Below are 110125 nucleotides of genomic sequence, written 5' to 3'. Positions count from 1 at the left end.
GTGGCCTCCTCTTCTGAGAGGCCGCGTGCCATCAGGTACTCGATCTCGTGGCGGGCAATCTTTCCCACCGCGGCCTCGTGCGAGAGTTCGGTGCCCGTGATCGTCCCCTCGATCTCGGGGATGGCATGGATGATGCCGTCCTTCAGGATCAGGCCCCTGCACTCTATGTGGCCACGGGTGTTGTCCTTCGCGCCAAGGATATGCCCGCGGGAGATGATGGTGCCGCCGGTGGTGATCGCCCGGGTGACGAGTTCGGCGCTTGTATCTTCGGCGCCGAGGATCGCGCGGGAGCCGAGATCCAGGGTTGAGCCCGGTGTCGCAACCACGATGCTCGAAAACCGGGCCACAGCGTTCTCTCCGACCAGGCTGGCCGTGGGGTACATGCTGACCTTCCTGACCGGCTGCATGCAGACGTAGTTCGAGAGGAACAACCCTCCCTCCTCGACTATTGTGGCGCTCCTCGGGAAGACGGCGATCCCCCGGTTCCAGTTGTGGATCATGGTGGATGTCACCTTTGCGCCTTTGCCGACGTAGATCTCGGTCACACCGATATGCGCTCCATGCTCTTTCTGCCAGGAACTCGCGCAACCGGAGATGATGTGGATCTCGGAGTCCTCCTGCGCTATAAATATGTTGTGGACGTGCTGCACCGGGCCCTCCCGGAGGAAGAGGCATGCCTGGAGGGGCATCTCGATCTTTGTGCCGGGATGGGCGATGACAACGAGACCCTGGGGGGTCTCCTGGTCTGCCACGTAGCGGGTGTATTTATCCTTGTCTCTCGGGACGGCCTTCCAGTAGTAGTCCTTTACCCAGTCATACTTCTCGAGAGCGGCCTTGATGGGGAGCATCTCGACACCCTCTGCCATGCATGTGGTCTGGACAACGTTCTGGTCGATCTGGAAGAAACTCCCGCAGCGATTCCGCATCTCCACTTCGAGACCGGTAAGGGCAAGACGCTCCCGGTCCTTCTCTGAGAGGTGTTCCATGTCAGTTATGTTATCTGTTTGCAACGCAGGCACTCTCCGTATCCTTTCTCTTTGACAAGGCGCAGGATCTCGCGCGGGTTTCCGTGGCACCTGATCTGTCCTTCGATTATCACATGACCCTGGTCGGCATCGACGTAATCGAGTATGTAGCCGGTGTGGGTGATTATCAGGCCGCTCCGGCGCCGGTTGACGATACGGACATCCTTCTCAAGCAGGGTGGCGATCTCCCTGCCCATGAGGTTCATGTTCTCCAGGTCAACACCGCTCTCGGGTTCGTCCAGCATCAGGAAATCAGGCTGCTGGACCTTCAGCTGGAGGACCTCGCTCCGCTTGATCTCGCCGCCGGAGAAGCCGACGTTGATATCCCGGCTGAGGAACTGCCCCATATTGACCGACCGGGCCAATGCCTCGATTTCGTCCTCTTTCAGCCCGGAGACGGCAGTAAGCAGTTTCCCGAGTTTCAGCCCTGAGATCGCTGGCGGGTTCTGAAACATCATGCCTATACCGAGATGGGCGCGCTCATGGATCGGCATCCGGGTAATGTCCTGCCCTTTAAAGACGATTGAACCGGATGTGATGGTGTAACCGCCAAACCCCATGATGGTCTTGAGCAGCGTGCTCTTCCCTGAGCCGTTTGGGCCCATCAGAACGTGGGTCTCCCCCCACCCGATATGGAGGTTGATGTCGTGGAGCACTTCGGTGCCATCAACTTCCACATGCAAATCACTGATATCCAGCATACGGCACTCCGTTTCATGTATCTGCCAGAGGATAGATAAAAACTTGCAGGACGGCTGACCCGGAGGTATAATACGGTGGCAGCAGCCCCTTATCTCAGATCAAGCCACGGAAAAATTTGTTTTCCAAAATTAAACCGGAATAAATAGACCAAAAAACCATACCAATAAGGATCGGGGATTAAACGGTGTTTCGGCCTATTATAGGCCAGGATTTGAAGACCCAAATTTTCACTTTCACACCGCGCGCGGCCTATCGTTAAGTGAACAGATTGCATCGTTATCATGCATGGAGAGATCAGAACTCACGACGTTTGCCTGCCTCGCGGAGCGGGCCGCCCGGTACCCGACCATCGCCCGCCGCAGCCAGATTCGCAAAGAGGTGCATATTGCTGCCGATGGTGCCGTGGGCCGCCCATCGCCCGGGGCAGAGAGACGCACACAACCCTTCCCGGGCCGGTAGATGCGTCTCACCCGGAGAGATAGGCCCGCGCCACGAGGTATGAGGCGGGCCGGTCATGAGCACCGGCGGCCAGGTCGTTGTGGAGGTCGACAACCCTTTCAGCCTCATCGAGAAGGGCGTTGTAAGCGTCTACAGCCTGGTTGTAGTCCCCGGCCATCCTGTTGTAGTCCTGGACGAGGCGGTTGTACTCACTGATATCGCCCGCACGCAGGAGGGACGTCATCCGGGCACCCAGGGCGTCGAGGGCATCGCGCATCGCCTCGATCTCCCGGCCGCGTGCCTCAAGTTCCGTCTCGAGAACCGCGGCACGGTCGCGTAATGCGGAGAGCGCGCGCTCAATCGTCTGAACCTGGTTGCAGGCGGTGTAGCTGCGCTCACCCTGCCCGACCGGGATCACCAGCGGATCGGAGGAGAGGGTCGCGCCGCCCGAGAGCGTTGCAGGCGGGATTCCGACATAACTTACGTTTGTGGTCTCGATGTAGGCAAAAGAGGTGTTGCGGTAGCCGCAGCCTGCGCTCTTCACCCCGACAGCCATGTGGGTTTCGCCTCCAAAGTAGAGGAGCGAAACACCGTAGCCCTCCCGCGCGAGGAGACCTGCGAGAAGGAGGCTTTTGTCGTCACAGTCTCCAGCAGCGTCCACGAAGGTCTCGATCGGGAACTTTGGTTCGCTCACCGAGGCGTCGGTCTCATACGGGATAGACTGCACGAATACGGCGATCAGTTCGAGGTAACGGTCGTCATCGAGCCCTCTCCGGTCACGGATCTCGCGAAGGGCGCCGAGCAGGTCCGCATAGAAGGGTTCCTGGTGGGGCTCGTTTATGAACGCCAGGTAGTAGATCGGGATCCACTCTTCTTCCGGCATATCTGTGTAGAGGTGAAGGCTCCTGTCTGCCGCTTTCGCACCGGCGTAGACCGCCGGGTCGGGGTCGATGCGGATCGTCTCCATCCCGCCCTCGAAGAGGAGTGTATAGACCGGCGTCTGGTTGAGGCTCGCACCCTCCAGGGGGACGATCGCCGGCGGGACGAACTCCGGACGGAGGAAAAACCCGAGACACGCTCCGCCGATTGCGGCGGCCAGGAGAAACAGGAAGAGAATCCGCTTTCTCATGACCATCATATATGATCGGGAAGGTCTGCAAGCGAGTCGATGACCAGGTCCGGGGTGATGCCTGAGCGGCGGACGGCCTCTTCGCGGTATTTCCCGGTTCTCACAAGTATGCCCTTCATACCGCAGCCACGCGCACCACCGATATCGGTGACGATCTCATCGCCGTCTCCAGAGGGCGCGCCCCGATACCCTGAAGCGCCCGCTGGAAGAACGCCGGCGAGGGTTTCCCTATCACTTCAGCCTCTATTCCGGCGGCATACTCGAGCACGGCCACTACCGGGCCGGCCGAAAGCATCAGTCCGTCTCCCCCCATCCAGTAACGGTCGTTCTCGAGGGCAATAACGTCCGCCCCCTCCATCAGGAGCCTGAACGCACGGTTCAACCGCTCGCAGGTGAGAGCGCCGCCCGCGTCGCCGACCACGACCGCATCGGCACCCTCATCCACGACCGAGATCCCGCTCTCCTCAAGGTCCGTCCGGGCATCCGGGGTGGTCAGAAGGCAGCACCGCGTCCGCCCGCTCTCCCGGAGGTGTACGGCGGCCGCAACCGCGGCGGTGACGATCCAGGGTTCCGGGATCTCATAACCGGGGCGATGCAGACGCTGCACAACCGAATGCCTGGAACTACGGGTTGTGCTGGAGACAAACCGGTAGGGTATCCCGCGCCGGTCGAGTTCCCGGAGCGCCCGGTCCGCTCCCGCGACCTGCCGGTCACCTGCGTGGAGAACGCCATCGATATCGATCAGGACTGCTCCAATATTCATCTCTCTCCTCTCGATTGTCACTGAGAGTATTTAGGTGGATGGCCGCTGAGGTGGAGGAGGTGCTACATGCGCGTGGTATCGAATCAGCGATCTGAAATATAAACTCGCCACCTTTTTCCAGGTCGTATGCGCGGCGAATTGCAAAAAACCACATGATGCCGGCTTGAAAATGTTCGCTTCCGGCGACCGGTCTGTCAGGCGCCGGGGTGGTTCACTTTCACCCCGCGGGAGTCAGTTTGAATTTATGCAAAGACGGAGATCAGGATGAAATGGTTCAAGCACCTGATCGGGTGAGGTGGTCTGTGCGGGATCTCCAGAAGGGGCATCTTCACCACTCCGGCGACCAGGAGGCCCGCAGGTTCCGGGCCAATCTCATCGAGAGGTGCCGGGGCCTGGCGATCGAGGACGTCTTCAACGGCCGGGAGGTGAGGTGCTCAGGCGGGAGGTGCTACGTCATAGACCACCGGAGCCCGATCTTCCTGGCCGTTCGCGACCGCGAACGCGCGGCGGCAGCCATCCTGGGCGATCTCAGCCTGATCCAGGGTATCGGCCCGACAACCCGGCAGCGGCTGGAAGAGCGCGGTTACCGCACCGTCCCTGACCTGCTGGGACACCCCCGTTACCATCAGGATGCCAGCCGGCTCCTCGATCTGGTGGCAAGGGGAGAGACGCGGGAACTCGTGAACTGGATTGAACGGCGGCACCGGCAGAGCGATCCGCTCCTCCTCGAGGCCAGCAGGTTTCACGCCCCGGAAGATTTCCTCTTCCTGGATATCGAGACGCTGGGGCTCTCCTCCAGGCCGATCATCCTGATAGGCCTGGGCCGGGCGGAAAGAGGTTCTATCGTCGTCCGCCAGCACCTCGTCAGGTCGATCAAGGAAGAGACAGCGGCGCTGACCGCCATCCTCCCCGACCTGGAGGCGGAAAGAGCCGCCCTCGTCACCTTCAACGGCCGGGCTTTTGACCTCCCCTACATCCGGGATCGACTCGCCCGGCACGGTGTCCCGGCAACCCTCGACCTCCCCCACTTTGACGTTCTCCGGTTTGCACGCCGGTGCTGGGGAGGCCGCTTGCCATCCTGCCGTCTCGGCAGTCTTGAGACGGCGGTCCTCCACATAACCCGGACAGACGATCTCCCGAGCGCGATGGTTCCAGAGTTCTACGAGACCTACATGCGAACAGGTAACCCCGGCCCGCTCATCCCGATCGTAGAGCATAACAGGCAGGATATCATCTCTCTTGCCAGGCTGTTTGCGCTTCTCCGGGGAGATGACAGGACTGCAGCAACCAGAGAAGCGCCTACACCAGAAATGGGGGATGAGATGGGTGAGATAAAGCCGCAATCGTGACCTTCCGGGCAGCCGGAGAGGTTCTTCTCATGCCAGATCCTCCTCATCAAAGATGAAGACCTCCTCGATGGTGGAGTCGAGCGCCTTTGCCACCCTGTAGGCAAGTTTCAGGGAGGGGTTGTACTTCCCCTTCTCAAGGAAGACTATCGTCTCCCGCCGGACGCCCACCTGCCTGGCCAGTTCCTCCTGGGTCATCCCGGCCTTCGCCCGAAATTCTTTGATCCGGGTCTTCACCCGGCATCCCTCCTCAAGCCACGTCACCCTGCCTGAATAGGTACCACTGGAAGAGACGTGCGGAGAACCCCATCAGCAGGATGGCGGAGACCAGAACGGCCTGGACGCTGAGGACGAGCAGACCCAGGTAGTCAACCCAGAAGAGGATTGCAAGAAAGACAATGGTGAGCAACCAGGAGTAAGAGATGGCGTATGCCCCGAGCTTCTGCGTCCTCTCATCCTTCTCCAGACCGTCACTGTATCTCCAGTGCTGCACACCGGTCACCGCAACGGTCACAAGACCGATAGCAACCAGGACCGAGGAGAGAGATTCCATTCCGTCCACGAGAAATGGAAGGATTATGCCCGCAGCCGCGAGGAACACTCCCACCCCTATCTTTACAGCGTAGGTTCGTTTCATAGTCACACCAGTTGTATATTTCTAACATGGTGTTAGAAATACATAACCTTACCGGCCTTCACACCCGGCAGGGTCAGGTTGAACCTCGCCTCCCAGAGATGTCTGCTCACCTGCCAGGGGTCTCATAAAGTGCAGTAGAGGCCATCAAACCAATACTTCAGGCCGGGGCAGAATTCAGAGATAAGGCGGTTGTTTATAGACGCCAGAAGAAAATATCCTGAAATTGGAGTTCTTTTGCCACGTTCATGGGATTGTGCCCCTGCCTGTGTGGATCGCCGCCCACCTCTTCCAATCCGGATCCGGGGCGGCCGGGGTCTGTATGAGAATGCTGCCCCCATCTTCATTCGGTATGCCTGTGGAGACGCGGGCATCATCTGGTTTCCGGGAGCATCTCAGGGCAGGGGAGGGAGGGTTTCCCCATCGATACACCGCAAGAGAGGTGATCCCCTCACACGGTTTCAGGCAAGAAACCTCCCCGGCGCGGCTTCCCACTGGCAATCGCCAGACACTTGCCCGCCCCCGGGAAAGGGGGCGATCCAGCGAGAGAGGTTTTCGGATGACACGCAAAAGACAGGGGCGGGGGATGTTCCATCCCTCCTCCCCGGCGAGCCCCACCCCCGCAGGTGATTCCCCCTCGACGGGAGGAGATCTCCTTACCACGTTCTCGGTGAGATACTTCCCTGAGATCCCGTTTCCGTCGCTGCCACGGTTTTCCAGGATCTGTCATCATGCACCGGCCGCCCATGGATGGAGGAGGTCAGCCGCAAAAAACGTTCACCACGGTGGCGATCCGATGGCGTCAAACCATGATCGAACTGGTTTGATGGGCTCGCACCTGCCACCTGAAAAAGGTGGCGGGATTAGATTCAGAATCGTTGATTTGATGGCCTCATATTACTCATCCAGGAAGGGCAACACCCAATCATCCAGGATCAAACCTCCGGCTTCCGGATGACCGACCTGACCGTCAGAAAGACCGGACCGCGGAGATCCACTTTTTTATTGTGGTCGGTGATGTAGCGCATCACGTAGTCCTCGATACGCAGGTTGACATCAGAGGGGAGTTTTGCCATCTTCACCTGGACACGAACCTCCTCCCCGCACCTCGCCGCCTCCTCGATCCTGGCGGCTGCAAGCCCGGCCACAGCGTCCAGGTAGGTGATCCCGGTGGAGACGCCCTCCTGGCGGACGGTTGCCCACTTCGCTGTATCGGGTACACCGAGCACCGAACCGTTATGGACAAAGACCTCGTTTAAGCAGGCAGGACCGCAGAGTTTCGTGTTGGACTCAGTCTCCTCGACCACCACTTCAACCTCCCGTCCCGCGATCTCGCCACTCCAGGCAACAAACGCACACGGCCCGGGGGCGGCGGCGTGCTCCACAGCAGTGGCCCGGATACCCTCTGCCATACGTCGCCCGGCAACCGATGCCGGTTCTTCACGGAGGTGGATTGCACCGGCGATCTCGCGGTCGGAGATCGCCTGCGGGAAGAACTGCGGGTAGGTCAACTGGCGGATATCGTTTGACTGGTAGACGATCATCGCAAGACGCTCCACCCCAAGACCCAGGTTCATCACCGGCACTCCGATCCCGTACTCCGCGAGCGCCGACGGGGAGTAGAGACCAAACGTAGCGACCTCCACCCACCCGAGCGAGGGATGGCGTGCATAGACCTCCGTCTGCGTTCCAGGCATGTAGTACTTCGACCGCTTCTCGTCGGGCTGGAACCTGAATTCAGTGAACCCGAACGCCGAAAGAAGCGCCTCGCTGACGGCTTTCCCCTCCTCAAGGGTGACATCCTCCCCGGCAACGACACACGAGGCCGAGTGATAGGCCATCAGGCGGGTTGGCCCCTCCTCCTGCTCCCTCCGGAAACACCGGTCCACCGAGAAGAGCCTGAGGGGCAGCCGCTGCCTGTCCCAGATAGAGGAGAGCGTCAGGAACCAGCCGCTCGTCATGTGGCTGCGCAGGGTGTTGCGCGACGACTCCGGAGCAAGGTCGCGGAACTCCGGAAAGACCGCATCAAGGATATGCACCACGGCAGCATCATCGGCCTCGAGCACGGCCGCAAGTTCGTGCACCAACTCGTCACCGTCGATCTTTCCTTTCTTATAGCCGTGGAGGGTCTCACGGAGCCTCTCCTCGGTTCCGGCAGTGAGCGCACGGCCAAGGATAGCCTCGATCTCCTCGATCTGCTTTCTTGCGATCCCGACGTTCGGCCGGGGCAGACCGCCGAGGTAGAAGACCCGGTCAAGGACGGCCATTGCTTCAGGACCGAACTGCCGGTATATATCAGACTCTTCGACGATCAGGGGGTTCATCGCCTCGTCAAACCCCATCGCGAGATATGTCTCGCGAAGCCGCTCCACAATATCGAAGATCGGGTGCTCCCTCGCCCGGGAGTAGCGAAGCCGGGGATAGCGGCCCGAGACCCACGGCGGCGTCAGGACAGACGGCCCCTCATACCAGGCGTGCTCGAAGTCCTCTCTAGCCCTCTTTTTGAACTCTTCCACATCAAATCTCATACATCTCTCTCCAGGCAGACAACACGGGAAAGCGGGCTCTCATCTTTAATGAAATAGTCCGAGTGCTGCGAAACCATCTCTGAAAATTCCCGGATCTCAGCGTGTTCCGGCATCTGCTCCCTCAGCAATCGGTTTCTACTGTACCCAAGATACATATAACCCTTTACCTCCACAAACCTGGCACCGGAATCCTGGTAGATCGCCGCGTAACGCTCCGGAGAGAAGTCGTTGTAACCGCGAACCAGGGTGGTGCGGATGGCCGACCGCCGCCCGGCAAGCCCTGCAAGGCTCTCCAGCACCAGGTCCCAGTAATCCTCCTCTGGTCGACAGAGGCGCAGGTAGGTCTCCCGGTCGGGAGCGTCCAGGGAGACATAGGTCTGGTATGGCCGGCACCGGACGAGAACCTCCGGCCTGGTGCCGTTTGAGACCAGGAAGGTTGTGTAGCCTTCCCTGTTGAGACCGTCCACCAGTTCGGGGAGACGTGAGTAGCAGGTCGGCTCCCCTGAGAGGGATATCGCGACCATCGTGGGATTCAGGGCCTCGGCGAACCGTTCCGGCGTGACATGGGGCGATACCTTGTATCCCGCGAGGGCTCTCTTCTGGGCGCGCCGGAGGTTTGCGATGATGACCTCCGGCGGACACTCCTCCTCCTCCACGACCTCGTGCTCAAACGACCGCCAGCAGAAGAGGCATCGCTGGTTGCACCGCAGGGTAGGGGTCATCTGGACACAACGATGGCTCTCAATGCCGTAGAACTGCGCCTTGTAGCACATCTCCCCGCCTTTTAGCGCCCGCTTGCACCACATACATGGTTTCACGGCCGCCGAGGAGGCCGGGGTGATGAACTGGTAGCCCTGTCTGCGCAGGAGGTTACATGCTTCTGAGTGCATCGATCCCGAGGGTCTCAAGTGATTCCTTCAAGGTGTTCCTGACCGCGTCCACGAGTGTAAGACGGCTGTTGCGGGTCTCACCCTCGCTCTTCAAGACCGGGTCATAGTGGTAGAAGGCGTTGAAGAGGTCAGCGAGGTCGCGAGCGTAAGCAGCGAGGAGGTGCGGCCGGAGCTCCGCCACAACCTGCTCAATAACGGCCGGGAACCTGGCCAGGTGTCTGGCAAGCGCGATCTCGTGGTCGGTCTCGTAGTGATACGCCGGCTCGAACCCCCCGGCCTTCTCCAGTATGCTGCATGCACGGGCATGGGCGTACTGGATGTATGGGCCGCTCTGCCGCTCGAAGTCAAGCGCCTCCTTCCAGTTAAAGACCGTGCTCTTCTCCGGGGAGACCTTCACGATATCGTAGCGGACGGCAGCGATGGCGACCGACTTTGCGATCGAGCACCGCTCCCCTTCGGGGAGTTCCGGCCGGCGGGCGGTCACCTCCTCGAACGCCTTCGCGGCAACCTCCTCGATCAGTTCGTCCGCCGAGACGAACTTGCCTGCCCTGGTGCTCATCGAGCCTTCGGGGAGTGAGACAAACTCAAAGAAGACGATCTCCGGGGGTTTCTCACCCAGAAGTTTCAGGGTGGCCTGGAGCTGGGCACCGATCAGTTTATGGTCCGCCCCGAGCACGTCGATCAACCGATCATAGTTACGCCCTTTCCATATGTGGTAGGCGAGATCCCGGGTGCTGTAGACCGATGTGCCGTCGCTGCGCCGGAGGATGTACCTCTTCTCAAAACCAAACTCAGATAGGTCAACCCAGAGGGTCTCATCTTCCACGGCCTGCGGCAACCGCCGGACACGTTCGATGACCCTGTCCACGTCACCGATCCGGACAAAATCGCTCTCCCAGACAAACCGGTCATGATAGGCGTTTAAGGCGGCGAGGGTCGCCCTGATTCCCTCAAGACAGAGAGAGACCGCACTCCGGAACTTCTTGACGGTCACGGGGTCGCCGCGCTCCACCTTCTGCATGAGAAGGTCGATCTCGTGGGTGATCTCCGGATTCTTCTCGATCTCGCGGTTCGCCGCTATATAGACACGGGCAACGTAATGGTCCTCCTTCTCGCCCTCCCCACGGTGGATGTCGAGGTGATCGAAACCCCAGGAGACGATGGCGATCTGGCGACCCATATCATTTAAGTAGTACTGAGCCTCAAGCGGGTAGCCGGCCTTCCGGAACGCCCGGACCAGACTGTCCCCGATGACAGTGTTGCGGATATGGCCGACGTGAAGCGGGCCGTTCGGGTTCGCGCTCGTATGTTCGAGCACGACCCGGCTGGAACGGCGGGGGCGGCTTCCGTAACCGGGTTCGACCGCCTCCCTGACCGCCTCCGCAAGGAGTGTCGGCCCGAAGCGGAAGTTGAGATAGGGCCCGGCCGCCTCAACCTGGATATCGCCGAGTTCCGGGTTTCTCCCCAGTTTCTTTGCGATATCGGCGGCGATCTCCTGCGGCGGCCGCTTCTCCTTCTTTGCAAGCTTAAACGCTACCGTGGAGGCAAGATCGGCGTGATCCCCTCCGGCGGTGAGGAGGACGTCCTCCTCACCGGTGCATGCCCTGAGCATGCGTTCAATATGGTGGTATTTCTCCTGATACATCAGTAGCCGGTCCTGTAACGCAGAATTGCAGCGATTCCGCCGAACGCATTGTAGAGCATCGAGCCCTCCTCAAAATCATCCGAGATGATCTTGACCGTCGTGTTGCTCTGGTCAGCAAGCGCGGTCAGTTCATCGATGATGTCGCTCTCCTCGGCCACATAGAGCGGCGAGGTGTCGTTTGGACAGGTTCCGAGGTCGAGATCCTTGATATGTTTGCCAGGCTCGACGCTGACCGTTCGCTCCTCGGTGTAATCACAGTTGGGGCAGGCAAGTTTCAGTCTTGCTCGCCGAAGTTTATCGGAGAGGAGGAGGGTATCGACGGCACCAAGCTCCAGGTTCTTACGTACGCTCTCCTCACCGTAAGCAGCCGCTCCGTCATCCTTTACCAGTTCCTGGAGGAACCGGTTCATCACCGTCTTCTCCTTGATGACTTCAAGACCTTTAAGTGCATCCGCTGCGTTCTCGACGAGTTCAGCAAGCCCTGACTCGTTTGTGTAGGAGACGTCAAACAGCCCGATGATCCGTTTTTGCACCTCGTGATGCAGGTAGCCACCGGCTTCAAACTCCTCCTTTGTCGGGGTCGGGCCGCCGATCAGGACACCCTTGAACCTCTCGAAGAAATCCTTCTCTCCAAGAAATACCTCACTCGCGAGATCACCAACCTTCGTGTAGAACTCATTTATGGCAATCAACCGCAGCCGCTGGAACCGGACACTCGACTGACCTCCTTTTCTCTGTTTGCCAGGCACGGTCGAGGTGACGCCGCGGACAGGTTCGATCCGGTTGCCCCGCAGGAAACCAATGTAAGCCTCTCGCCGGTCGATGACTATAAGGCCGTAGACCTCCTTCTCCTCCAGCATCTGCTGCAGGGGTTCGAGTTCGAACGTGGAACTGCAGCGGTACATGTAGGTGTTGAGCGGTTCGGGCGGTTCGATTATCTCGCACTGGAGATCCGTGCGGTCGCCACCGACGTTTATAGTGCCGCAGAAGATCGCCAGGCCGTTCTCCGGCGGGCGCTTGTAGTACTTCAGGCGGGAGAGGATGGAGGATATTGCACTCTGGACGTTTGTCCGGGTCTGTTTGCTCTTGATGTTTGAGCACTGCCCGAACTCGTCGCGGAGCTGGGCGGTCACATCGGATATCTGCTTATCCGGCGGTATGTATAGTGTGATAAGCTCGGTGCCGCTCCCCTCCTTCTCCGCAAGCCTCTCAAGCGTCTTTTTAAATTCGTAGCGCTTTCGCGCGGTTTCCATCTCTTGCGTCTCTTCCATCGGGGTTCACCAAGTTATCTGAAAGGTATTTATTCACCGAACTATTCACCGAACCTACTACCTGTTTCGCCGGAGAAAACATAAACTTGCGCACGTTCGCTGCGCCTCTCAGCCGAAACACCGGCAGACAAGGCAGATCGTCTTTGCATCGATGATCGTTCCATTCGCGATCATTCCGGAAAGGGCGGAAAGCGGGACGCGAAGAACCTCGATAAACTCATCATCATCCCTCCTATACTCAGAACTCGGGGATAGACCCTCCGCCATGAACAGCCAGATCCGCTCGTCAGTATAACCAGGGGATGGGTAGATCCAGCCTTTGGGGATAAACCTCTCCGCCTTCATGCCGGTCTCCTCGATCAGTTCCCGGTAGGCGGTCTCCTCTGGCTTCTCGCCCTCATCGATCGTGCCTGCCGGGGCTTCCAGTATGTAGTCGTCAATCGCAAACCGGTACTGCCGGATCAGGTAGCAGGCGTCCCCTTCTACAGGGAGGATCGCAACCGCCCCCCCGGGATGGACTATCACCAGCTCCTTCTTCTCGCCGTCAGGGAGCGTGACCACTTTTTTCTCAACGGTGAGACGTTTTCCACTGTAGATCTCCATGTTTATGCCTCATACTCGATTGGATCCTCAAGCCCGAGTTCACGGAAGGCCTCTCTCCGGTAGTGGCAGGATGAGCATACCCCGCAAGCCCGGTCGCTGCTGCGGTAGCACGACCAGGTAAGTTCGTAGGGGACGCCGAGAGCAAGACCCACCCTGACGATATCCGCCTTCGTCATCCGGACAAACGGTGTCATCAGGGTGATCCGCGGGTCAGCCGCCGTTCCGAGGTCGATCACCCGCTGGAACGCCTCGATGAACTCCGGCCGGCAATCGGGATACCCCGGGTAATCCCCCGTCTGGACGCCGATGAAGATCGCCTCCGCCCGCCGGGCTTCCGCGAGGCTTGTCGCAATGGCAAGGAGGTTTGCATTCCTGAACGGGACATAGGTGGTAGGTACACCTCCCTTCTCACCAGCGTAATCCTCGATCGGGATCGATGGATCCGTCAGACTCGAGGCGCCGATCTTCCTGAAGTACTCAAGGCCAATCTCGACAAACTCGATGGCCTCAAGCTTACGCGCGATCAAAAGGGCACACTCCCGCTCCTTCTCCTCCGTTCGCTGGCCGTATGTGAAATGGAGCGCGATTATATCGTAACCCATATCCTTTGCAACGTAGGCAAGAGTGCTCGAGTCCATGCCGCCGGAGAGGAGGCAGACTGCTTTCATCTATCTCATCCCCAGGACTTTGTGAAGTTGCACCTGAAACCTCACAGGAAGATTCTCACTCACTATATAGTCTGCAATGGCGCGGCAATCAGACCCCTTCACCGGCGAGACGAAAACCTCGCCCCCGATCCGGTAGCGGCCCATAACAGCCCTCGCGTAGAGGAGGTCGTCCATATCAGCCACCACGAACTTGACGCTGTCGTGCGCGGTTATCGCCGAAAGAAGTGATAGATCGCTTCTCTCGCCAGATGATGGGCATTTAACGTCCATGCATATGGAGGCGTAAGGCTGCATCTCCCGGAAATCCAGACTGCCGTTCGTCTCGATCTCGACTGAATAACCATGAAGTTTGAACTTTTTCAGAAGTTCCAGGAGATCTTCCCGCTGCAGGAGCGGTTCCCCGCCGGTGATACAGATGTATGCGCCGCGGAGCAGCCAGACCCGGTCGAGAACCTCCCCAACGCTCATCTCCTCCCCCTCGTTCCAGGCGTAGGGGGTGTCGCACCAGGCGCACCGGAGGTTGCAGCCTGCCAGCCTGACAAAGGTGCAGGGCCGCCCCTGGTTCTTTCCCTCCCCCTGAAGGCTCCGGAAGATCTCACTGACGATCATAGGTGCGCTCTGCGTAACAGGATGTGGACTCCCAGACCCGGATCTTTGCAACACGGGCGTCGCTTTCCTGCCGTGCAGCCTCGGCATCGATCATATCCGCGATCAGATCGGCAAGGGTCTCGCTTGTCGGGTCGCCGCGGGTGGTGATGACCGGATGAAACGTCTCGATGCACGCCGCCATGGGATCGTCCTCGTTCAGGATCACCTGGTGATCGAACCTTCCCACGACCTCTTTGATGCAGTTGTAGTCAAGGACTATTCCCGTGCGCTCATCGGCCGTACCTTCGATCCATACCTCAACCCGCCACTGGTGACCATGCAATCGAAAACACTTTCCCCGGTAGTGGATCAGGCGGTGGGTCGCCTCGAAAAAGACCTCTTTATATATCCGGGCTCTCATCAATGAAGGTTGCCCGCCGGGATATAATATTATATCAGGTCGTGATCAAATTAACTGGACAAACAACCGGCGCAGAGGAGGGTTTCCACAATATATAAATCCGTAACGCGCGTTGTTTTATAGCACAGCAGGAGTTGCTCCTATCTACAAATTTAACAGGTACGAGGGTATTCGATGGGAAACGGTAAATTTGCAGCCCGAAAACTGAAGCGCGATTCAAAGAAGAAGCGGTGGCATGACCCTGTCTACGCGCGGCGCCAGCTCGGACTTGATGTGAAGTCCGACCCCCTGGAGGGAGCGCCGCAGGCCCGCGGGATCGTTCTCGAAAAGGTGGGTGTCGAGGCGAAGCAGCCGAACTCGGCCATCCGGAAGTGCGTCCGCGTGCAGTTGATCAAGAACGGTCGTCAGGTGACTGCGTTTGCCGTCGGTGATGGCGCCATCAACTATATCGACGAGCATGATGAGGTCGAGATCGAAGGCATCGGCGGCAGACTGGGGAGGTCGATGGGTGATATCCCCGGTGTCCGCTACGTTGTGACCAAGGTTAACAACGTCAGCCTGCGTGAGATGGTCATCGGGCGCAAGGAGAAGCCGCGGAGGTAAGCGACAATGACTGAAGCAGAGACGGAAGCAAACGCCCAGCAGTTATTATTCAACCGCTGGGACATGAGCGAGGTTGAGATCCGGGATCCAAGCCTTGCCCGCTACGTGAACCTGCACACAATGATCGTGCCGCATACATGCGGCAAGCTCGCCGGCCAGCAGTTCAACAAGAGCAACATGCTGATCGTGGAGCGCCTGATCAACAAGCTGATGCAGACCGAACACAACACCGGCAAGAAGGAGCTTGCCATCCGCATCGTCCGTGATGCCTTCGAGATCGTCTACCAGAAGACAAGAAAGAACCCGGTACAGGTCCTGGTTGACGCTGTCGCGAATACCGGCCCCCGTGAGGAGACGGTCAGGCTGAAGTACGGTGGCATCAACGTCCCGAAATCGGTCGACACCGCACCCCAGCGCCGCGTCGATACCGCGTTGCGGTTCATAACAGATGGCGTATACCAGGCAAGCCACAAGAAGAAGAAGAGTGTGAGCGAGGCGCTTGCCGAGGAACTTATCGCGGCCGCGAACGGCGACACCCGTTCGTACGCCGTCTCGAAGAAAGAAGAGCGCGAACGTATTGCAAAGGCAGCCCGCTAAAGACCCTCCATTATTTTTGGTGTTTTTTCATGACCCGACGAAAGAAGATGGTAGAGCGGGTGACGGAACTGATGGACAAACCGGAGCAGATCCGGAACATCGGCATCGTCGCCCACATTGATCACGGAAAGACAACCCTCTCAGACAACCTGCTTGCCGGCGCGGGCATGATCAGCGAGGAGCTTGCCGGCCGGCAACTCTTTATGGACTCAGATGAGGAAGAACAGGCGCGCGGCATAACCATCGACGCAAGCAACGTCTCGATGGTCCACGAATACGACGGAAAGGAGTACCTGATCAACATGATCGATACCCCGGGCCACGTGGACTTTGGCGGTGACGTGACTCGCGCCATGCGTGCGGTGGATGGTGCTGTAGTCGTCGTGGACGCGGTAGAGGGCACCATGCCCCAGACGGAGACTGTGCTTCGTCAGGCGCTGAAAGAGGGTGTCCGCCCGGTTCTCTTTATCAACAAGGTCGACCGGCTGATCAACGAGCTGAAGGTGGACGAGCAGGAGATGCAGATCCGCCTTGCAAGGGTGATCGACAAGGTCAACAAGCTGATCAAGGGTATGAACGAGAAGATGTACAACGAAGGCTGGAAACTGGATGCCGCAAAAGGCACCGTAGCCTTCGGGTCCGCCCTCTATAAATGGGCCGTCTCCATCCCGTTCATGAAAAAGAGCGGGGTCTCATTCAAAGAGGTCTATGAGAAGTGCAACTCCGGCGACATGAAGTGGCTGGGGAAGAACAGCCCCCTGCACGCCGTCCTTCTCGACATGGTGGTCAAGCATCTCCCAAACCCCATCGAGGCCCAGCACCGGCGTATACCCATCATCTGGCACGGCGATTATAGCACCCCCGAAGGGAAGGCGATGATCAACTGCGACCCGAACGGTCCAGTATGCCTTATGGTCACAGATATCTCGTTTGACCCACACGCGGGCGAGGTTGCCACCGGTCGCCTCTTCGCAGGAACGCTCCGCAGGGGCACCGAGTGCTACATCATGGGGACGGCGAAACGGGTAAACCGTCTCGCCCAGGTCGGCATCTTCATGGGTGCCGAGCGGATCGAGGTGGAAGCGCTCCCGGCAGGCAATATCGCCGCCGTGACGGGCTTAAAAGATGCCATCGTCGGTTCGACCGTCACGACACTCCTTGATATGACCCCGTTCGAGTCGCTTAAACACTACTCCGAACCTGTCATGACCGTCGCTGTCGAGGCAAAGAACATGAAGGACCTCCCGAAACTGGTTGAGGTTCTCCGCCAGGTGGCCAAGGAAGATCCGACTGTACAGGTCTCGATCAACGAAGAGACCGGGGAGCACCTGATAAGCGGCATGGGGGAGCTTCACCTGGAGATCATCACCGGGCGTATCAGGCGCGACAAGGGCGTCGATATCATCACATCTCCGCCGATCGTTGTATACCGCGAGACGATCACGGGTCGGGCTGGCCCGGTTGAGGGGAAGTCGCCTAACCGCCACAACCGGTTCTACATCGAGCTCGAACCGATGGACCCGGCGATCGTGAAGTTGATCCATGATGGCGAGGTCTCGATAAACCAGCAGGCGCTTGAGCGACGTGACATCCTGGTCGCCGCAGGGATGGATAAAGAGGAGGCCAAGAACGTCAGGGCGATCGAGGGCACCAACATGTTCATCGACATGACAAAGGGTATCCAGTACCTCAACGAGACCATGGAGTTGATCCTGGAAGGATGGCGCGAAGCGCTCCGCGGTGGCCCGCTCGCTGATGAGCAGGTCCAGAACCTGAAGGTCAGGCTGGTAGATGTGAAACTCCACGAAGACGCCATCCACCGCGGCCCCGCCCAGGTCATCCCGGCGGTCAGGAGCGCTGTCAAGGCAGGCATGCTGATGGCCGGCGACTCGCTCCTCGAACCTATCCAGAAGATCCAGATCACCGTCCCGGCCGATCTGATGGGTGCGGCAACCTCGCAGATCCAGGGCCGTCGCGGCCAGATCTTTGATATGCAGAGCGAAGGCGACACTGTGACGGTCATCGGCAAGGCACCGGTCGCCGAACTCTTCGGGTTTGCCGGGGATATCAGGTCGGCAACAGAAGGGCGTGCGATGTGGAGCACCGAGTTCGCCGGGTTCGAACTGGTTCCGGCAGGCCTGGTGGAAGAAGTGGTCAGGAGCATCCGCCGCCGCAAGGGCCTGAAGGAGCAGATCCCGCGGCCGGAAGACTACCTGTCGTAATCAATCCCGATACCCTCATATTTTCTTTTTCCCATCCACAGTGAGCGGATGCGGCTGATAATTCCAGCGGTTCTGTGCCAGAAAAACTCTCTTACCATCTTTAACTCGCGGCGGGCAGGCCACAGAATGGGGTAAGAGACCATGAGGTAAAGGGTTACGGCACACTGCTACGAACTACCGCGCCATAAAGGCCGCGATCTTTTCGCTCCGCTATCTTCACCGCCGCAGGATAAATAGCAGGCGGCGGGTTTTTCTGTCAACCGTTACAGAATGATATGGTCGACACGAGAACACGACCCGCCACGTGGAGCAAGAAGATGTTACGGATCCCGCAGTGCATGAGCACACAGCACCCTGACAACGTTAACCTGCCTTTTTTTGCCGAGAGTCCCGAACTTGGCGGGGACGATGAGGTGCAGGAGGCGTACTACGCCTACTCCCACCTCGGCTGCAGCGAACAGATGTGGGACTGCGAGGGAAAAGAGGTTGACAACTTTGTGGTCAGGAAACTCCTGAGCCGCTACGAGACTTTCTTCCGGGAGAAACGGCTTGGACGGGATGTCTTCCTCACAATGCGCGTTCCAAATCCGGAGGTCGAGAGCGCCGAGGCAAAGATCCTGCTTGAAACACTCGAGAGCATCCCGCGGTCATTTGATACGGCATGCCTCTTTTACGGGGAAGAATGCTCCCCGATATTTGAGGTTATCCTGCCGATGACCACCTCTCATCTTGCCATCGACAACATCTACCGATACTATAGAGACGTCGTCGTCGGAAAACAGGAGAGACGCCTCCGGGAGGGTGGGCCAACCATCGCTGACTGGATCGGAAGATTCCGACCGGATCGAATCAACGTCATACCACTCTTTGAGGATATGGCCAGTATGCTTGATGCCCACAACGTGGTCAGGCGCTACCTCCAGGACAAGGATATCGCTGACCAGCGTGTCTTCCTTGCCCGGTCAGACCCGGCAATGAACTATGGGCTCATCAGCGCCGTCCTCCTCAACAAGATCGCTCTCCAGAATCTCCAGGAGGCCTCAGAAGAGGCCGGAGCAGGAATTCATCCGATCATAGGTGTCGGTTCGGCACCTTTTAGAGGAGGGCTCACGCCGCTGACGGTCGATCGGGTCGCTGCCGAGTATCCCAGCGTCCGGACGTTTACCGTTCAGTCGGCGTTCAAGTATGACTACCAGCTTGAAGATGTCCAGAACGCTATCCGGGTGCTGGAAGAACGCCAGCCCACAAAACCCACGAAGATCGAAGAAGATGCGGCACTTGATATCATCTGGAGGTATACGCGGGCATATGAGCGCTGGCTTGGACCGTTTGCCCCTCTGATAAATCGGGTTGCCCGATATGTTCCGGAGAGACGGAAACGGAAACTCCATATCGGTCTCTTCGGGTATGCGCGAAACACAGGCGGGATCACCCTGCCACGGGCAATCAAGTTCACCGCCGCTTTCTACTCGATCGGCCTTCCTCCAGAGATACTGGGCCTGAATGTGCTGGATGATGCGGATATCGAGTTTATACGGAAAGTCTATATCAACTTTGATGAGGATCTTAGAGCCGCCTGCCGGTTCCTCAACACAGAGACCGGTTTTGTTCCACCGGACCTTGCAGCCACGGTGACTGATCTGGTGGACGTCGTCCCGGACGAGGAGCATGCCCGCCTCACCACCGCCATCTCGCGGGCGCTGCGCGAGAACGAGACCGGTGGGTTGACCCCGCTTATCCTGGAGGCTGCAAACCGACGGAGATTCCTGGGGTGAGGGGGATCTCCGACCGGTGTGGGAAAAAATGAAGAGTTATCTGATGATGAAATCCATCGAGAAGGTGGTCTCGTTTCCGGTTGCTTCTTCCCAGGGGCGCCTGTATATCGCGGTAAACTCGACGGAACCGGGCTCTGCTGCGACATACTGCCACTGGTGCACACCACCGGCGCCCACGACCTCTGTCTCAGGTGCGATGAAGGTCTCGTTCACGTACTGAAGGCCGGCAGATGAGGTGACGTTCCACCTGTAGCCGGTCGTCGGGTTCTCATCAAGGGTGATGGTGATCCTGCTCCCCACCGGTTGCGTCTCATTGGAGATGTAGTTCTCCGCTGCGGGCGTGTCGCCGCACCCGGTGTGGGTGCCGCAGTCGGTGTCCCCTCCCCTGTCGGCTGCGACGTGCATCCGGCCGCAAAGAGGCAGATGAGCAGCAGTCCTGCGATCAGGACGCCGTAGAGTCTTTTTCGCTGGTAGATGTGATGCGGTTGCACAGGTCTTGCTAAAAATCTTTCCGTAAACGACCACGGCCGGAAGCGCGTGACAGTTCAAGCGTTCGAACCCGGACTCTCAGCCCAGCCGAAAAACTCCGTTGATCCGTAATCCCCCACAGCCGGCATCTCGACGCCCTCATCCTTTTTCGCGCCGGGACCATCCTCAAAAACCGTGGATCCGGCGATTACTTTGCAGATGCCCGATCGGCAGAGGTTTCTCCCATGGCTGCTGCACAGACTATCCTGCCAGCGGTTTCGGGCGTCCGTAATGGCCGCGGCAGAGCGGGGGCGCCGATGGAGAACTGCATACAACGGAGGAGCAGCGCTTCAGACATGCCGGACGCTGCCGAAAGCGTCCCATCCATCAATCCACCTGCTCAGGGCTCCGCTTCGCCTCTGATCTCACGAAGGGCGCGGCGGATCGCCGTCCTTACTTCAGGCTCCACCTCGTCCTCGAGGGCGGCGGAGAGGGCAGCAGTCGCCCGCGAGTCGCGGAGTTTCCCGAGCGCCTCCGCGGCGGCAGTCCTGACATCCTTCTTTCCATCCGCAAGCAGCGGGAGGATTGGTTCGACTGCCCGGGGGTCGCCGATCTCTCCAAGCGACCAGGCAGCACCGCGCCGTGCCCAGCGATCCCCATCTCTCAGGAGAAAGAGAAGCGGTTCGACCGCCCGGGGGTCGCGGACTTTCCCGAGAGCCTGCGCCGCGACCCACCGAACCTCGTTCTCGGGATCCTGCAAGGCGGCAATCAGCGGTTCGACCACCCGCGGATCGCTGCACGTCCCGAGCGCCTCAACCGCCCGCAGCCGGTAGGGGGTGCTCTCGTCAGAGAGCTGCTCAATGTACTTCTCGATGTTCTCCTCGCGACGTTTATCCCTGTCCTCCATGAGACGTTTTACCGAGCGCTCCATATATGCCCCTCCTGTCTTTTACCTGTTACACAGAAGTGTATCTTACAGTATATAGCATCTGGCATAGCAGCCCACAAAACAGCAATACGTGGGTTTTTCCCAGTATCCACATTTTTAAAGAGATATTTCATCCTCGCCGACCACCTCGAACCTGAACTATCCTGTAGGTGTAGGAGCGGCCATCCGGTGCGGTGAAGAAGGAGGAAGACCATCGATCCAAGTTCATCCGAGATCCATAGTTCAGCATCGTCATCCCGGGTGTGCTGTTCAAAACCGAAACCGCTGAGCGCCTCTACGATGGCAGCATCAGACTCCATGTCCCTGACCATCTCGGATGTCGCTGCGAGTGGGTAGTCCTTGTGCCTCGAGTGCGGATAACCTGGAGCCTTGCCTGCTTCTCGGCGAGGAAGAGGCTATCCAGGGTTGCCATTATCTCCAGCACTACAGGATCCATCTCATCTGGCCCCATACCTGTAGGTTGGATGTTGCCGCTCTATGGTTTTGTTCGGTGACCAGCGCCCTTTCGGGGCAGTGTCGCTTGCGCCGTCGACTGCGGAACAATCTTTCCATGAGACGCGAGAGAGGTACCAATATGATTCCCATGACAGCCCGGAACTATTGCTGTCTCGTTCATCTTGCCATCATATCGAAATCCTAAAACATCTTCTCGCCAATAGAAGCCTGATGGCAGAAGACAGACTCAAGATTGTCGTGTTTGGATCATTCAATGCAGGCAAATCAAGTTTTATCCAGGCGCTCGACCCCCGCAGCCGTCACATCGAGGCCTCCTCAGACGAAGGCCCGACCACCGTGGCGCTTGATTTCGGCAGACTCAAAGTCAACGGGAGGGCTGTCTACCTCTTCGGGACGCCCGGGCAGGAGCGGTTCGAGTTTGTCCGTCAGGTCCTCTCGCGTGGGATGGACGGCGCTATCATCATGGTGGATGCAACAAAGGGCGTGGATGCCATGACCAGAGATCTTTATCTCCGGTTGAAAGCGCTTGAGGTGCCGCTCGCGTTTATGGCAAACAAGTGCGACTGTCCTGATGCGATGCCCGACGCCATCTGCCGCGATCTCCACGGGGAGATGGTCTTCCCCATCTCTGCCTTAAACAGCGAGGATGTCCATGCGGCACTTGAGACCTTTGTTGAAACCCTCTCCCGGAGGTAGCGATCTTTTTATGCCCGCGGGTTGCCACCTCTCTACACACGATTGACCCCTGACTCCATTTATACCCGCGAAGTTGCCAGGCGCCTCATGGATCTCCTCTCAAGCGGAGACGCCGGAGACCTCGCCGCGTACCTCGCGGCGGAGAGCAGCCTCGCGGGCCCACGCACAAACCAGGATCTGACGGAGGCGTTTGCCAAGGCAGTCCGGGAATTTGCTGCCGCCGACCCCGAAGACCGCCGGATACTCAGGGACCTCTGCGTCGAACTCGCCTGCATATCACCCGAAGATGCACCGACGGACGACCCGCACGAGTTCCTCTCGGTCTGCGGAGTCAGGGGTATCGCGGCGATGGGCACGGTATCACCAGGATGCGTGAAGGCGGCGCTCCGGAAACTCGCAGAGAGCGCCGACGACCCGAGGTGGCGGATCCGGGATGCAGCGGCGATCGGGCTCAAGGATCTCCTCGCCCGGCACCGGGACGTGACCGTCTCCGAGCTGAATGGCTGGGTGGAGGGGGGTTCATGGTCCGCCATGCGGGCCGTTGCCGCCGGGGTTGCGGACGCGGACGTGCTCAGAGAGCCAGATCTCGCAGAGGCGGCGCTCCGGCTCCATCGAAAGATCCTGATCCGCGTCTACACCGCAGGTGAGAGGGAGTCCGAAGATTTCCATGCGCTTCGAAAGACGCTTGGCTGCACGCTAAGCCGTGTTGTTGCCGCCATCCCGTCCAGCGGGTTTGAGTACCTGCAGCAGGTCTCAACACTGGATGACCAGGAGATCCGGTGGATTGTGAGGGAGAACCTCAAGGATAACCACCTTGCAGGACATTACCCTGAAACGGTGCGGCACATCCAGGCACAGATAGGAGAGCGATAGGGCACCGGGTTCCCCCTCTGGCATATTTAAAGAGTTCAGGCTCTAAAGGCGCAGCGCTGCATCCATGGGCGGGCAGATCCCGATCGCCGGGACGCCCCTGAACCCGGACCATGCGTTCCTTCTCGCGTTTGTCACCCGGACGGAGGCGTGGCTCAGGTTCACCTGAACAGAACCCTCTCGCACCGTCGTAAGGGGGGCGAGGGGATAGAGCACTTTTTGAACGAACACAACTCCATTATATCCGGTAAACCATGGCTCGCGAACTTGACGAGAAGGATCTATCCATCCTTCGAAAACTGGCCCCTGAGTACAGTGGTATCCTCTGCCCCGGGTCCGGGCATGAGTTTCACTCCATCCTTCCGCCGGTCTCAAACCACATTGCCAGGGATGATAAGGATTTTGCAGAACGGGTTGCCCGACTCTCAGAAGAGGACTGGGCGTATCTTACGGACCTGATTCTCTCCGGCTGGGAAGACCTGGGATGCGTGCCGGAAGAGGACATCGAGACCATCCTTGCCCATATCGGGGAGAGGGTATCAGAAAATGCGGCCGAACGTGTCCGCAGACTCTACCACCTCTCAGGCTGCGGTGTGCTGTAGGCAACGTATGGTCACATCCGGAAATGGTATATCTCCAGGCGATAAAAAGACCTGCATGGAACTGAAAGAACAACTCTCAGGCGTCCCGGGAATGCTCCGGCCGTTCAAAGGATTCCTTCGCGATTCTGGGCTAAATGAGGGCGACCAGGTTGTCTACTACGGCTGCCCCGGCACCTGCACACCCTTCATCGAACTCCTGGGGTTTGCCGTCCGCGACCTCCCTATCGAACAGGTTTATGTGCCCTACGTCAACGAGGCAGCGGCAAAGGTCATCCGGCCGGTCGAGGGCGTCGGTATGCAGGTCTCCGCCGAATCGGCCGTGAAGGTCGACCCGAAGGTGATAGTCCTGATGGGTGGACTCTCGATGCCGGGCGTCCCGGTCACAAAAGAAGCGGTGCGCGGGGCCGTCGCCACCCATCCAGGAGCAATGATCGTCGGTGTCTGCTTCATGCAGATGTTTGAGAAGATGGGCTGGGTCGAGATGTTTGACTTTGACCTCCTCATCGATGCCTCGATCAACCCGGTCAGGGTCTGGCAGTGAGAACGGCCGGCGGAGTCTCACCGTCACCGGGCATCCGCCCGCATGAGATCCGGCAGCGGTGATCACGCAGGCAGGCACCTGCCACCCATCCAGCACCTGGGCCCCGGCGCGGGAGGATTTGCCGGATGCAGCCGTATTTCTGCAAAAAACCTATGTTTATCTTGCAGGGGGTGAAGGGGGCGGAGCAGGAAGACCCCGGTCGAGAGGCGCGGGGATGAAAGCGGAGCCGCCCTTCTGATATAGATCCGGAGATTACAGAAAAACTATATCTTATTATAACGCTTAATATTACTTCTATGCTCCAAGCCTACAAGTATCGGATGTATCCTTCAAGAGAGCAAGTCACGCTCCTCATGAAGCACATCCATGCCTGTCGGTTTGTGTACAACCATTCTCTGGAACAGAAGATCAAAGCATACGAACAAGATGGCCAAAAACTCTCTTGCTTCGACTTGAACAATCGTCTTCCTGCCCTCAAGGAAGAATATCCGTGGCTCAAGGAAGTCAACTCGCAGTCGCTCCAGAGTGCAAACAAGAACCTCGACAACGCTTTCACCCGGTTCTTCAGGGAGAAGAAGGAATTCCCCCGGTTCAAGTCAAAGAAGAACCCTGTACGGTCTTTTCAGGTACCACAACATTACCATGTGAATTTTGACCAGAGGACGATCAAATTCCCTAAGATCGGTGAGGTTAAGACCGTCTTCCACCGAATCTTCACTGGGAAGATGAAGTATGCCACGGTGTCTGTAACATCGACGGGAAAATGGTTTGTCAGCATCCTTGTCGACGACGAGGAACCTGAGCCTAAACCTGTACCGTTCACATCTGACACGACGGTCGGGATTGATGTTGGCTTAACCGACTTCGCAACCTTCTCCACTGGAGAGAAGATTGAGAACCCCCGATACCTGAAGACCTCCCTCCAGCGGTTGAAAGTGTTGCAAAGGCGAGTGTCACGGAAGAAAAAGGGGTCAAAGAACCAAGAGAAGGCGATCCGGAAACTTGCCCGGTGCCATGAAAAAGTCGCCAACCAAAGAAACGATTTCCTGCACAAAATCTCTTTTCGAGTTGTGAGCGAGAACCAAGCTATTGCAGTGGAGTCGTTGAATGTTGGCGGGATGATGAAGAACCATTGTCTGGCCCAGGGGATTGGAGATGTATCGTGGAGCACGTTCTTTACGATGCTGGATTACAAATGTCGAAAGTATGGGAAGACGCTCCTGAAGATCGGGCGGTTCGATCCGTCCTCAAAGATATGTAATAATTGTGGATATCTCGAGCGGGATCTTGCCCTCTCTGAGAGGGAATGGGTCTGCCCGGTCTGTGATACTCATCACGACCGCGATATCAATGCGGCGATCAATATCAAGAAGTTCGCCCTGCAAGAACAGAATCTTGTCGGGGTATCAGGTGCGGGACGCACCGTTGAGCCTGTGGACTCGCTCCCGGTGGGGAGGAGGATGAAGCAGGAAGCCACGCCCGAGAGGCGCGTGGTAGTTCACTAGGTTAGAGAGCAAACCAATTCATACCGCCTTCCTCACCGGAGACAGGCAATCGCGTGAAGTGGCACCGTGCACCTCTCGTGCCGACCTGGATAAGAATACACTGGTGAACCCGTGTCAACAGAGATAGCCGAACTACTAAGGACGATGGGCTATTCAGATGCCGAGATCTCCGGCCTGATGGAATCGTTTCCTTCCACCGTCATCGAGTACCTGCGGGATTTCCGGTTCCAGGAGGTCCGCGACATCATAGAGACACTCCTCTACATCTATGTAGCCCAGAATAGCGCCTCTTCACGCGGGGAAGGAGAGGGCGTGATCGAGCAGAGTTGCTATGCCTATACCTCAGGGCCGCTATTTGCCCTTACAGACATTGGCCTCATCGAGTCACTCTCCTGGCACGGGACGACACTGGTCCGGCCGACCGCCACGGGCGAGGCGATCGGGCGGGACCTGCTCAAAGCGAGGCTCCGGAGACTGGATATCCAGGGTCTAGCCCGTGAGACCCACGAGATCGTCCCGGTTCTCCTGGCAGGTACGGTGAAAGGATCTTTCATAAACAAGACGTTCCCATCAACGCCACCCCGCAGCGATGAGACGTTCATAAATTTCCTCCTCAAAAACTGCCCGGGCCTGTTTGAGGGGTGCGAACGGTTCGCCACCAGGCTCAAAGACGCAGGGTGCGCCGTCCTCGCCTACTCATTCGACCTTGACACCGGCATGATCGACGGTGTTGTCTACACCTTCCCGCCGGAGTTTGCCTATATCCTCAAGGAGATGCTCGAACGGATCGATGCTGGAGTAAGGGATCACTACGATATGCTTCTTGAGTCGTTCTACTCGACGTTCACAGTTCTGCGATACCTTGCTTTCGGCGAGGACTACGAGCGTATCCGCGGATCGCGTGCCCTCCGCCGCGAACTCTCACGCGTCCTTGCGAGCCTTACCGACGTGGTCTACGTCCTGGAAGGGGTGCCAGAGGATGATGGGGTTGACCTTGCCAGGTTCATCGTCAGGGACCGGAACCTCTACGAGAAGCGCCTTCGCGACCTCGAGCATGCACTTATGGCTGAAGTTGCCGGGAAGATCGTTATCGACCTCCAACCCATGCCGGCGGCAGAACCTCCCGGGAAGATCGAGGATGCACACCCATTCAGTGAAGACGCAGCCCTCCAGTCACCGGCAGCCGGCCACAGAGAGGTGGGTGAGGAGGTGTGGGATGATCTTGCAATTCCCCCGGAGGAGGGGGAGCGGATTGAAGATAGGGCCGCGGCTGTGGCACACCCCACGCCAGCACCGCTGAGAAACGCTCCTGTGACGGAGCCCCAGCGCTCCGGCGGGCTTGATCTCTTCCTCGGCTACACCGGTGATGGGCAGCGGGTCAACTGGTCGCCAGGGAGGCTCAATAACGGCCACATGATCATCATTGGCGGGTCAGGAGCCGGTAAGACCGAGACAATCCGGTGTATCGCCTCGGAACTTGCGGCACAATCGATGCCGGTTCTCCTGATCGATTTTCACGGGGACATGGCAGGGACTGGCAGCGATATCCGGTCATACAAGATCCGGGAGGGGGGTCAGTACTACTTCAACCCGCTGGAACTCGACCCCGAGATAGATGAGATCACGCCTCTTCGGGCCACATCGGACTTTGTCGATGCCATCTCGATCAACTTCCCAACACTCGGCATCCAGCAGCGCCGAAAGTTAAAGAACATCATAAAGGACTGCTACAGGACCGCCGGGATCACGGCGGATACCGCAACATGGACACGGGTGCTCGACTTCGATGATATCGAGGGGGGGATCATGTCCTGCGAGGACGAGACGATCCCTGCATACCTCGAGGATATCTTTGACTACAACCTCTTCTCGGGAGAGGATAAGATCTCGATCCCCGCCATACTCTCCGGCGGGATCACCCATATCAACTTAAACGCCCTCCCAGAGAGCCTGCGCTATCTCTTTGCCGATCTATTCCTCCGCCGGATCTATTACACCCTTCAGGCTATTGGGGAGATCCCACGCGGAACAGATGACGAACGAGCGAAGTTCCGGCTCTTCGTCATAGTCGACGAGGCAAAACTCCTGGTGAGCCAGAAGAGCGGTTCGAAGACGGCCATCAAGGCGGTGCTGAACAAGTACGCCACCGAGATGCGGAAGTTCGGGGTCTCGCTGATCCTGGCGTCACAGCTCATCGCTCACTTTAACGAGGAGATCCTGGCAAACATCGCCGTGAAGTTCTGTATGCGCTCAGAGAACAAGAAGCAGGCCCAGGAGAACGCCAGGTTCTTCGAGGTGAGCGAGAAAGATCTCCTGAACTTCCAGCCCGGGGAGGGTATACTGATCAGCGGCTCGGAGAAGATGAACATCAGGATCGTCCCCACATCAGAGCGGAAGACCTGAACCAGGAAAAACCTTATCTTGAGGCAGCACGGCACTCTTCCGTATGCCAGGATTGGATACGCAGGTGGATGACCCGGAGAGAGTGGAGCAGGAGAATCCAATCTTTGTAATCCAGAAACACGCGGCGAAAACGCTCCATTACGACTTCAGGCTGGAGGTTGATGGCGTGCTTAAGTCATGGGCTGTTCCGAAAGGGCTGTCCCTTTCTCCGGAGGAGAAACGCCTCGCCGTCCCGACGGAGGATCACCCGCTCGAATACGCCGAGTTCGAGGGGGTTATACCGGAGGGGAGTTACGGCGCCGGTGCGGTTCTCGTCTGGGACAGGGGGACCTACCGTAACCTTACAGAGCGAAGAGGTGAGAAAACAGGGGTTGCGGAGGGACTCAGGCAGGGTCACATATCCTTCTGGCTGGATGGAACAAAGATCCGGGGCGGCTACGCTCTCACCCGTTTCAGGACGGGAAAGAACGAGGCCTGGCTTCTGGTGAAGAAGAACGACGATGAGGCAGACCCCGGCAGGAATCCAGTCGTTTCAGAACCTCGATCGGTAATCTCAGGGCGAACGATCGAGGAGATTGAAGCCGAAGAGGGTGACCGATAATGGACGAGAGACCACCGGGCAGGAAGCCCCCGGATTTCCCGGTGGAGATGGGCGAGTTTATCTGCCCGGTCTGCGGCAGAATTTACTCAACGTTTGAGGAACTCCATACGCACGTGCGGCGGGTTCACCGCACCCCGCCTGAGGTAAGGTAAGTTTGTCGCGTGGGGGATGTTGCGGTGCGCGCTGAAGCCAGGGTGCCGCCTGACTCCGTGTATCCGGAAATGGTTCCCAGTATTCACTCGTGTTCGGGTTTTCAAGGGGGGATGCTGACTGTTACGGGCACGGATTGTCAAGCGGTCATTTCTCCACCTGGATTCCAGCAGGATAGTTCCCGCCGAACCCTACAGACAAAATAATTGTCTTTTAAGACCTGATCACCCCGAAACCCACGGAGGGTTGACCCCAGAAAAAATCTGGTTCCTTTCATAATTCATATTTAGTATTACATCAGTACTACAATATTCATACCAAAACGAGTAGAGGCCACGCAAAGTCATTAATTTCAAAATCTACCCTGAATTTGCCCTATATTCATCAATAACACGTGATTGCTCTGGCGTAACCATAAAATAACGGCTATTTTCAATTTGTATGATGGATAAGTTTAAAATCAGAACTATCAAAAATTACAGGGATCAATCGATCGGAGTCTGTCTCGAAGGTGGAGAAGATGGCTGGTAATGTAATGACAAACAACGTTGCGGTAAGCGGCGTTATGGCAGAGACCGCAAGCGATGCGGAGATAGTTGCACAGTTTAAACAACGAGGTTGCTGGGGGCTCTATACCAGCGTGGACCTGAAAGGGTGCGACCCGGCATCCATCCGGGACCCGGAGAAGATACACCGGTTCATTATTGAACTGTGCGACCTGATCGAGATGAAGAGGTTTGGCGAACCGCAGATCGTTCACTTCGGCCCGACGGAGAGGGTTGCGGGTTACTCCATGACCCAGCTCATTGAGACGTCGCTGATCTCCGGCCACTTCGCGAACGAGACAAACGCGGCCTATCTTGACATCTTCAGCTGCAAGGAGTACGAGCCCTCAAAAGCAGCGGAGTTTTGCAGGGACTTTTTTGGAGCAGAATCGGTAACTTACCAGGTGCTGTTCAGGGACTGAATAACGGTATAACAGCAAAAAACGCTTTCTTGATGGGGTATGACGGCAGAGAGAGGCGCCGCCATATTCCGAGGGCCTGATCCTGGAGCGTAGCAGCGCTAGGGTTCCTCCTATTTCGTATGAAAATGGCGCTCTAGATATTTTCATCTGGTATGCATGTGGCCTTGTGGGCATCATGTAGTTTTTTGCAAGGGCGCGGGGGAGGTGATGCGGTTCCAGCAGGGAGGGTCCATCTGGCGGCGCAAATCTACCCGGCTCATGATGAGAGAGCAGCCAGGACGGAGCGGTATATCGATCCAGCATCCCCCCGCACGCACCCCCCGCCATCAGCCTGCATGAACGGGGTTGACCATTGGTGGTCAAAAACAAATGAGTGGTGAGGAGAATATCACCCTACCACCTGCGGGGAAAGGTATGACCTCGACCGGAGGTGTTTTCCATCGTCAACGGCGGCGCAAAACAGAGATTGCAGCCCCAATCTCAATGATCGGGTATGGATCATAATGCTCAACAATAATGCCGGAGGACGGCGTTCATCCCTGCCTTGCGTTCTTCGTAAACGACCTTCGACCCCCACCACCCTCCATCTTTATCCGGGCTTGCAGCGGGAAGAATAAAAAAAGAGTGTTTTTCAGGGCCCCTCATAGGGGTTCCGGAGACCCTTCGGGGTTCCATCCGCCTTCAGGCCCACGGTCTTGCGTGCATCCACGTTCTTCTGGTTCTTTGTGATCTTCTCGGTGGCAAGTTTCGTCACCATGTCAAGGCCTGGCTTGACCTTGTCGATCGGCTTTGTCTCAAAGAGACCTGCCGCGATAGCGCCGTCCCAGACGCCGTTGCCAATGGTGCTGCGCACGAAGACCGTGCTCCAGCCGTCAGGGCTGCCAACGGAGCCGCTTGAGATATCAGCCAGGTTCGCGACGTAATCCAGGCAGACGTGGCAGCCAGGCTGCACGTACTTGTGGATCAGTTTGAGCGGCATCTGGCTGACCGCACCGCGTTCGGTGTAGACGGTGAACTTGCCCTTGCCGATGTCCATCTTCTTGACGGACTCCATCTTCTGGTTGCAGTGGTCCTCGACCATCGCCTCGAGCCCCTGGTAGGAGAAGTTCTCCATGCAGAAGATGCCCAGCGCAAGAGCGATCTTGTCGTCGACATCACGCAGACCGATCGGATAGAGCTGAGCCTTCCGGACGGCCTGCATCTGGCAGGGTGTACCCACAATGCCGACTTTATCAAGGCCGTAACTCCGGGTCACCTCCTTGATCAGGCAGAGGTTCGGGCTGATGTTGTAGCGCGTTCCGGCGGCGGCAAGAAGTTCGGCCTTCGTGGTCGCGACAACCGGCTCCGGCTTCCAGGGCTCGCTGCCAGGGCCCGCAACGATGGCACCATCGATGATGCCCTCTTCGAGCGCGTAGGCAAAGAGCGTGGTTATGATTCCGCCGTCCTGGGAATGCTTCAGGATCTCCTTGTCGGTCGACCGCGCCGAGACCACTGACTTGTAGTTACCGAGTACGTCCATCTTCATCACCTCACTGCATGGCTCCCTTGATGGCACCGATGATGCCCTCGTAGTTGTTTATGACGTCGAAGTTAAGCCAGCTGCGCGGGCACTGGGCATAGCAGGCGCCGCACTTGATGCACTGGTCACGGTTCACGTTCGGCTTGCCGTACTCCATGGTGATTGCACGGACAGGGCAGGTGCCGGCACAGGTCCCGCATCCCATGCAGAGACCCTGGTTGATGACTTCATACATCAGGTCGCAGCCGCATGCCTCGTTGCCGCGCTGTGCAAGCTGCATCAGCGGGGTCAGGTATGCGGTCGCGAGTTTCTTCTGTTCGGCGTTGCCCCGAAGCAGCAGGTAGGCCATGACGGCAACGTTCCTGACCTCCTGCGGGCACGGCGGACAGGACGGGATGTAGAGGTCAACATCGACGACCTCGCTGATCGGCACATACGACTCGTGGCCGGGCTGGTTCCACTGTCCGCCACGGCAGAACCGGGTGATGTTTCCGTAGGCTGCGCAACCGCCGTAGGCAACGAGTACTTTCGACTTTGCTCTTGCTTCTTTCAGTTCTTCTACCGAGAGTTTATCATCCAGGCAGCACGAACCCTCGACCAGGCACACATCCATCTCGGGGACATGGCGCACGTCGACCAGGGTGAGTGCGTATACCAGATCCGCGTAATCATCGAGCAGCTTGAAGAGACCCGCGTAATTGTCCGCAAGCGTCACGAGGCATCCCGTACATCCGCTCAGATGTAATTCACCTATCGTAATCTTTTCTGCCACAGGCTTTTCCTCCTTTTGTACAACTTCCACCTTTTCTTCCACAATAACATCAGAGGGCTTCACCGGGGGCTTCGCCTCAGGTTTGCTCTCCGGGGTTCTCCCCGGCATCTCCTCCGGCTTCTCCCGGCGACGCCCAAAGATGCGTTCCTTGATGGTTGATAGTAGCCCCATATTCTACCCCAATCTCTTCCAGTACGATCCGTACTGTTTTGGGAATGGCCCTTTCAACCTCCTCAGTGAGCCCCAGTTCAAACTCATGGCTCGCGACACGCTTTGGCTGGCATCCGATGATCGTGATATCGATGACGTCTTTCAATCGCTGCAGCGGCTCTGAGAGATCCCACGAATGGGCATCACGGTAGGCGCCCGGTGGCAGGTCTTCAGGCCGGAGTTTCGTCACATCACCGGGATTACCGCCGAAATCGGCGATATCGATGATGACGAGCTTCTTCACCGGCACCTCCGCATCCTCAATCAGCGTAAAGAGGAAGTGAGGGGCGCCAAGGCCGGCATCGATCACCTTGACGTTGTCGGGCAGTTGCAGTTTCTTGAGTTCCTCGACTACAGCAGGGCCAAACCCGTCATCTCCAAAGAGAGGGTTGCCGCATCCTGCAATCACGATCTCACGGAATAGCATGCGTGTACGCTCACTGAATGAGTTTCTGGGCCACTAACCTCTTGTCTTCGTCGATCACCAGCATGTGCGTCGCGCAGGAGACGCAGGGGTCGTATCCACGCATGATGACTTCCGCAAGCCGCCAGGGTGCACCCTCAAGGGCACGGCTGCAGGTCGGGAAGTTCCAGGTGGTCGGAACCAGCATCGAGTAGTACTGCACCCGGCCATCCTTGACCCGGGCAAGGTGGACGTCAGTACCACGGGGAGCCTCGTTTGCGGCCCAGCCGAGGGATCCGTCACCCTGCGGGATCTCGTCGGCGAGCACCTTTCCGGAGGTGTTGAGCGCGTCCACGGCGTCGATGATGCCATAGGCGGTCTCGGGGAACTCCATCTGCCGCGCGATCTGCAGGCCGATGGTGCCCTTCTCGTCGTAGTTCTTGAAGATCGCCTGGCGTGCACGCGGTCCGACCTCGACCGGCTGGCCGTCGTAGAGCGGGACGCCGGTGCAGGCCTCCATCTGGGGCCAGGCCTTATTTCCTACGGGGGTGGTGCCGCCGATCGGGTAGTTCGGGTCGGCCTCAGTGATCTCGACCTCGCCCATGTACCAGTCCCAGGGGCGGACTTCGGTGAACCGCTCGGGGAACCAGGTGGGGTTCTCATCAAGGCTTGAACTGCCGTAGACCGGTGCAGTGGCCATGTAGCCCTGATTGTGGTAGCCGAGGTCATCGGGGATCGGGACCTCGACGCCGCCGACTTCAGCCCAGTCACGCTTCTGGTAGTTCCGGAAGACCGCAATCATGAACTCCATCTGTTGCTGCGCGAGCACACGGGCCTCCTTCGCGAGGTCATAGATCTTCGCTTTCGCCCGCGGAGTTATGTTCGTGTACATACCGCCGACGCGGGGGTTGCTCGGGTGGATCGCCTCCCCGCCGACTATCTCGCCGATGGTCTGGCCGATCTCACGGAGCCGCTGGATCCGGAGAGCGACGCTCCTTACAGGCTCTTCCTTGGTGAACGGGTTGATCTTCGTGTCTGTTCCGGGGATGTACATATCCGGGAGGGACAGGATGTTGTGGATGGCGTGGCTGTGCATCCTGTTGGCACACTGCAGGATGTAGCGCAGGAGTTTTGCATCCTCGGGGATCTCGCACCCGATGGAAGCTTCCATCGCCTCAACACCCGCCAGGGTATGTGCGATGGGACAGATACCACAGACGCGTGATGCTATCTTTGGAACCTGCTCCATCGTCTTCCCTATGGCAAGTTTCTCAACTCCCCTCACCGGGGTGATGCTGAGCCAGTCTCCACGCTCGATGATTCCTTCATCATTGACCTTCAGGACGAGCTTTGAGTGGCCTTCATGCCTCGTTGTTGGGGAAATCTCTACAACTTTCGACAAATATATCGCCTCATTCCGATAATGTGGTGTTCTGAACACGATACTGGTGTTACCACACAATTCTTTACCGAAAACGTACACGAGTACGTCAACATGGATTATGAAGGAAACAGAGTTTATATCTTTCGCTTTGGGATGTTTCTGAGTGTTACGTAATAGAGCAACAGTAACACCAAGCACCGGGAGGGCAGGCAAGTATAAAAATGATGGAATTGAGGCTGGAGCCTATAGTGCGCCTCTTTCCAGTTCCGAGACCAGTTCGGCTATCGTTGCTTTCCGCTCCGCGTAGGCATCGTGCTGGTGGATGCTCTCCTCGTTTGTCTGTTTAATGGTGACCACGGTGTCGCCGGGGAGATCCCCGAACTGCGTAACCACTTTACGGGCCATCTCACGGACGCAGTCCTCAACAAACCTCGGGTTCTTGTGAGCCTCCATCACCACATAACTCTCGTCGCCCCGCTTGAGGAGCTCATAGATACGTGCACTCATGGAGTCCTTCAGGATCTTGATGATCTTCTCGAGGCTGATCTGCTGGTCGTCGTCGATCTCTATGCAGAGGAAACCCCGTCCACGCTGGTTGTGGGTGGCCATCGGCACCTCTTCAAAGAACCTGGCGATCTTATCCTCCTCAACACCAAGTTGCTCGAGGACGTGGAGGGCATGGTCCTTCATGATATTCTGAGCACAGGGGCAGGCGGTCATCCCGACCACCTCGGCACCTATGCTCTTTCTGATGATCGGGTTTCCATCATTCCTCTGCGCTATCGCTCGCGCGTGGACGTTCACGACCTCGTGACAGGTTGTCTCGCTGACCGGCGTCTCACGCCGTACCATGAACTGGCTCCGCATCCGGACTTCCGTCCGTTCCGCGTACTCATGTTTATCAAGAAGTTTCCTGGCCACCGCGCTGCAGACTTCCTCAATCCCCTTCACCTCACCGTCGATGGCCTGCTGCAGCACGTCATCGATCACCTCGAAGTTCCGTGAGAGGTTCGCACCCTTGAGGCTCGCTGGCAGGTCAACGAAGACGTCAAAGTTGGAGATGAAGATGACCGGCCGCTTGGCCGACCGGGCAACCTCAACAAGTTTCATGACGTTCTTCACGCCCACCCGGGTCAGGCTGATCCGAACCTCCGGCAGGCTGGACTGGACATCTGGCAGTTCCATTATAGATCCTCAATCGCCTGTTATGAAGGATAAAGTTTCTTCCCCATCAATCTTAAAATAACCCACAGTGCACCAGAGAGGTTCACCGATAGAATATTTATCAGGTTTGCTCTCCAAAGGGGAAGTGAGAAACTATGGTGCAAAAATACTATGAATCCGATGCGGACCCACGCATACTGGATGGCAGGACAATCGCCGTCATAGGATACGGCTCCCAGGGCCGGGGACAGGCGCTGAACCTGCGTGACTCCGGGTGCCGGGTCATCATCGGCCTGCGGCCAGGGAACAGCTGGCAGAGAGCGTCTGAGGATGGTTTTGAGGTCTACCCTGTCGCTGAAGCGGCCAGGCGCGCCGATGTCGTCCAGATCCTCCTCCCCGACGAGAACCAGGCGGCCGTATACCGCGCCGAGATCAGCCCAAACCTCAAAGAGAACACCTGTCTGATGTTCTCACACGGTTTCAACATTCATTACGGCCAGATCGTCCCGCCGCCAACAGTTGACGTGGTCATGGTCGCCCCGAAAGGCCCCGGCCACATGGTCCGCCGGATGTACGAGGAGGGGAAGGGCGTGCCGGCCCTCATCGCTGTTCAGCAGGACGCCACCGGGGATGCGCATGCCATCGCCCTTGCCTATGCCCGTGGAATCGGCGCGACACGCGCGGTCGTGCTCGAGACGACGTTTGCCGAGGAGACCGAGACCGACCTCTTCGGCGAGCAGGCGGTCCTCTGCGGCGGTGTGACCTCCCTCATAAAAGCTGGATTTGAGACGCTGGTGAACGCTGGCTACGCCCCCGAGATGGCCTACCTCGAGGTCCTGCACGAGATGAAGCTCATCGTCGACCTGATCTATGAGGGAGGGTTCACAAAGATGCGCGACTCGATCAGCAACACCGCCCAGTACGGCGACCTGACCCGCGGCCCACGTGTAATCGGGCCGGAGGCCTACGCCGCGATGGAGGAGATCCTGGAAGAGATCCAGAGCGGTGAGTTCGCGCGGGAGTGGATGCTTGAGAACCTGGTGAACCGCCCCGTCTTCAACGCGCTGACAAAAGCAGACGAGGAACACCTGATCGAGCAGGTGGGTGCGGAGATCCGCAGGTTCATGCCACAGTTCCAGAAGTAACACCATTTTTTAGTGGCCGGTACCGGTTTATACCCGGCCCGCGCCACTCTCGGGTATGCCTCTCTGCATCATATACCACTCTGAGACCGGGAACACCCGATCTGTTGCGGAACGGCTCGCTGCCGCGACCGGAGGTGATCTGGTGGAGGTAAAAGACCGCGCCGGCTACTCGAAGATGGGGATGTAACTCAAAGGCATGCCGCGGGCGTTGCTAAGGCATAAGGCCGATATTGAACCCGAGGTCATCGACGTCTCCGGCTACGATGCCATAATCATCGGATCACCCGTATGGGCGGGTAACCCGACGCCAGCGATCAACGCTGCCGTCGACGCGCTCCAGGGGATCGAGGGAAAGACCGTTTTCATATACTGCACATCGCGCGGTTCGCCGCAAAAGACGCTTGAAAAGATTAAGGCGATGCTTGCGGAGAGGGGCGCCGACGTCCGGGGGTGTGTGTCACTCACGGAGAGCGACGTGCAGAACTCCGCAAAGATAGAATCCCTGGTCGATCTCGTCCGCGGGTCAGAAAAGAAGGATTGATTGCTCAGTAACGCATCGTCCGGGTGGTCGTGGAGAGTGCGGCATCAAGGTCTTCGGGTGGGATTACGATGCTCTCCCTCTCCAGTCGGATGGTGAGGGTATCGCCGCCGACAGTGCCGATGATCCGGTGTTTTACACCGGCAAGGACCGATTCATCCCTGACAGCGAGAAGGAACCGGCCACAGGTCTCGGAGAAGAGTTCCTCAAGAGGATCGCCTGCGAGCGCAACTTCTGCACGCGGGGCAACCTTTGCAAGTGCCGCCAGCAACCCGCCCCTTGAGAGGTCGGTTGCCGCCGTAACCGAACCGGAGGCGACCAGGCCACGGACGATTGCAACAACTGCAGGATCGGCCATTGCGGGCGCCGGACCGCCGCATCCAGTGACCGCGTCAAGGACTGAACCCCCGAAATCAGGCAGCGTCCGGCCCACCAGGGCGATGAGATCGCCTTCATTCGGGGCTGTCCATCTCCTGACCTCTCCGCGCCCGAGCATCCCGATCGAGGGTGTGGGCATGATCCTGGTATCGAACTCGTCGCTCTCGTTGTAGAGCGAGACGTTACCCCCAACGATGGGGATCCCCATCTTCCGTGCCATCTCCCCGAGGCCGAGGACGCACTGCTCGATCTGCCACGCAACCTCCGGCTGCTCCGGGCTTGCAAAATTGAGGCAGTCGACGATGCATAACGGTTCAGCGCCAAGGCAGGCGAGGTTGCCTGCGTTCTCTATGACGGCGTTTGCCGCCCCGTCGTAAGGTTTTAAGAAGATCTGGGAGGGGTTGCAGCCGCATGATAGGACGAGCGCCTTACCCTCAAGGCGGAGGACGGCAGCGTCGTGGAGAAGCGAGACCGACCTGACCTGGACATCTTTATCATACTGCTCGTAAACCCAGTCCTTGCGCGCCACGTCAGGATGCGCGAGGACGGCAAGCGCCAGGTCTTTTACGGGCACCTCCGGCCTGGAGAACGGTCTCTCAGCCGAGTAGGGTTTCTGCTCCCACGAGCAGCGCGGGGCGCCGCCTACAAGCAGGTCGATCGGGAGATCGGCGACCGTCTCACCCAGGTATCTCACGATGTAGCGGGGTTCAGCGATCACCTCGCCGATGTCGCTCCAGTCAAGGTCAAACCTCTCGGCGATCGCTCCTATCAGGATGACATCCTCCGGGGCCACCTCCACGAGCATCCGTTCCTGCGACTCGGCAAGCATGATCTCCCGCGGTGTCATCCCGGTCTCCCGGAGGTGGACACGGTCAGCGTGGATGACCGCACCGAATGTGCTTGCCATCTCGCTCGAAGCCCCGGCAAGTCCCGCCGCCCCCAGGTCTCGACAGGAGAGAACCTTTCCGGTCTCCGCCATCGCGAGGATCGCGTCTATGAGGAGTTTCTCGGTGTAGGGGTCACCGATCTGAACACTCGGACGGTCGGCCGCCTCTGCGTCCTCGGAGAGGTCGCGGGACGCAAATGATGCCCCTCCAAGCCCGTCACGCCCGGTCGATGACCCGATCAGGACGAGATGGTTGCCGGGCTTCTTCACCCTGGCGGTGATGTAGCGGTCTGGATCCACTATCCCAACACAGACGACGTTAACGAGCGGGTTTCCTGAGTAGGAGGACTCGAAGACGAGTTCCCCCCGGACTACCGGCACCCCGATACAGTTGCCATAACCACCAACACCGGCGACGACGTGCTCGAAGATGTAGCGGTTCTTCTCGGAGTCGAGCGGCCCGAAGTAGAGCGGGTCCATCAGGGCTATGGGGCGGGCACCCATGGAGAGGACGTCGCGGACTATTCCGCCAACGCCCGTCGCTGCGCCATCGTAGGGGTCAACGTAACTGGGATGGTTGTGGCTCTCCATCCCGACGGCGAGGGCACAGGTATCGCTGAACCGAACGATTGCAGCGTCGTCCCCGGGGCCGAGTAGGACACCGGGGCCCTCTGTGGGCAGCGTCCGCAGGAGGTGTCTGGTGGACCGGTAACTGCAGTGCTCACTCCAGAGGTTCTCAAAGCAGGCGAGTTCGACATCGGTTAAGTCGCGTTTGAGGGTCTTTCGAAGAAGTGCGAGGTCCTGTGCCGGCAACATACTGCAAGACTGGTGGGTTGCTTACCTAGATAAGCATGCGCAAGGTCATGCCGGGGAACCACTTTTTGAGTTTGCGCGATCCATAGTGAGGTATGACCCAGTCGTATGAGGACCTTCTGAAGAAGGCGTATACCAATATTACCGAACCGACAGAGTTTGAGGACCGGTTCACCGTTCCGGCCGCCAGGGTCTTTATTGAGGGGAAGACCACGGTTCTTGAGAACTTCGCCGAGATCGCGAGTACGCTGCGGCGCGACCAGGACCACCTGATGAAACACCTCCTCGGCGAACTCGGCACCGCCGGTAAGATCGATGGGACGCGTGCCATATTTTCCGGGAAGTTCGAGCAGGAGCAGATCAACTCGATCATAAAAGGGTACGTAGATGACTATGTCATCTGCTCTGAGTGCGGCAAGCCCGATACCCGCCTCGTAAAGACCGAACGGGTCCTGATGCTCCAGTGCGACGCCTGCGGCGGGCACCGACCCGTCCGGAAGCGGAAGGCAACGGTAGAATCCTCCGAAGGGGCGAAACCGACGGAAGGAGCTATCATGGACGTCACCCCGCAGTTCCTCTCGAAGCGCGGCGACGGGGTGGTGAAACTCGGCCGATACACGATGTATGTTGCAAACGCAAAACCGGGTCAGACGGTGAAGGTGAAGATCACCAGGATCGCCGGGACGATCATCTTCACCGAGCGTTTAGAGTGAACTACCCCGCCCTGAAGGGCGGGGCTTCCCGGCTATCATGGCCAACACTTGCACCACAGAGATGTGATGTAGAGGTATCGTCTCCACAGGCTCAAAGGGCTGTTCCATCCCCACGCGGTGGATATTTACCGCAGCATTGTAATCTCTATCGGCAACAAACCCACAGTATGGGCATTCGTGGACTCTCTCGGAGAGCGTCTTTTTCACGATGCTTCCGCAGTTCGAACACATCTGTGTCGTGTCGCGGGGATCGACTTTGACGAGTTCCGTACCAGCACTTTCAGCCTTGTACGAGAGGTAAGAATAAAATCGTCCCCACGACGCACTGTGGATACTTCTCCGGAGCCCGCGAGATTTGCCGTTCTCTTTCAAATACTTGATATTCAGGTCTTCAACACAGATCGTCGCATAGGTGTCAACGTACTGACGGGAGAGTTTGTGCAGGAAATCGTTCTTCTGGTTGGCGACATGATCATAGACCTTCTCCAGTTTCCTTTTTGCCTTCTTCCAGTTTTTCGAGAACCGTTGTTTCCGGGCAAGACTCCGCTGGATCTTCTTGATCCTGCCAAGAGAATGTTCATAGAACCTGGGGTTCTCGATCACTGCACCGTCACTATCGACCGCAAACGAATCCAACCCGACATCGATACCGACAGACTGCCCTTCACGCTTTGACTTGTAGACCTCCTGCTCTGTCTGAATGATCACATACCATCTATCGCCGGAACGGGTGATCAGGACACCCTTCACCTTCCCGGTGTAGGGTCGGTGCATGTTGAACGGAATCGTTCCGATCTTCGAGAACGTAATCGAACTACGCTCGCGATCGATCTTGAAACCCGACTGATTATAATTGAGCGTCCGGTATCGGGCTGCACTCTTGAATCGGAGTTTGCCGATCTTCCGTCCTCTCTTCTTTGTCTGCGAGAGTGCAGCGATGTTGCTCCAGAGGGTATAGTTGACCATCTGGAGCACTTTAGAGTATACGTCCTTGAGTGCAGGATTCTCCTCTTTCAGCGTGACGATCCGCGCCTGCGTTCCCCGCATCGTCGGAGAGATCCCACCCTCTCGTGCTGCCGTGTTGCATTCTTCGAGAAGTTTGTTGTAGAGCCACCTACAGGTATCAAGTGCAGTGTTCAGCCGTGTTTCCACGGTTGCATCGGGATACGCCCGGTACTTGTAGGAAACGATCATTTACTTCTCTATCTGCGAGTCAACATACTCCTTCAGCGCATCGAGGCTTACCTGTCCTGACGTACCTGTACCGAATGTGCAGACCTATCAAGTTTATACCTCATGTTGGGTGAATGATAATAGAATACTCAAGAGGATATATCTACCGCAGGAAGGAAGGGCGGCTCCGCTTTCATCCCCATCGTGAACGGTGGGGACTTCCCGCTCCGCCCCCTTCACCCCTGCCCGTTAAAAGCAGCCGGATCCCTTTCGGATCTCCACCCAGAACCCTGCTTCTTCTTCCCTTATCCGGGAGCAGGCAACAGCGCTTGCCGCAAGTTCCCGGCGGAGTTGATAAGGGGTCGCCTGCCCGCTCCTCCGTGCAACGTCGCGATCCCAGTTGGGGTTGCGCCGCCGCATCTGGGCAAAGATTGTGTCCCGGAGCGCGGTTGTCCCGAAACTGCCGCCGACGAACGCGACGCCGCCGGGCCTGAGGACGCGCTCGATCTCGCGGAACGCCCGCACCCGGTCTTCCCAGAAGAAGAGCGAGCCGCGGCTGACGATGAGTGATGCGGTATCGTCCCTGACCGGCATGGAGTGAACGTCGCCGATGACCGGGGCTATCCGGTCGGTACGTCCGGCGGCGGTCTCCTGCGCGATCCGTGCCATCGCAGGGTCGGCATCGAGCGCGATGACTGTGAGGTCGCTCTTCTCCGCAAGCGCGACCGAGAGGAGGCCGGGGCCGCTGCCGAGGTCAAGGCAGAGACCGTCCCGTATCCCGGACCACGCGAGCACCTGCTCAGCGATGACAGGATAAATTGGGGCAAAGACTTCCCGGGCGATACGGGCGAAACCTTCGGCGCTCTTTTTCATGACTATTTACGCAATCTGGAGGGTTTCCATCTGCTGGAGGAGTTCGCCGGCGTAGCCGGAGAGCCGCTTTGCTGCATCGATGACGGCATCAAGAGGGGATCGGCCGCCGACGGTGGTGACGACAAGTTCGGGGTCGGTGAACTTGAATGCCTGTTTGCGCTGCGCCACGTCCACACCGGGATCGTTAAGAAGTTCGGCAGCGAGTGCGTCGAGGTAGGTGTAGCCTTCGCCCTCAAAGAGGATCCGGGCCTTCTCGTCAGTCAACTCCAGGAGTTTGAGTTTCATGGCCATATGCACCCTATGTTTGGTTTTGAGACGGGCATATAAGTATGGGTGGGGCCGGGTGGGAGTTCTGGATCATCCCCCGCTGTGGCCGGGAAGCCATGCATCGAGATGATTCCTCCCGGTCCTATAACCCGTGCACGTCTGGCGTGACAAGGTCGCGGAGTTCCTTGCGGTCGCGCGATGTGTCCCAGACCCCGGGTCCATCATCTGCCCGCGTGATGATCATGGTCTCTGGATAACTTTCGAGATCCAGAAAAATTATCACTTCGTTTACCGTGACCACCTTCGGCGACCCGTCAACGATATAGCCGGTCTCAAACGTCGTGGAGACCTGGAAGTTCATCGCGACGTAGGTGCCGTTCTGTTTCATGGCCTTCAGTTCCGCCGGCGAGAACGCCGTCTGATACCGGGCAGAGATACACTGGATCTGCTCGCTGCATTCTGCTTTGAGGGCGGGATACCCGCGGTCTCCCGGGTAAAGGAAGATGCTCAGGCCTCCTGCACGGTGAATCTCGATGTAGGGGGTATCCTCCCCGGAGTTGTCTGGCATTCCCGGCAACGCCTCGCCATGATCCAGTCCGAGGAAGAAACCCCTTCCAACCTCCCATCCCGCACCCTCCATCCAGACAACGATCGCCTCTGCCGGCAGGGTTCGATTGTCCAGGGCGGTAAGGTGCATCATGAGGCGTGTCTTCTCCCCCATCCGAAGGGTGAAGGAGTCCGGGACATAGGAGACGCATACATCATCGGGCAGCCCGTCGGTCCGAATGAGCCTGATGCCGACACCGGTATCGGCCTCCGAGGAGACGATGATCGGGAGGGTTGCCGATGCATTCGATCCCAGAATGAGTGTCGGCGCACCCGGGCGGTCAGTCCTGATCTCCTCGAAGCCTGAGGAGTTCCCTGTATCGAACTCAAAGAGGAAAGGAGGAGCCCCTTCCTTTCCAGCAGGAGCGTTGATGATCGGCTTATCCAGGATATCGGGCTGGAACGTGGGAGGGGTTGGTACTGGAGCTGCGTTGCCAGGCTCCCCCTCGCTCGTGTACACCCGGCCATGAGAAGGGCACACCCCGGAATAGTAAGAGAGAGAAAAGGGGCCGACACTATCTTTTTAAGCCTGCTCCTGTCCTTTTTCATCGTCTCTTCACTCATCCTGCTACGGGAACGTGCATTACGTCCCCCAATTTGTTTCCGGCATTCGCTACTACAGCCTAAAACTGACTTGCCGTCAGGCAATACGTCCATAGGATCGCCGAACCCGCTCTGTCCTGCCGTCTCTCTTCGCAGATACCATAGATAGACTGAGTCCCTTCATAATTACCAACCCACTCAACCGCGAACTTCCCGGCGTTTCCCACCTGGCATTCACCAGGTTTCGGCCTGATCTTGCCCTGGTGGAGGACAAAGTCCTTGCTGATGTTGTGGCAATCCGGACCCGAAAACTCGAGGCCAAACCGTAATGTAACTGTATTTTCAATACCAAGCATATCCCCGTCGGGGGCGTACCATAGCAAGTTTGATGTGGTATTTTCGAACTCTACCCGGCTCCAAAAGTTCCGAAGGTTTGAGTCGTCGCCTATCCAGGTATCCTCGCGGTTTTTCGCAGCGCCCCACTGCCACCAGTAGTAATGATCTCTGCCCTGCTCGTCGGTCAGGTCTAACGCATAGAGAACCAGTGCATTGTCGGAATCTGCCAGAACCACGCCGTCATTGTTCCTGATCTCCAGACTGCCGCTCCATGCCGACACATACCGGATATTCGGTGTCGCACCCGCCCCCTGAGATGGACCGCGGGTTTCGTCAGGGATGTGCAGTCTTAATGCACTCACGGCCTCCGGACCGTATTTCTGCTCCATTCTCTCGGCGTAGGCCATAAATTCTTCTTCAGACATGCCAGAACTGTTGGGGGCAATTCGCAGCGTTTCCTGGGCAGTATTCGCAGAGAGAACTGCTTCGGCACCCACCGCCAGCACGAAGGCTGCGCCTGCGATCAGCAGCGCCACGAAGAGGACACAGATGCCAATGAGATGTCTTGGATTCATGGCCCCTTCTCCTTCTTGAAGCACGCTCGGACGAGATAGAGCGAGGCGGCCAGAAAGACAATACCAATACCGATGCAAACATAACTGAGCGGGTGCGCACGAAGGAGAGGTATCCACCAGTAGTCAGACGGGATGGCCATCCCTCGCGCACCCAGGCCCACAAACAGCATCCCGACCGCTGCGGAGAGCAGCGCCGAGAGGAATGTGCAGACCGTAGGGTACGAGATCCCAAAGAGATTCTCTCCCCATAACTTTTCAGAGAGTGTGCGATCCATTGTTAATTCCCCCATCGGTCACATCCAACTTGTAGAGTATCAGCACGTTGTCGGAACTTGGCATAACAACCCCGTCATCATTCTTAGCTTCCAAGTGGTCGTTCCAAGCCGCTACATATTGGATATTCTGCGTCACATCCGGTTGTGAAGAGGAACCCAGAACAAAGCCATCAACATGTGATTTCAGTGTATTGACAGAATCTGACCCATATTTCTGCTCCATTCGCTCAGCATAGGCTACAAGTTCCTCTTTGGACATTCCTGGAGTTTCGGGGGTTATTCGTAGAGTTTTTTGAGCAGAGAAGATCTGTTCATCAGGGTTTGCATCTCCTTCATTCGCAGGATAAGCGTTTTCCTGTGCTGCGCTCACCGCCAGCACGAAGGCTGCGCCTGCGATCAGCAGCGCCACGAAGAGGGCGCCGATTCCGGAAAGCAATTTTGGTTTCATGGTTTCATACCTCAATGCATGCTCCGGGAGGCCATGGAACCACAACGACTACCCTTGATGACAGCCGACAACCCTATTGCCCTCCGGGCACGCGGCGGGGCCGGGGCACGACGCCAATCGAGACACCCCCCGCGGGATACCGCATGCGGCTTCCCCAATCGAGACCTCGGCGTTGCTCCCCATAACCTTTTCTCTCCATCGCGTTGAACTGTCACCGGGGGACGGGAATCACCGATCTCGCCGAATCGTAGTGATTTCCCCCATTTGATGGTGGCATTGCAGATTTCCAATGGAAAATGAGCCTCACCCTTACGCCCGTGGGCTCAAGGGCAGACTCCGTCCAGAATCCCGCACACCCCCCGACACTCCAAACCCGGGGATAATCGTGAGCCTCCGGGCGGCTCCTGAAATGATGCGTGTACGCCGGGTTTGGATCCCTCACAGAACAGGCCGGTGCCCCACAGCATCCACCCAGGTATCATACAAAACCTTCATCAGGTAAACCAGAGTATACCTCAGTATGGCCAGCACCACCATCAAGATCGATACCGAACTCAAGGATCGGCTCAACACCCTGAAGATCCATCCCCGGGAGTCCTACAACGACGTGATCGAGCGCCTGGTGGCTATAGCGGTCGACGAGGAGCCGCTCAGTCAAGAGACGATCCGGGACATCGAGCGGTCGCTGGAGGATCTTAAGGCCGGAAGGGTCTACACTCTTGACGAGGTCATGGCGGAGCTGAAGGAGGAATGACCTACCGCGTGGTCATCACCGCGACAGCCCGTCATAACCTCAAGAGCATTCCACGACCCATAGCATTACGGATAGGCGAGGAACTCGCAGCACTCGCCGGTGAGGCTGACCCGAAGAGGCATCTCAAAAAACTGAAAGGGTCAGACAACCCCGCGCTCTACTCGCTCAGGGTCGGGGATTACCGGACAATCCTCTCGGTCATCGACGACCTCCTGGTGATCCATGTCGTCGCGGTCGGCCACCGGAGCAGGGTGTACCGGGGGTTCTGACCCGGCCCGGAATACCGTCTCCCCCCTTCAGGGCCCGGGTGATCAATACTTCTCGACCGTCGCATCGACGATGATCCGCCCGCCTGTCCCGGCGGGGACCGTCTCCCGCACCTCTGTCCGGTAGGTGTCCTGCCCCATCCCGTGGAAGAGGCCGCCCCCGGCCGTCAGCCTGAGGGAAACCCTCAGTTCTCCGGGCGGGCTGATGCCCTCGTCGACGAAGATGACCGTTGTGTAATGATCGTCCGCGGTCCTCTCGATCACCGGCGAGAGGTGCTCCTTCGGGAGACGCCTTGTCCCTTCGATGGTCTCTTCATAGCGCTCGAAGTGAACCCAGATGTCGGTCAGGTTGTTGTTCCGGTTCTGGAACGCAAGCATCTTTCCATCCCGGGTCTCGACGACGGTCGTTGTCCAGCCATCGAACGTCCGGCCTTCGACGTGACACCCGCTGAGTACATCGACCTGATCATCACCGAGCGAGGGGCGATCCCGCCGGAGCTTGCGTATACGGTCATCAGGGATTACCCGGGATGGAGGATCGAGGAGTTCCGGTGAGGGGGGACCTCTTTTCCTGGTGTGTTGGGGGAAACAATAGGGACTTTCGGGAGTTCTGCAACTGTGGGATCCTGCGAGATAAATATTTAATCCGCAAAACTATATTATAAAATTAGTATGAAAGTCAATTGCCTTATAGAGAAAGACGAGGACGGGTACTACTATGCCTCGATACCCTCACTGCCGGGATGCTTTACACAGGCAAAGACTTATGATGAGTTAATCAGGCGGCTTGATGAGGCAATTTCGCTCTACCTTGAAGTCAATGAATCTCCTGAACCAGATGAGTTACGAGAGTTTGTGGGGGTTCAGAGGATTGAAATTAAGACCTGTCAAGGCTGAAGCGGTCATAAAGGTACTGGAAGAATCTGGTTTTTCTTTTGCCCGGCAGAAAGGCAGTCATGTCATTCTGCAACATCCTGATGGAAGGAGTATTGTTATCCCTGATCATCAGGGAGAAGAACTTGGTAGAGGGGTGTTGAGGGCGATCATTCGGCAGGCCGGTCTTACCCGTGAGGAATTTCTGACGAAATTATTGAGATAGCAGATAATTTTTGTAATATACCTATACCTCTCCTTTCACTTCCATCCATACCTCAAAAGCCGTGTTTTTCAGGGAGGCCACCACGACCCGCCGGCGAAGGGGGCAAACCGGGGTTATTCCCGTTCCAGCGCCCCGCACTTCCACCGGTTCAGCCTGGAGGGGGCTTCAGTCATCAGTCGACGATATCGGTCCCCTACCGGCGGTCAGCACGCCCGGCCGTGATCTCCCCGCTCCAGGACCACAAAGATCTCGAGTGCCTCATCCGTGAGCGCGTAGCGCACCGCCCGGCCGTCGCGATCAGACTCGATGAGCCCGTCGGCATCGAGCCTCTGCAGGTGCCAGGCAGCCGCAGAGCGGGAGATCCCGGTGTCGTCGGCTATCTCTCTGACTGCGTGATGCCGGGGTCGTCGAGGAGCAGGGTGAGGATCTCCCGTCGGATATTGTTCCTGAGGTGACAGCAGATGGTCTTTGAGGTTGCATCGTAGCCGCTCTGGAAGTAGCCCACCTTGCCGCCCCGGTTTACGGCGCTGACGAGGCCGGCCTCCCGGAGGCGGGAGAGGTGGTAGCGGGTCGTCCCGCGGTTGATCCCGGTGCCACGGGTGATCTCTGCGGGCGTGATCCCGGGACGGTCCCGGATGCAGGCGTAGATCCGGGACCGTTTCTTGTTGTCCAGGGGGTGGCGTGAGGTCCGGTAGCCGAGGAACGCGAGGACACCTGCTGAACAGATGATCTCGAAAGGCATCGCGAGGAGCGGGCAGTGGATGAGGAGGAGGATGGTGAGGAGTTCCAGCGGCGGGTAGTACCAGAGCGGCACGAACCGTTCGTCGTCGACGTTTATCCCATCAGTAGGAAGTTCGGCGGGGCCTGGTTCGACGATGATCTTCGCCGCCGCCGGGCTCCAGAGGAGGAGGAGGGCCAGGGTAAGGAATATGAGCAGGAGAGCTGCCCTGTGCACGGTCCAGCCCCCTACGGAGGCCCGGCACCCCTCAGTAGTAATAGACGACATTCAGCGTATACTCCGTTCCCTCCTCCGGAACGTCTTCCCCGAAGATCAGGAATTTCCACGTGCCCAACGGCAGGGGAGTGGACCCTGAGAGGGTGAGGGCAATCTTCTCGTCCGTCCTCCCGTCGGCACCGTCATGGTAGGGACCGAGCGCGGCGCTCCCCGGCGGGGTTATGGTCAGGGTAAGCGAATCGGTTCCTGGATGCTGGTGCCCGCTCCAGTCGAGGTAGACCTTCAGGGTCTTTACGCCCGGTGGCACCGGCTTCTCGATGGTCTGGTACTCGCCCGGGTGTATCGTACCGACGATCGACTGGACCTCCACGCCGTCGCCGACGTCGGCGACAGGCGTTACCGCAATCCCGGTGGCGGGCGTGCAGGACCAGGCCAGAGCGCCGAGGACGAGAAGGAGTGCGATGAGCAGGACGACAAGAAGTATTCTTTCTGCAACGTACTCACTGCGTTTCGCTACGCTCATGAGATCACCATGCACTACGTCCGAACCCCTGACCATAAACGTTCTCTCCATCGCGTTGAACTCTCACCACGCCCTCTCCCCAATCTGCGATAGTTGGCTGTAGTGCACACATCTCAACTCATTCTGTCACCGGTAAGATCCCCGTATCCCCGAACCTTGCCACCTGTGCCCTCACCGGGACAAAACCGGTGACACCGGGAGGAATCGCCTCATAGACCTCAACCTGATACTTCTCCCCGGTGATGCCATGGAGACGTCCGCCACCTGCGGTGATCCGGAGGTGGATGACGATCGGCCCGGCATCAGCAGTCTTAGGCCTGATCCCCTCATCGAGCCAGACCAGGGTGGTAAAGTTCTGAACATCCCCGGTCCCAAAGGCCCACCTGGTATACCCGGCCGGTGCCTCGGCGACGACCGGACTGAAGGATTCTTTGGTTATATCGTCGATGAGGAAGTAGTTCTCCGTCGGACTCCCAAAGGTCACGCTGATATCCGGGAGATCGCGCTCCATGGTCTGGAAGACAAGCATCCTTCCCTTCGGTGTCTCTGCAAAGAGAGTCTTCCAGGCGCCAACGCGCTGCCCTTCAAGGTCTTCTTCGGAGAAGATCATCTCTCCCTCACGCGATGGGAGTGGAACCAGGATATCGGTGACAGGACCGCCGGTATAGTTCTCGAGCCCGGTGACCGTGACCTGGTAGGTGTAGGTGGCAGGGTTGACATCAGCCCAGGCAAGGCCGAGGGTAAGAACGCCGAGGATTGCCAGGAGCGCACCGGCACACCCGATGACGACCGCGAGCAGAGCGGGGCCCGGCCGATACCCGTACTTCCGGTATCTCTGGAGTACCAGGAGCATGAGAATCCCTCCCAGGAGGAGGGTGAGCGCTGCTGCCAGGGCACCAGGACCCCCGGTGCCGAGAACGATGAGGAGACTGCACGGGACCGAGAGGGTAAGGAAGACGGCCAGGCCCAGGAGGGCGGTAAGGGTTCTTTTGCTGGGTTGTTCTGTCATGACTATCAGTCCGGAGAAAAATGGGAAGATTGGTGTTAGGAATCTCTGGATTGTCACATTGGAAGACCGCACAACCGGCCAGACCAGCGAGATGGTTTCAGATCGTATCCTGCTCCAGAGTAACCGCCTGGTGGCATGTGCACTGGAAGGCTGGTATGTCGACGACAATACCGATGTGCCGGGTGACACGAGGTTTTACAGTATGTCGTACAAAGCATATGGCGTACCCATGATGAACGTACATCTGGACCCGTGGTACTCGTCGTTCGCTCCCCAGGAGATAATTGACCAATGTTTTGTCGAAATAATACAAAACCCATATCAGGTAAAACTCCATACTGCGAACTAGAGGTGATCGAATGAAAACCAAATACTCCCTTTATTTCGTTCTCATGATCCTGCTGGCGTCCTGCGGTTGTATCGATACGCAGAGACCCGTCGAGGATGACGGTATGAACGACTCCATGGACGGGTTGCTGATGAACGGCTCTTTTACCCCCACTTCAGTGGCTACCGGGGGTCCAGGGATACCTGTCGACCTCTCGCAGGTCGAGATCAGGGGCGGGCCGAACTTCAGCCCGAATGTCACGTTGATCTCTTCGATCCTTCAAAACGATCCGCGTACAGGGATCCTGATCGAGAATGGGTGGAACATCACATCGATCAACGAGATGAACGATGAAAAAGACCGCGCCCGTGGCTCCGCCACCGTAGAATTCCAAAAAGAAGGGCTGTCGTTCTACATCGTAATCAGTGAACAGGAGGGGCGTACCGCCGGGGGTTACTGTGGTGCCGAGATCTGGATTGCAGAACCCGTTTCAGGTCCTCGTCCCGGTGATTACCACCAGGCCAGGGACAAGGTGGAGGGATGGTGGCACGTCTTCGATGATCGGAATGAGTGGGTTATTATGATCTACAACGATACGACGATCTTCTATCTCTACCCATCGTACTCGATCATAGATATAGAAGGGATACTTGATTGATATAACTTGAGATGTCGACCTTCGCTGGCGAAGTTGCGAGAGTTACAACACGAACTGAACTGTGTGAATGTGTGGAAACCTGATGTGAGGCTTGCTCCTGGCGATGGAGCGCCTCTGACGTACGTGAGGGGAAACATAAAGAACACCATGTGGTCCGCATTGATCGCTTCAATAGCAGGTGCCCGGTTTTGCCCGGGCCGGCCTCGATAGTTCTGAGGGCGACGGTTAAACGCCCAGGAACCATATCGGGTCGCCGATCATGTGATGAAATGCGACGATATAAAGACATGAACGCCCGTCCGCTCTCCCGGTGTTGGCTGCCATCACAACCTTTATAATTAGGCTTATCCAAACTAACTAAGCATCTGATATGTCGGCAAGAGCTGAGCGTCTGTTCGAGGTGTTTGAACGCCTCTTTGCCATCAGGGACGAATGTTCCTGCGAGATCCTCTCCGAGTGCGGGCTTGGCGACGTGACGGCGAAACAGATCTCCTACTTGAAGGTCATCGACAGGCACGGCGATGTGACGTTCAGCAGGCTTGCCGAGATCACCAGAAACTCAAAGCCTACCGTGACGGAGATGGTTAATCGGTTTGTCCGGATGGAGTGCGCCTACCGTCAGAAATCCCCCGATGACGGGAGAGTAACCTACATCCGGTTGACCGAGAAGGGGCGGATGCTGGCAAACGCTGACCGTAACGCGCTGCACCGGATGATCGAGAGGATGGTGCAGGCGCTCGATGAGAACGAACTGGATCTCCTGGTTGAGATCCTCCGCAAGGTCGGCTGATCTCGAGCCGATCTTCGTGTAAAGTAATCCAGAACCAGATAATCAGGAAAAATCATCATGTATTCAAAAGACTCCAGCAACGAACGCATTGTCATACCGCTCACCGAGGTTGTGGTCTACCCGGAGACCCGAACAAAGGTCCTGGTTGGTAAAACCGTCGGGGAAGGTCTGATCAATGCAATAAAGAGTTACGGGTCGGCATCCGCGGTTGGACTGACCGCAAAGGTGGACACGGAGCCGGAGAAAGACCCTGCTGGCGCGTTCTACACGGTCGGGACACTCCTATCCATCTCGCGTGTGCAGCCTGCAGACGAGGGTTACATAGTCTTTGCACATGCAACCTCGCGTGTGCGGGCCGTGGCACTCTCGGAGATCGGAGGGGTGTATCACGCTTCCTGCGAGCCTCTCCCGGACATAGACGACCTCGATGAGGAGGGACGGGAGGAGATGCTTCGCGACGTCAGGGCGGCCATTCACGAGATCAGCAGCAACTTCCAGGGCTCCGAGCAGTTCACCCGCCCCGTTGACGGTATGGAGTCCGTCGACCAGATCATGGCTTTCGTCATGCCTTTCATGCCGGTGGACGTTGCAACGAAACAGTCACTGCTTGAGACTGTATCCGTAAAAGAGCGTTACAACGCGTTCCTACGTTTACTGGTGGACTTTAACGAGCGCCTCAGCATCCGGATCGAGGTTGCAAGGAAGGCCACCGAGAAGGTGGGGAAGGCAAACCGCGAGGCGCTGCTGCGGGAGCAGCTTCGCGTGATCCAGGAAGAACTAAGCGAAGGCGAGGGTTCCGCCGGCGATGGTGACTACCGGGAGCGGATCGAGCGCTCGGCGATGCCAGACGAGGTGCGGAAGAAGGCACTTGCCGAACTCAAAAAACTTGAGATGGGCGGGAGCCAGCACCACGAGAGCCAGGGGATAAGAAACTATCTAGACCTCCTGCTCGACCTGCCCTGGACGGTTGAGGAGACAAAGGAGATCGATATCGTGGGGGCTCGCCGCGTCCTTGACAGCAACCACAACGGCCTCGAGAAGGTCAAAGAGCGGATAGTCCAGCACCTGGCGGTAATGAAACTCAAACAGGAGAAGCAGGGCTCGATCCTCCTCCTGGTGGGGCCGCCCGGCACAGGCAAGACAAGCCTCGGGCGGAGCATTGCGGAGGCGCTCGGCCGGAAGTATGCCAGGATCAGTCTTGGTGGTGTGAGGGACGAGGCAGAGATCAGGGGTCACCGGCGGACGTATGTCGGGGCGCTTCCCGGCCGGATCATCCAGGGGATGAAACGAGCCGGGACGAAGAACCCGGTCTTTGTCCTGGATGAGGTCGACAAGGTCAGTTCTTCCTACATGGGAGACCCGGCAAGCGCCCTACTGGAGGTTCTCGACCCGGAACAGAACAGCACGTTCTCGGACCACTACCTGGAGGTCCCCTACGATCTCTCGGATGTCTTCTTCATAGCCACGGCAAACACACTCGCGACCATCCCGGCGCCGCTCCTTGACCGGATGGAGGTGATCGAGATCTCGGGCTACACGAAGAACGAGAAGATCGCGATTGCAAAAGACCACCTCCTGCCGGAGACGCTGGTGGAGCATGGCCTGGATGATGGCGAACTCCAGATCGATGACAGCGCCATCGAGGCGATCATCGACCGATACACCCGGGAAGCAGGTGTGCGGGGTCTCAAGAAACAACTGGCCAGGATCGCGCGGTTCGTCTCCACGAAGGTCGTCTCGGGGACGGCCGACCTTCCGATCGTCGTAGCGGCGGATATGCTCCCTGAGATACTTGGTAGAGAGACCGTCAGGCAGGACGTAGCAAGGAAGGAGAACCCGCCCGGCGTGGTGACGGGGCTTGCCTGGACGCCTGTAGGCGGGGACATTCTCTTTATTGAGGGGACGTTCATGCCCGGCAAGGGGAAACTCACGCTTACGGGTCAACTCGGGGATGTGATGAAGGAGTCTGCCCAGATCTCGCTCAGCCTGATCCGCTCTAGACTGGCAGGCATGCCGAGCCGGTTTGACTTCTTCTCAAGCGACATCCACATCCACGTGCCCTCGGGGGCGACCCCGAAGGACGGGCCATCGGCCGGGGTGACCATCCTTACAGCGCTCGCCTCCCTGGTCACGGGGAAAGCGGTCGATCCGATGGTTGCGATGACCGGGGAGGTGACCCTCTCTGGCGCCGTGCTGCCGGTGGGCGGGATCAAGGAGAAGGTCCTCGCGGCGCACCGGGCCGGGATCAAGACGGTCATCCTGCCGCGGGAGAACGAGCGTGATCTCGAGGACGTGCCCGTGGAGGTGCGCAGCGATCTGACGTTTGTGCCCGTGGATACCATAGAGGACGTCCTGCGTGAGGCGCTAGGGCTCGATCTTGCCGGGCCGGTCCTGCCGTATGCGGAGAGGAGATGCGTGCCCGTGCACGAGTTCTGAACACCCTCCGCGGCCGGGTTCCCCCGGCCAGGACAACTTTTTTTTGTTCCGGCAAGCGCCTGGAGTTACTAATTCACTGCCACAATTTCGCCCGAACCGGCTTTATTGAGGTGCCGCTCTCCTACAACGAGACAGTGCGTATTGCAAAGAGTTACCGGGAGAAGATCGTGGAGTACTGCGGGAACTACTACCTGATCGACTTCTTCGAGAGTTAGGTCGTGACGGCCCCTAAACCCTCTTTGCTATCGTCTCGATCGCCTCGATAATCGTCTGCTGCTGCGGTTTGATGATCGCCACCGGGCAGCCGACGATCTTTTCCACGATCGGCGCGAGGATGGGAGCGCAGACGATCCCGAGCGCCCCTTCCTTGTCCGCCCGCGCCGCTGCGATGATGCACTCGTCGAGCGAATCGGCCGCGTAGCCCCTGATGTGGTATTGCTTCCCGCCGATGGGAAGGTCGCGGTTGTCGATCTCATCAAGCAGGAACCGGGCCGCGATCACCGCGATGAAACTCCTCTCCCGGGGCTCGAGGACGTTGACGATCCGCCGGACGGTCGAGAGGCGCGGGTCAGCCCTGCCCGACGTGAGCTTGTAGAGGGTTGCGGGCGGGATCCCGGCCCGTTCCGCGAGGTCGCGGATGCTCATACCCTGCCGGGCAAGTTCCTCCTGGAGAGCGTCGGCAAAGTCGGCTTCGAAGATCTTTCGCGAGAGCATTGTTTTACTATAATAGTATTGATGTGATAATGTTTTTCCTGTTTTGGTTAAGAGTTCCGCTATGGAGGACAATCCTCATCTTCCTGCGTGACGACCCTCCAGCATGGATCCCTCAGCCATCCGCGAGATCACGGTCCTCCCCGGCCGGAACCGGAGCGGTTCGACACGATCGTCATCCGCCCGGGCGACACGATATCGATCGTCGGCCCCACCGGTTCGGGAAAGAGCGCCCTCATCAACGATATCGAGGTCTTCGCCAGGAACGACACCGCCACGGGGCGCACGGTCCTCGTCAACGGCGAATACCCTCCCGAAGAGTTCGTCCGCGACCCGGCGCACAAGCCCGTCGCCCTGATCACCCAGAACACCCGATGTCTCGCCGACCTCACGATCGAGGAGTTTCTCGCGATGCACGTCCGGTCCCGCAAGATTGATGACGAAAGCATCGTTGGCCGTACGATCGCCCTTGCAAACGAGTTCACGGGCGAGGAGATCTGATCCGGCGCCCGGATGACCGCACTCTGCGGGGGGGCAGACCCGATCGCTCCTGGTGGCGGATGCCGTCATGGTCGCGGCAGCGCCGGTCCTCCCTCGACGAGGTGGAGAACGCCGGGATCTTCAAGGAGCGGGTGATCGAGGTGCTCCGTGCCGGGGGAAAGGCGGTCGTCTTCGTCACGCACGACCCCTTGGTCTCTCTCCTCTCCGCCCGGCGGATCGTCATGCGGGATGGGGCGGTCGAGCGGGTCATCGAGCCGGACGGCCGTGAGGACGCCGCCCTCAGGGAGGCCCGCCGCCTCGACGAGACCATCCGGAAGATGCGGGAAGAGATCAGGGCTGGCAACCTGATCACGAAACCGGTCGGGGCATGAGGCTCGTCGTGGTCGCGGGGCCGCCGTCTGCCGGGAAGACCGCCGTCGTCCGGCAGGCCATCCGCTCCCTCCAGGGCGGGCACCGGATCGCCTACCTCAAGATCGACGTCGTCCGGGCGTTCGAAGACGAGGAACTCGCGACCGAGTTCGGGATCCCGGCGCGGAAGGTCTATTCCGGCGACCTCTGCCCTGACCACGCCGGGGTGATGGTGATGCGGGACGCCATCGCCTGGGCCGGGGAGGAGGGTGCCGACCTCCTCCTGGTCGAGAGCGCCGGGTTCTGCCTGCGCTGCTCTCCCTACACGACGCAGGGGCTCGGAACCGCCGTTCTCCCGGTTGTGGCCGCGGAAGCACCGGCGAACCTCACGATCGTCTGCCTGGACAACGGGGCCTTCGGGAGCACGGGAAACCAGCCCACCCCGGCCTCCGGGCTGGTAGATATGGAACTCCTCGCCCTCGCCGCCGGGATCCGGAATACGTGCAAAGTTCAGAACGAGGAGGAACTCGTGGAGGCCTGGGGGAGCCGGGGGCGGGGCCCGAACTTCATCCACGCGGTCTTGAGGCCCGGGAACGCACAGGTTCCGAACATCCCGCTCGCTCCGGCCGAGATCCGGGAGCGGTTTATGCAGGCGATCGGGAGGTAGGTATCCGGCTCGTTTCTGTAGTGGAGCGAAAGCACCCTCTCTTCTTTGTACATCCCGCCGAATGTCGGGTCTATTCCAGTGGCGAGTGCGCATCAGCTTTGGACACCCAATTATCTTCTTAGTGCATTCCGGAGCATTTTTGCTGGATAAAAATCAGTATCCCTTCTGTGAGAATGGGTTGTCTCGTCTTTCTCCCCCGCGGGGGATCAACCTCTTTATTTTCGGGAACATCCCCTGGACGTGTAAAGGAATGTGACAGAATTTATAAGTAGTACAGTGTTCATCTCATTGTGTGGATTTGAGCAGGCAAATTTAGAAGAAAGGGGTTGTAATTATGGAAAAAGTAAAAATACCTTGTATATTCTTGCAGCGATAGGAGTGACCATTATCAGTGCCGTTACTGGCCTCTGGCTGATCTGGGGAGTTGTCATCACACTGATGTTTATTGATAGCCTCGTAAGCAACCTTAAATTGTGGATTGATGATAAAGAGAGCCGCTACCTTGACGTTTTACAAAAACCCGGTTCGATTCTGTGGAGAGCACTGAGCTGCTACGTTCGATGCAGGCGTCTATAACTAGGATTGAAGAGCGGCTTGAAGCACTGGAAAAGTGGTAGGAAATAATCCACAACATATACGCCGCTTGGGAATCTGGGAGAGATCTATCTTGAATGGACTGAATCGGCTCGGAGCAACGAACATTCGCACCTGGGGGATATTGATATACTCACTTCTTATGCGGCAGCCCTTGCCCGAGAAGGCTGCTGGTCCGACTATGTCTACGGGCACGGAAGCCAGGGAACCCCCGGTGCGTCGTTCCTGTATGGCACATACCAGTGTTGAGGTGATCTAGATGAACATGAAAGTAATTGGGATAAGCGTCGTTATGCTGGCGCTTCTGGGAACGATCTCCGCGATCGGCATACCCATGCTTGCCGACGATCCTCTTCGGGATGATCGTTCCGACCTGACAGGCGGTATGAAATCGACGAGTAATGCAAACCTTACCTATACCGTCTCTGTACCGTTCCCGTCGACGCCCGAACAGGTCACCCTATATAAATCAGTAAAACCGGAGATCACAGCGGAACTTGTCTCATCGATGGCGGAGAAGATGGGTCTGGAGGGAACGGTGCGTGAATCGTACGACCAGATGCTGCTCTCCGACGAACCCTACTCGCTGGAGGTCCATATGAAATCGGGACGTGTCGCCCTGATTGACATCCCTCGCTGGATGAACCCGAACGACAAAAACCTGCCCTCAAACCTACCTTCGGATGAGAAGGCGATCGGGATCGCAACGAGATATCTGGAGAAGACGGGGCTGGCACCCCCTGATGCGATCCTGTGCGGCGTCGATCATCCACAGATCGTCAAACAGAATGAGAATGGCGAGGTTATCGGTATCGCCTTTGAAGACGTTCTGGTCTCGTACTCCCGCACAATCGACGGTCGGCCGGTTGTCGGTTCGAAACTGACGGTTGAAGTCGGCGGTGGAGGGGATATCCTGAATGTATATAAACTCTGGAGAGACTATGTCCCACAGGAAGAGATACCAATCATAACGCCGGAGGAGGCGCTTGAAGAGTTGAAAGTCGCCGGCGTGGCGGAGGGCCTGAGCGCAGATATCACCGGGATCGAACTCGGCTATTACGAGGCCCCGGCGACGAGGGAGCCCACCCACCTTGTCCCGGTCTACATCTTCACGGGCAAGGTGCTGGACGGGACGGGGGAGGAGACCTCGTTCGTCCGCTACGTCCCCGCGTCTCCCGAGTTCAGGGAGGAGGTCCCGGCGGTCAAGTGACCGCTCCCGGCTCCCTTCCCTTTTTCGGAGCAAGCATATGAAGAAGATCCTGTATCCCGTCATCGCCTGTGCCGCCGCGGCTGCACTGATCCTGGTCGCCGCACTGATGCTGCCGGATATGGTCTCGGAAGTCCCAGAGATTCCGGAGAATCAGACGGCCCGGCCGACGGGCGCCCTCCGGGAGAATGTCTCGTTCATTGAGGTCCGCGCTCGCGGGGGCGGGAGCACCCTCCTCTACCCGGAAGATCCGGGGTATTTTGCCCTAGAAACGGAGTGCCTCGAACAAATTCGATGTATCTCTGGCCAGTATAAGACAGGGTTCTCGCGGGAGGAACTGGACGCCATGAAACAGAACAGCACCTATGTCGCGATGTATTTCCCCGTTCCAACGACATTCGTGACGAGTTATATCGTCGATGGGTTGCCGAAGGAGATCCTTGCAGACGAAGCGGTGTTCTTTCTGGATCTCGAGGACTGGTCGGGGAACATGATCGTCATGCGGCTGGGGGACGGCGGTTGCGGGGTCTGGGACACGTCTCGCGACCGCGGAGAACTCCGGGATCTGGTTGATCCGATCTTGTTGGAGTTACGAACGAGAATGGGTGACGACTGAATACTCGGCCGGATCCGAAGCGAGCGGAAGAGCTGCGTTCCGATATCGGGCGAGCGCGCTTTTTCCCGGACCGGAACCTCCGGGTGCCTTGATGGCTAGACGATTTTCACAGAAATGGTATAAGCGTTGATGACAGAGTCTCATCGGTGGCACCGCCCGCGGCTTCCCGCGGGAGCCCGGATTCCTCCTCACGAGCGAGCCGGGTCCCCATAGCATGCTCAGAGGCGAAGCGGGAGTAAACACCTCGTGCACTTAAACAAACGCTTTATTATGCCTCCAGGTACAGAAACTCGGAGAAAATGAGAACCATTGGATCTGTGCGATCAACAGTTGTTCTCACGGTCATGAGCGTGTTGCTCGTACCTGCTATCCCGGTTTTGTAAGTACCACCTTCGCGAGGCGGATCCATCTCGTGTGTATGCCGATGGCGGGAATACCCGTACTGCCGTTCGTCACTCAATAAAAAAGGTTTATGGTGCGTTCGGTTCCAGCCGAACGGTGACTGCTGATTTTATATCTTCTAACAACCCAGAAGCGCATCGGGTGCCGCGTGCGGGGGTCGCCCATCCCCAGGTCTGACGCGCCCCGCGTGCCCAGAGGCAATGGAAGTGTATGCACTTTCTGCACTTGAAGGTATGCCCCTCCTGCCTCCGGGGAAAAACCGGAGGAAAAACACATGAACGGAAAAATTGGACTGCGGGCATTCTCCACGCTCCTGACGGTAATGCTGGTGAGTGTGAGTGTGGTGCCTGCGGCGAGTGCTTACGACAACCCGGACGAAAGTTGGACTGAAGTCAATTCAGCCTCTTATGGGCAGATTGACGCATATATTGCCTCATCTGTTGGTTATTTTGGTGGGCCGTACATTCCGGAAAGGGACGTATATGAATGTAATTTCCGCATGGCTGGTGTAGGAGAGACGCGCTACAATGACGGTGAATCCGCATCTGCCTGCAGGATTCAGTCTCTGGAAATTGCAGAGACATATAACAAGCCCCATCAGTCGATATGGACCAGCACGGACCCGGTGCGCATGGGGGCATGGCCCCGTGATAATGGCAACAGTGCGTATTACTATACTGTTGCATATAAGGTATCATCTCTGGCAATAAGTGCCATATCCCCATATGCCGGATTTGCTCTTTCTGCAGCAGATCTCGTAACTTTCATGCTCAACGGCTATGATGATAGCGAAGATGGAGAAATTGTCTGGCGCAAGTGGGAACATAATCCCGATCAAACTGATGTAGGACATTTCTTCTGGTGGCTTATTGATGTCGATCCCGGTCAGACGATCGAGTTTACTGTGACTGATTATTTATTTGGACCTGTCTATGAAGCAGTGGGCGTTGACCAGACCTTTACGATCACGACTCCTTCCAGGTCTCCTGATAGTATGAGGCCATCAAATCAACGATCTGGCCTATAAACACTTCTCTCTTTTCCGGTAGTATGCGCGCCTCTGGCGCACCTTGCCAGTTTATCTGGTTTTTACCGGAGATTTACCAGGTCTGCTAATTTTTTTTGCGCCTCGGTAAGAGGTGTTCCGTCAGGTATATATACCTGGCCCCAAAATGGCTCATGGCCTTTAACACCGAGTTTTTGGCAAAAGAAGACGGATTTGAAGAGATTAAACCAGGGTTCTCTCTCACGGAGTTCCTCAGTTCGCCCTATCTGGACACCATTGCACAGACTATTGAACGAGAATACTACTCCAGACAGGTCTCTCGGTTCCATTATCCGGTTATTCTTATGATCAAACTACCTGTCGTCAAGTGTTTCAGGAAACATTCCTATGTCCGGACAGTTCGTCTCCTGACAGAGGATGATTGTTTCAACCTTGGTGCAGAGAAGACTGAAAGCAGGGTATCTATTGCCCAATCCTGCAACACTCCACAGTTTTGTGAAATATCGTCTCGGCGTCGAAGGTGTGGAACGGCTCATGCATCTTGTCGGTGAGGCAATTGTTCTCTGGGCACAGAAGGAGATGGTTGGGATCATCGATTCAACTCCAATCGAAGCATCCCGGTATGACAGATATGCTCTTTTTCACCCGCATTACCAGGTTAAGATGGATAAAGCGCATATCTTCCATCTCGGACCATACCCACTCACCATGGTCTACTCGAATGGGACTGATGCGGATTTAACCCACCTTTTTCCACTTCCCTGTATTGATACCCGGGAGGGGGCAGTGATCCGGGAAAAATGGACGGAACCCACGCATCCGGCATTGGGTCAACAAACTCCGGAGAGCAGGGGGAGATATCCATGCTCCACTGACTCAACAGTTGCGATTCCTATACCAGCATGGAAGAGTTGAACAGGTCGGGATGCATTTGCGAAACAAGAATCTTCTCGACCCGGAATTCCCAACTCTCATACAAAGCCGCGGTGAGTGTGAACGGATACATGGCCGGATTAAGGCTTCTGTAACCTTTCACCTCAAAGGGATCCGACATGAGAGCCGGAAACTCTATATGACTCTCAACTTCGTTGCATATCAAATTCTCCTTCTGTTCGGGTTGCGCGCGGGACTGAAGAATCCAACGCACCTGAGTGCACTGGTCTGAGGGATTCTGATACTCAGTCGGAGTTGAGGGAACTTTCCCCCCGAAATATGGGGGGACATGATGAGCGGGAGCTGTCTTCAGTTTTCCAGGTTCTGCCACAATTTGCTCTCAAGGCTCGAGGTATCGTTTCTATGAGAGGGTGGGAGATGAGGGGGAGGATTCTAATTATGCAGAGGGTGGGGGATGAGGGAGGGATCTGCGTGGTCGCTTAAAGTTGCCATCAAACCAGTGGGGGCATTGGATTGATGGCCTCAGTATGACCACGGTTGAAAGGGAAAAGTATGATATAGAGATAATTCCAATCGATGAACTGAAAGAGCGCCCTGGTGAACTCAGTATTGCCTCCGAAACGGTTGATGAACTTATCCGATACGGGGAGCCGGTATACTATGCGCATAGGCTTCCTGTAAAAGTAATGCCTCTCAATCCGGATAAGGAAGAGGCCATTTCCAGGATACTCGAAAGAACTGGATATTCCAGGGATGAGGTTTTCGGTGTCACCAATCCTCTGGCAGCAACCATGGAGGCCTAATGCATTCAAAGAAGAAAATGGGAATATTATTAGGGGTTGCCGTCGTGCTCTCTGCAACCCTCTCCGTTTTATTCCTGGAGAGCATGGGCTGTGCCGATGATGACGAAGCCGCGCACGACGGGATCGACCGGGTCTCCGGGTATGACCGGATGACCCGGATACTGCGAAACGACAGCGAAGTCCGGGATCTGGTCGAGGGAGGCTACATCTTCAAGGGTGGTGTATTCAACGAGACGGGAGAATCGGTGGCATTCATCACTCTTCCCCCTCTCCGGCAGGCGGCGTCGGACCCTGGCTCTGCGGCACGGGAGAGTATCGAGTCCTATAGGGTGGTTACCGCCGTTACTGATGCCAGCGGCGAGACTGTCGGCTGGGAGAGTACTATCAATACCACCGGCTGGGAGAACTACAAAATAATCCTCGACACGCCCAACGGGACGGTGACGTCCGTTGATCGGGTAGAACAACTGCCTGAATGGGTGAAACAGATCGATGTCACCGCTGTTCCGCGACGTTGACTGGAGCCCATGCGGATGGGTGATTACATCTTAACGGTACCTGAACAGACCAAATGTCTGCAACCGGGACTGCATTTGCACTCGAATCCGGCTCCGCAAGGGCTGGACGAGGGTGCCGCCGATCGTCGTGACGGTGTCAGGACTCATTTCTCCGCTCGAACCGCTCGGTGTTCTCCGGGACGAGCGCGGTCGTCGGATCCTCTTCGGAGAGGAGTTTGCCGATCCCGACTGCCTTGGACTCGTCCGCGCCCTCAACCTTGAGGTACTGGCTGCAGGTCGCGCACTTGCGGTTGCACCAGACCGGCTCGTAGGAGTCGGGCTCGCGGTAGGTGGTGATCACCCCTTCAAAGTTGCGCAACACCACCCGGTTCGTGGACCAGGAGATGAGGTACTGGGGCATCACCGGGATCTTTCCGCCGCCGGGGGCGTCGATGACGTAGGTCGGGACCGCAAAACCGCTGGTGTGCCCGATGAGGTTCTCGATCCCAATCTCCTCATACATTAGGGAATATATTCAGTTCAAGCCTCTCTGCGATCTTCCGTACCTGCTTTGGCACCTCGGTGATCGCTCTCTCCTCCCCGCTCCTCACTGCATACACCTTTGAAAGTTTCAGGAGGAGACCATGCGGTGAGAGATGAGCGGTCATTCCCACTTTCTTGATCCTATTCAGGATCCTGCAGTAGAGGTAGAGGCACAGGAACCCCACAAAGATGTGGCCAAAGACCGCCGTTGCATCGCGGAGGTATAGTTTATCCGCCTGGATTAAACTCTTGAACACGGCAAAATGTTCTTCGACCAGGCTTCTGGACTTGTAGAGGTCGTAGACCTCCCGGGGTTCTGCCGCGAGGGATGAGACGATCAGGATCCGGCCGGCGCGCTTCAGTCGCTTATTCAGCGTCTCTCGGTCGATCGCCCCCTCTTCCAGCAACCGGTAGAGCGTCTTCTCCTCCTCCGCCACCAGATCGACATCCTCATAGAGGTAGAGCGTCACCCCGTCCACCTCACGTTTCCCTGCATGGATCAGCCGTTTGTGGTAGAAGAAGTGGTCGGTGAGGTGGATCCGGGTCTCATACCGGGTGCTGTTGCGGCGCTGGGGGAGGACGAACTGGAGTCCTGACTCTCGCAGCAGGTTCTCGTTTGCCTCCGAGACGAAACCCCTATCGAGAACGAGGGTCGCGCCAGGGGCATCGATCTCGGCGAGGGACCGGACAAGCGTGGCGACATCCCGGACTGAGCCTGGCAGGCCCCGGATCATCACAGGAAGTCCTGTATCGGTCGCACTGAAGAGCGCGATGTTGACCTGCGGGAGCCAGATATCATCGGCGTTGTAGCCGAACTCGGCCAGGTTCACGGTATCGGAGCAGGAGAAGACAAATGAGAGGTCATAGACGAGGTGCTGTGCACGTGAGGAGAGATGCTGGAAGACCATCTGTTGAGCGGTGCGGTCACCGCCGACCGCTGTTAGTACCCGGGAGAGCGTTCTTGGGTCACAGTCAGGTTTGATATCAAGGATGTTGTCAAGTTTATCCCACACATCCGCAACCCGCGAGAGCGGTGTGTAACCGGTGACCCGGGTGAATGTCAGTACAACGAGTTCCTGCCAGTAGTCTGGGAAAGCGTCCTGGAGAACCGGTAACAGGTCAGTGAACTCCTCTGTCATGAGGGCGGCGTTCCCATACTCCCTGACCGTCCTGAAAGAATGGAGGGGACGGCTACCACGCGATCCTTTCGGGATGAGACCAGCTTCTTTTGTGAGACGGCCAAGATACGTGCTCACCTTCTTCGGCGATTTGGTGGTCTTGTCGTAGACACTCGTTGAGCGGTAGACGTAGGGTTTGTTCTGGATGTATTTGATCTCCAGGCACTTCTCACCCTTCCGGCGCTGCTCTTCCAGCCAGGCACGAACCCAGTCTTCCATATGATATAATATTAGGGATTATAGGTATATAGAACTTGCGATTTGAGTGGCGGGATTGGAAAAATGAGGATGATTTGGAGAGTATAATCCCTAAATCATGCGGTGTCTGGGCTCGATGATCTCGATCCCCTTCGAGACCGGGGTGCGGAAGTGGGCGAGCCCCTCGGACAGGTCGCACTGGTAGAGGTAGTAGGGCCGGACCCGGTTCCTGACGAGTCTGTACACCAGGGTCTTCATGATCCGGGAGCAGTCGTTCACCCCCGCGAGCAGGACGGTCTGGTTGCCGAGCGGTATGCCGGCATCGGCAAGCTGCGCGAGCGCCTTCTGCGAGGACGCGGTGATCTCCGCCGGGTGGTTGAAGTGGGTGTTCACCCAGAGCGGGTGGTGACGTGATCCGGTAGGGAAGGACAACCGGAGTCCGGGTGCCGATCCCGACCACCTCGACATGCTCGATGTCGTCGAGCTCGGTCAGGATCCAGTCGAGGCGGTCATCGGGAAGCATGAACGGGTCGCCCCGGAGAGGAGGACGTCCCGGATACCGGGGTTCTCCCGGATGTAGTCCAGGCTCTCGATGACCTCGGCCTCTGAGGGGATGGAGTCGACGTCCCCGACCTTCAGTTTCCGGGTGCAGTGCCGCCAGTACACAGCGCAGACGTTGCTGACCAAAAAGAGCACCCGGTCGGGGTAGCGGCAGGGTGATCGGCGTCCTCGGCAAGCGGATCTTCCATATCGTCGGGCTCGACCTGCAGCTCCGCCGGCGACGGGAAGCACTGCATGAAGATCGGATCGATCCAGAGATCCTTCGTATCAATGAGCGAGAGGTAGTACGGGGTTATCCGCAGGGGGAACCGGTTCGCGGTCTCCTCCAGCTCCCGCCGCTCGTCCTTTCCGAACGATATGCCGAGAAGCCGCTCGAATGTGGATATATCGGTGATCGCGTGGCGCACCTGCCACTTCCAGTCGCGCCAGACTTCGGCGGCGGTGCCTGCGTCGATCCTCCTTGCTATCTTCTGTTGATTGTTTGATAATGTGGTCATTTGAAGCTTCTCCGGTTCACAACTGTACCGCCAACCATATATAGCAGGATCGATCTCCCCTAAAAGAGCCCAAAAATCAAAACTGAGGCATAAGAAACGGGATCGCCGGATAAAGCACCATACACCGGAAGGGGTTCAGTCCTGCCCTTCCCCGCGCTTTAAGAGCATCATGCTCGTGAAGATCCCTGAAAAGACGACCTGCATCCCGGCAAGGAAGAGTGCCAGCGCCCAGACGGCGTTTGCAATCTGGAAGAGCGGGCCGAATCCCGAGGCAGCCCAGTCCCGGAGGATGCCGAGCCCGACGAGGCCGCCGCCGGCCATCAGCAGGATACCGGCAAGGAGTTCCCGCTCGAGGTTGTGGTTGTTCATGAGCCGGGAGATGAACGGGCCCGCCTCGCCGTAGCCCTGGACGGCCGAGTAGACGGCGATGTTGACCCCGGCAAAGAGCGCCTGGAGCCCGCCGACGAAGAAGAGGGCTGCGAGGATGAAGGAGTGGATGAACGAGGTCTCGACGTCGCCCCGGAAGAGGAAGATGACCATCAGGAAGAAGCCGAAGATCGCGAAGAGCAGCCCCGGGACGGTGATGAAGGGGATCGGCCGGTAGAGGAGCATGAACCGGACGTGCCGCCAGCCGTCGGAGAAACTCTGCAGGTTCGAGGGCGCGACCCGTGGGTAATAGGTGATCGGGACTTCTTCAATCCGGAGCCCGGCTTTCGCCGCCTCGATGATCATCTCGCTTGCAAACTCCATCCCCCCGGTCTTGAGGTTCATCCGGTGGAGCGCCTCCCGCCGGAACGCCCGAAAGCCCGTGTGCGCATCCGATATCCTGATCCCGAAGACCCGGTTGAGGAGCCAGGTTAAGAGGGGGTTGCCCACGTACCTGCGGAGGAGGGGCATCGCTCCGGACTTGATCTCGCCCCTGAGCCGGGAGCCGAGCACCATATCGGCGCCGGCATCGAGCCGGGCGAGGAGTTTCGGGATCTCCAGGAAGTCGTAGGTGTTGTCCGCATCCCCGATGACGATATACCGCTCCCGGGCGCACGCGAGCCCCGCTTCTCCGGCCTGACGACCGTGGCCCCGAGGTCGCGGGCGATGAGGCCTGCCACTCGCATAAGCGCCCCGCTCGTCCGTGCCCGGAGATGCTCCGCGATCACCGGCCCGTCACCCCGAAGAGTTGATCCACGACCGCCCCCGACCGTACCATGGCAGGGAATCGTCGCAGCCGGGAGATAAGGGTGTCTCTCCCGCCGGCACCACAATGATTATACCTATAATTATTATACATATAATCATTATGAGGTTCTACGGCAGGGAGCGGGAACTCCAGTTAATGGAGCACCTCTACGCCAGGACCCCCTCCTTTCTCGTCGTCACCGGCAGGCGAAGGGTCGGCAAGACCGAGCTCGTCAAGGAGTTCTGCAAGGGAAAACCGGCACTCTACTTCTACGTGGACGCAAACAAGAGCATCGAAGCCCTCATGGAGGAGTTCGGGGGGCTGACGGCAGAGACGCTCAACCTCCCCGGCTACATCAAGACCGATACCCCGGAGACCTTCCTTGAATTCCTCTTCTCCTACGATCGGCCCCTGGTCGTCGTCTTCGACGAATTCCAGCGTTTTCTCAAAGTCCACCCCTCGTTCGTCTCCCAGATGCAGCGGTTCTGGGATCTGAAGGGGCGGGACTCGCACCTCTTCGTCATCGTCTCCGGCTCGTCGGTCGGAATGATCCGCGAGATCTTCCTCGAAGGAAATGCTCCCCTCTTTCGGCGTGCCGACAACATCCTGACGCTCCGCCCGTTCAAACCGGAAGAATGTCTCGCCATCCTCGAAGACCTGGGGGTGCGGAACCCTGCAGAGCGGCTCGACCTTTACCTCCTCTTCGGCGGGACGATCTACTACTACACGTTCCTCGAGAAGTACGGGTGTACCGACCTCGAAAGCGCTCTCGATCGGCTCGTCCTCGACGACCTCGCCCCCCTTCGCCGGGAGATGAGCGATGTCATGGTCGAAGAGTTCGGGCGGGAGCACGCGACCTACTACGAGATCCTTGCCGCCATCGCCGGGGGGAAGAGATCGCAGAAGGAGATCGCCGACGTTGTCCGCCTTCCCCCGACCTCGCTCCCCCCGTATCTGCGTGACCTTGTCGACCTCCTCGGGATCATCGAGTACCGGGTCCCGGTCACCGAAAGAGGAAAACGCTCGAAGATGGGAAGATACGTCTTTGCGGACAACTTCTTCCGGTTTTACGCCCGCTACATCTACAGGAACATGAGCCTGTACGAGAGCGGCCGCTTCGACCTCTTAAAGAACCGGATCCTCCGGGAATGGAAAGGGTTCTCGGGCCGGGCCTTCGAGGAGATGCTGCGAAGCCTCCTCGCCCGGGACCTTACGGAGCGGTACGAAGAGATCGGCCCCTGGTGGAACCGCCGGGGAGACGAGATCGACCTCCTCGCCCTCGGCCCGGAAGGAAGCCTCGCCGTCGAGATCAAGAACCGCGACCTCACCCTCCCGGAGGCATGCGGCATCCTTGCCGCCCTGGAGGAAAAGTTGCCGCTCGTAAAGGGCCTCGGCCAGCCGGTGACCACCGGCATCGCCGCCCGCACCGTCGAGGGCAAGGAAGTGCTCAGAGCCGGGGGGTTCTACGTCATGGACCTCGACGACCTCGGGATCTGAGGGGTCTGGTGTGCAGAGGGCGCCATCCCCGGAATCTCCAGAAAGGGACTTTCATCGGGCCCTGCTTTCGCTCTGACGATGCGAGATGCTCTGCTCCACCGAACCTCGCGGACACCAAACGGGAGAGGCATCTGGATAGCGCCCGGCAGACAAACCTGCCGGGGATGACCCGGTACACCGGCAATGTTTTTCTGTCAGTAGTACATATGCCGTGAATGCCATAAAGCGCATTGTTGTCAGGGAAGAGGTCTGGGCTGCCCTCTCCAGTATGCGCAAGCCGGGGATGACCTTCTCCGAACTGATAGAGGAGATGACCGAGCACGAAAAGAAGGGTAACGTAGCGAAAGTTCTGTAAAAGTAAAATGGCCCTGAATCCAACCTAGATTTAGAGAAAGGAGAAACAGCAAAGGAGAAACAGGGCCAGGGATCCCTTAGCGTTAATCGAAGATTATCTTTCCGATGATCAGTGCGACCGATACAGGGCTTGTCCGGTCCCTCGCCGAGATCGATACCTCCCGGACAACTCTCATCCTCGACCGGGGATTCGTCTCGGAAGCGAATGTGAAGGTTCTGCGGGAGACGAAGATCGCGTTTGTCCTCCCCCAGCGGCGCAACAGCACCCGGTATGAGACCCGGATCCACCTAACTGACCACCACTTCTTCTACCACACATGAGGTGGACGGGGTGACGCCCTACCTCTATGAGGATCTCGATCTGGTGGCGGAGGAGGAGAAGACGCTCTACCGGTTACTGGAAGAGGGGGTGATCGACCGAGAGACGCTGAATAAGCGACTGAAGCGCGCCGGCCGGATCCTGATCGTCTCCTCGCCGAGCGGCAGAACCCCGGGAGGTCTACGACCTCTACAAGTCCAGAAGCCTGGTCGAAGAACATAATACCGTGTTCAAGAGTTTAATCCAGGCGGATAAACTATACCTCCGCGATGCAAAGGCGGTCTTTGGCCACGTCTTTGTGGGGTTCCTGTGCCTCTACATCTACTGCAGGATCCTGAATAGGATCAAGAAAGCGGGAATGACCGCTCATCTCTCACCGCATGGCCTCCTCCTGAAACTTTCAAAGGCGTATGCAGTGAGGAGCGGGGAGGAGAGAGCGATCACCGAGGTGCCAGAGCAGGTACGGAAGACTGCGGAAAGACCAGGACAGGGAGTATTTCCCTGATGTGCGAGGAGTTTGGGTTGGAAGGGTGTATGAGGCAGGGAGATGATTATATCCATTCAAACATGGAAAAAGTAAAAACCAAAATGGCCTTCCCTGCGCTACGTCTTTGAGCGGAAGAGAACGCGGGCCAACCGTTCGACAAAACTCTCTTTGACTTCCTCGGTCTCCTCTTCGACGTACTCAATGCCTGCCACATCCGCTGCAATGTGTTTGAAAGCATGGGATGCGCTGGATGCGGGATACTTAACAACGACCGGTGTCCTTCCCGCGGACGCGCGCCGAACGTTTGGATCCTCAGGTATGACCCCGATCACCCTCGTCCCAAGCAGTTTCTCCATCTGAGCTGTGTTGAACTCGTTTCCGCTGGTTGCGACCCGGTTGATGATCGCCCCCTCTATATGCCCGCCGACGGTCTCGGTTAGAATCTTTGTCTTTAAGGAATCGACAATCGAGGATATCTCGGGGTTTACCACCAGGATCACGCCGTCGGCGAGAGTCAGCGGGATGACACCATCCCTGCTGATCCCTGCAGGAGCATCCAGTATAAGTATATCGAACTCGCTCACGAGATCCGTCATGACGTCTTTAAGCCGATCCGGGTTTGACTGCTGGAATCCCTGTAGAGAGAGTCCGGACGGGACAACCTTTACCCCGAACGGCCCTTCATAGGTGGCATCCCTGACACGCGCCTTACCGGCCAGCACCTCGTGCAGGGTCACAGGCAGTTCGTCAAGTCCGAGAATGAGCCCGAGGTTCGCCATGCCGACATCGGCATCCAGAATGCAGGTCTTCTTACCGTAACGGGCAAGCATCGCCCCCAGATTTGCTGTGACTGTGGTCTTCCCTGTACCGCCTTTGCCAGAAGCAATTGTGTATACCTTTACCATGTAACCACTCGGTGTTTCGGTCTGGTTGGTCTCATACCCAGTGCTGCAGGGTGTTCTGTATATCCTTTTCGAGTGCGTTTCTCTGGTCATCGGAGAGAGGTGCCGAAGAGCGGGTGATTGCTATCACCGTCTCTCCACGATGAGACATGCCAAGGAGTTCGATTCCATTCTCACCGCGGAGTTTCCCCTGCAGGTAGAGGTGGCTGTAACGCGCGGCATCGTCCTCGCTCCCAGGTTTCGTTGAGGCGATCAGGAGGCCGTCAGTGGTAGCCAGAGTTATGGATTCAAGACCATATTTCCTGCTGATCAGACCAAGAGCCTCTTCCAGGCTTCCCATCGCGCCGGGTTCAATGAGGGGCTCCTTGCGGGCCGGGCTTAGTGTCTCCGCTGGCGGCAACGGCACCTGCGGAGAGCCTGCCATGTTGAGAACACGACTGATCTCCGCGAGGTAATAGGTAATTGCGGCAAAACCTATCGTTGTTATTATCGTGAGGAGGATCAGAAAAAACTGGATGATACCGGTTGAATCCATTCTGTTATCAGCCCCTGAAGTTATGTTTCGTTGTCCTTGATGAGATGATCCAGGTGAATCTTCTTGAGCATTTCCTTGCAGTTCGTCCTGAAGTTGCTGACAAGGTGCTCGATGTTTATCTCTTCCATGTTCTGGAGGAGGGTGTCAATCTCGTCACCCCCCGATTGAGATGTCCCGGCCACCTCCTGCGCGGGTTTGGCTCCAGGCCGGGGAACGCTCTGCGACCCCGCAGTAGGTTCAGGGCTGTGCGCGGAAGAACTTTTTCCCACGCCGGGGGCAGTATCTGACCTTTCTGGAACCGTACCTGCTTTTGGGGGTTTTGCAGGTTTAACATCTGTAACTGGTTTCACATCTCTGGAAATACCACCGCCTGCTGGTTGTTTTCCGGGGGCGGCCGGCTCTGCCCCTTCTGGAACACCTCTTTTCGCTGGCGATTTTCCAACCTTTCCTGTTGTGGGCACCTCGATCGCACACTGGCGGTTAAACTCCTGGGAGAGCCGAACCTGCTCTGGCGTCAGAAGGTTCAATTCAGCACCTGCCTCCTCCTCGCTCCCGAGCACCCCATCAAGTGCCTGATACCCATTCAGCCCTCCATACTCGGCAAGCACTACCGAACCCTCGTTCAATACCAGTGTCGCGCTCTCGCTGCCAAGGACAATCCTGCAGATCCCGGTGAACTTTGCTGCTCTCATCTCTTCGATCAGAGCAGGGGTTGCCGTGGACTTGATGATCTTGTGGAACCGGCCGCGTGGCAGTTGCATTCAGGCAAAGTTAGATCTGTTGTAGAGCATAAAGTTTGTCATTTATATATTTCATGAGAATGAAGCCATCAAACCAGTAGCCGCACTGGTTTGATGGGCTGTGCACATACTACCAGGAAAAGATGAGGAGTTTATATCACAGAATTGTTGATCTGATGAGATCAGAATAGAGGTTGGCATGACCCTTGAGCTTCATCTGATGGTATAACTACTGCCTTATAGTTTCACTACAATCGATCCAATCCTCCAGTATAGCCAGGATCTTCTCTTCGGCAACCCGGATCCCCACCCTGACCGCCGGATCAATCTCCCGGCTGAATGCCTGGATCTCACCCACTTCAATCCCGATGGTCACGATCTCCGCCGTATACCCGAGTTCCTTTGCTATCGCCACCGCGTCCCCGATCCCGATATCATGGGATATGCTCGCGTGGAACCCACGGTTTGGGGGGTTTTCGAACGTTAAGACATCGCCTGCACGGTCACTTATACCTACCATAGCATCGACGATAACAACCTTATCGTAGCCTTCCATAAGCGCGATCAGGCCAAAACCACCGCTACCGCCGTCAATCGCATCAACGCCAGGGAATCTCCCCTCAAAGAGGTGCATCACAAGGACCCCTGCTCCATCATTTCCCATGATGGGGTTGCCGCACCCGATGATGCAGACCCGCTTCCTCCGCATGGTTCTCTTACCCAGTGGTTATATCGGGCAAGTTACAAAAGGATACTGAAGAACTCCTGGTCAGGGGAGTTGGTGGTTAGGCGCAATGATTCATATCGTACCGAAACCGACCGACACGCCGGAAGACAACTCAACCGGTGCCGTTATACAGGAACTGGAGAAAGTAGGTGCCCGGTATCACGTTCTTGACCTTGATACAGTTGACCCCCTTAACTCGGGGCTTGAACATGAACTCATATGGGTATGTGGTATCCGGCAGGATATGCATCGGTTTGAGATCCTTAACGTACTCTCGCTTTCCAACCGGGTGATAAACACTCCCGCAGCCATCGCTACCTGTGCCTCCAAGGTGATGACAACGGCACTTCTCCTGCAAAGAGGGGTGCGGACACCGGCGACAGTCTACGTCTCTTCAGAAGACCAGGCGCGTGAATTTCTCAGGCGGCATGGAAAGGTTGTCTATAAGCCTGTCTACGGGTATGATGGGAATGGCATCCGGCTTGTGATAGAGCCCGGCGACCTCGGGCCCGGCCCCTGGTATCTTCAGGAATACGTCCCGAACGATCGGGACTTCCGTGTCTTCGTCCTGGGTGGAGAGGCGGTTGGCGCCATAACCAGGGTCTCTCGGGGGTTGATGCACAACATCCATCAGGGCGGGATCGGTATGCCGGTCGAGATCGATGACGAGATGCGCGCTATAGCTGAGGCGTCTGCGGCAGTGATCGGCGTCGATTACTGCGGTGTCGACCTTCTGTGCGATCGGGAAGGATACACAGTTCTTGAGGTGAACGGAACTCCAAACTGGCACTGTATGGCGACACCTATCCCGAAACTGCTTGCCTCATACCTCATCGAGTGCGAACGCACGATGCGTTCCTGAACAGAAAGGCGCGGTTGGTGCACCGGGCCTGCCCGCACCCTGTATCTCTTACTACTGGAGGTACTCGAGGTCTTTTAAGGTCTTATCGGCGAGTTCTTTCATCCTGGCAGAAACCCTGCTTGATGACGCGAATTCCACGTCCTTCATGGCGTTTGCAAGTTCAGTTCCAAGCACGAAGATAGCGTACTTGTGTTCCATTTTGCTCTTATGCACCTGAGAAGGGTCAATCTTTAACGCATAGTATTGTGAAAATTTCAGATCCGGGTTCTGCAACTCAAAAAAATCTTTAATCTCTGTGAGAATACCATGTAGCGCTATTAACTCTTCCTTGTGCATCATCCTCTCCCCGAGAGAAAAAGTGGTGGACGTGAATATATATAAATTTGCACCGGGGACCGGCATCAAACTATCTTTATGAGTCGGATCGAGAGTGGGCGTTTTATAATTCCTTTAAAATCTGTGGCAGCCACGAACTCAAGGTCCTTTCCACCGAGTTGATCGAGGAGCCTCTGGTCGATCACGCGGTCAACGACAAGCCCTTCAACATCGCCGTTCAGGTTCTGGAGTGCACTCTCGACATCTGCGGCGCTGGATTCCAGGAGGACGGTGTAATCGGGGGAGAGAAACCTGGCAATCTTCTTGTTCCGGACATCTGCCATGTGTTCACCAAGTGTCGAAGGTGACTTTTTGCCCCCCCCACCCGGCGGTGGCTGAACATCCTCGCCGCCCGGAGATCTGGCAGCCGCTGGTGTCGCATGAACCGGCAACCGCTCTGTAGCCTCCTCCAGAGGGATGTGCTCGATCAGGCCGACCGCAGGCACTTTGTTGCGGAGCGCTTTAACGATCTCTTTGCGGCTCATCTCCTCGACGCTCTTTCCGCGCGGGCAGTAGGCCACGAAATCAATCTCAGCGACCTGGAGGAGTTCGCGAAGGATCAGGTCGCCGCCCCGGTCGCCGTCGAGCAGCGTGGTCGCAGTCTTCTGTGTGCAGAGATCGATTATAATCTGAGGGATGTTTGTACCCTCGACTGCTACGGCGTTCTTGATCCCGTGACGCAGGAGGTTGGTGACATCGGCACGCCCCTCGACAATGATTATGGCATCAGAGGCCATAACATGAGGGCCGGCGTGGACTCTCTCTTCCCCAAGGTACTCAAGTTTCTCCATTCGGATGGCTTCCCGGACCTCGTCGAGCAGTTCATCGCTGTTTATGGACCCCTCATCGAAATTTTCAAGTAGAATCTCCTTTGCGCGCTCGACGATCCGGCGTCGTTTGGTCACCCGGATATCCTCGATGCGGTCAACCATCACATGGGCCGTGCACGGCCCAACCCGGTCGATCGTCTCAAGCGACGAAGCCAGGAGCGCGGTCTCTGCCCTGTCAAGAGATGACGAGATGAGAATCTCACCCTTGGTCTCACCGCGTTTTGTGGTTATCTGCACGTCTATCCTGCCGACACGGCCGGTTCTCTGCAAATCGCGCAGGTCAAGGTCTTCGCCGAGCAAACCCTCGGTCTGGCCGAAGATGGCGCCCACTACGTCGGGTTTATCGACCACCCCCTCGATCTGCAGCGTAAGGTGGATAAGGTATTTTGTTGTATCAGGTGAATACATGGAGTCCTGCCTCCTCTGTAAATGTAATCCATATTTCTGTATTTTCCACGGGTTTTTGCATGCGCGGACATACAGATAGATATATATTTAAGCTATGATTACTTAAATCAGATGGAAGTCTCACAGCAACCTTTTTTAACTTGCGGGGGTGAAGGGGGCGGAGCGGGAAGTCCCCACCGTTCACGATGGGGATGAAAGCGGAGCCGCCCTTCCTGCGATAGATATATCATTCACCCAACATGAGGTATAAACTTGATAGGTCTGCACATTCGGTACAGGTACATCAGGACAGGTAAGTCTCGATGCGCTGAAGGAGTATGTTGACTCGCAGATGGAGAAGTAAATGATCGTTTCCTACAAGTACCAAGCGTATCCAGACGCAACCGTGGAAACACGGCTGAACACTGCACTTGATACCTGTAGGTGGCTCTACAACAAACTTCTCGAAGAATGCAACACGGCACGAGAGGGTGGGATCTCTCCGACGATGCGAGAAATGCAGGCGCGGATCGTCACGCTGAAAGAGGAGAATCCTGCACTCAAGGACGTATACTCTAAAGTGCTCCAGATGGTCAACTATACCCTCTGGAGCAACATCGCTGCACTCTCGCAGACAAAGAAGAGAGGACGGAAGATCGGCAAACTCCGATTCAAGAGTGCAGCCCGATACCGGACGATCAATTATAATCAGTCGGGTTTCAAGATCGATCGCGAGCATAGTTCGATTACGTTCTCGAAGATCGGAACGATTCCGTTCAACATGCACCGACCATACACCGGGAAGGTGAAGGGTGTCCTGATCACCCGTTCCGGCGATAGATGGTATGTGATCATTCAGACAGAGCAGACAGTGTCTTCATCAAAGCGTGAAGGGCAGTCTGTCGGTATCGATGTCGGGTTGGATTCGTTTGCGGTCGATAGTGACGGTGCAGTGATCGAGAACCCCAGGTTCTATGAACATTCTCTGGGCAGGATCAAGAAGATCCAGCGGAGTCTTGCCCGGAAAAAACGGTTCTCGAAAAACTGGAAGAAAGCAAAAAGGAAACTGGAGAAGGTCTATGATCATGTCACCAACCAGAAGAACGATTTCCTGCACAAACTCTCCCGTCAGTACGTTGACACCTATGCGACGATCTGTGTTGAAGACCTGAATATCAAGTATTTGAAAGAGAACGGCAAATCTCGCGGGCTCCGGAGAAGTATCCACAGTGCGTCGTGGGGACGATTTTATTCTTACCTCTCGTACAAGGCTGAAAGTGCTGGTACGGAACTCGTCAAAGTCGATCCCCGCGACACGACACAGATGTGTTCGAACTGCGGAAGCATCGTGAAAAAGACGCTCTCCGAGAGAGTCCACGAATGCCCATACTGTGGGTTTGTTGCCAATAGAGATTACAACGCTGCGGTAAATATCCACCGCGTGGGGATGGAACAGCCCTTTGAGCCTGTGGAGCCAAGACCTCTACATCACATCTCTGTGATGCAAGTGTTGGCCATGAAGCAGGAAGCCCCGCCCTTCAGGGCGGGGTAGTTCACGGACATAATCTAAACCTGGAAAAGGCTACATCACATATTATACTTATATATCCCTCTCCTTTTTACTGTCTTCTGGCTTTCGTAATGAGAATTGCCGTAAAATTGCAGGTTATGTCTCCGACAGACCATTCATGCGTCGAAGCGGTTCAGGCATTCGAGAGCACGGGAACGTGATAAACCGGAGATCGCCACAACCTTTGATGAAGATGCATGCCCGGCAACGATCGTCACGTTGCCGCGGGACACCTCAAACGTCTTTGCCAGGAGGTCTATGACGGCACGGTTTGCTCTCCCGCCGACTGCGGGGGCTGCCACCTGACATCGGATACTCCGACGCCACTCGTTGTAACCCGCGGGGAACAGAGACCGTTTTGCACCTGCTGTAACGTCGAGAGCAATGGTCACCCCATCCGGTGTCTCAGAGACAGCATTGGCATAGGTATCCATCAGAAAAGCCCCTTGAACGAGTGTCGCCCGGCACTAACGATCCAGGATCACTGGTGGCCTTGTGCCGTCCCTCACCCGATCGAACCCATATGCCGGGCGTGCCTGTCGCGCACCCGGGTTGTCCCGTGGTTCATATCCTGGCGTCCTGCCTGTGATCACCCGGGGACCTATAAGGTGCGCTTTATCGGCTATCTATTATTTATCTCACTGCAATAAATATCCTTTGCCGGGGCAGAATCGGGGGCGTGCCTCCAGGAGGTCGCCGTGGGCGTAGACCCGCACTCCTCCCACGATCACCTCTTCCGGAAAGACCGCTTCACTCCCTTCAAATGGCGACCAGCCACACTTCGTGTGAAGGCGGGAGGCATCGATCCGGGTGAGTTCGTCAGGGTAGAGGGCATAGTCCGCCCTGTCACCCGGTTCGAACCCTGCGCGAGGGAGGCCGAGGATCTCCGAGGGTCTCCACGAGGTCTTCTCGATCACTGACAGGAGGCTGATCCGCCCCCGGTACACCGCCGCCATCAGGAGGGGGACCATCGTCTCGATACCGGGGATGCCTGAAGGGGCTGATCTGAACGGGACGCTCTTCTCGGCAAGAGTGTGTGGGGCGTGGTCGGAGGCAATGACGTCGATCGCATCCCAGCATGACCATAGAGCACGCCGTGTCGCTTCGTCCCTTAGCGGCGGGTTCACCCTGGCCAGGGTGTTGTCCGGATCGAAGTCTTCGTACGAGAGAAAGAGGTGGTGGGGTGTCACCTCTACGCTGCCGCGGGCAGCCCTGACCGAGGCAGCGGTGCTCAGGTGGCAGAAATGAAGCCGCATCCCCACCGGTGCGAGTTCGCCAACCCTCCCTACAGCGCGTGCCTCGCCCTCACCCGGCCGCGCACGGTCGTGCTCGGCGAGGGTTTCCGGCGCCGTTCCGCAGACCTCCTCGGCATGGACGGTTGCAAGCCCTCCGAGGGTGTGGATACGGGCGAAGAGAGCCCTCAGGCTCTCCAGGTCAAGCCCCTCCCCATAACTCGACGGTGCTGCGAACGTCTCCCCGAACGCCATCGCGCCTGCCTTCCACATCCCTGTCAGGTCCGCGTCCGGGAGGACACCGGCGTTAATGGCAAACCCGCATACGGCCTGTTCCCCTGCCTCGCGGATGCGCGCCCGGAGGCGGTCGGGTGTGGTGATCGGGGGGACTGTGTTTGGCTGGTCGACGACGAGCGTTACCCCGCCGGCGACCGCGCTTACCGTGCCCGAACGCCAGTCTTCCTTATCTGCCTGCACCCCGCCCCGCATGTGGACATGCATATCGACCGCGCCGGGAAGGCAGGTGAACCTGCTGCAGTCTATCGTCTCATCGGCACGAACCGCTGCGCCGACGTGGCGGACAACACCGCCAGTGACGGCGATATCGGCGCGCCTTCCTGTAGGTGATGCAACGTTCCGGAGCAGCAGGTCGGCGGTCACCGGCAGCATGCCTCCAGGTCGTCCCGGGTCATATAGTGGACTTCAACCATGCAGGCGGGGTGGTAGCGGGTCTTTGACTCGCGAAGCCCTGGCGCACCCATGTCGCACTCCCGGTTGATGTAGCGGTAGTGGTCACAAAGTTCTCTCGCCGTCTCGCTCATGATGACCTTGTAGATGTCGCGATATGTCTCAGGAAGAGCTTTTTCAAAGTGAACGACGGCCATATCCCTGTTTACTGGCCCCAAGATTGATATCGCCCCGATGGCATCCCCAATCCTTATAGCCCAGCCCTCAAGCCCGATCTCGAAGAAGTTGTTCACGGCAAACAGGATGGCCTCTCTCTCGTAAGCAAGGATGGGCATGGAGTCACAGTCTCGCCACTCGCACCAGATTATCAGGAACTCCCAGACGTCGTCCAGGTTATCCCTGGTGATCTCCTCGATGGTATAGTTGTAGTCCCGCGCAAACCGGTTCACCTGGTGCCGTATGGTGGCGTAACCCTTTCCCGGGAGATCGGCAAGGTCATCCGTCCGGTAGACGTAGTCAAAGAAGTTCCTGTCCGGGTGCAGCGGGAGGTCGGGGTAACATTTCCGGATGAATGCCTCGCCCGCCGGATCCAGAACCTGCAGAGGCGTCTCCCCGCCCTCCCGGAGTGAAAGGTCGATGACATCATCGAGAAGGTCGGGATCTTCCGGGCCGATCGGGTAACGGAAGGCGGTTACACCGTCGATGGTGTTTGAGAGGATGATCGAACCGCCGGCCTTGCAAAAACGGTAATCCGCATAGTGGTTCCAGCAGACCATGTTTGCGAACGTGTTGTCGCTGTGCATCTGGGGGTGATGCTGGTAATGCTCCTGGAACACCTCGCGATCTTCCAGGCTTACGGGCTTGAAATCGGCAAATCTTAACATGTCTCATCTCTTTTCCGGGTACCATCGCATGGGTGTGTGCCCTTCCATTCTCTGAAAGCCGGACCTGGCATAGAATGCCTCTGTTTCGGGCTCGGCTATAAGGGCAATCCAGGTGACACCTGCAGACGTACACTCTTTGAGTAGCGCAGATAAGATCATCGTTCCGATATCCCGATCCCGGTAGTTTGGGTGGACGACCAGATCCTGAACGTAGCCGTCCGATACCCCATCCGAGATCACCCTTCCCATGCCTACCGTTCTGCCGGTCGAGGACTCAACTGCGACGGCAAAGGCGAAACTCCCTCTGATGAGTGAGGACAGGCCTGCCGGGTTCCATTCTTCTTTCCACCAGCCGCCAGCCCGGTAGAGGTCTGCGATCGCATCCAAGTCCCAGGCGTCCACCAGACGCACCTCGAACTCCCCTTCATACGTCATGGTCTCTCTTCATCAGAGTCTGTCTGGAGATGCATTGAAATATAAAAGAAGGTGTGGCCGCCCCTCTAACAGACCCGTGGCACCGGGTCACCGATCGGCGGTTCGATGAACCGCTCCCCCCCTACGGTGGTTCGCATGACAACATGCGACCCCTCAACGACCCTGCCGATGATCGCCGCCTCACGCCCATAGGGGTGCGAGCGTAGCGCCTCGAGAACTGTCTCCGCATCATCGGGCGCGACTCCCATGACGACCTTTCCCTCGTTCGCCACCTCGAGCGGATCGATACCGAGCATACCCGCAGCGCTCCGGACGCTCGCCCGGATGGGGAGGTTCACCTCATCTATTATGACCCCGACACCGCTCTTCCTTGCCATCTCGTTGATTGCGTTGGCAAACCCCCCTCTGGTCGGGTCTTTCATGGCGTGAATTTCGCCGGCAGCAAGCGCCCGTTCGACAAGCGGCCAGAGGGGGGAGACGTCGGACCTTATCTGGCCGCCGAAATCGAACCCCTCCCGATGGGCCATGATGGCGATACCATGGTCGCCGAGGGTGCCGCTGACTATGATCAGATCCCCGACCGAAAGCCCGCAGTCCCGCACCACCCGTCCGGCTATGCCGATGCCGGCGGTGTTTATGATGATGGTATCAAGCGCGCTCCGCTCCACCACCTTGGTGTCTCCGGTGACAAGGTTTGCCCCGCATTCCCCAAGTGCGGCATCCATGGAGGCGACGATCCGTTCGAGGTCTGCAACCTCGAAACCTTCGGGGATGACCATACCGCACGAGAGTGCGATCGGCCGCCCCCCCATCATGGCAAGGTCGTTTACTGTTCCACAGATGGCGATGCGACCGATATCCCCGCCCGGGAAGAAGATCGGCGAGACAACATGGCTATCGGTCGTAAAAACGATGTTCTGGCCGTTTAGCGGGATGACCGCGCCGTCGTCCAGCGACTCGAGCCCTATCCCGCCGGCGTTGTTGTGCTTCAGGTTGGTGATGACGCGCAGGAGTTCACCCATCACCTCGCCGCCGGCACCGTGCATGAGATTGACTTTCATTCTCCGTCCACTTCTATCTCGATCCTGGTGACCACAATCTCCATTCCTGCAACGACCTCAGGAAGCTTGCCGCAGCGGGGGCAGACAAACCGTTCGTCTCCCTCGTAGCCGCAGGAGCAGCGGGTGCGCACCTCGACGTCCTGGCAGGAGATTTCGGTCGCCGGGAAGAGCGGGTCGTCCTCGACGATGACGTTGAAGAGGAACTCAACCTGTTCTGGATTCACCATCGCCATCCTGCCGACGTTCAGTGTGATGCGCTTCACCTCTTTTGCGTCGTTCTCCATCGCAGCCCGGCGGGCGGTTGTGTAGATGTCATAGGCGATGCTGTACTCGTGCATCAGTCCTCCATCGCAGCGTAGACCTGCTTGAAGACCTCACGGGTCTCAAGCCCCTCCTCTCTGCTGAGGCGTTGGATGGCAAACCCAACATGGACGAGCACAAACTCACCGACCCTGACGTCGACAAGGTCAAGCCGGACTTCCTGTTTCAGGTCGCCGAAGTCGACGACGCCGATGTTGCCCTCTTTTATCTCGATTACCTCAGCGGGCATTGCAATACACATGGCCTCTCTCCTTCTCATGTTAGTTTAGTCTGCGTCTCCAAAAAAGGTTGACCATGCTGCAGGAGAGAGGCGGGAGATGCCGTTTGAGCGGAGGAACCCCTGCCACCCACCGGTTTCCATATCGTTGCTCCATGAGCTGGATGTTCACGGCCGGGTATGAAGTTGATTCCAATGATGGCGAACACAGATGAAAAAATTTATCAGGCGAACATCTCGCCAAAGGTTGTGTGTATATGGTGGCGGTCAAAGTCCATCGAGAGTTTCTCGATCGCTTTCATGAAATCCTCCCTGGTGACGATGTCGCGCTCCATCCTGATAGCAAACATGCCTGCTTCCATGCATATCGCCCTTAGATCGGCACCGTTCTTGCCCTCTGTTAGCCTGGCAACCTCGGTTAGGTCGACGTCTTCGCCGAGGTTCATGTGCTTCGTATGAATCTTCAGGATGGCAAGCCTCCCCTGGTGGTCAGGGAGCGGGATCTCAATCATCCGGTCGAACCGCCCCGGCCGTAGAAGGGCGCGGTCAAGGATATCGATCCGGTTGGTTGCCGCGATGATCTTGACGTCACCCCGGTTATCGAAGCCGTCCATCTCGGCCAGGAGCTGCATCAGCGTCCGCTGCACCTCGCGATCGCCGGAGGTGGTCGAGTCGCTCCGGTGCGCGCCGATCGCATCGATCTCGTCGATAAAGATGATTGAAGGCGCTTTCTGTTTTGCAAGGTCGAAGAGTTCCCTGACCAGGCGGGCGCCCTCACCGATGTATTTCTGAACCAGTTCTGAGCCGACAACCCGGAGAAAGTGCGCGTTTGTGTGATGGGCCACCGCGCGTGCGAGGAGGGTTTTTCCCGTCCCAGGCGGACCGTAGAGGAGGACACCTTTTGGCGGGGAGATCCCCACCCTCTCAAATAGGTGGGGCTTTGTGAGAGGGAGTTCTACGGCTTCCCGGATCTCTTCGATCTGCGGTTCAAGACCTCCGATGTGCTCGTAAGTCTCGTCCGGGCACTCTACAAGTTCCATACCATAGACCTGTGCGTCATAACTCGTGGGGAGCACGTCGACGATCGCAAGGGACTGCTGGTTGAGTGTGCACCGCACCCCGGGCTTGAGGAGTTCGGGGTCTATGAGTTGGGAGGTGCGGACCAGAAAGCGCGGCCCTGCACTGCTGCGCACAATCACGCGGTTATTGTCGATAACGTCAGTAACTGTACCTATAACGAGAGGGGGGCTTCTGAGCTGCTCGATCTCGCTCTTCAATTTGCGCAGCTCACGCTCATAACGGATCTTCTGAGTCTCGATGTAGCGCTTCTCCGACTCCATCTGGCGGAACTGCTCGCGCAGTTCCAGGTTTCGGTTTTCGAGGCTGCTGATCCGCTCCAAGAGGTACTGGTAGATGTCTTCACCGGTTTCCTTGTCTGGTGCCTGCCGGGCAAAATCCTCCATGCGTCCCCTCGATTACTTATATAGGTTAAAATAAATATAAAGTTGTTTGCGAGAGTTATGCAGTGTGAACTATGCGGTGCCCCTATACAGGGCCAGTCGAAAATAATCCAGATCGAAGGAGCAGAACTCCGCGTCTGCGCCAGATGTGCAAAATACGGTACAGAAGTCCAGCAGCCGCGCCAGAGTGGTGGTTCGCAGAAGAAGCCTGGAATGGTTGCTACGCAGATCCCCCGAAGGAAGCCCAGAGATGTCTTTGACCTGATGGAAGGCGAACTGGTCGAGGATTACCCAAACCGGATCCGCGCAGCCCGTGAAGAGAGAGGCTGGTCAACGCGTGACCTTGCGCAGGCGATCAAGGAGCGCGAGATCCTGATCAAGAAGATCGAGAAAGGTGACCTCATCCCCGAGGATGATGTCCGGCAAAAACTTGAGAAGGCGCTCAATATCAGGTTGATAGACTCGGGTGAAGATTCCATATCCATAGGGGGGCCTGACCGGGTGACAACGACCGTCGGAGATGTTATAGCCTTCAAGAGGAGCCGAAAATAAGTCATTCCCGCATTTTTAGCGCGGGAGGGTGCTCCAGACTCTCGCCCGAGTGGATACCGGCATGTTTTTATTCACAAACAGATAATACTACACTCAATGCGTGGTGAATGTTTTTTCGCCGGTGGCCGTTTTTACCCCGGTTAACGGAGTAACCGTCACGCACGCAGGAGTTATTTGCCAGATTTTGACCGCTGATATCCGCAACTGCAGAGCGGCAGCGATCTATCGTTATTTTAACTGGTTTAGCCAGTTTTGATCTTTCCCGGAAAAGACCGTATCATCAAATTCCGGGAGGAGAATGGTTATGAGAGGTAAAGAGATTCGTCTGGAACGTATTATGGATCGAAACACCGGCAGGACCATCATCGTGCCGCTCGACCACGGTGTGACTCTTGGCCCCATCCCCGGGCTGATCGATGTTGAGAGGACCATCGACCTGGTTGCCGAGGGTGGAGCGAACGCTGTGATCGGGCACCTTGGGCTTGCTCTGCACGGTCACCGGCGGCACGGCCGTGATGTGGGTCTGATCATGCATCTCTCGGCGAGCACCAGCATAGGCCCGGATCCAAACGATAAGGTTCTCGTCAACACCGTCACAAACGCCCTGAGGATGGGTGCTGACGGCGTCTCGGTGCACATAAACGTCGGTGCAGACTCAGAAGCGCGGATGCTCCAGGACCTGGGCAGGATCGCGGTTGAGTGTATAGAGTGGGGGATGCCGCTCCTCGCGATGATGTACCCGAGGGGCAGGAAGATCGCGGATGAACACGACCTCGAGAGCGTCAAACTCGCAGCCCGCGTGGCGGCGGAACTAGGTGCCGATATAGTAAAGACTGTCTACACCGGGGATCCGGACTCGTTCAGGGAGGTGACACGGGGGTGCCCGGTGCCGGTCGTGGTAGCAGGGGGTTCAAAGACCGACGATCGTGCGATCCTCGATCTGGTGGAAGGCGCGATGGAAGGAGGAGCTGCCGGGATATCGATCGGACGAAACGCCTTCCAGCACCCGACGCCTGACCGTCTCATCCGCGCCGCCGCGCTGATCGTCCATGAGGGGCGGTCTGCAGAGGAAGCAATAGAGATTCTAAGGATGTGATAACAATGATTGGAAAAGAGATCCGGCTTGAGCGAATTATGAACCGGAACACGGGGCGATCCGTGATCATACCCATGGATCACGGGTTCACGATGGGGCAGATCGAGGGGCTCCGCAACATGCCAGAGACCGTCAACGCGGTAAGCGAAGGAGGTGCAAACGCCATCGTCCTCCACAAAGGCATGGTGAAGGGAGGGCACCGGAAGAGCGGAAAGGATATCGGGCTCATCGTCCACCTCTCCGCGAGCACCTCGCTGAACCCTGACCCAAACGACAAGGTCCTTGTCTGCACTGTGGAGGAAGCGGTTGCCCTCGGCGCCGATGGTATATCGATCCACGTAAACCTGGGCGCGCCAAACGAGTCGCGGATGATCGAGTCGGCGGGTGAAGTCGCCCGGGACTGCAACCGCTGGGGGATGCCGCTCCTGATCATGATCTACCCCCGTGGCAAGGGGATCGATCCTGTATCTCCGCAGGCGGTCGGGCACTGCGTCCGCGTCGCCGAGGAACTTGGCGCCGACCTGATCAAGACGAACTACACAGGCGACCCGGACTCGTTTCGTCAGATCACCGCCGCCAGTTCGGTGCCCGTCCTGATCGCCGGAGGCGAGAAGGGTGGCGATCTGGAGACGCTTATGACCATCCGTGATGCTGTTGATGTGGGTGCGGCGGGTGTCTGCATGGGAAGGAACGCTTTCCAGCGCGACGATACCGCACGGTTCGTGGCCGCGGTCTGCCGGGTGGTGCATGAGGGGGTAAGTCCCACCGAGGCCCTGGAGACGGCGAAATGAAACTGTTCTGGGTTGATCTACGGCCGTGGAGGAAGAACCTCGCGACCACTGCGATCGAGAGCGGGGCCGACGCCCTCCTCGTCGATGACGCAGAACGTGTTCGGGAACTCGGGCGGGTGACGACGATCGCACCAGACGGTGACCTGGTTCCGGGGAAAGATGTCTTCGAGGTTGAGATCGTTGATAAAGAATCCGAAGAGGAGGCGCTCCGGCTTTCCCGGCAGGGCCAGGTGATCGTCAGGACACAGGACTGGACGGTGATCCCCCTCGAGAACCTGGTAGCGCAGTCAGAGAGGATCATCGCTGCAGTCTCGAACGCCGAGGAGGCGAAGGTCGCTCTGACCGTTCTCGAGCGTGGTGCGGCGGGGATCATGCTTTCAACCGATGACCCGGCGGAGATCCGGCGGGTGGCGGAGGTTATCGCCGGTACAACAGTGCCCGTCCCTCTCGTCCCGTTCGAGGTGACCCGGATCACCCCTGTCGGGATGGGCGACCGGGTCTGTGTGGATACATGTTCAATCCTTGCAAATGGGGAGGGGATGCTCGTCGGCAACACCTCGTCGGCGTTCCTCCTGGTGCACCCCGAGACTCTGGAAAACCCCTATGTGGCGCCCCGCCCGTTCCGGGTGAACGCCGGAGCGGTGCACGCCTACACCCTCCTCCCTGACGGGAAGACCGCATACCTCTCAGACCTCTCGGTGGGTGACCGGGTGCTGATCGTGGAGCACTCGGGCGAGACCCACGAGGTGGTCGTCGGCAGGCTGAAGATCGAACGCCGCCCTCTCCTCCTGGTGGAGGCGAGGTCAGGGGAGGCGAAGGCGAGTCTGGTGCTCCAGAACGCTGAGACGATCAGGCTTGTTGGGGAGGATGGTGCGGCTGTATCGGTCGCCGCCCTGGCGGTGGGCGACCGGGTTCTCGGCAGTCTGGCGGAGGGCGGTCGACACTTCGGGGTTGCTGTCAGAGAGACGATCCTGGAGAAGTAACGGTATGATTGCAGGTATCATCGGTGGCACCGGTCAGATGGGACGGTTCTTTGCCGGTGTCTTCCAGACGGCGGGCTGGGAGACGGTCGTCTCCGGGAGGAGGACCGAGCTCACGAACCGGGATGTTGCGGAGATGGCCGACCTTGTGCTGGTCTCGGTGCCGATCCGCGCCACCGCGGAAGTTATACGCGAGATCGCGCCGCTGCTCTCAGAAGATCAGGTCTTCTGCGATCTCACCTCCCTCAAGGTCGAACCCGTCCGGGCAATGCTTGCCTCCCGTGCGGAGGTGATCGGGCTTCACCCGATGTTCGGGCCTGGCGTCGCGTCGCTGCGGGGGCAGACGATCGTCGCAACCCCGGCGCGCTGCAGCCAGGAGACCCTCGATACCCTTCTCTCCGTATTCCGTGAGCAGGGGGCGGAGATCACCATCTCGACACCGGAGGATCACGACCGGATGATGGCGGTGATCCAGGGTCTCACCCACTTTGTGACGCTTGCAAAGGCAGAGGCCATTCGCAGGACCGGAACAGACATCGCGGAGTCTCTCCATTTCACAAGCCCCATATACAGGATCGAGATGGGACTGGTCGGGCGGATCCTTGCTCAGGACGCCGGGCTCTACGGGGATATCCTCCAGATGAACCCGGCCGTACCGGAGGTGCTTGCCAGGTTCGAGGAGGCAGTCCTGGCTCTCCGGGAGATCGTCGAGTCGGGGGATGCCGACCGGTTCCAGGAGTTCTTTGCCGCCAATGCCGCGCATTACGCCTCCTACCTGGTCTCCGCGACCGAAGAGACCGACGATCTGATCAACCACGTGGTGAGCGGCCGATGACCGTCCTGACGCTCGGCCCCGCCGGGACGGTCAGCCACGACCTTGCAACACGGCTATACGGCGATGATATCGAACTCCTGCCGACGATCCGCTCGATCATAGCCAGGGTGGCGAGCGGGTCCGGCCGCGGGCTTGTGCCGATCGAGAACTCGGAAACCGGAGGTGTGGGAGAGACGCTCCAGGGGTTGATGGAGTTTGAGGTCTCTATCACCGCCGAGGCCTACATGCCCGTTCGCCACCACCTTGCGGCCCGGTACGACCCCTCCCGCCTCTCGGTCGTCTACGCCCACCCACAGACACACGAGCAGTGCTCCATCTTCCTCGACAATCTCGGGGTGGAGGTCGTCCACACCAGCAGCAACGCTGCGAGCGCGGTTGCTATGCAGCGAAACGAGAACGCAGGCGCCATCATTTCGGAGATGGCGGCACGGATCTACAGCCTTCCGATCGCCGTGAGGGACGTCCAGAACAGGAGGGACAACACTACCCGGTTTGTCGAGATCTCCCCTCTCCCCCGCGATCTTGCAGGATGCACAAAGTGCAGTCTCCTGGTTGACCCGGAGATCGACCGGGTTGGACTCCTTGCCGATATCCTGGGGGTTTTTGCCAGGCGCGGGATCAACCTGACCCGGATAGAGTCGCGGCCGTCCCGGAGGGGGATCGGGAAGTACATCTTCTTCATCGACCTTGAGATCTCCGAAGGCTGGCTTGAGGCAGAGGAGGAACTCAGAGGCATGACAAACTTGAGAGAACTCGGGTGCTATCCCCGCCTGGAGGTGCCGGGGGTATGATTATCAGGGTTTCGCGGACAGGCCCTGTCGAAGCGGTCTTTGAGGCCCCGCCCTCGAAGAGTTACACCCACCGGGCTCTGATTGCGGGAGCGCTCGCGGAGGGAGAGACGCGTATCACCAACCCCCTCGGGGCGGTCGACACGGAACTGACCGCCGGGGGGCTTGAGGCTCTCAGGGTGCCGGTTGAGTGGCGGCCCGGAGAGGTTCTTGTCATCGGTTGCGGCGGTACCTTCCGGACAGGGGGCGAGGTGACCATCGACTGCGGAAACTCGGGGACGACACTGCGATTGCTTGCCTCCGTGGCGCTCCTTGCCCCCCATCCGGTGGTGCTGACCGGGAGTTCCAGGATGCTTGAGCGGCCTGTCGGCCCCCTTGCCAGGGCGCTGGCGGGGCTCGGTGGTGAGGTAATCTTTCCCGGCAGGTCGGGCTACCCGCCGGTCCGGGTATCGGGGAGACTTCACGGCGGGAGGGTGGAGATCGACGGGAGCGTGAGCAGCCAGTTCGTCTCGTCCATCCTGATGGCGGCGCCGTGCGCGGAGGAGGATGTGGAGGTCACGCTCCCGGCGCCCCCTGCCTCGCGGTCATACCTGGATCTGACACTGGATGTGATGCGGGAGTTCGGCGCCCGATTTGAACGGCGGGGCTATGAATGGTTCCGTGTGGAGAGCGGCGTGCCTTACCGGGGGAGGAATTACCGGATCGAGGGCGATTTCTCGTCGGCGTCATACCTCTTTGCGATCGCGGCCATATGCGGCGGCCGGGTCACGGTCAGGGGACTGAACCCCGCATCCGTTCAGGGTGACCGCCGGTTCCTGGACGCCCTCGTCTCGATGGGCTGCCGGGTTGCCTCAAGTGATGACGCGGTGACGGTCGAGCGGACGGGCGATCTTGAAGGTATCGAGATCGACATGTCCTCCTCCCCCGATACCGTCCAGACGCTGGCAGCAGTGGCGGCGGTGGCAGGGTCGCCGACGACAATCACCGGGACGGCGCACCTGCGCTACAAGGAGAGCGACCGAGTCGCGGTGACGGCGGAGACCCTGCGCAGGATGGGTGCGGGGGTCGAGGTGACGGCGGACTCCATCAGGATCAACCCTGCGCCGCTTCACGGCGTTGCTGTCGACCCCCACGACGACCACCGGACGGCGATGGCGTTTGCCGTCCTCGGTCTTGCGGTCGGCGGGATGGTGATCCGGGACCCGGGATGCGTGGAGAAGTCTTTTCCGGGGTTCTGGGAGGCTCTATACGGGGAGGGGCTGCTGTGAGGGTCATACTCATCGGTTACCGGGGGACGGGGAAGACCTCGGTCGGGCGGATCCTTGCTGAAAGCCTGGATTTGCCCTTCTTTGATACCGATACGCTTGTCGAGCGAACGGCCGGGGTCTCGATCCCGGAGATCTTCCGGCAGCACGGCGAGGCGCGGTTCCGCGCCCTCGAGCGCGGGGTTATCGAGTCGCTTGCGGGTGTGGAGGGGGTGATCAGCACCGGCGGGGGTGCGGTCTGCGACCCCACAAACGTCGCCGACCTGCGGCGGCATGGGAGGGTCTACCTCCTCTCCGCCTCGCCGGAGACCATAGGGGAGCGGATCGCCGGGAGCGACCGGCCGGGGCTGACCGATCTCCCGCCGGAGGAGGAGGTGCGCAGCCTCCTTGCCAGGCGAAAGGACGCCTACCTTGGCGCCGCAGATGCCTGTGTGGATACCGGTTCCCGAACGCCGGTTGAGGTTGCCGGTATCATCCTCAGGGATATCCGCGGTGAGAACGCTCTCCCGCTGGAAGGGCGGCGCGAGCGCGACGACCTCCTGGAGCGGTTCGGGCTCTCCGGTCTGCGGGGGATGCTCGGCCGTGACCCGGGGCTGATGGTCTGCGGCATCGCCGGTTACCCCTGCGCCCACAGCAGGAGCCCGCTCCTCTACAACCGGCTCTTTGAACGGTTCGGGATGAACTACCACTACACCCTGTTCGAGTGGCCGGACGTCGGGACGATCATCCGTCTGGCATCCCTGCTGCCGACAAAGGGGCTCTCTGTCACCATCCCGTTCAAGACCGATGTGATGCGTTACCTGGACGAGGTGGACGAGCATGCGGCGGCAATAGGTGCGGCAAACACCGTGGTCAGGTGCGGTGGAAGGTCTTACGGGCATAACACCGACTGGCTGGGTGTCCGGACGCCGCTTCTCCACCGACAGGGCGCCAGGGCGGTTGTGCTCGGTGCGGGGGGTGCGGCGGCCGCAGCGGTCTACGCCCTCTGTTCGCTCGATATGGAGGTGACGATACTTGCCAGGAAGCCAGATGCTGCACGGAGACTTGCAGAACGTTTCAACTGCCGGTGGGGAGGGCTGGAAGATTTCAGGGGATGTAAGGCCGATGTGGTGCTGAACGCAACCCCGGTTGGGATGGAGCCGGACACCCGGAGCCTGCTTGATGCCGGCGACCTGGAGCAGGGGATGACGGTCTTTGATCTGGTCTACACCCCGCCGGATACGCCGCTCATCCGGGCGGCGAGGGAGACAGGGTGCGAGGCCATACCCGGGACGGAGATGTTCGTCCACCAGGCGGTGGAACAGTTCCGGCTGATCACCGGGATCGCGGTCTCGCCGGAAGAGGTGCGGGAGGTGCTTTCATGAACACGTTCGGCAGAAATTTCAGGTGCACGACGTTCGGGGAGAGTCACGGCAGGGCTGTTGGTGTGGTCATCGACGGCTGCCCACCGGGGATGCCCCTGACGGAAGGGGATATCCAGCCCTACCTCGACCGCCGGCGGCCGGGGAAGAGCCCGCTTGAGTCCGGGCGCAGGGAACCAGATCGGGTGGAGATCATCTCAGGGACGTTTGAAGGGCGGACGACCGGCGCCCCGATCGCGCTTGTGGTTCTCAATCAGGACGTCCGTTCGGAGGACTACGACGCGCTCCGGGATGTCTACCGTCCCGGGCATGCGGACTATACCTGGCAGATGAAGTACGGGTTGCGCGACCACCGCGGTGGGGGCCGGAGTTCCGGCCGGGAGACGGTTGGGCGGGTCGCTGCCGGTGCGGTGGCGATGCGCTGGCTTGCGCCGCGCGGCATCGCGATCCGTGGTGAGGTCGTCGAGGTGCACGGGGTGAGGGAACGTGAAGCGATGGAGGCAGAGATCCGCGCCGCCCGCGATTCAGGCGATTCCGTGGGCGGGATAGTCGAGGTGATCGCCTCAGGCTGCCCACCGGGTCTTGGTGACCCGGTCTTTGGAAAAATCGATGCCGCCATCGCCGGCGCCATGATGGGTATAGGGGCGGTGAAGGCGGTCGAGATCGGTGAGGGGTTCGGCGCAGCCCGTCTCCTTGGGAGTGAGATGAACGACGCGATCACCGCGGAAGGGTTTGCAAGCAACCGTGCCGGCGGCATCCTTGGCGGGATCACGAGCGGAGAGGATATAATCGTCAGACTTGCCGTCAAGCCGACCCCCTCGATACGCAGCCCTCAGCGGACGATCGATCTCGCCGGGGTTGAACGCGAGATAAGGATCGAAGGGCGGCACGACCCCTGCATCGCTCCCAGGATCCTCCCTGTTGCAGAGTGTATGCTTGCGCTCGTGATCATCGACGCGATGCTCGAAGAGGCAAAGTACCGCGGCTGGGATTAGCGCCTGCACAGCGGTGGCGTTACCCGCCGCCTCACCCCAGCAGTTCGGCGATCTCGCGCATCTCCCGGATATGGTACTGCCCTTCGGCCATCGGTCTCCCCGCGTGGCAGAAGACAAACTCTGAACCGAAGAGCGGCAGGATCGCGCGGGCGAAACGGAACCTGCCGCCCATGACGCTTGTGCAGATTGGTTTCTGCGCATTGGCGGTGAACCGGAGGAGGTCGAGGAGTTCGTCCGGGTTTTCGGGCCGAACGACTATCTTCGGTATATCGCCGTACGACCTGAGCGTCCTCTCGATCCTCTCCAGGTCTCCCTGGCCGGGCATATCGTCTGTGTGGAGGGAGGCCAGGATCCTGGCCCCCTGGCTCCTGAGGGAGGGGGCATGCTTGCTGTAGCGCGTCTCAACGTCAACTATATCAACGTAGCCTGCAATCGGCCCGACTATTCCAGCCCAGAGGTCGGCATCGCCGACAAAGCCCCCTCCCTCCTCCCTGCTCCTTAGCGTGGCGATCAGGGGGATGGCGGTCATCTCCCGGATTGCACGGACGTGATCCAGCAGATCGCCCTCCATACGGTCGAGCCTGATCTCGATGAACGCCGGGTTGTATTCCAGCACCCCGTTGATGAGGGCGGGGTCGTCCACTGATACGACGATCTTCATACCTGCTGGATGTATTCCATGCTTATATCTTAAATACCTGTCATGCACCCTTTTGCGCCTGAGAATCTTGAGGCTGCCAGAACAGAGTGTCTTCAGGCCGTGCCCTGGTTTGATGAACCCGGTCATGGACGACGGATCCGCCGGGGATCTGCCCACATCCCCGCTATCAGGTCTGCGGCTTACCGGTCTTACCGGTTTTTCACGCTCACGGCCCGCAGGCAGGTATATATTGTAAAAAATTACTATGGGTAATCAAATGGAGATCCCAACTCCAGCGGAACTTCGTGCAAAAAGGATCCAGATGGGCTTAAAACAGGCTGATGTGGCCAGAATGGCCGGAATAAGCCAGTCCATGGTGGCGCGGATCGAGGCGGGCAGCGTGGATCCGAGAGTCAGCACGCTCGCAAAGATCGTGAACGTCCTGCAGGCAGCGGAGAAGTCGGCGGTGACAGCGGCCGACGTGATGCACTCCCCGGTTTTTTCGGTCACGCCGGAAGATCCCGTCAGCCGCGCCATCGAGATCATGGGGAAAAAAGGCATATCCCAGTTGCCGGTGCTCGAGAACGGGGTGCCCATCGGCTGCATATCCGAGTCGGCCATCACGAACGCAATGGACGAGGGAGGACTTCACCAGAAATGTCCGCGGGTGGTGAGGGACTACATGGAGCCGGGTTTCCCGACGGTCCCCCCCACAACACCGATAGAGACGGTCGTCCACCTGCTGCGCCACAGCCATGCTGTAATCGTCATCGAGAAAGGGAAGGTGCAGGGTGTGATCACCAGGCACGACCTGATCTCGCTGATAACGTAGATGTATTCAGATCAGGGAGACCAGGTCGCGGAGGACTGATTCGGGGTCTTCAGCCTTGACCACGCTCGAGGCAAGGAGAACGCCGCATGTCCCGAGATCGATGGCGATCTTCACGCACTCGCCGGACTGGATCCCTGCCCCCGTCAGGACTTTTACGTTCGGGTTAACCCCCAGGACTGCGTTGACGGAACGCTCGATTATACCGGGATCGGCCTTTGAGACCGATACCCCGCTCCCGATCAGCTCGGGGGGTTCGATCGCCACGTAGTCGGGGCCGAGCGCTGCGGCGGCAGCGCTGGTAGCATCGTTGTTTGTGCAGACGACCGACTCAAGGCGGAGCCTCCTGGCAGCCTGCAGACAGGCGTCGATATCCGCAAGGGTGAGACGGCGCTCGGAGTGGTTGATCAGGGTGCCACGGGCACCCGCAGACCGGACAGATTCCGGAAGAATATGACCGGTATGGGCACCAGGGCTGATCGGGTCGATATGCTGGGCGTAGACCGGGATCGAGTAGTGGTGGCTCATCGGGTGGAGTTCGGTGAAGGTCGGCGCGATGCCGATGACGACACCGCTCTCTTTTGCCACGGTCTCGGCCGCAGCAGCTATCCGATGGGCGTTGCTGCCCATACCTTCCTTGTAGGTCTTGAGGTTGATCAGGATGAACGGCGAATCCATATCCATCACGTCTGCCTGATAGGTTGCTCCACCCTGTATTAACTCTGATGCAGGCCCGCGGTCTTTCATCAACCCCAACCAATCCTGCGGGACGACCATCAACCCTCAATACCCCTGACAAAATGCCCGCCGGTGATGCCGCCGAGAGCCCGCCGTTTCACCTCGTTCCTGAGCCCGGGCAGTAGACCGAAGTCCCCACGGGCCACAGCATCGACCGCGGCCCGGTAGAAGCGGGCCATCTCCCCGGCGTAGCGGGGGCCCCGGCCCCGTGCATCGATGGCAACGGAGTCTATACCCATCTCCGCAATCTCCGGGAGGTGGTCGATCAGGCAGGTCTCAACCGCGTTTGCGATGTGAGTCCTGCCCTCACAGTCACACCTGAGCGGGAATACCCGGTTGCGCCCATCCTGCAGCCCGATAAACCCTCTGCTGCAACCTGCTTCGCCGGCGACGCCTCCCACCAGCCGGTCCTCGCTCACCATTGCCTCGATGCTGCCCTGGACCAGCACCTCGAGCTCCAGCGTCCCGCCGGTCGAGGCTGCAAGCCCGGCGAGGTCGTCGGCCGGGAGTTCCGGGGATGCCGTGCACCGCAGGAACAGCCCATCCAGTCTCGCGGCGGTGCGATGGTTCCAGAGGTTCAGTCCGGCGGCGCCGTAGAGGTTCATCCGCGGTTCGGCCCGCCTCACAGCATCAGCAGCGCCCATCCCGCTCACCATCACCCCGCTAACGCCTGCCCCGTATAGCGACGGCAGGATGGGCGTCGCCGCGTCCAGGAACGTCCGCCGGGTGATTGCAGGCCATTTCCAGACAACCTCCGCACCGCCGTCCCGGCAGACGCTGGCAGCCTCTTTGAGGAGAGAGGGAACGGCGGCCACTTCCAGGTAGACCGTCCCCGCCCCTCCACTGACAGCAGCCTCCACACCCTCCAGGGCGTCGGTGTAGACCGAGACCGACGGGACGCTGCGTCCCCGGTTGAGCGCCGCTGCTTGTTCCATCCTGGTGAGCGCCCTTTCAAGCCGTTGCCGGGCCGCATGAACCGCCTCCGCGTCCGGGCGTCGCGCGGCAAGGAGGATCTCCTTGACGGCCTCAAGAAACTCCCGCCGGACGCGGTTCAACTCTCCGAGCGGGGCAAAGAGGCCGCCCGGGTAGCGGATATCCATGCTCCTTATCACAAACGGCGTCCCCCCGGTCTTCCCGAACTGTGCGGATATCTGCTCCTCGGTCAGCGGCCGGTTCCGTGCCGCATCCATCCGGAGATCGGGGCGGTAACGCACCCCGAGTGGTTTACCACCCGGCAACTCGACGACCGCCTCCAGGCAGGGCGTCGCTCCATCCCAGGTGACCAGGAGATCTAGTTGCAGCGGTTCAGGGGCCGCCTCCATTATCCTCTTTGCCCCGTCCTCAAGATCCATGCTCTTTGTGAGGAAGACCCGTGCACCGGGCGTTACCGGCGCAGGGACGCTGAGTCGCAGCGTGCCGTTCCTGACGGCGGCTGCCCCCCGGACAACCGCTCCCACATCCATCGCGGGGTCATCTGTGCAGAAGACCAGCCCGTCGCCTGAACGGGGCACGATATCCCCGGCAAGGCGGACGGTTGCCTCCCCTCTCCGCGGATCGTAACCGGTGACCCGTCCCAGGTAGAGCCCCCGGTTCCCGGGCCGGTCGCGGGCCATGATATCGCGGGCGCCGAGGATGTAGCCCTCCGTGAACTCCCGGTTGAACGCGAGCGCCAGGTCCCGCAGATCCTCCCTTGATGGCGACCAGTCGCCGCCGGCGGCGATCGCATCGAGAGCGCGCCGGTAGATCCGGGTCACGATGGCGACGTAGGCGGGAGAACGCATCCTGCCCTCGATCTTTAGCGAGGCCACCGGTGCCCGCACCAGCCTATCGAGGTAGGGATAGACGCAGAGGTCCCGCGTAGATAGAAGGTATCGGTCATTCACGGGGAGGGGCTCCAGATCTCCCGGCCGACCGTATTCGTCCACCCCGGCGGTCACGAGCCGGTAGGGTTTCCGGCACGGTTGGGCGCACATCCCGCGGTTCCCGCTGCGGCCGCCGATGACCGAGGAGAGGAGGCACTGACCGGAGTAAGAGTAGCAGAGGGCACCGTGGGCGAAGACCTCAAGACCCACCCCTCCTGCACCGGGATCGGCCGCTATATCTTCGATTTCTGGAATGGTGAGTTCCCGCGCCAGAACCACCCTGGAGAAGCCTTTTCCAGCGGCCCTCAGAACGCCTTCACGGTTGTGTATCGTCATCTGGGTGGATGCGTGGAGTGGAAGGTCCGGGACGACCTCCCGTGCAAGCGCCGCCACACCGGGATCCTGAACCAGGACGGCGTCTGCTCCGATCTCGTAGAGACGGTTCAGGTATCGGGCCAGATCGGAGAGTTCTGCATCCCTGACCAGGATGTTCACGGTGACATAGACCCTGACACCGCGCAGGTGGGCGTAATCAATGGCGGAGACGAGTTCCTCCTCCGAGAAGTTCGCCGCGTAGTGCCGGGCACCGAACCGTCTCCCGGCAAGGTAGACGGCATCGGCACCAGCGCTGACCGCTGCAGCCAGAGCCTCAGGAGACCCCGCCGGCGCAAGCAGTTCTGGCAACCCTGCACCACGAAGATGATAGTACGGCATCTCTATGTTAGGTTTCGCCCCGGATGCCTATATACTCGTTCCAGCGGCGCAGGTGTGTGTCCCATTTAAAAGTTTCCCTGTGGCTATACCTCTAAATTGCCCCGGATAATCCAATTTGCACGGGGGGACAACGATTCCGGTGTACAAACCCGCCCTCCTCCCGTCGTCCCTTTGAGGGCGGCGGGCAACTCACTGCCCGATCTTTAACAACATCTCTTCAAGTGTCGGGTAGTGCGACTCGATCCGCTCTATCGTTGCGCCGGCGGCCGCAAGCGTCGCGGTCATCCTGTTAAGGTCTTCGATGCTGTGCGCCTCTGCCATGTAGCGGCCATTGGAGGCGATGTAACTGACCGGGGTTGAAAACGTCGCGGGATCGGGGATCCTGAAGAAGATCTGGTAGGTAATCGAGCCAAATGCCTCCCGGAGTTCGTGCATGCTGCCTTTTGCCACCACCTTCCCCCGGCGCAGGATCAGGACGAGATCGCAGGCCTCTTCCACCTGGAAGAGGTTGTGGGCGGAGAAGACCACCGTCTTGCCCTGATTGCGCAGCCCCTTGATGTAGTCGAGCACCGAGCGTGAGGTCATGGGGTCGAGGCCGGAGGTGGGTTCGTCGTATATGAGCAGGTCCGGATCGTGGATCAGCGATCGCGCTATTGCGACCTTCCGCTTCATCCCTTTCGAGAGTTCACCGATCTTCTTGCCATCGGGATCCAGCATGAGTTCGTCGAGGAGTTCCATCGACCGTTTCCGGATCACGTCTGCTGGAAGACCGTAGATCTCACCGAAGAACGCAAGGTACGCCTCAACGCTCATAGTCTCGTAGAGCCTGGACTCTTCCGGCAGGTATCCAAGGTTCCGTTTCAGATCGAGCGGTCTTTTAACAACGTCGATCCCATTTATGACAAGACTGCCCGCCGTCGGCGAGATAAGTCCGGCCATGATCTTTAAAAGAGTGGTCTTGCCCGCGCCGTTATGCCCGATCACCCCGAAGATCTCCCCATCGTCAAGGTCAAACGAGACGCCGTCGAGGGCCGGGAACTCGCCATAATACTTGACAAGATTGCGGGCCGCTATCATCCGGTATCTCTTTTGTCTCCGATGCCTACTAATAGGTTGCCCTACAGAAATATGCCTCTCAGACACCCTCCGGGATCACCATGAGTCTTATCTCCTCAATCCGGACGATCGCCACATGGGAGATAAAGCGATCCATGACCACGATGGGGAGAGGCATCCTGCCTATTGCTGTGGGGCTTCTTCTCCTCCTGGTGCTGGTGACGGCATTTGCCGCAGAGAGCGGTCTCCATCTACAGGACGGGATGTACCGGATCGGCGTTGATGACCCCGGCACGGCCAGTATAGTCGCATCCGACACCCGGTTTGCCACATACCAGGATGATGCAGCGTCGCTCTGGGAGAACAGGTTTTCCTACGATATCGTCATCATAAACGGGGAGGTCTACGCTGCTGACACGGATAAAGGGCGTGCGGCATTAAATACGCTCGAGCGCGATTACGAGAGTTACGTTGCAAGCGTGGCGGCAGCGGAACCCGACCTCTTCGCCGCCTATCCTCTCTGGATCGATCTCCAGTACGTGAAGAGCGAGATCGATTTCCTTGCGACCCAGAGCGGCCAGCAGGTCGGCGCCCCCGTGGAGACGAGGAGACCCCCATCTCCATCTCTCCCGGTCGAGGAGGTGACACCTCCATCCCAGGGCAGGCTCACAACCGAGGAAGAACTCAGGGAGCATCTCGTGGAGGCCGGGGATGGTCAGCCCCTCAAGCGCTACACATCTCTCATCTCTGGCGAGTCCGCCACAGACAGACTCCTGACACCCTCAGAACTCTCTTTGCCGCTGCCGTTTGATACCATCATCCTGGTCTTCGTCTTCATATTCCCGCTCTACTTCACCTCCCAGTTCTTCATGATGAGTGTGATGAACGAGAGGGTGGGACGCGCAGGTGAGGCGCTCCTCTCCACCCCCCTCCGTCCCGTGGCGATCGTCGTAGGAAAGGCCCTTCCCTACTTCACGATCATGATCCTGATCGCGGCCGCGATCACCCTCCTTGCCAGGGCGCCGCTTACGATCCTCCTTCCGCTCGTCCCGGTCATCCTCTTCTTCCTGGCAAACGCCCTCATCATAGGGATGACGTCCCGGAGTTTCAAAGAACTCTCCTTTGTCTCGATCTTCTTCTCGACCGTCGCCACGTCATACCTCTTCTTCCCGACGGTATTTGCAAACACCCACGTCATCAGCATCGTCTCCCCTCTCACCCTGGTCGTGATTGCAATCCAGGGTGACGGGTTCACCGCGATGGAGTACATCTACTCGACCGCGCTCTTCTTTGCAACGAGCATCATCCTCTTCTATCTCGGGATTGCAAACTTCCGGGAAGAACACCTCTTCTCGGAGATACGCCTGATATCACGGGTTGTTGACTTCATATCGACCGGGATCAGCCGGAACCACCCGCACTTCTCGCTCTTCCTGCTTGCCGCATTCATGATCCCGTTCGTCTTCATGGCCGAGATGCTGACGCTCGTCCTCTTCTTCAACATCCCCATGCCGCTCTCTCTCCTCCTGTTGACGATCACTGCCGCGGTCATCGAGGAGTTTGCAAAATCGATAGGGCTTTACGCTATAGTCAGGGATCGGCCCGGTTTCCTCACGCCGGGAAACCTTCTCGTCGGGGCAACGGTCACAGGCCTCGGGTTCCTTGTCGGCGAAAAACTCCTTCTCTTTGCCACGCTTGCCCAGATCACCGAATCGATCTTCGGGAGCATCCTCTTCCTCTCTCTCCAGGCGCTCTGGATGCCGCTCCTCCTCCACATCGCCGGGGTGCTGATCACCGGGGGGTTCCTGCTGCTCGGGGGGCGGCGCGCCTATGCGCCGGGAATCGTTGCTGCAGGTATGGTCCACAGTCTCTACAACCTCTACTTCATCGGGGGGATGCTCCTTTGAAGAGGCGTCATATCTATCTGATTGCAAAGAAAGAGATCGCCGGGCTGTCATCGGAGAAGACTATCGTCTTTGCGATCCTCCTCCAGGTCTTCATAGCGATGTTCTCGTCGTTCTTGATGGTTGGACTCACCGCGATGTATGACCCCGAGGCTATCGAGGGCTACTCAACGGTCACCTACAGAGTCGGTTACGCCGGGGCGGAATCACCGCTGATCGATGAGTTTGGAGAACGAGACGATCTCATCCTTTACAGGATGGATCTCGGTGCGGCGCTTGCGGCACTGCGCGAGCGGATGGTCTCGGCGGTGGTATACGTCCCGCAGACACCTCCCGACGCTGAAGGTCCGATCACAGTAACGCTCTATCTCATCCAGAACGACCTTCAGTCGGGTGTCGTCAACGTCAAGATAAAAGAGGTTCTCCAGGGTTACGAGGAACAACTCCGTGAGACCCGGGCCGACCGGCTGATCTACTCACCTGTGGAGTTGAACTTCCCGGACTCCGGGGGCGGTGAGAGTTTCTTTGAGTTTGTCTACGGTCTCCTCATCCCGCTGCTTGTCTTCCTCCCGGCGATCGTATCGGCGGCCCTGATCATCGACCTGATCACGGAGGAGTACCAGCGGCAGACGCTCGAGACCCTGCTCTCGACACCGATCATGTTCACGGAGGTGATCTGGGGAAAGATTGCCGCCTGCGAGGTTCTGGTTCCTGTCCAGGCGGGCGCCTGGCTCATCCTCCTCTGGCTAAACGGCATCCCGGTGGATAACGCCACGGCGATCCTCCTCCACGTCTCGACGTCCGGTCTCGTCCTCATACTGCTCGGGGCGCTCGTCGCGCTCCATTACCGTGAGAGGACGAGTGCCCAGTTCATATTCTCGACGGCGCTCGTGGTGGCCCTCCTCTTTGTCATGGCAGTCCCCTACAACCCCTTAAACCTCGTTGTAAGGCTGGCGGTGGACTCCATCGGCCCGATCCACTGGTATGTCCTGGCACTGGTCGCGGCTGCGACGGCGCTTCTAGGGTGGGCGATCACCCACTACGCCCGCCGGGTAGGGGAGAAGACACCCTGAGGGAGAGCGGGTCATCGGACTTGGTTGCACCGCAGTGAGACGGGACACCACCACCTTTTGTATACTGTCAGGGCGATAACTGTATCATGGAGATCACGATCCTCTCCCCCGGTATCTACACCTACGGCGCCATGCTGATCGGCGGCGTTCTTCGTGACGCAGGCCACCGCGTGACCCTCACCCGGACGCCTGAGGTTCCTATGGGTTCAATCCTGCTTATGAGCCTCTTCTCGACCCAGCACCTCCTCGATCCCGCGATCAGGGACGTGATCCGGGCACACCGCGAGCGTGGCGGGCGGGTCTACGTGGGGGGGCCCGTCTCGGCCGCACCGGAGATGGTGCTCGGTGAGATTGCCCCCGACGCGGTTGTCGTAGGTGAGGGTGAGGAGACGGTGGTCCGTCTGGTCGAGGAGGGGGTCTCGCCAGACCTCCCGGGAATAGCGTTTCTCGATGGCGGCAGAACTGTGGTGACGCCCCCCGCCCCTCCAGCGCCGATCGAGCGCCCGCTGCCCCTGATCCCGGACGATATAGGCAGCCAGAGTATCCGGGGGGCGAGCGCCTACATCGAGACCCACCGGGGGTGTATAGGGGGGTGCACCTTCTGCCAGGTGCCCCGGTTCTTCGGGAGGAGGGTCAGGAGCCGATCGATCGAGAGCATCATCGAGGAGGTAAAGGCTTTTGCAGCCCACGGCGCAAAACGTCTATCTATATCCGGGGGGACGGGGTCGCTCTACGGTTCGAGCAACGGGGAGATGAACCCGGACGCCTTCATCGCCCTCCTGCGCGGAATGGCGGAGGTGATGGGGCCCAAAAATATCTCCGCCCCGGATATCAGGGTGGACTGTATCACCGACGAGATACTTGACGCCATAAAGCGCTACACCATCGGCTGGGTCTTCTTCGGGATCGAGTCGGGGAGCGACCGGGTGCTCCGGATGATGGGTAAAGGCGTGAAGGTGAGGCAGGTTGTGGAGGCGGTGAAGCTGTGCCGGAAACACCGGCTCCATGTCGCCGGGAGTTTCATTGTCGGGTATCCGGGAGAGACTGAGCGGGATTACATGGCTACAAAGGATCTGATCGCCACCCTCCTGCTTGACGACACCTTTGTGAGCGCTGCCGAACCCATACCCGGAACGCCGCTTGCCGATCTCGTGGTAAAGACGCCACGCCATAAGAATCCGACTTTTATGCCGCATAAGAGTGACTACCGGGTGCTCGGTCTGACCGAGAGCGAGGCCCGGTGTTTAGACCTGATGATGCACGCTGACCTCTTCCGCAAGAGGATCCGGATTGTTAACGACGAGATCTACAACGCTTACCTTGCCGAGGTAAGGAAGCAGGGAAAGGAGATCCGGGCGGCAACCGACCTCATCCTCCGGTATGCCGGGGTTTAAGGGTTTCCAGCCAGACCACTCCCCTTCGAGCGGTCTTCGTACCGGGAGGTGGCGGCCACCTTACAGGATCAACTTCGTCTGGATGGTCCCCTTCCGGTTGCCGAAGGTGAGGTGGCGTGCGGCGACCTGTCCCCCGATTCCAGCACGTGCAAGGTCGGCCGGACCGGTGAACGGCCGCTGTTTGCGGAGTCTGATGATCCTGTCTGCTGCCTTCGGTCCTATCCCCGGGACGCGAAGTAAATCCCACTTTGTGGCGGTGTTTACGTTCACCGGCATCATATCGGCTGCGATGACCTCTTTTGGGTCGCGGTTTTCGAAGAACCCGTCTTCGTCGAGAGAAGCCTTGAGTTCGTCGGCCGTGAAACCGTAATCCCGGAGCAGGTAGTCGGCCTGGTAGCACCGTCGCGCCCGCCAGGCCGGTGTATCTGGATGCTCTGCGAGAGGAGTTCCGGGAAGGGAGCGGAACGCCGAGAAGTAGACCCGGGCTGGCCTGACCCGGCGATACTGGCCGGCGAGACAGGAGAGGATCTCTGCATCGGTCTCGTCCGCCGCCCCGATGACGAGCTGCGTTGTATGGCCCTCGGGCTTCTCCTCTGCCACCCAGGCCTGCCGTTTCAGGATATCCTGCTGGTAATCCTTCACCCCGGCTATGCACCCCAGGCGGTCTGAGGACGTGGTCTCCAGGTTGATGCTGATCCTGTCCGCCACCCTGGCTGCGTCATGGATATCCGCCCGTGCAGCGCCGGGAAGGATCTTGAGGTGGAGATAACCGTCGTAGCCCCTGCACCGCAGGATCTCCCCCGTCTCAACAAGGTCGTGCATCACAAGGTCGACGTCGTGCGGGATGCCGGAACTCAGGAAGAGGCCTCCGACAAGGTCTTCATGCCAGAGGCGAAGGAAGGCTTCGGCAAACTCATCCGGTGAGAACCCCAGTCGTTCACGGTTTACCCGGACGGAACAGTAGGCGCAGTCGTAGGAGCAATAACCGTTGAGAAGCACCTTGAGCATCCGGCCGCATCCACCCGCCCGCCGGTTGTAAGTTATGTGCGCCGCTGTAGAGAGGACATGGATGCACTCGCCGGGTGCGCAGATGTCAAACTGCCCGGCGGCAGTGAGGCTGGAGAGTTTCTGCTCCACAATGGACATGACTGGATCATCTGTCCACAGGTAAAAGAGCCTGTCGTGCGCGGGGTGAAAGTGTTTATTGGTCGCTGCTGCTAGGGAGCGAAATATCCATGTTCATTATATATTAAGATAAAAATATATTTTATGGAAGAGCATGTCAGGTTCTCGACAGGATCAGAAGAATCAAATGCGTTCTTCCGAAGCAGGAGCCGCCTTTACGCGGCATACCGTAGAGAGTTCCAGGCGACAGTCAGTTCAGGGGCATTCTCCATGCACTGACGCCTGTGATGATACCGTTACAGCGCTCGGGCGCAGCCTGGTCCACCACGGTCCGCACAACGACCGTGCCTTTCTTTATCATCTGGACACAACAGACCTCCCCGAGATCACTGGAAGGCTTGGGGCGTTTGCAAAAGAGCGCGGATATTCCAGTATATTTGCAAGGATACCGGCCACCGCCCTCGATCAGTTCGTATCAGACGGCTACACACCGCTGGTGCGTATCCCGGGATTGTTTCGCGGTGAGGTTGACGGCTACTACCTGGCGTACCGCCATCCCACGCGGGGCAGCAGGAGGAGCGGGAACGACGATGAAGTCCTTGCGGTTGCCATGGCCAAAGCCGGTGAGCGGGATGCGGCGTGTCCGGCGCTGGAACCGTGTTTCACCGCGGTTCGTGCCACTGCAGCGGACGCCCCGGCAGTAGCGTCGATCTATCGGAGTGTCTTTGAGACCTATCCTGTCCCGATTGATGACCCCGGTTACCTTGCGCAGAAGATGCAGGAGAATCTGCGCTGTTTCTGTGTAATTAAGCCCGGGAGTCGTATCGTTGCGGTCGCTGGAGCTGAAGTTGACGCCCGCGCCGAATTTGCAGAGATGACGGGTTTTGCAACTCTGCCCGGCTACCGGGGGCACGGGTTTGCAGCCATCCTCCTCCAGTTAATGGAGGAAGATGTCTACTCAAGCGGGATAAAGACGGTGTTTGCCATCGCCAGAGCCGGATCATACCCGGCCAACATCACGTTTGCCAGGGCAGGATACGCATTCGCAGGGGCGCTCTCTGAGAGTGTCAACATCTGCGGGTCGGTTGAGGATATGAACGTCTGGTGGAAGTCGATAGGCGTTTCGGACCGATCCAGGCAGACGGTCCGGCGGGAAAACAATATCCGGTTCACAGGCGAACCCTTCACAAGAGTGAAAGTCGAATGCGGGACCAGCCGGATTACGATGTTATAGTTGCTGGAGGAGGACCCGCCGGGAGCACCGCCGCCTTCCTGCTTGCAAAGGCGGGGCACCGCGTGGGGCTCTTTGAGCGGGCGGTATACCCACGTGAGAAGGTCTGCGGCGGTTGCCTGACACAGAAGTCTGTCCGGTTCCTGGACAGGGTATTTTCCCTCCCGCTGGATGCCCTCCGGCGGGAGGGGCTGCTCGACTTCACCGGGAAGGGGTGTGCCCTCTACATCGGTAATCGCCGCGTCCTCGCCGAAGGCCTGGCGGAACCGTTCTACTTCACCCGGCGGGACCGATACGATGCCTGCCTTGCCCTGATGGCGCGGGAGGCCGGGGCGGAGGTCCGGGAGGGGACTGAGGTGACCGCGGTCGACCACGTTCAGCGGACAGTAACCACCGCGGAGGGGGAGCGTTGCTCCGCCAGGGTCATCGTTGGGGCTGACGGGATCCACAGCAGCGTCCGCCGCTCTCTCCCGGAGGGTGTTGTTGATCGGCAACGGTGGCGCAGGAACCTTGGCCTGGCGCTGGAGATAAAAATCAACCGCGGGGAGGTGGAGATGCACCAGAACAGGGAAGCGGCGATCCCTCTGGACGCTGACATAGGGATACCTCACGTTTTCCTCGGCGCCTGCCCCATGGGTTACGGCTGGGTCTTCCCCAACACTGATGCGGTCATCGTGGGTATCGGTGGTTTGTTTGAGGCAAATCGGAGGGGGCTCCCCGGCCGGTTCAGGGAGTTCCTGGAGAGTATCGGGTTTGCGGCGTTTGCAGACCGAAAGCCAGCCGGATGCCTTCTGCCGTTTGGAAACTACACCCCATCCCCGGCCCATGAGGCTACGGTTCTGGTCGGGGATGCAGGCGGTTTCACAAGCCCCATCCTTGGGGAGGGGATCTTTTATGCCCAGAGAACGGCAGAACTCGCCGCTCACGCAATCGACCGCCACCTCACCTCGGGGGCGCCGCTTGCCGCGACATACACCTTTCTCCTGAACCGTCGTCTCATCCCTGAACTGGAGGCGGAGATGAGGATCCGGGACTTCCTCCACAGCCACCTCGACGGCAGGACGCCTGTCATCCTGCTCCGTCTCTTGATCAGGGCAACGCGTCGCCGTGTTATCGATGCTGTCCAGGGGCACCGTTCTTTTCAGGGGTTGTTTCGGCGTGATGAGGATCTCCACACAGCAGTCTGGTGAGAACACCCGACGGGTTTTCTCAGCGGTTTCGTTTCATCGCGGCCTGCAGAACCCTTATTACCCTTTCTTCTCCATCCTCATGCCGGAGACCGGCGTGCACCCTGGCATGACAGATCGCGCAGAGCGTCATGAGGTTTGCCAGGTCATCATTTGAAGGGTCGCGATCGATGTGGTGGATGTGGAGATCCTTTCCGGCGCCGCAGATGGCACAGCGCTCTCTGTCACGTTCAAGAACCCTGCGGCGTGTCTTCTTCCACCCCTGCAGCGCATACTTCTCCCGTGCCCGGATAGGGGTCTCGAACCGCTCGCAGTAGACACGGGCGTCGTCTCTCACGGCAAAAGGGCACCGGAGGCAGAGCCGGCAAAAGCCGTTCTGGTCGGGGTGGTCGCCGCAGAGAGGGCGTCCTGAACGGTCAAAGGCGTCAAGGCTCACCTGAAGAGTATATCTCACGATCGGGAGGGTTTGTGTGCGGCGTGTGATAAAACCCGGTCCCGTACCCTCAACCCTGAAACCGGTCGGGGCGATGGTGAAAATCTTGCTCTTTCCTAGCCTCAGGCGCAGAACTCTTCGATCGAGGCCTGGCGGGTGCGCCCGCCGCCCTCCAGGTTTGATAGCCGGATCCCGACGAGCCGGACGTCAGTGCCGTTCAGGAACGGCTGGAGAAGTTCAGAGACCGCCCTCTGGATCACGCCCGGATCCGCGGTGAAACGCTCCAGAGTCTTTGAACGGGTATACGTCTGAAACCCTCTGTACCTCACCTTGATCGTGACCGTACGGCACCGGAGACCCGCGGAGCGAAGCGTCCCTCCAACACTCTCCGCAAGCCCGGCCAGCGTCTCAGCGATCACCGTCGGATCGGAGGTATCCTCATCAAACGTCCTCTCCCGGGAGATGGACTTTCGCCCCTCACTGGACCGCACCTCCGCGCCGTCGATACCCTCGGCGAGGCGGCGCACCCGGATGCCCGGCCGTCCGAGGTGCGCGACTATCTCCTGGATATCCCGGTGTGCAAGATCGCCGATGGTCACGATGCCCATCCGCCGGAGTTCCTCCCCGCTCCGTCTCCCGATCCCCGGGATCTTCTCCACGGGGAGGGGGGCCAGGAACTCCGCGACCTCTTCCGGGCGGACGATCGTCAGGCCGTCTGGTTTACGGTAATCGGAAGCTATCTTTGCCACGGTCTTTCCCGGGGCGACCCCCACCGAGCAGGTAAGCCCGGTCTCTTCGCGGATCTCCTGCTTGATTGAGGCGGCGATTGCTTCTGCCGCTGTGAAATCGCCGATATCGCTGAGATCGAGGTAGGCCTCGTCTATGCTCACCTGCTCAAACAGCCTGCTGTGCCGGGAGAGGATCGCCATGACCCTCTCTGAGACCTGGAGATAGAGCGGCCGATCCACCGGGAGGTAGATGCCGTGGGGGCAGAGGTCGTAAGCCCGGGAGATGGGCATCCCGGAATGCACCCCGTAGCGCCTGGCCTCATACGAGCACGTGCTCACGACCCCCCGGCCGCCCCCTCCCCTCGGATCGGCGCCCACGATCACCGGCCGCCCGGAAAGCGATGGGTCGCGGAGGATCTCGATGGAGGCAAAGAAACTGTCCATGTCGACGTGCAGCACGATCCTGTTCCCGGCGGTTGTCATCCTGCAGAGATCTCATTCATGCTAACGTGAAATACCCCACGCCTCTCGGGCGGGGCTTCCCGGCTATCATGGCCAACGCTTGCACCGCAGAGATGTGATGTAGAGGTCTTGGCTCCACGGGCCTGAGGGGCTGTTTCCATCCCCACGCGGTGAATATTCACCGCAGCATTATAATCTCGATCGGCAATAAACCCACAGTATGGGCATTCGTGGACTCTCTCGGAGAGCATCTTCAGTTCGACCACATCTGTGTCGTCTCGCGGGGATCGATTTGAATGAAGTTCGTACCAGCACGTTCAGCCTTGTACAAGAGGTAAGAATAATAGAATATACCCAAGATGATAAATCTATCGCAGGGAAAAAGGCGGCTCCACATTCATCCCCGGACTGAAGGCCGGAATTCCTTCCCGCTCCGCCCCCTTCACCCCCGCAAGTTAAATTATAGTATCATAACACGTGGGTGAGCGAGTGACCACTCGCTCCACCTGTTTTCCAGACGATCGGCAGGAATGTTTGCGATCGCAGGGTTATGAGGACGTGCAAATAAAAAGTGGTAGTGGAGTTCGGTTTTTATCTGGCCGGTATGATGAGTGAACGCTCGCCGGCAGGCATGAACTCACGGATTGCGCCCTTTGCGAACTCGCGGCGTGGTTCGGCGAAGTCGAACTTCAGCGCCGGATCGGCGAAACAGATCTTGACGAGGGGGCTGTAGCAGAACGCATCACCGCGGCCGTAGTGGGCACCGCCGACGATTGCAGCGTACTCGCCCTGGTGACCGACGTTCATCGCGTAGTTCGGGTAGTTCGGACCACGCAGTTCACCCATCAGACCGCGGTCGGGCTCAATGGAGAGCGAATTCGCGGAACCGCACTGGTCCTGGAGGTCGTAGCCGAAGAACCCGAGACGTGACCAGCCGTCCTTGTGGAGGAGCATGGAGAGGTACCAGCCGTTCAGGCCGGCGTTGGAGTTCCCGGTCGCAATCGAGGTCGAGAGACCGCAGGCGGCGGCGATGACACCGGCACGCTGTGACCCGCCGAAGTGGTCCTCCATCATGGTCGGGTACTGCTCGTACTGCTCCATGGCGTTGAGGGCGACCTCGGTTGTGATGTCGTTGACGACCTCCTGGGTCGGCTTGACTCTGTCGTCCGGGCTCGGGTTCTTCCAGTCGACCTTGTACTTGTCCTTGATGTAGTCCATACCGTAGTAGGTGAACTCATCCAGGATGTTGTCGGTGTAGGCCGCGGTCGCGTACTGCGTGAACCCGACACCGCCGGACATGTATGATCCAAGCCAGATCTGGTCAAAGAGCATGGTTCCGGCGCCGACAACCTCGAGCGAGGCCTTCGCGGGGTCGTTGGGGTACTTCCGGTTCGCCTGGATGATGTCGCTGAAGAGACCGAACTTGATGCCGCCGGGCTCGTTCGGACCGCGAGCACGCCGGGCTGGCAGAAGGCTTGCCATATGAACGACGCCCGCGTGCTTTGCTGCGAATGAGAGGTCGGCGACGGCCGCCTCACCGGCGCACATACGGTATGCAGCGATGTAGGACATACCGATCTGCATCGCAGACCAGCGAGAGGTTGTTCCGCCGTCACACGTCCGGACAACCGTTGTCGGGATGTGGATCGCCTGGTAGAGGGCCTTCCCGACTTCTGCCCTGAGTTCCTCTGCCTGCTTTGTGGGGAAGAGTTTCTCGATATCGATGACAAACTCGGGCTCCAGGTCGTCTACGAGCTCCTGGTCACCTGTAAAGACCTTGACGTAACAGTCGTCGACAAGGCCGGGGTGGGTCTCGACCATGTGCTCCTGGACGACGGCCGCACCGGGCATCGCGTGGTTCAGGATGTGGAGGTACTCGTTGATAGTCTCCGGGGTGACCTCCTTTCCAAGACGCTTCTGCAGGGTCTGGTGGGCGAGGTCCATGCTGACGATGACCGTCCTGCGGATGTCATCCCAGAACTGCTGCATCGCAGCGTTGTTGACGAAGTGCAGGTCGTCGCCCTCCACGAAGACGCCGGTGCCGGAGACCTCGTAGGTCATCAGCTGGCGCTGACCCATGGGGATTCCGCCGAGGTGGCAGCGTTCCGGGTCGTACATGGGGATGCCGCGGTCCATCTCGATGGCACGGCTCGCCTTCATGAACTCCATCTTGCGGGGAGACTGGCGGACGCCGTTGAACTTGTAAAATTCGGCGGTCTCGGACTCGATCTCCTGTCCCTGGAACTTCTCCTTGAGGGATTTCAGGAACAACTTCTGGGTTCTCTCAATCTTTGCCATTTTGATCACTCCTCTTTCGGCATGAAGCCGTATTTCGTCCGCAGCGAGTGGATGCGCTGGACGTATTCGATGTACTCTGGGTCATCGCGGTAGGGTGTCCCCACGAGCGAGTGGAAGATCGTCGTGTGCTCCTTGAGCCAGTTCTCGTCCATCGGCTTGCCGAGAACAACCGGCCGGTCGAGCGGCTCGCCGATCTGGTTCTTGACGTAGCGGACGATCCCGTCCTCGCCGAGCACGCTCCTCTGGAGCATATCAAACATCATGCCGTTCTCGGCAAGGCGGAGCGAGTGGCCGTGCACCGTCGCACCACGGATGCCTGTGCGGGCCGGATCGAGCAGTTCGGTCTCGACAAGTTCTTTTGCGTACTTCTCCAGGTCACGCTCACGACACTCGACGATCTGGCGGCCGGAGAGTGTACCCGGGTCGATACCGCGGAAGCGGTAGCACTCGGTGTAGGTCCGCTGGTATGGCTGTGATGGCGCGTTGAACATCGAGTCCGTGAACTGGATGTAGCGGACACGGTCACCAGCCTTTGCACCCTCGGTTGGTTTGACGAGCCTGCGCATTGGGCAGTCTGGCTCCTGCTGTTCGGCAAGCGGCGGGTGTGCGGAGGGGTATGCAGAACCAGGGGCCCGGTGACCCAGAATCAGCACAATATCTTCATCTGTTACTGAGCGAACCCTCTCAAGTTTGTGGTCGGGGTTCATCTGTTTACGTCGGTTCTCGGCGACAATCGATGTCCCGGGACCGTACTGGGGCTTGTATGCCATTGTTTCATTCACCTCAAAGTTGGTAGATACCTATATCCTCTTTTGAATGAGTTTTCAGCCATATTTCCAAAATCCTGCATTTCTGCGGCAGTTATTCAGTCCTGATGATAACCGGGCCGACCCTGCTCCTGGGATCGGCGAGACCGATTAGATCGGGATCGGCATCCGGTCCATACCTAGCGTAGTCAACGAGCGTCGGATCGGTCTTCATGAACCTGCCCATCTGGACCTGGTAAGGGAAGTTCACGAAGAAGTTGTCACAGATCGACCGGATCTCGGTTATTGCGGAGTCGTCCTCGACCTCAAGGATAACCTCACCAACCTGAACGCGCAACGCGATCTCGGTATCGCCGACGTTGATCGTCCTGCGGTCATGGTGAGGGTTCGGGTTTCCTCGTGCCGGGCCGTAAGGGACGTTCTCTGGAAGACCCGGGCCGCGGACCAGAATCCGACGGACACCGGTAATGCCGGCAAGGTTATTCAGCAGGCTTTCTGCGGTCACGGGTTTGAGCAACCTGTGGGGCACAATCCTGACCTGTGGAAATGTGGCGTCTGTCATTCGAACCTCTGTTCGTTCAGGCTCCGTTTGCGATCTGCTGGATCGGCTTGTTGAAGACGTCGACCTTACCGTAGGTCTCGGCGAAGAGTTTCGAGGTGCTCTCGGGCGAAAACATCTGGGTTCCGGCATCGAGCGCCATCGCGGCGACGACGCACGGGATGGCCACGCCTGCGGCGTGTCTGGTCACAACATGGTTGCCGTTGAATATACCGGGACCTCCGCCACCGTAGATCGAGTGGCTGAAGAACGAGAACCCGACGGCAGTACCCATCACACGGCCGTAGT

General features: G+C 58.5%; 122 protein-coding genes and 3 pseudogenes (2 of these 125 only partly in view). 55 read left to right on the top strand and 70 right to left on the bottom strand.

Annotation, left to right across the window (positions count from 1 at the left end; translation table 11 throughout):
• The 5 genes from R6Y96_RS03600 to R6Y96_RS03580 all read right to left on the bottom strand — a co-directional run.
• Nucleotides 1-986 carry the 5' portion of a SufB/SufD family protein gene (locus tag R6Y96_RS03600; RefSeq protein ID WP_318622158.1) on the bottom strand. 106 nt of this gene lie to the left of the window's left edge, so only the first 986 of its 1092 coding nucleotides appear in the window; it begins with the start codon at nt 984-986; the stop codon falls past the left edge of the window.
• Between the two features lie 5 nt (nt 987-991).
• Entirely contained in the window at nt 992-1726 is a 735-nt protein-coding gene (locus R6Y96_RS03595; protein WP_318622156.1) for an ABC transporter ATP-binding protein, read from the bottom strand.
• Between the two features lie 467 nt (nt 1727-2193).
• On the bottom strand, nt 2194-3294 hold the full coding sequence (locus R6Y96_RS03590; protein WP_318622155.1) for an OmpH family outer membrane protein: 1101 nt from the start codon (nt 3292-3294) through the stop codon (nt 2194-2196).
• A gap of 5 nt (nt 3295-3299) precedes the next feature.
• Nucleotides 3300-3413 (bottom strand): HAD hydrolase-like protein, encoded by a 114-nt coding sequence (locus tag R6Y96_RS03585; protein WP_318622154.1) that lies wholly within the window; start codon nt 3411-3413, stop codon nt 3300-3302.
• On the bottom strand, nt 3410-4057 hold the full coding sequence (locus R6Y96_RS03580; RefSeq protein ID WP_318622153.1) for an HAD family hydrolase: 648 nt from the start codon (nt 4055-4057) through the stop codon (nt 3410-3412). The genes R6Y96_RS03585 and R6Y96_RS03580 overlap by 4 nt, the downstream gene beginning before the upstream one ends.
• A gap of 302 nt (nt 4058-4359) precedes the next feature.
• On the opposite strand from R6Y96_RS03580, the gene R6Y96_RS03575 reads away from it, so the two are divergent.
• The gene (locus tag R6Y96_RS03575; protein WP_318622152.1) at nt 4360-5406 is read left to right on the top strand and encodes a ribonuclease H-like domain-containing protein; all 1047 of its coding nucleotides are present in this window, start codon (nt 4360-4362) and stop codon (nt 5404-5406) included.
• Nucleotides 5407-5433: 27 nt separating this feature from the next.
• Here the strand turns inward: R6Y96_RS03575 and R6Y96_RS03570 are convergent, their stop codons facing one another.
• The 10 genes from R6Y96_RS03570 to R6Y96_RS03525 all read right to left on the bottom strand — a co-directional run bounded on the left by R6Y96_RS03570 (nt 5434) and on the right by R6Y96_RS03525 (nt 14651).
• A complete protein-coding gene (locus R6Y96_RS03570; protein ID WP_214022936.1) occupies nt 5434-5640 on the bottom strand; it encodes a helix-turn-helix transcriptional regulator in 207 nt (68 codons plus the stop codon).
• Between the two features lie 13 nt (nt 5641-5653).
• Nucleotides 5654-6040 (bottom strand): hypothetical protein, encoded by a 387-nt coding sequence (locus R6Y96_RS03565; protein WP_318622151.1) that lies wholly within the window; start codon nt 6038-6040, stop codon nt 5654-5656.
• Between the two features lie 932 nt (nt 6041-6972).
• The gene (sepS, locus tag R6Y96_RS03560; protein ID WP_318622150.1) at nt 6973-8565 is read right to left on the bottom strand and encodes an O-phosphoserine--tRNA ligase; all 1593 of its coding nucleotides are present in this window, start codon (nt 8563-8565) and stop codon (nt 6973-6975) included.
• Nucleotides 8562-9455: a 4-demethylwyosine synthase TYW1 gene (gene twy1 / locus R6Y96_RS03555; protein WP_318622149.1), complete on the bottom strand. Its 894-nt coding sequence runs from the start codon at nt 9453-9455 to the stop codon at nt 8562-8564. Before twy1 ends, sepS begins: the two co-directional genes overlap by 4 nt.
• Complete coding sequence (gene argS, locus R6Y96_RS03550) at nt 9436-11100, bottom strand: arginine--tRNA ligase (protein ID WP_318622148.1); 1665 nt, start codon at nt 11098-11100, stop codon at nt 9436-9438. The genes twy1 and argS overlap by 20 nt, the downstream gene beginning before the upstream one ends.
• Nucleotides 11100-12371 carry a peptide chain release factor aRF-1 gene (prf1, locus tag R6Y96_RS03545; RefSeq protein ID WP_318622147.1) on the bottom strand — a complete coding sequence of 424 codons (1272 nt, stop codon included), beginning with the start codon at nt 12369-12371 and terminating at the stop codon, nt 11100-11102. The genes argS and prf1 overlap by 1 nt, the downstream gene beginning before the upstream one ends.
• Nucleotides 12372-12479: 108 nt before the next feature.
• Nucleotides 12480-12974 (bottom strand): NUDIX hydrolase, encoded by a 495-nt coding sequence (locus R6Y96_RS03540; RefSeq protein WP_318622146.1) that lies wholly within the window; start codon nt 12972-12974, stop codon nt 12480-12482.
• 2 nt (nt 12975-12976) lie between these two features.
• Entirely contained in the window at nt 12977-13642 is a 666-nt protein-coding gene (gene queC / locus R6Y96_RS03535; RefSeq protein WP_318622145.1) for a 7-cyano-7-deazaguanine synthase QueC, read from the bottom strand.
• A complete protein-coding gene (locus tag R6Y96_RS03530) occupies nt 13643-14251 on the bottom strand; it encodes a 7-carboxy-7-deazaguanine synthase QueE (RefSeq protein ID WP_318622144.1) in 609 nt (202 codons plus the stop codon).
• Nucleotides 14238-14651: a 6-pyruvoyl trahydropterin synthase family protein gene (locus tag R6Y96_RS03525; RefSeq protein ID WP_318622143.1), complete on the bottom strand. Its 414-nt coding sequence runs from the start codon at nt 14649-14651 to the stop codon at nt 14238-14240. Before R6Y96_RS03525 ends, R6Y96_RS03530 begins: the two co-directional genes overlap by 14 nt.
• Nucleotides 14652-14825: 174 nt before the next feature.
• Here R6Y96_RS03525 and R6Y96_RS03520 point away from each other — a divergent pair, with 174 nt between their 5' ends.
• From R6Y96_RS03520 to ppcA, 4 genes are all read left to right on the top strand, one after another.
• A complete protein-coding gene (locus R6Y96_RS03520; RefSeq protein WP_318622142.1) occupies nt 14826-15254 on the top strand; it encodes a 30S ribosomal protein S12 in 429 nt (142 codons plus the stop codon).
• A gap of 6 nt (nt 15255-15260) precedes the next feature.
• Complete coding sequence (locus tag R6Y96_RS03515) at nt 15261-15851, top strand: 30S ribosomal protein S7 (RefSeq protein ID WP_318622141.1); 591 nt, start codon at nt 15261-15263, stop codon at nt 15849-15851.
• Between the two features lie 29 nt (nt 15852-15880).
• Complete coding sequence (locus R6Y96_RS03510) at nt 15881-18073, top strand: elongation factor EF-2 (protein ID WP_318622140.1); 2193 nt, start codon at nt 15881-15883, stop codon at nt 18071-18073.
• A gap of 317 nt (nt 18074-18390) precedes the next feature.
• Nucleotides 18391-19848 carry a phosphoenolpyruvate carboxylase gene (gene ppcA, locus R6Y96_RS03505; protein WP_318622139.1) on the top strand — a complete coding sequence of 486 codons (1458 nt, stop codon included), beginning with the start codon at nt 18391-18393 and terminating at the stop codon, nt 19846-19848.
• Nucleotides 19849-19884: 36 nt separating this feature from the next.
• On the opposite strand, the gene R6Y96_RS03500 is transcribed toward ppcA, so the two are convergent.
• The 4 genes from R6Y96_RS03500 to R6Y96_RS03485 form a co-directional block, all read right to left on the bottom strand.
• Entirely contained in the window at nt 19885-20253 is a 369-nt protein-coding gene (locus tag R6Y96_RS03500) for a protease inhibitor I42 family protein (protein ID WP_318622138.1), read from the bottom strand.
• A gap of 271 nt (nt 20254-20524) precedes the next feature.
• Nucleotides 20525-20704 carry a hypothetical protein gene (locus R6Y96_RS03495; protein ID WP_318622137.1) on the bottom strand — a complete coding sequence of 60 codons (180 nt, stop codon included), beginning with the start codon at nt 20702-20704 and terminating at the stop codon, nt 20525-20527.
• Between the two features lie 12 nt (nt 20705-20716).
• On the bottom strand, nt 20717-21247 hold the full coding sequence (locus tag R6Y96_RS03490) for a HEAT repeat domain-containing protein (protein WP_318622136.1): 531 nt from the start codon (nt 21245-21247) through the stop codon (nt 20717-20719).
• Entirely contained in the window at nt 21232-21564 is a 333-nt protein-coding gene (locus R6Y96_RS03485) for a hypothetical protein (protein ID WP_318622135.1), read from the bottom strand. The genes R6Y96_RS03490 and R6Y96_RS03485 overlap by 16 nt, the downstream gene beginning before the upstream one ends.
• Before the next feature lie 367 nt (nt 21565-21931).
• Between R6Y96_RS03485 and R6Y96_RS03480 the strand changes: the two genes are divergently transcribed.
• The 8 genes from R6Y96_RS03480 (at nt 21932) to speD (ending at nt 30056) form a co-directional block, all read left to right on the top strand.
• Nucleotides 21932-22417, top strand: a complete 486-nt coding sequence (locus tag R6Y96_RS03480; protein ID WP_318622134.1) for a GTP-binding protein — start codon at nt 21932-21934, stop codon at nt 22415-22417.
• An 87-nt stretch (nt 22418-22504) separates the two neighbouring features.
• Nucleotides 22505-23290, top strand: coding sequence for a hypothetical protein (locus R6Y96_RS03475; protein ID WP_318622133.1), 786 nt, complete (start codon nt 22505-22507; stop codon nt 23288-23290).
• Nucleotides 23291-23541: 251 nt separating this feature from the next.
• The gene (locus R6Y96_RS03470) at nt 23542-23889 is read left to right on the top strand and encodes a hypothetical protein (protein ID WP_318622132.1); all 348 of its coding nucleotides are present in this window, start codon (nt 23542-23544) and stop codon (nt 23887-23889) included.
• A gap of 55 nt (nt 23890-23944) precedes the next feature.
• Nucleotides 23945-24430: a DUF2124 family protein gene (locus tag R6Y96_RS03465; RefSeq protein ID WP_318622131.1), complete on the top strand. Its 486-nt coding sequence runs from the start codon at nt 23945-23947 to the stop codon at nt 24428-24430.
• A 296-nt stretch (nt 24431-24726) separates the two neighbouring features.
• Nucleotides 24727-25935: an IS200/IS605 family element RNA-guided endonuclease TnpB gene (tnpB, locus tag R6Y96_RS03460; protein WP_318622129.1), complete on the top strand. Its 1209-nt coding sequence runs from the start codon at nt 24727-24729 to the stop codon at nt 25933-25935.
• Nucleotides 25936-26046: 111 nt separating this feature from the next.
• Nucleotides 26047-28338: an ATP-binding protein gene (locus R6Y96_RS03455; RefSeq protein WP_318622128.1), complete on the top strand. Its 2292-nt coding sequence runs from the start codon at nt 26047-26049 to the stop codon at nt 28336-28338.
• 43 nt (nt 28339-28381) lie between these two features.
• Nucleotides 28382-28939, top strand: a complete 558-nt coding sequence (locus R6Y96_RS03450) for a DNA polymerase ligase N-terminal domain-containing protein (protein WP_318622127.1) — start codon at nt 28382-28384, stop codon at nt 28937-28939.
• A gap of 670 nt (nt 28940-29609) precedes the next feature.
• Nucleotides 29610-30056 (top strand): S-adenosylmethionine decarboxylase, encoded by a 447-nt coding sequence (gene speD, locus R6Y96_RS03445; RefSeq protein ID WP_318622126.1) that lies wholly within the window; start codon nt 29610-29612, stop codon nt 30054-30056.
• Between the two features lie 631 nt (nt 30057-30687).
• Here the strand turns inward: speD and frhB are convergent.
• The 5 genes from frhB to mptA form a co-directional block, all read right to left on the bottom strand.
• Nucleotides 30688-31575, bottom strand: a complete 888-nt coding sequence (gene frhB, locus R6Y96_RS03440; RefSeq protein WP_214021978.1) for a coenzyme F420 hydrogenase subunit beta — start codon at nt 31573-31575, stop codon at nt 30688-30690.
• Nucleotides 31576-31585: 10 nt separating this feature from the next.
• Nucleotides 31586-32347 carry a coenzyme F420 hydrogenase subunit gamma gene (gene frhG, locus R6Y96_RS03435; protein WP_318622125.1) on the bottom strand — a complete coding sequence of 254 codons (762 nt, stop codon included), beginning with the start codon at nt 32345-32347 and terminating at the stop codon, nt 31586-31588.
• 76 nt (nt 32348-32423) lie between these two features.
• Complete coding sequence (frhD, locus tag R6Y96_RS03430; protein ID WP_318622124.1) at nt 32424-32984, bottom strand: coenzyme F420-reducing hydrogenase, FrhD protein; 561 nt, start codon at nt 32982-32984, stop codon at nt 32424-32426.
• 10 nt (nt 32985-32994) lie between these two features.
• The gene (gene frhA, locus R6Y96_RS03425; RefSeq protein WP_318622123.1) at nt 32995-34362 is read right to left on the bottom strand and encodes a coenzyme F420 hydrogenase subunit alpha; all 1368 of its coding nucleotides are present in this window, start codon (nt 34360-34362) and stop codon (nt 32995-32997) included.
• 225 nt (nt 34363-34587) lie between these two features.
• Nucleotides 34588-35529 carry a GTP cyclohydrolase MptA gene (gene mptA / locus R6Y96_RS03420; RefSeq protein WP_318622122.1) on the bottom strand — a complete coding sequence of 314 codons (942 nt, stop codon included), beginning with the start codon at nt 35527-35529 and terminating at the stop codon, nt 34588-34590.
• Nucleotides 35530-35663: 134 nt separating this feature from the next.
• On the opposite strand from mptA, the gene ilvC reads away from it, so the two are divergent.
• From ilvC to R6Y96_RS03405, 3 genes are read left to right on the top strand one after another with little or no spacing between them, the layout of a single operon-like run.
• Nucleotides 35664-36653: a ketol-acid reductoisomerase gene (gene ilvC, locus R6Y96_RS03415; protein ID WP_318622121.1), complete on the top strand. Its 990-nt coding sequence runs from the start codon at nt 35664-35666 to the stop codon at nt 36651-36653.
• Nucleotides 36654-36708: 55 nt separating this feature from the next.
• Complete coding sequence (locus R6Y96_RS03410; RefSeq protein ID WP_318622120.1) at nt 36709-36840, top strand: flavodoxin family protein; 132 nt, start codon at nt 36709-36711, stop codon at nt 36838-36840.
• Between the two features lie 9 nt (nt 36841-36849).
• Nucleotides 36850-37194, top strand: a complete 345-nt coding sequence (locus R6Y96_RS03405) for a flavodoxin family protein (RefSeq protein ID WP_318622119.1) — start codon at nt 36850-36852, stop codon at nt 37192-37194.
• A gap of 4 nt (nt 37195-37198) precedes the next feature.
• Here the strand turns inward: R6Y96_RS03405 and purL are convergent, their stop codons facing one another.
• Nucleotides 37199-39271, bottom strand: a complete 2073-nt coding sequence (gene purL / locus R6Y96_RS03400) for a phosphoribosylformylglycinamidine synthase subunit PurL (protein WP_318622118.1) — start codon at nt 39269-39271, stop codon at nt 37199-37201.
• Nucleotides 39272-39363: 92 nt separating this feature from the next.
• Between purL and R6Y96_RS03395 the strand changes: the two genes are divergently transcribed.
• Nucleotides 39364-39981 carry a translation initiation factor IF-2 subunit beta gene (locus tag R6Y96_RS03395; RefSeq protein WP_318622117.1) on the top strand — a complete coding sequence of 206 codons (618 nt, stop codon included), beginning with the start codon at nt 39364-39366 and terminating at the stop codon, nt 39979-39981.
• Here the strand turns inward: R6Y96_RS03395 and R6Y96_RS03390 are convergent.
• From R6Y96_RS03390 to R6Y96_RS03360, 7 genes are all read right to left on the bottom strand, one after another.
• A complete protein-coding gene (locus R6Y96_RS03390; RefSeq protein WP_318622116.1) occupies nt 39973-41175 on the bottom strand; it encodes an RNA-guided endonuclease InsQ/TnpB family protein in 1203 nt (400 codons plus the stop codon). The genes R6Y96_RS03395 and R6Y96_RS03390 overlap by 9 nt on opposite strands.
• Nucleotides 41176-41403: 228 nt before the next feature.
• Nucleotides 41404-42027, bottom strand: coding sequence for a class I SAM-dependent methyltransferase (locus R6Y96_RS03385; protein WP_318622115.1), 624 nt, complete (start codon nt 42025-42027; stop codon nt 41404-41406).
• Between the two features lie 6 nt (nt 42028-42033).
• On the bottom strand, nt 42034-42318 hold the full coding sequence (locus R6Y96_RS03380; RefSeq protein ID WP_318622114.1) for a DNA-directed RNA polymerase subunit L: 285 nt from the start codon (nt 42316-42318) through the stop codon (nt 42034-42036).
• 118 nt (nt 42319-42436) lie between these two features.
• Nucleotides 42437-43360 carry a hypothetical protein gene (locus R6Y96_RS03375; protein ID WP_318622113.1) on the bottom strand — a complete coding sequence of 308 codons (924 nt, stop codon included), beginning with the start codon at nt 43358-43360 and terminating at the stop codon, nt 42437-42439.
• A gap of 163 nt (nt 43361-43523) precedes the next feature.
• The gene (locus tag R6Y96_RS03370; RefSeq protein ID WP_318622112.1) at nt 43524-44354 is read right to left on the bottom strand and encodes a hypothetical protein; all 831 of its coding nucleotides are present in this window, start codon (nt 44352-44354) and stop codon (nt 43524-43526) included.
• A complete protein-coding gene (locus R6Y96_RS03365; RefSeq protein ID WP_318622111.1) occupies nt 44351-44629 on the bottom strand; it encodes a hypothetical protein in 279 nt (92 codons plus the stop codon). The genes R6Y96_RS03370 and R6Y96_RS03365 overlap by 4 nt, the downstream gene beginning before the upstream one ends.
• Complete coding sequence (locus R6Y96_RS03360) at nt 44610-45077, bottom strand: hypothetical protein (RefSeq protein ID WP_318622110.1); 468 nt, start codon at nt 45075-45077, stop codon at nt 44610-44612. Before R6Y96_RS03360 ends, R6Y96_RS03365 begins: the two co-directional genes overlap by 20 nt.
• A 520-nt stretch (nt 45078-45597) precedes the next feature.
• On the opposite strand from R6Y96_RS03360, the gene R6Y96_RS03355 reads away from it, so the two are divergent.
• Both R6Y96_RS03355 and R6Y96_RS03350 read left to right on the top strand, forming a co-directional pair.
• On the top strand, nt 45598-45831 hold the full coding sequence (locus tag R6Y96_RS03355; protein ID WP_318622109.1) for a DUF7557 family protein: 234 nt from the start codon (nt 45598-45600) through the stop codon (nt 45829-45831).
• Nucleotides 45828-46100, top strand: a complete 273-nt coding sequence (locus R6Y96_RS03350; RefSeq protein ID WP_318622108.1) for a type II toxin-antitoxin system RelE family toxin — start codon at nt 45828-45830, stop codon at nt 46098-46100. The genes R6Y96_RS03355 and R6Y96_RS03350 overlap by 4 nt, the downstream gene beginning before the upstream one ends.
• Before the next feature lie 42 nt (nt 46101-46142).
• Here the strand turns inward: R6Y96_RS03350 and R6Y96_RS03345 are convergent, their stop codons facing one another.
• Nucleotides 46143-46475: a hypothetical protein gene (locus tag R6Y96_RS03345; protein WP_318622541.1), complete on the bottom strand. Its 333-nt coding sequence runs from the start codon at nt 46473-46475 to the stop codon at nt 46143-46145.
• 39 nt (nt 46476-46514) lie between these two features.
• Here R6Y96_RS03345 and R6Y96_RS03340 point away from each other — a divergent pair.
• The 3 genes and pseudogenes from R6Y96_RS03340 to R6Y96_RS03330 form a co-directional block, all read left to right on the top strand.
• A pseudogene (locus tag R6Y96_RS03340) lies at nt 46515-46652 on the top strand (ribose 1,5-bisphosphate isomerase); the annotation flags it as partial.
• Nucleotides 46653-46769: 117 nt separating this feature from the next.
• The gene (locus tag R6Y96_RS03335) at nt 46770-46994 is read left to right on the top strand and encodes a type II toxin-antitoxin system HicB family antitoxin (RefSeq protein WP_173425810.1); all 225 of its coding nucleotides are present in this window, start codon (nt 46770-46772) and stop codon (nt 46992-46994) included.
• Nucleotides 46888-47196 (top strand): type II toxin-antitoxin system HicA family toxin, encoded by a 309-nt coding sequence (locus R6Y96_RS03330; RefSeq protein WP_318622107.1) that lies wholly within the window; start codon nt 46888-46890, stop codon nt 47194-47196. The genes R6Y96_RS03335 and R6Y96_RS03330 overlap by 107 nt, the downstream gene beginning before the upstream one ends.
• Before the next feature lie 203 nt (nt 47197-47399).
• Here R6Y96_RS03330 and R6Y96_RS03325 read toward each other — a convergent pair whose 3' ends face one another.
• The 4 genes from R6Y96_RS03325 to R6Y96_RS03310 all read right to left on the bottom strand — a co-directional run bounded on the left by R6Y96_RS03325 (nt 47400) and on the right by R6Y96_RS03310 (nt 49683).
• Nucleotides 47400-47558: a helix-turn-helix domain-containing protein gene (locus R6Y96_RS03325; RefSeq protein WP_318622475.1), complete on the bottom strand. Its 159-nt coding sequence runs from the start codon at nt 47556-47558 to the stop codon at nt 47400-47402.
• Nucleotides 47559-47572: 14 nt separating this feature from the next.
• Nucleotides 47573-48151: a winged helix-turn-helix transcriptional regulator gene (locus R6Y96_RS03320; RefSeq protein WP_318622106.1), complete on the bottom strand. Its 579-nt coding sequence runs from the start codon at nt 48149-48151 to the stop codon at nt 47573-47575.
• A 31-nt stretch (nt 48152-48182) separates the two neighbouring features.
• Complete coding sequence (locus R6Y96_RS03315; protein ID WP_318622105.1) at nt 48183-48674, bottom strand: hypothetical protein; 492 nt, start codon at nt 48672-48674, stop codon at nt 48183-48185.
• Nucleotides 48675-48792: 118 nt separating this feature from the next.
• A complete protein-coding gene (locus R6Y96_RS03310) occupies nt 48793-49683 on the bottom strand; it encodes a hypothetical protein (RefSeq protein ID WP_318622104.1) in 891 nt (296 codons plus the stop codon).
• 359 nt (nt 49684-50042) lie between these two features.
• On the opposite strand from R6Y96_RS03310, the gene R6Y96_RS03305 reads away from it, so the two are divergent.
• The 3 genes from R6Y96_RS03305 (at nt 50043) to lon (ending at nt 53895) form a co-directional block, all read left to right on the top strand.
• Nucleotides 50043-50669 (top strand): hypothetical protein, encoded by a 627-nt coding sequence (locus tag R6Y96_RS03305; RefSeq protein WP_318622103.1) that lies wholly within the window; start codon nt 50043-50045, stop codon nt 50667-50669.
• 370 nt (nt 50670-51039) lie between these two features.
• Nucleotides 51040-51459, top strand: a complete 420-nt coding sequence (locus R6Y96_RS03300; RefSeq protein WP_318622102.1) for a MarR family winged helix-turn-helix transcriptional regulator — start codon at nt 51040-51042, stop codon at nt 51457-51459.
• 57 nt (nt 51460-51516) lie between these two features.
• Nucleotides 51517-53895: an endopeptidase La gene (gene lon, locus R6Y96_RS03295; protein WP_318622101.1), complete on the top strand. Its 2379-nt coding sequence runs from the start codon at nt 51517-51519 to the stop codon at nt 53893-53895.
• 228 nt (nt 53896-54123) lie between these two features.
• Here the strand turns inward: lon and R6Y96_RS03290 are convergent, their stop codons facing one another.
• A complete protein-coding gene (locus R6Y96_RS03290) occupies nt 54124-54609 on the bottom strand; it encodes a helix-turn-helix domain-containing protein (RefSeq protein ID WP_318622099.1) in 486 nt (161 codons plus the stop codon).
• Nucleotides 54610-54712: 103 nt separating this feature from the next.
• Here R6Y96_RS03290 and R6Y96_RS03285 point away from each other — a divergent pair.
• The 8 genes and pseudogenes from R6Y96_RS03285 (at nt 54713) to R6Y96_RS03250 (ending at nt 62162) form a co-directional block, all read left to right on the top strand.
• Nucleotides 54713-55478 (top strand): annotated as a pseudogene (locus R6Y96_RS03285) (ATP-binding cassette domain-containing protein).
• A complete protein-coding gene (locus tag R6Y96_RS03280; protein ID WP_318622098.1) occupies nt 55475-56122 on the top strand; it encodes a GTP-binding protein in 648 nt (215 codons plus the stop codon). Before R6Y96_RS03285 ends, R6Y96_RS03280 begins: the two are co-directional and overlap by 4 nt.
• Nucleotides 56123-56975: 853 nt before the next feature.
• Nucleotides 56976-57926, top strand: coding sequence for a hypothetical protein (locus R6Y96_RS03275; protein ID WP_318622097.1), 951 nt, complete (start codon nt 56976-56978; stop codon nt 57924-57926).
• A gap of 37 nt (nt 57927-57963) precedes the next feature.
• Nucleotides 57964-58539 carry a hypothetical protein gene (locus R6Y96_RS03270; RefSeq protein WP_318622096.1) on the top strand — a complete coding sequence of 192 codons (576 nt, stop codon included), beginning with the start codon at nt 57964-57966 and terminating at the stop codon, nt 58537-58539.
• A gap of 676 nt (nt 58540-59215) precedes the next feature.
• On the top strand, nt 59216-59968 hold the full coding sequence (locus R6Y96_RS03265; protein ID WP_318622095.1) for a hypothetical protein: 753 nt from the start codon (nt 59216-59218) through the stop codon (nt 59966-59968).
• Nucleotides 59969-60364: 396 nt separating this feature from the next.
• A complete protein-coding gene (locus R6Y96_RS03260) occupies nt 60365-60862 on the top strand; it encodes a hypothetical protein (RefSeq protein ID WP_318622094.1) in 498 nt (165 codons plus the stop codon).
• A 506-nt stretch (nt 60863-61368) separates the two neighbouring features.
• Nucleotides 61369-61644, top strand: coding sequence for a hypothetical protein (locus R6Y96_RS03255; RefSeq protein ID WP_318622093.1), 276 nt, complete (start codon nt 61369-61371; stop codon nt 61642-61644).
• A gap of 17 nt (nt 61645-61661) precedes the next feature.
• On the top strand, nt 61662-62162 hold the full coding sequence (locus tag R6Y96_RS03250) for a hypothetical protein (RefSeq protein ID WP_318622092.1): 501 nt from the start codon (nt 61662-61664) through the stop codon (nt 62160-62162).
• A gap of 136 nt (nt 62163-62298) precedes the next feature.
• Here the strand turns inward: R6Y96_RS03250 and R6Y96_RS03245 are convergent, their stop codons facing one another.
• From R6Y96_RS03245 to R6Y96_RS03220, 6 genes and pseudogenes are all read right to left on the bottom strand, one after another.
• Nucleotides 62299-62664, bottom strand: a complete 366-nt coding sequence (locus R6Y96_RS03245; protein ID WP_318622091.1) for a hypothetical protein — start codon at nt 62662-62664, stop codon at nt 62299-62301.
• On the bottom strand, nt 62657-64081 hold the full coding sequence (locus tag R6Y96_RS03240) for a transposase (protein WP_318622090.1): 1425 nt from the start codon (nt 64079-64081) through the stop codon (nt 62657-62659). The genes R6Y96_RS03245 and R6Y96_RS03240 overlap by 8 nt, the downstream gene beginning before the upstream one ends.
• 90 nt (nt 64082-64171) lie before the next feature.
• Nucleotides 64172-64528 (bottom strand): hypothetical protein, encoded by a 357-nt coding sequence (locus R6Y96_RS03235; RefSeq protein WP_318622089.1) that lies wholly within the window; start codon nt 64526-64528, stop codon nt 64172-64174.
• A gap of 21 nt (nt 64529-64549) precedes the next feature.
• Entirely contained in the window at nt 64550-64726 is a 177-nt protein-coding gene (locus R6Y96_RS03230) for a hypothetical protein (RefSeq protein ID WP_318622088.1), read from the bottom strand.
• The gene (locus tag R6Y96_RS03225) at nt 64696-65118 is read right to left on the bottom strand and encodes a hypothetical protein (protein ID WP_318622087.1); all 423 of its coding nucleotides are present in this window, start codon (nt 65116-65118) and stop codon (nt 64696-64698) included. Before R6Y96_RS03225 ends, R6Y96_RS03230 begins: the two co-directional genes overlap by 31 nt.
• A gap of 135 nt (nt 65119-65253) precedes the next feature.
• A pseudogene (locus R6Y96_RS03220) lies at nt 65254-66147 on the bottom strand (glycosyltransferase family 2 protein); the annotation flags it as partial.
• A 265-nt stretch (nt 66148-66412) separates the two neighbouring features.
• On the opposite strand from R6Y96_RS03220, the gene R6Y96_RS03215 reads away from it, so the two are divergent.
• The 5 genes from R6Y96_RS03215 (at nt 66413) to R6Y96_RS03195 (ending at nt 68967) form a co-directional block, all read left to right on the top strand.
• Nucleotides 66413-67789, top strand: coding sequence for an ATP-binding protein (locus tag R6Y96_RS03215; protein WP_318622086.1), 1377 nt, complete (start codon nt 66413-66415; stop codon nt 67787-67789).
• 211 nt (nt 67790-68000) lie between these two features.
• Nucleotides 68001-68144, top strand: coding sequence for an antitoxin VapB family protein (locus tag R6Y96_RS03210; protein WP_318622084.1), 144 nt, complete (start codon nt 68001-68003; stop codon nt 68142-68144).
• 104 nt (nt 68145-68248) lie between these two features.
• Nucleotides 68249-68464: a hypothetical protein gene (locus R6Y96_RS03205; RefSeq protein ID WP_318622083.1), complete on the top strand. Its 216-nt coding sequence runs from the start codon at nt 68249-68251 to the stop codon at nt 68462-68464.
• A gap of 10 nt (nt 68465-68474) precedes the next feature.
• Nucleotides 68475-68684, top strand: a complete 210-nt coding sequence (locus tag R6Y96_RS03200) for a hypothetical protein (RefSeq protein WP_318622082.1) — start codon at nt 68475-68477, stop codon at nt 68682-68684.
• Between the two features lie 4 nt (nt 68685-68688).
• Nucleotides 68689-68967, top strand: coding sequence for a hypothetical protein (locus R6Y96_RS03195; protein WP_318622081.1), 279 nt, complete (start codon nt 68689-68691; stop codon nt 68965-68967).
• A 98-nt stretch (nt 68968-69065) separates the two neighbouring features.
• Here R6Y96_RS03195 and minD read toward each other — a convergent pair whose 3' ends face one another.
• The 4 genes from minD to R6Y96_RS03175 form a co-directional block, all read right to left on the bottom strand.
• Complete coding sequence (gene minD / locus R6Y96_RS03190) at nt 69066-69854, bottom strand: cell division ATPase MinD (RefSeq protein WP_318622080.1); 789 nt, start codon at nt 69852-69854, stop codon at nt 69066-69068.
• A gap of 31 nt (nt 69855-69885) precedes the next feature.
• Nucleotides 69886-70386 carry a hypothetical protein gene (locus R6Y96_RS03185; protein WP_318622079.1) on the bottom strand — a complete coding sequence of 167 codons (501 nt, stop codon included), beginning with the start codon at nt 70384-70386 and terminating at the stop codon, nt 69886-69888.
• Between the two features lie 20 nt (nt 70387-70406).
• Nucleotides 70407-71147, bottom strand: a complete 741-nt coding sequence (locus tag R6Y96_RS03180) for a hypothetical protein (RefSeq protein ID WP_318622078.1) — start codon at nt 71145-71147, stop codon at nt 70407-70409.
• 208 nt (nt 71148-71355) lie between these two features.
• Nucleotides 71356-71835, bottom strand: coding sequence for a hydrogenase maturation protease (locus tag R6Y96_RS03175; RefSeq protein ID WP_318622077.1), 480 nt, complete (start codon nt 71833-71835; stop codon nt 71356-71358).
• Nucleotides 71836-71920: 85 nt separating this feature from the next.
• Between R6Y96_RS03175 and R6Y96_RS03170 the strand changes: the two genes are divergently transcribed.
• Complete coding sequence (locus tag R6Y96_RS03170; RefSeq protein WP_318622076.1) at nt 71921-72715, top strand: ATP-grasp domain-containing protein; 795 nt, start codon at nt 71921-71923, stop codon at nt 72713-72715.
• 51 nt (nt 72716-72766) lie between these two features.
• Here the strand turns inward: R6Y96_RS03170 and R6Y96_RS03165 are convergent, their stop codons facing one another.
• Nucleotides 72767-73051 (bottom strand): UPF0058 family protein, encoded by a 285-nt coding sequence (locus tag R6Y96_RS03165; RefSeq protein WP_318622474.1) that lies wholly within the window; start codon nt 73049-73051, stop codon nt 72767-72769.
• A gap of 65 nt (nt 73052-73116) precedes the next feature.
• A complete protein-coding gene (gene dnaG / locus R6Y96_RS03160; protein ID WP_318622075.1) occupies nt 73117-74328 on the bottom strand; it encodes a DNA primase DnaG in 1212 nt (403 codons plus the stop codon).
• Nucleotides 74329-74671: 343 nt separating this feature from the next.
• On the opposite strand from dnaG, the gene R6Y96_RS03155 reads away from it, so the two are divergent.
• The gene (locus tag R6Y96_RS03155; protein ID WP_318622074.1) at nt 74672-75859 is read left to right on the top strand and encodes an RNA-guided endonuclease InsQ/TnpB family protein; all 1188 of its coding nucleotides are present in this window, start codon (nt 74672-74674) and stop codon (nt 75857-75859) included.
• 134 nt (nt 75860-75993) lie between these two features.
• On the opposite strand, the gene R6Y96_RS03150 is transcribed toward R6Y96_RS03155, so the two are convergent.
• The 8 genes from R6Y96_RS03150 to R6Y96_RS03115 form a co-directional block, all read right to left on the bottom strand.
• Nucleotides 75994-76311, bottom strand: a complete 318-nt coding sequence (locus tag R6Y96_RS03150) for a DUF167 domain-containing protein (protein WP_318622073.1) — start codon at nt 76309-76311, stop codon at nt 75994-75996.
• A gap of 204 nt (nt 76312-76515) precedes the next feature.
• Complete coding sequence (pyrC, locus tag R6Y96_RS03145; protein WP_318622072.1) at nt 76516-77778, bottom strand: dihydroorotase; 1263 nt, start codon at nt 77776-77778, stop codon at nt 76516-76518.
• On the bottom strand, nt 77766-78680 hold the full coding sequence (locus tag R6Y96_RS03140; protein ID WP_318622071.1) for a DUF2156 domain-containing protein: 915 nt from the start codon (nt 78678-78680) through the stop codon (nt 77766-77768). The genes pyrC and R6Y96_RS03140 overlap by 13 nt, the downstream gene beginning before the upstream one ends.
• 3 nt (nt 78681-78683) lie before the next feature.
• Nucleotides 78684-79115, bottom strand: coding sequence for a GNAT family N-acetyltransferase (locus R6Y96_RS03135; protein ID WP_318622070.1), 432 nt, complete (start codon nt 79113-79115; stop codon nt 78684-78686).
• A gap of 65 nt (nt 79116-79180) precedes the next feature.
• On the bottom strand, nt 79181-80176 hold the full coding sequence (gene hypE, locus R6Y96_RS03130; protein WP_318622069.1) for a hydrogenase expression/formation protein HypE: 996 nt from the start codon (nt 80174-80176) through the stop codon (nt 79181-79183).
• Nucleotides 80173-80514 carry a hydrogenase maturation nickel metallochaperone HypA/HybF gene (locus R6Y96_RS03125; protein WP_318622068.1) on the bottom strand — a complete coding sequence of 114 codons (342 nt, stop codon included), beginning with the start codon at nt 80512-80514 and terminating at the stop codon, nt 80173-80175. The genes hypE and R6Y96_RS03125 overlap by 4 nt, the downstream gene beginning before the upstream one ends.
• Nucleotides 80514-80738: a HypC/HybG/HupF family hydrogenase formation chaperone gene (locus tag R6Y96_RS03120; RefSeq protein ID WP_214022029.1), complete on the bottom strand. Its 225-nt coding sequence runs from the start codon at nt 80736-80738 to the stop codon at nt 80514-80516. Before R6Y96_RS03120 ends, R6Y96_RS03125 begins: the two co-directional genes overlap by 1 nt.
• Nucleotides 80739-80938: 200 nt before the next feature.
• Entirely contained in the window at nt 80939-82177 is a 1239-nt protein-coding gene (locus R6Y96_RS03115) for a proteasome-activating nucleotidase (RefSeq protein WP_318622067.1), read from the bottom strand.
• Between the two features lie 57 nt (nt 82178-82234).
• On the opposite strand from R6Y96_RS03115, the gene R6Y96_RS03110 reads away from it, so the two are divergent.
• The 9 genes from R6Y96_RS03110 (at nt 82235) to R6Y96_RS03070 (ending at nt 90837) form a co-directional block, all read left to right on the top strand.
• Nucleotides 82235-82726, top strand: a complete 492-nt coding sequence (locus R6Y96_RS03110) for a multiprotein bridging factor aMBF1 (RefSeq protein ID WP_318622066.1) — start codon at nt 82235-82237, stop codon at nt 82724-82726.
• Between the two features lie 304 nt (nt 82727-83030).
• Nucleotides 83031-83822, top strand: a complete 792-nt coding sequence (locus R6Y96_RS03105; RefSeq protein WP_318622065.1) for a 2-amino-3,7-dideoxy-D-threo-hept-6-ulosonate synthase — start codon at nt 83031-83033, stop codon at nt 83820-83822.
• Between the two features lie 5 nt (nt 83823-83827).
• Entirely contained in the window at nt 83828-84613 is a 786-nt protein-coding gene (locus R6Y96_RS03100) for a 2-amino-3,7-dideoxy-D-threo-hept-6-ulosonate synthase (RefSeq protein WP_318622064.1), read from the top strand.
• Complete coding sequence (locus R6Y96_RS03095) at nt 84610-85596, top strand: 3-dehydroquinate synthase II (RefSeq protein WP_318622063.1); 987 nt, start codon at nt 84610-84612, stop codon at nt 85594-85596. Before R6Y96_RS03100 ends, R6Y96_RS03095 begins: the two co-directional genes overlap by 4 nt.
• A gap of 4 nt (nt 85597-85600) precedes the next feature.
• On the top strand, nt 85601-86428 hold the full coding sequence (locus tag R6Y96_RS03090; RefSeq protein WP_318622062.1) for a prephenate dehydrogenase/arogenate dehydrogenase family protein: 828 nt from the start codon (nt 85601-85603) through the stop codon (nt 86426-86428).
• The gene (locus tag R6Y96_RS03085; RefSeq protein ID WP_318622061.1) at nt 86425-87219 is read left to right on the top strand and encodes a prephenate dehydratase; all 795 of its coding nucleotides are present in this window, start codon (nt 86425-86427) and stop codon (nt 87217-87219) included. The genes R6Y96_RS03090 and R6Y96_RS03085 overlap by 4 nt, the downstream gene beginning before the upstream one ends.
• Nucleotides 87216-88484, top strand: a complete 1269-nt coding sequence (gene aroA / locus R6Y96_RS03080; RefSeq protein ID WP_318622060.1) for a 3-phosphoshikimate 1-carboxyvinyltransferase — start codon at nt 87216-87218, stop codon at nt 88482-88484. The genes R6Y96_RS03085 and aroA overlap by 4 nt, the downstream gene beginning before the upstream one ends.
• Nucleotides 88481-89845, top strand: coding sequence for a shikimate dehydrogenase (aroE, locus tag R6Y96_RS03075; protein WP_318622059.1), 1365 nt, complete (start codon nt 88481-88483; stop codon nt 89843-89845). Before aroA ends, aroE begins: the two co-directional genes overlap by 4 nt.
• On the top strand, nt 89842-90837 hold the full coding sequence (locus R6Y96_RS03070) for a chorismate synthase (protein WP_318622058.1): 996 nt from the start codon (nt 89842-89844) through the stop codon (nt 90835-90837). Before aroE ends, R6Y96_RS03070 begins: the two co-directional genes overlap by 4 nt.
• Before the next feature lie 31 nt (nt 90838-90868).
• On the opposite strand, the gene R6Y96_RS03065 is transcribed toward R6Y96_RS03070, so the two are convergent.
• Nucleotides 90869-91498, bottom strand: coding sequence for a type I 3-dehydroquinate dehydratase (locus tag R6Y96_RS03065; protein ID WP_318622057.1), 630 nt, complete (start codon nt 91496-91498; stop codon nt 90869-90871).
• A gap of 256 nt (nt 91499-91754) precedes the next feature.
• On the opposite strand from R6Y96_RS03065, the gene R6Y96_RS03060 reads away from it, so the two are divergent.
• Nucleotides 91755-92309: a CBS domain-containing protein gene (locus R6Y96_RS03060; protein WP_318622055.1), complete on the top strand. Its 555-nt coding sequence runs from the start codon at nt 91755-91757 to the stop codon at nt 92307-92309.
• Between the two features lie 6 nt (nt 92310-92315).
• Here the strand turns inward: R6Y96_RS03060 and tpiA are convergent, their stop codons facing one another.
• The 3 genes from tpiA to R6Y96_RS03045 all read right to left on the bottom strand — a co-directional run bounded on the left by tpiA (nt 92316) and on the right by R6Y96_RS03045 (nt 96697).
• Entirely contained in the window at nt 92316-92984 is a 669-nt protein-coding gene (gene tpiA / locus R6Y96_RS03055; protein WP_318622473.1) for a triose-phosphate isomerase, read from the bottom strand.
• A gap of 98 nt (nt 92985-93082) precedes the next feature.
• Nucleotides 93083-95620, bottom strand: a complete 2538-nt coding sequence (locus tag R6Y96_RS03050; protein ID WP_318622054.1) for a DUF3656 domain-containing U32 family peptidase — start codon at nt 95618-95620, stop codon at nt 93083-93085.
• Between the two features lie 189 nt (nt 95621-95809).
• Nucleotides 95810-96697, bottom strand: a complete 888-nt coding sequence (locus tag R6Y96_RS03045) for an ABC transporter ATP-binding protein (protein ID WP_318622052.1) — start codon at nt 96695-96697, stop codon at nt 95810-95812.
• Between the two features lie 80 nt (nt 96698-96777).
• On the opposite strand from R6Y96_RS03045, the gene R6Y96_RS03040 reads away from it, so the two are divergent.
• The 3 genes from R6Y96_RS03040 to R6Y96_RS03030 all read left to right on the top strand — a co-directional run bounded on the left by R6Y96_RS03040 (nt 96778) and on the right by R6Y96_RS03030 (nt 101047).
• Nucleotides 96778-98583, top strand: a complete 1806-nt coding sequence (locus tag R6Y96_RS03040) for a PrsW family intramembrane metalloprotease (RefSeq protein ID WP_318622050.1) — start codon at nt 96778-96780, stop codon at nt 98581-98583.
• Nucleotides 98580-99653 (top strand): ABC transporter permease, encoded by a 1074-nt coding sequence (locus R6Y96_RS03035; RefSeq protein ID WP_318622048.1) that lies wholly within the window; start codon nt 98580-98582, stop codon nt 99651-99653. Before R6Y96_RS03040 ends, R6Y96_RS03035 begins: the two co-directional genes overlap by 4 nt.
• Nucleotides 99654-99739: 86 nt before the next feature.
• Nucleotides 99740-101047: a methyl-coenzyme M reductase glutamine C-methyltransferase gene (locus R6Y96_RS03030; protein WP_318622047.1), complete on the top strand. Its 1308-nt coding sequence runs from the start codon at nt 99740-99742 to the stop codon at nt 101045-101047.
• 60 nt (nt 101048-101107) lie between these two features.
• On the opposite strand, the gene R6Y96_RS03025 is transcribed toward R6Y96_RS03030, so the two are convergent.
• Nucleotides 101108-102193 carry a helix-hairpin-helix domain-containing protein gene (locus R6Y96_RS03025; RefSeq protein WP_318622046.1) on the bottom strand — a complete coding sequence of 362 codons (1086 nt, stop codon included), beginning with the start codon at nt 102191-102193 and terminating at the stop codon, nt 101108-101110.
• 166 nt (nt 102194-102359) lie between these two features.
• On the opposite strand from R6Y96_RS03025, the gene ablB reads away from it, so the two are divergent.
• Both ablB and R6Y96_RS03015 read left to right on the top strand, forming a co-directional pair.
• Nucleotides 102360-103406: a putative beta-lysine N-acetyltransferase gene (gene ablB, locus R6Y96_RS03020; RefSeq protein ID WP_318622045.1), complete on the top strand. Its 1047-nt coding sequence runs from the start codon at nt 102360-102362 to the stop codon at nt 103404-103406.
• Nucleotides 103376-104593 carry a geranylgeranyl reductase family protein gene (locus R6Y96_RS03015; protein ID WP_318622044.1) on the top strand — a complete coding sequence of 406 codons (1218 nt, stop codon included), beginning with the start codon at nt 103376-103378 and terminating at the stop codon, nt 104591-104593. Before ablB ends, R6Y96_RS03015 begins: the two co-directional genes overlap by 31 nt.
• Nucleotides 104594-104612: 19 nt before the next feature.
• Here the strand turns inward: R6Y96_RS03015 and R6Y96_RS03010 are convergent, their stop codons facing one another.
• The 7 genes from R6Y96_RS03010 to mcrB form a co-directional block, all read right to left on the bottom strand.
• Entirely contained in the window at nt 104613-105044 is a 432-nt protein-coding gene (locus tag R6Y96_RS03010; RefSeq protein WP_318622043.1) for an HNH endonuclease, read from the bottom strand.
• Between the two features lie 101 nt (nt 105045-105145).
• On the bottom strand, nt 105146-106234 hold the full coding sequence (gene dinB / locus R6Y96_RS03005) for a DNA polymerase IV (RefSeq protein ID WP_318622042.1): 1089 nt from the start codon (nt 106232-106234) through the stop codon (nt 105146-105148).
• Nucleotides 106231-106464: a zinc ribbon domain-containing protein gene (locus R6Y96_RS03000; protein ID WP_318622472.1), complete on the bottom strand. Its 234-nt coding sequence runs from the start codon at nt 106462-106464 to the stop codon at nt 106231-106233. Before R6Y96_RS03000 ends, dinB begins: the two co-directional genes overlap by 4 nt.
• Before the next feature lie 340 nt (nt 106465-106804).
• On the bottom strand, nt 106805-108511 hold the full coding sequence (gene mcrA, locus R6Y96_RS02995; RefSeq protein ID WP_318622040.1) for a coenzyme-B sulfoethylthiotransferase subunit alpha: 1707 nt from the start codon (nt 108509-108511) through the stop codon (nt 106805-106807).
• Nucleotides 108512-108516: 5 nt separating this feature from the next.
• Nucleotides 108517-109281, bottom strand: a complete 765-nt coding sequence (gene mcrG / locus R6Y96_RS02990; protein ID WP_318622038.1) for a coenzyme-B sulfoethylthiotransferase subunit gamma — start codon at nt 109279-109281, stop codon at nt 108517-108519.
• 91 nt (nt 109282-109372) lie between these two features.
• Nucleotides 109373-109840, bottom strand: coding sequence for a methyl-coenzyme M reductase operon protein D (gene mcrD, locus R6Y96_RS02985; protein ID WP_318622037.1), 468 nt, complete (start codon nt 109838-109840; stop codon nt 109373-109375).
• 16 nt (nt 109841-109856) lie between these two features.
• Nucleotides 109857-110125, bottom strand: the 3' portion of a protein-coding gene (gene mcrB, locus R6Y96_RS02980; protein WP_318622036.1) for a coenzyme-B sulfoethylthiotransferase subunit beta. It continues 1036 nt past the right edge of the window; only the last 269 of its 1305 coding nucleotides appear in the window; its start codon lies beyond the right edge, outside the window; the stop codon is at nt 109857-109859.

The sequence above is a fragment of the Methanoculleus receptaculi genome (assembly GCF_033472595.1).
Classification (GTDB): Archaea; Halobacteriota; Methanomicrobia; order Methanomicrobiales; family Methanoculleaceae; genus Methanoculleus; species Methanoculleus receptaculi.
The sequence above is the reverse complement of the archived record's forward strand: the minus strand, read 5'-3'. Positions and strand labels throughout refer to the sequence as shown.

What these genes read in the sequence shown, in the direction of transcription:
- R6Y96_RS03490 (WP_318622136.1), bottom strand. Translation starts at nt 21,247, where the DNA reads ATGGAGCGCTCGGTAAAACGTCTCATGGAGGACAGGGATAAACGTCGC.
- R6Y96_RS03025 (WP_318622046.1), bottom strand. Translation starts at nt 102,193, where the DNA reads ATGTCCATTGTGGAGCAGAAACTCTCCAGCCTCACTGCCGCCGGGCAG.
- frhD (WP_318622124.1), bottom strand. Translation starts at nt 32,984, where the DNA reads ATGCTATTCCGTGAGATCGTGATTGCAGGATGCGGCAACCCTCTCTTT.
- R6Y96_RS03175 (WP_318622077.1), bottom strand. Translation starts at nt 71,835, where the DNA reads ATGCGGAGGAAGCGGGTCTGCATCATCGGGTGCGGCAACCCCATCATG.
- R6Y96_RS03510 (WP_318622140.1), top strand. Translation starts at nt 15,881, where the DNA reads ATGACCCGACGAAAGAAGATGGTAGAGCGGGTGACGGAACTGATGGAC.
- R6Y96_RS03470 (WP_318622132.1), top strand. Translation starts at nt 23,542, where the DNA reads ATGGCTCGCGAACTTGACGAGAAGGATCTATCCATCCTTCGAAAACTG.
- R6Y96_RS03515 (WP_318622141.1), top strand. Translation starts at nt 15,261, where the DNA reads ATGACTGAAGCAGAGACGGAAGCAAACGCCCAGCAGTTATTATTCAAC.
- R6Y96_RS03245 (WP_318622091.1), bottom strand. Translation starts at nt 62,664, where the DNA reads ATGTATGAGGAGATTGGGATCGAGAACCTCATCGGGCACACCAGCGGT.
- R6Y96_RS03265 (WP_318622095.1), top strand. Translation starts at nt 59,216, where the DNA reads ATGAACGGAAAAATTGGACTGCGGGCATTCTCCACGCTCCTGACGGTA.
- R6Y96_RS03485 (WP_318622135.1), bottom strand. Translation starts at nt 21,564, where the DNA reads ATGGAGTCTGATGCTGCCATCGTAGAGGCGCTCAGCGGTTTCGGTTTT.
- R6Y96_RS03255 (WP_318622093.1), top strand. Translation starts at nt 61,369, where the DNA reads ATGACCACGGTTGAAAGGGAAAAGTATGATATAGAGATAATTCCAATC.
- R6Y96_RS03275 (WP_318622097.1), top strand. Translation starts at nt 56,976, where the DNA reads ATGAACATGAAAGTAATTGGGATAAGCGTCGTTATGCTGGCGCTTCTG.
- R6Y96_RS03250 (WP_318622092.1), top strand. Translation starts at nt 61,662, where the DNA reads ATGGGAATATTATTAGGGGTTGCCGTCGTGCTCTCTGCAACCCTCTCC.
- R6Y96_RS03365 (WP_318622111.1), bottom strand. Translation starts at nt 44,629, where the DNA reads ATGGATCGCACACTCTCTGAAAAGTTATGGGGAGAGAATCTCTTTGGG.
- R6Y96_RS03300 (WP_318622102.1), top strand. Translation starts at nt 51,040, where the DNA reads ATGTCGGCAAGAGCTGAGCGTCTGTTCGAGGTGTTTGAACGCCTCTTT.
- R6Y96_RS03595 (WP_318622156.1), bottom strand. Translation starts at nt 1,726, where the DNA reads ATGCTGGATATCAGTGATTTGCATGTGGAAGTTGATGGCACCGAAGTG.
- sepS (WP_318622150.1), bottom strand. Translation starts at nt 8,565, where the DNA reads ATGAGATTTGATGTGGAAGAGTTCAAAAAGAGGGCTAGAGAGGACTTC.
- R6Y96_RS03335 (WP_173425810.1), top strand. Translation starts at nt 46,770, where the DNA reads ATGAAAGTCAATTGCCTTATAGAGAAAGACGAGGACGGGTACTACTAT.
- ablB (WP_318622045.1), top strand. Translation starts at nt 102,360, where the DNA reads ATGCGTTCTTCCGAAGCAGGAGCCGCCTTTACGCGGCATACCGTAGAG.
- R6Y96_RS03405 (WP_318622119.1), top strand. Translation starts at nt 36,850, where the DNA reads ATGCCGCGGGCGTTGCTAAGGCATAAGGCCGATATTGAACCCGAGGTC.
- R6Y96_RS03085 (WP_318622061.1), top strand. Translation starts at nt 86,425, where the DNA reads ATGACCGTCCTGACGCTCGGCCCCGCCGGGACGGTCAGCCACGACCTT.
- R6Y96_RS03315 (WP_318622105.1), bottom strand. Translation starts at nt 48,674, where the DNA reads ATGAGCGTAGCGAAACGCAGTGAGTACGTTGCAGAAAGAATACTTCTT.
- R6Y96_RS03065 (WP_318622057.1), bottom strand. Translation starts at nt 91,498, where the DNA reads ATGAAGATCGTCGTATCAGTGGACGACCCCGCCCTCATCAACGGGGTG.
- R6Y96_RS03115 (WP_318622067.1), bottom strand. Translation starts at nt 82,177, where the DNA reads ATGGAGGATTTTGCCCGGCAGGCACCAGACAAGGAAACCGGTGAAGAC.
- R6Y96_RS03180 (WP_318622078.1), bottom strand. Translation starts at nt 71,147, where the DNA reads ATGCAACTGCCACGCGGCCGGTTCCACAAGATCATCAAGTCCACGGCA.
- ppcA (WP_318622139.1), top strand. Translation starts at nt 18,391, where the DNA reads ATGTTACGGATCCCGCAGTGCATGAGCACACAGCACCCTGACAACGTT.
- R6Y96_RS03225 (WP_318622087.1), bottom strand. Translation starts at nt 65,118, where the DNA reads ATGACCACATTATCAAACAATCAACAGAAGATAGCAAGGAGGATCGAC.
- R6Y96_RS03495 (WP_318622137.1), bottom strand. Translation starts at nt 20,704, where the DNA reads ATGGATGGGACGCTTTCGGCAGCGTCCGGCATGTCTGAAGCGCTGCTC.
- R6Y96_RS03590 (WP_318622155.1), bottom strand. Translation starts at nt 3,294, where the DNA reads ATGAGAAAGCGGATTCTCTTCCTGTTTCTCCTGGCCGCCGCAATCGGC.
- R6Y96_RS03475 (WP_318622133.1), top strand. Translation starts at nt 22,505, where the DNA reads ATGGATCTCCTCTCAAGCGGAGACGCCGGAGACCTCGCCGCGTACCTC.
- argS (WP_318622148.1), bottom strand. Translation starts at nt 11,100, where the DNA reads ATGTATCAGGAGAAATACCACCATATTGAACGCATGCTCAGGGCATGC.
- R6Y96_RS03095 (WP_318622063.1), top strand. Translation starts at nt 84,610, where the DNA reads ATGAAACTGTTCTGGGTTGATCTACGGCCGTGGAGGAAGAACCTCGCG.
- R6Y96_RS03015 (WP_318622044.1), top strand. Translation starts at nt 103,376, where the DNA reads ATGCGGGACCAGCCGGATTACGATGTTATAGTTGCTGGAGGAGGACCC.
- pyrC (WP_318622072.1), bottom strand. Translation starts at nt 77,778, where the DNA reads ATGCTGCCGGTGACCGCCGACCTGCTGCTCCGGAACGTTGCATCACCT.
- R6Y96_RS03280 (WP_318622098.1), top strand. Translation starts at nt 55,475, where the DNA reads ATGAGGCTCGTCGTGGTCGCGGGGCCGCCGTCTGCCGGGAAGACCGCC.
- R6Y96_RS03585 (WP_318622154.1), bottom strand. Translation starts at nt 3,413, where the DNA reads ATGAAGGGCATACTTGTGAGAACCGGGAAATACCGCGAAGAGGCCGTC.
- R6Y96_RS03480 (WP_318622134.1), top strand. Translation starts at nt 21,932, where the DNA reads ATGGCAGAAGACAGACTCAAGATTGTCGTGTTTGGATCATTCAATGCA.
- R6Y96_RS03240 (WP_318622090.1), bottom strand. Translation starts at nt 64,081, where the DNA reads ATGGAAGACTGGGTTCGTGCCTGGCTGGAAGAGCAGCGCCGGAAGGGT.
- R6Y96_RS03045 (WP_318622052.1), bottom strand. Translation starts at nt 96,697, where the DNA reads ATGATAGCGGCCCGCAATCTTGTCAAGTATTATGGCGAGTTCCCGGCC.
- R6Y96_RS03000 (WP_318622472.1), bottom strand. Translation starts at nt 106,464, where the DNA reads ATGCTCTCCGAGAGAGTCCACGAATGCCCATACTGTGGGTTTATTGCC.
- R6Y96_RS03450 (WP_318622127.1), top strand. Translation starts at nt 28,382, where the DNA reads ATGCCAGGATTGGATACGCAGGTGGATGACCCGGAGAGAGTGGAGCAG.
- R6Y96_RS03330 (WP_318622107.1), top strand. Translation starts at nt 46,888, where the DNA reads ATGAGGCAATTTCGCTCTACCTTGAAGTCAATGAATCTCCTGAACCAG.
- R6Y96_RS03140 (WP_318622071.1), bottom strand. Translation starts at nt 78,680, where the DNA reads ATGTTAAGATTTGCCGATTTCAAGCCCGTAAGCCTGGAAGATCGCGAG.
- frhB (WP_214021978.1), bottom strand. Translation starts at nt 31,575, where the DNA reads ATGGACGTACTCGGTAACTACAAGTCAGTGGTCTCGGCGCGGTCGACC.
- R6Y96_RS03060 (WP_318622055.1), top strand. Translation starts at nt 91,755, where the DNA reads ATGGAGATCCCAACTCCAGCGGAACTTCGTGCAAAAAGGATCCAGATG.
- R6Y96_RS03270 (WP_318622096.1), top strand. Translation starts at nt 57,964, where the DNA reads ATGAAGAAGATCCTGTATCCCGTCATCGCCTGTGCCGCCGCGGCTGCA.
- R6Y96_RS03030 (WP_318622047.1), top strand. Translation starts at nt 99,740, where the DNA reads ATGGAGATCACGATCCTCTCCCCCGGTATCTACACCTACGGCGCCATG.
- aroA (WP_318622060.1), top strand. Translation starts at nt 87,216, where the DNA reads ATGATTATCAGGGTTTCGCGGACAGGCCCTGTCGAAGCGGTCTTTGAG.
- R6Y96_RS03350 (WP_318622108.1), top strand. Translation starts at nt 45,828, where the DNA reads ATGACCTACCGCGTGGTCATCACCGCGACAGCCCGTCATAACCTCAAG.
- tnpB (WP_318622129.1), top strand. Translation starts at nt 24,727, where the DNA reads ATGCTCCAAGCCTACAAGTATCGGATGTATCCTTCAAGAGAGCAAGTC.
- tpiA (WP_318622473.1), bottom strand. Translation starts at nt 92,984, where the DNA reads ATGGATTCGCCGTTCATCCTGATCAACCTCAAGACCTACAAGGAAGGT.
- R6Y96_RS03565 (WP_318622151.1), bottom strand. Translation starts at nt 6,040, where the DNA reads ATGAAACGAACCTACGCTGTAAAGATAGGGGTGGGAGTGTTCCTCGCG.
- R6Y96_RS03170 (WP_318622076.1), top strand. Translation starts at nt 71,921, where the DNA reads ATGATTCATATCGTACCGAAACCGACCGACACGCCGGAAGACAACTCA.
- R6Y96_RS03500 (WP_318622138.1), bottom strand. Translation starts at nt 20,253, where the DNA reads ATGCACGTCGCAGCCGACAGGGGAGGGGACACCGACTGCGGCACCCAC.
- R6Y96_RS03530 (WP_318622144.1), bottom strand. Translation starts at nt 14,251, where the DNA reads ATGATCGTCAGTGAGATCTTCCGGAGCCTTCAGGGGGAGGGAAAGAAC.
- R6Y96_RS03110 (WP_318622066.1), top strand. Translation starts at nt 82,235, where the DNA reads ATGCAGTGTGAACTATGCGGTGCCCCTATACAGGGCCAGTCGAAAATA.
- dinB (WP_318622042.1), bottom strand. Translation starts at nt 106,234, where the DNA reads ATGACAACCGCCGGGAACAGGATCGTGCTGCACGTCGACATGGACAGT.
- twy1 (WP_318622149.1), bottom strand. Translation starts at nt 9,455, where the DNA reads ATGCACTCAGAAGCATGTAACCTCCTGCGCAGACAGGGCTACCAGTTC.
- R6Y96_RS03185 (WP_318622079.1), bottom strand. Translation starts at nt 70,386, where the DNA reads ATGGATTCAACCGGTATCATCCAGTTTTTTCTGATCCTCCTCACGATA.
- dnaG (WP_318622075.1), bottom strand. Translation starts at nt 74,328, where the DNA reads ATGTATTCACCTGATACAACAAAATACCTTATCCACCTTACGCTGCAG.
- R6Y96_RS03360 (WP_318622110.1), bottom strand. Translation starts at nt 45,077, where the DNA reads ATGAAACCAAAATTGCTTTCCGGAATCGGCGCCCTCTTCGTGGCGCTG.
- R6Y96_RS03580 (WP_318622153.1), bottom strand. Translation starts at nt 4,057, where the DNA reads ATGAATATTGGAGCAGTCCTGATCGATATCGATGGCGTTCTCCACGCA.
- R6Y96_RS03105 (WP_318622065.1), top strand. Translation starts at nt 83,031, where the DNA reads ATGAGAGGTAAAGAGATTCGTCTGGAACGTATTATGGATCGAAACACC.
- purL (WP_318622118.1), bottom strand. Translation starts at nt 39,271, where the DNA reads ATGTTGCCGGCACAGGACCTCGCACTTCTTCGAAAGACCCTCAAACGC.
- R6Y96_RS03355 (WP_318622109.1), top strand. Translation starts at nt 45,598, where the DNA reads ATGGCCAGCACCACCATCAAGATCGATACCGAACTCAAGGATCGGCTC.
- R6Y96_RS03070 (WP_318622058.1), top strand. Translation starts at nt 89,842, where the DNA reads ATGAACACGTTCGGCAGAAATTTCAGGTGCACGACGTTCGGGGAGAGT.
- queC (WP_318622145.1), bottom strand. Translation starts at nt 13,642, where the DNA reads ATGAAAGCAGTCTGCCTCCTCTCCGGCGGCATGGACTCGAGCACTCTT.
- R6Y96_RS03090 (WP_318622062.1), top strand. Translation starts at nt 85,601, where the DNA reads ATGATTGCAGGTATCATCGGTGGCACCGGTCAGATGGGACGGTTCTTT.
- mcrD (WP_318622037.1), bottom strand. Translation starts at nt 109,840, where the DNA reads ATGACAGACGCCACATTTCCACAGGTCAGGATTGTGCCCCACAGGTTG.
- R6Y96_RS03040 (WP_318622050.1), top strand. Translation starts at nt 96,778, where the DNA reads ATGAGTCTTATCTCCTCAATCCGGACGATCGCCACATGGGAGATAAAG.
- R6Y96_RS03410 (WP_318622120.1), top strand. Translation starts at nt 36,709, where the DNA reads ATGCCTCTCTGCATCATATACCACTCTGAGACCGGGAACACCCGATCT.
- R6Y96_RS03215 (WP_318622086.1), top strand. Translation starts at nt 66,413, where the DNA reads ATGAGGTTCTACGGCAGGGAGCGGGAACTCCAGTTAATGGAGCACCTC.
- R6Y96_RS03290 (WP_318622099.1), bottom strand. Translation starts at nt 54,609, where the DNA reads ATGCTCTCGCGAAAGATCTTCGAAGCCGACTTTGCCGACGCTCTCCAG.
- mcrG (WP_318622038.1), bottom strand. Translation starts at nt 109,281, where the DNA reads ATGGCATACAAGCCCCAGTACGGTCCCGGGACATCGATTGTCGCCGAG.
- R6Y96_RS03465 (WP_318622131.1), top strand. Translation starts at nt 23,945, where the DNA reads ATGGAACTGAAAGAACAACTCTCAGGCGTCCCGGGAATGCTCCGGCCG.
- R6Y96_RS03050 (WP_318622054.1), bottom strand. Translation starts at nt 95,620, where the DNA reads ATGCCGTACTATCATCTTCGTGGTGCAGGGTTGCCAGAACTGCTTGCG.
- R6Y96_RS03540 (WP_318622146.1), bottom strand. Translation starts at nt 12,974, where the DNA reads ATGGAGATCTACAGTGGAAAACGTCTCACCGTTGAGAAAAAAGTGGTC.
- R6Y96_RS03370 (WP_318622112.1), bottom strand. Translation starts at nt 44,354, where the DNA reads ATGAATCCAAGACATCTCATTGGCATCTGTGTCCTCTTCGTGGCGCTG.
- R6Y96_RS03520 (WP_318622142.1), top strand. Translation starts at nt 14,826, where the DNA reads ATGGGAAACGGTAAATTTGCAGCCCGAAAACTGAAGCGCGATTCAAAG.
- R6Y96_RS03395 (WP_318622117.1), top strand. Translation starts at nt 39,364, where the DNA reads ATGACCCAGTCGTATGAGGACCTTCTGAAGAAGGCGTATACCAATATT.
- R6Y96_RS03165 (WP_318622474.1), bottom strand. Translation starts at nt 73,051, where the DNA reads ATGCACAAGGAAGAGTTAATAGCGCTACATGGTATTCTCACAGAGATT.
- prf1 (WP_318622147.1), bottom strand. Translation starts at nt 12,371, where the DNA reads ATGGAAGAGACGCAAGAGATGGAAACCGCGCGAAAGCGCTACGAATTT.
- ilvC (WP_318622121.1), top strand. Translation starts at nt 35,664, where the DNA reads ATGGTGCAAAAATACTATGAATCCGATGCGGACCCACGCATACTGGAT.
- R6Y96_RS03380 (WP_318622114.1), bottom strand. Translation starts at nt 42,318, where the DNA reads ATGGCCATGAAACTCAAACTCCTGGAGTTGACTGACGAGAAGGCCCGG.
- R6Y96_RS03120 (WP_214022029.1), bottom strand. Translation starts at nt 80,738, where the DNA reads ATGTGTATTGCAATGCCCGCTGAGGTAATCGAGATAAAAGAGGGCAAC.
- mptA (WP_318622122.1), bottom strand. Translation starts at nt 35,529, where the DNA reads ATGGAACTGCCAGATGTCCAGTCCAGCCTGCCGGAGGTTCGGATCAGC.
- R6Y96_RS03345 (WP_318622541.1), bottom strand. Translation starts at nt 46,475, where the DNA reads ATGCTTGCGTTCCAGAACCGGAACAACAACCTGACCGACATCTGGGTT.
- R6Y96_RS03260 (WP_318622094.1), top strand. Translation starts at nt 60,365, where the DNA reads ATGATTGTTTCAACCTTGGTGCAGAGAAGACTGAAAGCAGGGTATCTA.
- hypE (WP_318622069.1), bottom strand. Translation starts at nt 80,176, where the DNA reads ATGAAAGTCAATCTCATGCACGGTGCCGGCGGCGAGGTGATGGGTGAA.
- speD (WP_318622126.1), top strand. Translation starts at nt 29,610, where the DNA reads ATGGCTGGTAATGTAATGACAAACAACGTTGCGGTAAGCGGCGTTATG.
- R6Y96_RS03125 (WP_318622068.1), bottom strand. Translation starts at nt 80,514, where the DNA reads ATGCACGAGTACAGCATCGCCTATGACATCTACACAACCGCCCGCCGG.
- mcrA (WP_318622040.1), bottom strand. Translation starts at nt 108,511, where the DNA reads ATGGCAAAGATTGAGAGAACCCAGAAGTTGTTCCTGAAATCCCTCAAG.
- R6Y96_RS03390 (WP_318622116.1), bottom strand. Translation starts at nt 41,175, where the DNA reads ATGATCGTTTCCTACAAGTACCGGGCGTATCCCGATGCAACCGTGGAA.
- R6Y96_RS03310 (WP_318622104.1), bottom strand. Translation starts at nt 49,683, where the DNA reads ATGACAGAACAACCCAGCAAAAGAACCCTTACCGCCCTCCTGGGCCTG.
- R6Y96_RS03135 (WP_318622070.1), bottom strand. Translation starts at nt 79,115, where the DNA reads ATGACGTATGAAGGGGAGTTCGAGGTGCGTCTGGTGGACGCCTGGGAC.
- R6Y96_RS03155 (WP_318622074.1), top strand. Translation starts at nt 74,672, where the DNA reads ATGATCGTTTCCTACAAGTACCAAGCGTATCCAGACGCAACCGTGGAA.
- R6Y96_RS03235 (WP_318622089.1), bottom strand. Translation starts at nt 64,528, where the DNA reads ATGTCGAGGTGGTCGGGATCGGCACCCGGACTCCGGTTGTCCTTCCCT.
- R6Y96_RS03150 (WP_318622073.1), bottom strand. Translation starts at nt 76,311, where the DNA reads ATGGATACCTATGCCAATGCTGTCTCTGAGACACCGGATGGGGTGACC.
- minD (WP_318622080.1), bottom strand. Translation starts at nt 69,854, where the DNA reads ATGGTAAAGGTATACACAATTGCTTCTGGCAAAGGCGGTACAGGGAAG.
- R6Y96_RS03385 (WP_318622115.1), bottom strand. Translation starts at nt 42,027, where the DNA reads ATGAAAAAGAGCGCCGAAGGTTTCGCCCGTATCGCCCGGGAAGTCTTT.
- R6Y96_RS03525 (WP_318622143.1), bottom strand. Translation starts at nt 14,651, where the DNA reads ATGAGAGCCCGGATATATAAAGAGGTCTTTTTCGAGGCGACCCACCGC.
- R6Y96_RS03305 (WP_318622103.1), top strand. Translation starts at nt 50,043, where the DNA reads ATGAAAACCAAATACTCCCTTTATTTCGTTCTCATGATCCTGCTGGCG.
- R6Y96_RS03100 (WP_318622064.1), top strand. Translation starts at nt 83,828, where the DNA reads ATGATTGGAAAAGAGATCCGGCTTGAGCGAATTATGAACCGGAACACG.
- lon (WP_318622101.1), top strand. Translation starts at nt 51,517, where the DNA reads ATGTATTCAAAAGACTCCAGCAACGAACGCATTGTCATACCGCTCACC.
- R6Y96_RS03205 (WP_318622083.1), top strand. Translation starts at nt 68,249, where the DNA reads ATGATCAGTGCGACCGATACAGGGCTTGTCCGGTCCCTCGCCGAGATC.